The organism is Microcystis aeruginosa NIES-2549 (genome assembly GCF_000981785.2).
Taxonomy (GTDB): Bacteria; Cyanobacteriota; Cyanobacteriia; order Cyanobacteriales; family Microcystaceae; genus Microcystis; species Microcystis aeruginosa_C.
On sequence record NZ_CP011304.1, the window covers coordinates 2417981 to 2533323 of the forward strand.

The window sequence follows — 115343 nt, forward strand, 5'->3', positions numbered from 1 at the left end:
AAGACGTGGAAAAGAGCGGCTAATGTGAAAGAGTAGTATCCATCTCGGTGCTGCCCCAGGAGAGTCCTTCCACTGAGTCAATGCCACTGGCGGCTTGACATCCCCCCCCCTGAACGGTTACAATGAGACTATACGCCTTATGTAAGTTAAAAGCTGGAATGGTGTAAACTCGTTCGATAGATTATCTCTCTAGTCGGAGTGTTGGACTCAAACACTTGACCCCTAATTAGGTTGTTTTAGGTCACATCAAGTGTACTACTTTATTAGGTTTCTTACAGGAAATTTTAAAGGTTTGAGCCTTCGGTAAATCTTTCGAGGTAGCCTAGTTATCATATCTCAAAAATAGCTTGAGCGATTTTTTCAGAGGATTTTCCTAATGTAAAGTAATATCCTCTGAGTGTTTATAATGTTAAAAATTAAGTGATTTTTACTCATTTCAGTACAATGGCAAAAAATCAAGCCGAATCTATGTCTGATCAGAATCATCAGCAGCCAGATATGGGTGCGAAGAAAACAACGCAGGCTAGGATAGAAGGTCAGGATAATAATCAAATAAAAACAGGAATTGATCCTAAAATTGATTCGGAAAAACCGTTTAAATATTCGGAGCCAACAGGAAGATTAGGGGAGATAATCCTGCGCTTAATGCCGGTGGGTCTTTTGCTCGGAGGACTGAGTTATTGGGCGATAGTTGGCAAGATTCCGACTCCTGTTCAAGGACGAGCGGTCATTTTGATTCCTCGTTCTATTGTTAATATCGAACCCCGTCAAGGTGGGCGGGTGTTAACCCTCCTGATTCAACCAGGAGATTCTGTCAAAAAAGGGCAATTACTGGCAACTTTAGAGTTTCCTGAATTAGAAACAGAATTAAAGGATAAAAAGGATAGGTTAGCAGATCTCAAGCAGCAGGATAAAAGAGTGGACTCTATTGAAGTGAGTCGTCGCCAATTGAATGCAGCCTCAGTAGATCGCCAGCAAAAGGCCAATCAGCTTCAGATTAAAGCACTTCAAGTTCAATTATCCAGTAATCAAAAACAGCGAGAAGCCTATCTCTCCCATGCTCGATACCTTAAAAATTTCCAGAACTCAACGGATGAAAGACTAGCCGCCTACGATAAACTTATCGAAGAGGGGGCTGTCGCCAAGCTAGATTTTCCCTCCTATTTGTTTCAGTTCAATAATCTAGAGGCTTCTAATAGTATCAATCGCGTCCAAATAGAACTCGATCGCCTGAAGGGGGTTGATGAAAGCCTGCGAGCGCAGATGAACGCATTGACGGCACAGAATAATATACTAAACACAGAAAAACGGCAAATAGACCTGCAAGATACAGCCAGTGATATTCTTCGTTACAATGCGATCGCTGACCAGCAACGAGAGATTAATACGTTAAGAACCACTATTCAAGCCAACAAAAATGTAGTGAGTCTGTACAACGGCCAGATTTTAGACTTATCTGTTAATCCGGGGGAAGTCCTGGCTCCGGGGGGGCGCATAGGTACGTTAGAAGTCTCCAATCTAAAGGCCAAGACCAACGTGGTGGCATTGTTTAAGAGTGGTGATGCCAAACGATTAGAACCGGGCAAGGAAGTAGAAGTCGTTCCCGATCTCTATGATCGCGAACGCTATGGGGGTATCGTCGCTAAGGTCGTTTCCGTCGATCAGCAGCCGGTAACTGTGGCAGAACTAGCAAATATAGTCGGAAGTCATGAACTCGCCAGCAAGCTGTTTCTGGGTAGAGATGAAGACGATCGCGATAAGCCTATACCCGTCAATGCAAGTGTTATCAAAGCCACTTTAGCGCTGAAGGTCGATCGCAATACACCCAGTGGTTTTTACTGGACTCAAGCCAAGGGAGCGCCCCAAAGAATTACCAACGGGACTACCGCAGATGTCCATGCTGTGGTAGAAGAGCGTTCTTTAGTGAGTTATATAACCCCTGCTTTTCGCTGGATTACAGGGGTGTACGATCGTTAACCACAATCTTGCGAGCGTAAGTAGCTGAAAGAAACAACGACTAGAATAAACGGTTAAACCTAATATGGAAAATCCGAAAAGACGTTCTCAATGGTGGACTTGGTGGTTTAAGTGGTGGATTATCGCCGCAGCGTTTGTCTTAGTAATCTTGATCCATAGTGAGCCTCCTCAGCTTTGGTTTTGGTTGGTGACGTTTTTGGCACTAATTTTATATGGGATTGAGCGAGCGATTAATGGGTAACAATGAGTAAGCCGAAAAAGGATATAGAGATACCTTGGACAGTAAAAACGGGCTAATAATCAGACAGGGATTGAAGTTTTCCCTGGGTGCTGCTCTCTTAACGAGTTTCTTTTGGCACCGAGGAAATGTATTAGACAACTTTGTCTATCCCGTCTTTGGGTATGTCTCTGTACTGATTGAGCCATCGATGGGAGGTGCGATTGCGGCAGGTTTGGGGCGTTTGGGGGGAAGTGCTTTGGGGGGAATCATTGCCGCTATCCTGGTGAACGCCTACGGAATCCAAGGCTCAAGTTTTTTTGTCATTCCCTCTCTCACCTACATTTTAGCCGCCCTGATCTGTGAAACTTACCGATGGCAAGCCGCTTATTCCCAAGCCACACTACTGGGCGCTTTAATTGCCATGAGAGTGGTAGGAACATCAGCACAACAAGATATCTGGCTCTATTTGCGGTCGCGCCTGATCGATAACTGGATCGGAATCGCTGTGGGAATTGCTGTGGCCTTACTATTTTGGCCCCAGAATACTCGATCCGATCTCAACCGGAACTTGATGGGAATCCTTCAAGATATACCGCGCTTGTTCCAAAAAATCCTCGATCGCCACTTAAAAACTGAGGTCGAGGAGCGGGATTATTCTCTTTCTATTGAGCAGAACGAGCTTAACTTACTCAATCAGATTAAAAAATCAACACAAACTAGCCTTTCAACACTCACAAAAGCAACCCATGAATTCGGTAGTGAGATATTGGTGGCAGAAAATTGGAGTGAAATCTTGGCAATTCAGAACCAATTGACTCGACAATTAGCTGATCTGATGGCTTTTAAGGGCGAAAAGCATGAACAAAATTTAGTGGGTCAGTTCAGGGCGGAATTTTACCAATTGGCGACTCATCTTACCGACAGCTTTGATAGCTTGAGGGATCTGAGTAACGGCAAAAAAATCTTAGCTACCCCTTACCTGACAGAATTAGAAGAAGATTTAGCGAATATTGGGGGTAAACTTGATCATCTCCGAACAAGTGGAGAGATTGACCGGTATGATGTTCAAGAATCACTACAGTTTTATCAATTTATTCAACTTGTATCTCGATTTATCCAACAATGCGAGGGATTAGGAGGCAGGATAATCGATAAAACCAAAGTAACTGCAACTTTCAGGCGAAGACACCTGATTACCTTTCCCAAATGGGCCCCTATATCCCTAAAACGCCTGAGAGAAATTGTCAGTCTTGGCCTGGTTATTGGTTTGTTACTGGCTATTATTCGTCACATCGAGTTTCCCTATCCTTCTGCTTACGAAAAAGTGGCAGATATTGTGATCATAGGTGCAGTGGTCACTGTGATTCAACCGACAAGGGGGCGAGCGATCGCGATCGGTTGGGCGGCAACTGTTTCGTTGAGTTTGACGATTCTCTGTATTTACCTGTTGGTCAAGTCCTTTGGTTATAATCCTTTTAGTAGCAGTCTGGCTTATTTTTTCGCCTACTTCAGTTGTGCTTGGCTGGGGTTTACGCCAATCGCTCGCATCGGTGCGATTGTAGCAGCCGATGCCATCGGGAAGGATATTTTTCCTTTTTTCGAGCAAGGAATTTGGTCCGCACTGATTTCAGTTCCCGTAGGTGCGTTTCTGGGGGTGTTGCTGACCACTGTATTTATGACAAAATCGGCTACAAACCAACTGGAAACAGATTTTTCTGTGACTTTTAAGAAAATGGGACAGCTATATCAAAAACTGCTGTCAGGCTATTTTCAGGATACGATACCACCGTCAGATATCGCCCAACTGAAGCAGGCCATCACAGTGGCGATCGCTCAACATCCAGCCTCGGTTAAGATTGCCAGTCTCGAACAAATTTCCACAGTTTTAGCAACCAAACACCAAAATTTTTGGAATTTCTCCATCGGCTACGAACAAAAACTCTCGGCTCAACTGGATGCTTTACAAGATGTGCTACAGCAACCGCTTCCTGAACCGATACGACAAAAGTTTTTACCTGAATTACAAGCGATCGCACAACAGACCGCGATCGCTTTTGATGAAATGGCTGATGCGATCGCTGCCCAGGTAATTCTCAACCCACCAAAGTTAGGATTGCTCATCGAAGAAATTGAATCTCTTGAGAAGCAATTACTGAGCTTGCGGGTTGAGAGTCGAAGTTATCCCTTAAATGAGCTAATCGCCTTTAGCTCGGCTTTTATGACGATGAAAGCCATTGCCAGCAACTTAAATCAAATGAGTCAAGACTTACCTGCCTACACCCAATAGGTAATAGGCAAATATTATCAGCCTGAAGGATTTCTGCTCTCAGGGCTGTATATTCAGTAGTGGATTGTTTCAGTAGAGTGTAGGGTGCGTTAGGCGGCTATCAATTTAGTCAAAAAACCAAAATTAATAATTCGCCGTAACGCACCCTACAAGATCAGCGATCGCACTTCCTCTACTAACGTTAAAGGCAAGATTGAGAAACATCTCTCCCTTGCCTTACGAACTTAGATTGGGTTACAAGAACCCTAGAGATTTAGCGATTGCAATGAGTGCAGCGATAGCCTGTAAGAAGGGTAAAAAACGCCTAATAACTAATCTAAATCTTCGATAATAAGATCGAGAAGTTTTATCTAGACGCTTGATACTCACCTTTAGCCTTTGGCAAAAAGACTGAAGTGACTGGTTTGATTTGCGCTGCCCGTTGCCGTTGAGCTTACTTCCCTTTAACACTGTCTTCCTCCGGATCGAGTGAACCGGCATTGCTCTCCCTTTGCAGGAAAGATAACAGTGGAGATCAGGGACTAAGGATTAACCCGATTGCCCACACAGCGGACTATCTTTCGATAGTCGTGTTAGTCTGCCGTCTTAGTCCCATCAACTCGGAAAGGTGTGGTGTACCCCTTGTAGACAAAGGATAGTTTCTTAATTATAGCGGATCGAATCAAGCCCGCAATTACAGTTTGCCAGTACCTCCGTTCCTGAATCTAACTCAATATCTCGTGTTCTTGAGCATAGCGCCAGACTACGCGATCGCTACTTTCCATCGACAATCTAACCTCTCTAAAGGTGACAAATTGGACAGACTGAAACTCAAGTTAACCGCGTTTTGCCAATATACCAAGAAAAATCAGCTTCAATCAATGTGCATGGTGCGTTCCCCAAAATCTATTGGTGGAACAGTAGGACTTGCATTAGGGAACGCACCCTACGGCTACAAGGGAAAGTGTAGCTTCACGGCGCAAATTCACAACTCCATGTATCATGAATTCTTCTTTAAGCTCCGCGAACCAAAGTGATACACGGCAGGGTGTCCAATCCGAATTCCAAAAGGCTGGGCATCAGGGTTACGCTCAAATAGCCGATTGGTTGCAGCTACGACCGTTTCATCAACCTCAAAATCTCCGGTTTCGATGTCGATCGCGATAATTTTACCCTCATTACCCGCTTCGACTTGCTGCCGAATGCCAGACTCGTAGAGTTCTTTCCCCCGACGAGCCATCTCCTCTTTGCTGTAACGCCTTTGCCGAACTGTCATAGCCTTGCCCCATTGACTGCCTTCTCCATGTTAACCTGAACGATCTCGCTCTTTTGAATTGATAGGGTGTGTTTGGCAATCACTTAATCTTGGCGATCGATATGATGTAGCCTGTGTTAGCGTTAGCGTAACCCACGGATTTTGAACATTAGACAAGGTGCGTTCACTTCATTAACACACTCTATAAGATCGGCGTGCTGCTACGCAGTGCCTTCGGCATCGCATTCTGTTATGAGTTGATTGATGTTGGGTTTCCTTGGGTCAATCCAACCTACGGGCGAGGCGATCTGCTACGCAGTGCCTTTGGCATCGTACTCATAATAGTTTACGAAATTCTGCGACTGTCAAACCAGCATCTTGAACAATTCCACCCATTGTAAATGCCTTAATTGGATTGTGCCTTGGAAGAGCAACTTGACGCACCCCATCACTCATGATGATATGTTTGCCTTGGCGAATGATCCGAAAGCCTACCTTCTCCAAGGCTCGTACTGCATCTAGGTGATTTACGCCAGGAATTCTAGGCATAGTTACACCTGCATTTCAATTTCACGAATTTCCCCATCTTGCAAGCGTTCTTCTAAGGCTGCAAGATACTCACGAATTGCATCTTGGATATTGGTTAATGCCTCTTCCTCAGTATCTCCCTCAGACCAACAACCGGGGAGCGCAGGAACGCCAACAGTAATTCCTTCTTCAGAACGATAAAGGACAATTTTGTATTTCATCATAAGTTCCTTCTAGATAGCACTCCATTTTAGCTTGATAGAATTATGGATGTGGGATCAAATTGTAGCAACAGCGGAACCTCACAGCAAACTTGATATGGTTGGGTTTCCTTGCGTCAACCGTTCGGCAAAAGCTCACGGCCGAAGTTCAACCTACAGGCTACTCTAGGCTATTTATTCCCCTAGAAACGAATCGCACCGTTACATTTCATTAACGCACCCTACAAGATCGGCGTGCTGCTACGCAGTGCCTTCGGCATCGCACTCTGTTATGAGTTGATTGATGTTGGGTTTCCTTGCGTCAACCCAACCTACGGGCGAGGCTGAAACAGTCCAGTAGGGTGTGTTAGCGTCAGCGTAACGCACGGATTTTGAACATTAGATAAGGTGCGTTACATTGCATTAACGCACCCTACAAGATCAGCGATCGCACTACAAGAGTAGCGATCGCACTAAAATTAGTAGCATGAGTCTGATCTTGCATCATATTTTAAGTTAGCTTGATTACAAACTCTTCTCCTTGCACTTCTATAGTTAGCTTCATCGCCAATTTCTCTACAGACATTCGCATATCCCGCATAGCACATTCGTTCTTTTTGTAGTCTTTCTCTTTTTGCATCATATTCTTGTTGCAATTGTTGTCTATCGCTATCACTAACTCGTCGTGTAACTTTACACTCTGGATATTTTCTTTCAGCCTCTGCAATCGTTGATGCTAAACTATTTATCCAATTGTTATATTGAGAAAAATCAAGAGGCGAGGGTGCGTTTGCCTCAAAATATTGTGCAATTTGCCGATGGAGTTGCTCACACTGTCTTTCTGATAGCCCCTTATTTTGTGCTAAAACTTCATTACTATAAAAACTTAAGTTCATTGCAGTTGCAACAAAAACTAAACAAGCTGTGAATTTTGACGTTTTCATGTGATTGAATTAATTGAATTAAATTTCTTAAACTTCTTGAAGTCTAACCATATATTATACGGAAATTTTCCGTATATCACGCCAAATACACATTTTTTAAAGAATCTTTCCGTATATTACGCTCAAATGGAGTGATCGCGAGAAGTTTTCCGTATAATATTACGATAAGCGTGTTATGCCGATTAGCGTACTCTTTTATGAACCCTCCCCCACCCCGAAAACTCCTAGACGTAGTGCGAGAGACGATCCGCCCTACCGCATTACTCCTACCGCACCGAACAAACATATCTGGACTGGATTAAGCGTTATCTGCTCTTCCATCAGAAAAAACATCCCCGTGAAATGGGGGGTGAAGAAATTAGAGCCTTTTTGAGCCATCTTGCCGTTGATAAAAACGTTGCCACCGCCACCCAAAACCAAGCCCTCAACGCCATCCTTTTCCTTTATCGAGAAGTTCTGAAAATTGAACTGGAAAATATCGGTGCATATTTACGGGCAAAACGCTCCAAACGTCTGCCCACCGTCCTCACCAAAAAAGTAAAAATGGCTGATGATTTTAGCGATCGCACAACAGACTGCGATCGCTGCCCAGGTAATTCTCAACCCACCAAAGTTAGGATTGCTCATCCAAGAAATTAAATCTCTTGAGAAGCAATTACTGAGTTTGCGGGTTGAGAGTCGAAGTTATCCCTTAAATGAGCTAATCGCCTTTAGCTCGGCTTTTATGACGATGAAAGCCATTGCCAGCAACTTAAATCAAATGAGTCAAGACTTACCTGCCTACACCCAATAGGGGCTAAATCCCTTCTTTTCTGGCTAAAAGGACGGGACAATTGACATTAACCCGCACATAATCCGAGAGGGAAGTACCGAGAAGGCGATCGAGATCTGGTAAACTCTTAGCCACGGAAGGACGGCGATCCGGCGAACCCAACAGTAAGAGATCCACATTATAATCATCGACGAGTTTGCAGAGTTGTTCTCCCGGTTTACCCCCCGTCACCACGCAGCGATAGGGTATATTCATCCGTTTCGCTTTTGCCACTGCCGGCCCTATAATCGGGTTTTCTTCCATTTCTTTGGGGGAAGTGGGGGCAAATTCCGGTTTTAAGTCGGGGTTGACGCGGGCCAGAATTAACTCTGCTGAAGGATAATCCCGCAGGAGATAAATAGCCAGATCGAGAGCTAAATCAGCCGAACTAGACTTATCGAGAGCTACCATCACCTTTTTGATTTTTTTGACGTAAATATCGTCTTTTACCAATAACATCGGGTGATTAGTCAGTTGAAAGACGTATTGACTGACGGAATTTTCTAGAATTGCCTCCAGTCGCTTCAGTCCTCGGGAACCCATCAGGATCAAATCGGCCCCGATTTCGTCGGCAACTTGACAGACGGTATCTTTGGGATCTCCTTGCCGCAGAATCGTGGAGACTTTGCTGGGTTCAATTTTGACTTCTTGCAGGATTTTAGTCAGCATTTGGGTCCCTTCTTCCCATTTACTGGCCAGAGCTTCGGTGGTAATCTGAGGGGGAACAACCCGGAGAATGGTAATCGACGCTTTCCGGATAGCGGGGAGATCCATCAATGCTTGTAGCATTTCTTGGGTTTGACCTGTGCCGGAATCAGCGTATAGTATTTTCTCTAGCATAAGATTAAACTCGGTCTATGATCTTAATAGTTTTCGCCAATTTTCAGCATACTGCTAATGTTGTTCCCGAAATTTAACAACTTATTAAGCGCTTTTTCTTCGGTTAACGCGATGCCGAAGGCACTGCGTAGCAGCTCGCATTTGAGGTTGTTTTAAGTATTTATGCTTAATTGATTAGAAATACTTGGCTCAAAATCATCGGGTAAAGCGTTCATTTGTATTATATTTTGGATGCAATGCTGGCGCTCTCTTTTAATCACAGCTAAATCCGTTGAGTATAGGCTACTTATAAGGACAGGCACTCATGCAAGAGGCAAGAGAGGGGGTATAGATAATCAGTCTTTAATAAACGGATTTAGTATCATTGCCGCTGCTCACCATTAAATCGACCATTTCATTGATGATTAGAGTTCTTGCATAATTAATTTTTGAGAGTGCAAAAATGAGAAAAATAGACATAAAATTGCATAAAATCCCTAAATAGAGCATTTAATTGATTAATGCTCATTCTTAATTCTCCAGCAACCACAAGAATTTTTGATTTTTACAAGAGGTCTAGTTATGTCTTTATCAATTCGAGTAATTCTCCTAGTAGCGACAACAGTTTATCAGACGTTATCTGTTTGGTTAGAAGAACAAAAAGCACCGCCGGGTAATTTGATTAATCTGGGTAAATATCGCCTGCATTTTTGTCTAGCAGGAGTAGCTAGTCCCACTATTATTATTGACCATAGTTTAGGAGGAATTGAGGGATATTTTTTGATAGAAGAATTGTCACAATTAGCTAGGGTTTGTATTTATGATCGAGCGGGTTATGGTTGGAGCGATTCTAGTCCTTATCCCCGGACTAGCTACCAAATTGTTCAGGAATTAGATCAATTACTAACCCAAGCAAAAATAGAACCGCCTTATATTTTAGTTGGTGATTCTTTTGGTAGTTATAATGTTCGACTGTATGCTCATCTGTTCCCAGAAAAAGTAGTAGGTTTGGTACTCACCGATGGTTTACACGACAAAGGAATGCTGAAAATGTCGCCAGCATTAAAGGCATTAAAATTATTTTTTATCTCCGGATTTTGGATGTCGATTATCGGCTCAATTTTAGGCATTATCCGAGTTTTGAGAGTTCTGGGAGTTTTTGAATTATTAAAACCAGAATTGCGTCGCTTTTCCCCAGATTCTTGTCATCGAGTTAAGCGTTCTTTCTGTCGCGCTAAACACTGGATGACGATGAGTAGAGAAATGCTTAATCTCGACCAAAGCGCTCGTCAGGTGAGTGAGGCTAACAATTTCGGTAATTTACCGATAGTTAGTATTAAAGCTAATTCTTTTTTTAAACCTTCCCTTTGGACTCGGTTTATTCCCCTTAAAAGTGCCAACCGACTCCGGGAGGAGATGCACCTGGAATTAGGCAAGTTATCCGGAGATTTTCTGCAAATACAAGCGGATAAAAGTTGCCATTTTGTCTGGATGGATCAACCGGATGTGATCATCGATGCGGTCAGAATTGTGCTTGACAAAATTAACTCTATGTGCTAGGTAATAGGGTAAAATTAATTTCTTGGTTAGGATAGGCAAGAGGCAACAGGCAAGAGATAGTTAGATAAGTAGGTAGGCGTTAAAAATTATCAGACACCACCCTTATCAAGGGTAGGGTTGATTCATGAATCAACCCTACCTTATCAAGGGGGGGCAGGGGGGATCGAACCTAAAATCCATTTTTAATTTAATTATAACCAGCTACTTATGTGTAATTAATTGTGTCTAGCTACTTAAGAACTTGCCCTCAAAATTAATTTTTGATAATTTTAATTATAGCGTTTCCTAAGCTAGTGAGGTACACCTGTTTTTCTTCCCCTTTGCCTTTTGCCTCTTGCCTTTTGCCTAAAACCCATAACTTTTGTACCTCAGCAGACTGAAAAACGCTATAATATTGTGTCTCCCCACTCTCCTATACCTTTTAAACAGGATTTAGTATTACAAGCGGTTTTATTAACCCGCAGCAGGGCAAGGGTTAAGGAGACTTAGGGATAATTCCCAGACCTGAACCCGGATTATTATTAATATTCTCAACCCTAACTTTACTAATTATTGAGGGTAATAATCTGGGCGCTAAAACCCTGTTTAGTTAACTCTTGTACCCGTTGTTTAGCTTGGTATTGTTGTTGAAATAACCCAACTTGAATCACATTTTCTCCCGTACGGATAAATGCGAGGGGTTCAATTTCTTTAATTTTTGCCAACGCTTCCGCACTATTACTCCTAACTTCAACGCGAAAGAGTTGATTAGCGGCAATAACCCGCTGCTGTGGTGCGGGGGGTTTATTGGCGCGATTTTGAGGTCTGGGTGCTGGTGGATTGACAGTTTGACGATTACTATTATTAATCACCGTAGCATCGGCAGGACGCACGGTAGCGGGAGCTTGAAAAACGTATTCTCTCAGGGGTTGATTACCAGAAACTGGGTCCGCCACCAGAGGACGAACTGAAGGAGAATTAACTGGGGGTAAATTTAAGGGTGGACATTGGGAACAATTAACAGCACTGGGACTGTCTGAACGTTTAGTTGGTTGTCTCACCGCCGGCGGTGGAGGCAAACGACGACCGGGATAAAGATTCTGGGCAAAAGATAAGTTTGCTTTTAGCAGTAGCGTTCCTTGAGCGATTATCCCGACTTTTAACCAAAATAAAGCCGAGAAAAACAGTAGGTTTGTTCTCATTGTGCTGGTTTGTCCTCACAGGAAATTTGGGTACACCATGTCCAAATTTTAAAGGAGGAAATGCTAGTCTAGAAAGTATATTGGTTAAAAATCATTACAAGGTTTATGGGAAAAGTTGTTGTCGGTCTATCGGGGGGAGTAGATAGCTCTGTCGCCGCTGCCGCCTTACACGCTCAAGGTTATGATGTTATTGGCTTGACCCTGTGGTTAATGAAGGGTAAAGGTCAATGCTGCTCCGAGGGAATGGTAGATGCGGCCTTTATTTGTGAGCAGTTGGGGGTTCCCCATCATATCGTCGATAGTCGCGAGCTTTTCCAAAAAGAAATTATTGATTATCTAGTTTCTGGTTACGAAGCGGGAATCACACCGCTGCCCTGTTCTCAGTGCAATAAAGCGGTAAAATTTAGCCCGATGCTGCATTATGCCAGGGAAACCTTGCAAACGGACACTATTGCCACTGGTCACTACGCTAGAATTCGTTTTTCTCCTGAAAATAACCGTTATCAACTGCTGCGCGCCGTCGATAAAAATAAAGATCAATCCTATTTTCTCTATGATCTAACTCAAGATGTATTGCGTCGGACTTTATTTCCCTTGGGCGAACAAACCAAGGCAGAAACCCGCAGGATTGCCCAGGAATTCGGCTTAAAAACGGCAGATAAACCCGATAGTCAGGATTTATGCTTGATTGAAGCTCACGGAACTATGCGATCATTCTTGGATAAGTATATCGCCGTCAGTGAGGGCGATATCGTCGATCTCGATGGCAAAGTTTTGGGTAAACATAGCGGTATCCATCATTATACGATCGGACAACGCAAAGGCATCGGCATCGCCGCCGCCGAACCCCTCTATGTGGTAAAACTCGATCCCGTCATGAATCGGGTTATCGTCGGTAATCGCGAAAGTGCCGTTAGTGCCGCTTGTCTTGTCGGACGGATGAACTGGGTTTCTATTGCTGAACCCACCACCCCTATCCGCGCTCAAGTACAGGTCCGTTATCGTTCTCCGGCCGTTCCCGTCAATGTTATTCCCCTAGAAAATGAGCAAGTGAAACTGGTTTTTGATCAACCACAATTTAGTATCACTCCGGGCCAGGCAGCCGTGATTTATGAAGGGGAAATCGTCCTCGGTGGGGGGATTATCTCAGGAGCCACCCCTAATGGAGAGCCACCAATTCACAGAATAACCTGATTATGGTTCGCGGGTCATTCTGCCAATTAGGGACTCTCCCCGGCAGGTTGAGCTAAAAATTAACGACGGGGTACAGAAGCCTCGATGTTAATATTCATAGCGGAGACTCTTGGTACAGGATTGCCTTTGGCGCTACCGAGACCCCGGGCCATAGCCAAGAAGCTGGAAGGATCGCCAGCTTTGGGTTTTTGCTCTTGGGGAACATAGCGACGGACAGCATTCTGCCAAACGATTTGGGGGAAGCCCAAAATACCACGATAGTAGCCATCGTAGCGAGGCGAGGTGATGTTGAATGGACGTTCACCGATTTCGCGGCTGGCTAGGGTGCGACGACGTTGGTAGGGAACGGTATCATAACCAAAGCTTTGCAGATACTCGTCACTGTTGAGAAGTTGATCGACAAAACCTTGAATGCCTTTGGTGGCAACGACAATCGACCAAGCAATTTTTTCTCTTTCGCTATAGACATCGCGACCGAGAACTCTTTGTACTACCTGTTCGACAAAGCGATAGTTGCTGTTTTTCTCGTAGAAGCTGTTATAGAAGGTTTTCGATAACAGTAAACCACGAATGAAATCCCGCACGGATAATTGTCCATTGCGTAATTGGGATTCGAGGAAGGGTTCCCGATCCCATTTGAAGGCATGGAAGAAAATCTGACGGTAAGCGGCTTCAATTAAATCGTTCAGGTCGCTAGGGGAGAGGACATTTTCCGTCGTGTAAACTCTCGGTTTTTCGTCTCCACCGACATCATAACCAGCTACCCGCACGTTTTGGGACTTGGGGGCGTAATTTAAAAGAGGAATGGCCAAGGGTAAACCTCCGTATCCTTAGAAATGCTTAAAAAACTTTCCTCCTAATGATAAGGGAGTAGGTGCCAACTAGAAAAGAAATATTAAAAATTCTTACAATTGTTAAGAAAAGTTGCTTACCATCCGGGGAGTGGGGGAGCGCCGGAGCAGGGAGAGGGGAGAAAAAAGCTGATGACTGATAACTGATAACTGATAACTGATAACTGAATTTACCAGCCACTAATCGAATAGGATGATGGTTCGGGGGAATCACTAGAGACTGACTCCGATGACTGATTGCGGGATTCAGCACAAAAAGTGGCCGTATTAAAACCGCCAAAACGTTGAACTGTGCTAGTGCGGAGACGTAAATCGGTATCGGCAAACCAAAAACGCTCGATCGAGGTCATAGTTTCGTATTCTGTAATTAAGACTAAACCTTCCTGTTCATCAATGTGATAACGGCCCGCCACGGGAATGATTTCCGCATAACCGCGCTCCCGCAGGAGAACACCAGCTTGGGGATTATCTTCGTCGGGAATTAGCGCAAAAACGGTGGTTCCTTGATGATTTTCGTTTTCTTTGTCCCACTGCATCGAACCATCCCAACTGACAAAGGCACCCCCCACAGTCTTAGCGGGATCGACTTCGTGCATTTCACAGATAGCGATAATTTTCGGGTTATCGGCGCTTAAAGCTTCCACATAAATCTCGGAATCGCCGGTTTCTGAGCGTCGAAAGGGTAAATGATGGGTGGTGCGCTGAGATTTCCACTGTCCCGCACTTTTCTGAAAAAAGGTCATCCCGTCCATAGTTTTTATCCTCTGTTTTCCCTATCTATTTTAACGCCATGGCCGTTTCCTGTAACCCTTGTCCCCCTCTCTCTCTCATTCATCCCCAAAATAATCATGATCAATTCTCTTGATTTCATAGATTTCTTTTGTCGATACACCTAAGTTATAATCGATCATCAATTGACCTAATTCTTCCCCATCAATCAGCACTATTTTTATCTCATTTCTAGGGGCATATTCTAAAGCCTCTTTGGTAAAATAGGAAGTGGTGATGAAAATACCTTTTTTGGCTCCTTGTCCCGCTAATGCCCCGACAAATTTCTGGATTTCTGGACGACCAACGGCATTATTATCAGCCCATCTTTTGGCTTGAATATAGATTATATCTAAACCGAGTCTATCTTCTTTTATTATCCCATCAATCCCTTGATCCCCGCTCTTACCTACCGCTTTACCAGCATCTCTAATCGAGCCACCATAACCCATTTTTACCAGTAATTCTACTACTAATTTTTCAAAAGCATCTGGGGATAATTTTCGCAGAATAAAAAGTAAGTCTGTTGCTAATGCTTGACGAATTTCTTGATAGGAGTTTTCTAGTAATTCCTCGGGATTTTGCTCTTGATCAGAAGTTGATAAATTTCTTTCAAGAGTAATAGTTTCATTTTGCTTATTGACTCGATTGAATTCTTGAAATTCGGGAAACTGTCTGAGAAATTTGGCATCAATTCGAGCAGGATTTTGAGATAAGATTTCTTTTCCTTTCTCAGAAATTACAAAAGTTGCCCTTTGGGGTGAGTCAATTAATCCCGCTTTCTTTAAATAGGTTTTTGCCCAACCGACTCGATTAGCAAAAATTTCTTGTTGTCCACTGGGAAGCATTTCTTTTCTTTCCGCTTCCGTGACTTGAAACTCTCTGACCAAGGCTTCAAAAATTTCTCGATATTTATAAACTTTGCCATCTGCAAGTATTTTTAGTAGAGGCAACATAATCGATTGAAAATCGGGAATGGGCATAGTTCAGCTGAAAAGCGGGGGCAGTCATCACAATTATACAGCAACAATCTCCAAGAATTTAGATAGATAATAATACACCTGAAATTATTAAGAATGTCGAGAGGCATTCCTCAAGAATCTGAGAGAGAATCAATATTATGGGAATCTAATACTAAATCTTGTTTAAAAGGTATAGGAGATCGGGAAGTAGTGGAGCCTTTTTAGTAAACAGTAAACAGTGAACTAAAAACTCACATCTGATAATTGATAACTGATAACTGATGCAAAACTGACGGCTTGGCTCTTCTAGGTTCTGTGTGATAAGTTTAACTTACATAGGATCGATCTTTGTGTCCTTTGTGTCTTTGTGGTTCGCTCCACTCCCTCGCTAGGAGTAATGTATCTTAGAATACATTTTACCCACCAAACCTGGGAGAGCCACGGCTTTAAATATAACTTAACTCAGTAAAAAAGACCTATTCGGATGGACAAGAAAGCCTTTTTTCAGGGCCTCTCGTCCTAATAACATCCGAAAACCCATGACATCGCGATTAGTCAAGGTTAATTCGATCGGCCATTGACGACCGCCCAGTGATACACTTGTTCTGATTACGGGACGTAATTGACTTTGACCCCCGGAATTTTTTACCCGTCGCCATTCGAGGATTTCTGCGGTAGTGGTGACAGTGTGGCGACTATCTTTTTGGTAGGGATGAACTTGAAAGCGCAGCCAATTGCGATCGCCATCTCGAAAAGGATGGAGATGAAAAGCGTGTAGGGCCGAGGAGCGAGCGCCTGTATCAATCTTGGCCTTTATTTTGGTAATGCCTAAATCAGGTAAATCGAGCCATTCTCGCCAACCGATGATGATTTTATCGGGTTTCATCGGTCTATTTAGTTTTTTCCTCTTCAATCTCCCGCTGCATTTGGGCGATTTCTTCGGGAGTCATCGCTTCCAGACGTTTTTTAAAGACGGCATCTTCGTAATCTTTGCGCTGTTTGCCGTAGGTCATATTATCGGTGGCGACTCGAAACAGATAGGTAAAAATCCAACCGATGACACCACCAACCAACACCGCTTGACTCCAAATTCCCGCCGAAGCACTATCTAAACCGGTTTTTTGTAGGACAATGTAGAGGATGCCGCCCATAGCAAACATCCCTATACCAATCCCGATGACATCAATGCGTCTCATGGGTTTTTTTTGGTTGATAACTTAAGCTTTTAGGGTACGACGTTGGGGACGGAAGTTAAGGAAAGGACTCAACAACAGCATCCCGGGGAAGAAAAAGCTCATCAGAAAGTACATAAACCCTCTTTCCCAAGAAGATGCCACATACCAGCGTGTATTGAGGTAGTAGTAGATAGCGGCGGGAATGACGAGCAAATACAAGACACTGAGAGATAGGTAGATCAGGGCGATGATAATGGTTTCTTGCGTCAGAATTGATTGCATAAGGATTGATTTTTATCAATGGCTGTCGGTGAACGGCAATTCACCTGCTGATTATTTTACCCCCTCTTTCCCCCTTTGTGGCGATCGAATTGGCGGGCTAAAATAATTTACTGAAAATACTCTTGCTAATTAAATTATTTGTGATATGATAGGAAATTGTCGGTTAAATAACGGGGGCGTGGCGGAATGGTAGACGCTACGGACTTAAAATCCGTTGAGCCTTATAAGCTCGTGAGAGTTCGAGTCTCTCTGCCCCCATCGATTGGAGTCTATATTTAAACTGAGTGTTGGATATTCTAGTACAAATGTCCATGCTCTTAGTAAAAACTTTTTCAGCCAGCCCTATCTAAAATATCCAATAATTCTAGGGGATGATGAATGAGATGATCGGGGTTAAATTGAGTGAGAATTTGAGGGGAATTAAAGCCCCAAGCGACGGCCACCACTTGCACTTGACTTTTTTGGGCAGCAGTAATATCTCTAGTTTCATCGCCGACATAAATCATTTCATCGGGACAGAATTTATTTTGTCGGATCAGGCGATCGATAATTTTGTGTTTGCCGAATAAAGGTGTTCCCGAACAGATAAAATCAAATAGATTTAATAGTTGATTATTCCCTAAAAATATGGTGACATTTTCTTTGGTATTAGAAGTTATTATTCCTAATCTATAGCCTCTTTCTTTAAGAGTGGCGAGGCATTGATGCCAGCCATGGAAGGGTTTCAGACATTCAATTTGTTTATTTAATTCCCGTTTAACTCGATAGAGTAAAAAAGGGATTTTAACGGGGGAAACTTGGGATTGTTTAATAATTTCTTGGGAACTAAGGTTTTTTAGTCTGGCCAAATCTTCCTCGTTGACGGGTTGATAACCAAAATTTTTAGCCAAACGATTGACAATCTCCACGAAAGTATCGTGGGTATCGGCGATAGTACCATCAAAATCGAACACGACCACTTTAATTGTCATCTTGTGCGGGGTTAGGAGAATGAGCTAAATTAGCTTGGGCATTACGTCGCCACTGCTGGGGTTTAATTCGACGTAGGGCTGACGAGATGAAACGACGATCCCACTCCTCTATAGTTAGATTAGCTAATTCATCCAACCTTGGCGAAAGGTTTTCGGGACGAGGTTGAAAATCCTCCACGTCGGTAACTTGGGCAAAACGTTGATTCCAAGGACAGACATCTTGACAGATATCGCAGCCAGCGACCCAACCCTGTAAATTCTTGGCAATTTCTGTAGGCAAAGTTACAGCACGATTTTCGATAGTATGGTAAGCAATACAGCGATTAGCATCCACCACATGGGGACTAACTATTGCTTGGGTGGGACAGGCGCTTAAACAACGGCTACAGGTGCCACAATGGGCGCTATGGGGTCGATCGGGTTCTAAAGGTAAATTAGTTAATATTTCCCCTAAAAAGACCCAACTGCCGTAATTGCGGGTAATTAAGTTACCGTTCTTGGCAATCCAGCCGATCCCTGCTCTTTGCGCCCAAACTTTATCTTGTACCGGTCCAGTATCCACATAGTAACGGGTTTGAATTTGCTCCCCCTGACTTTCTAACCATTGACTGAGGGCTTTTAATTTTTTACTTAATACTTTGTGATAATCCCTTCCCCAAGCATAACGGGAAATTTTGCCATGGTTTTGCTCTTGACTGTGTTGCTGGGGGGTGTAGTAGTTAAGGGCGAGACAAATTAGCGATCGCACTTCTGGCCAAAGAGTTTTGATATCCTGTCGTTTCGGGTTAGTCATCCAATCCATATCAGCGTGATAACCCCGCTCTAACCAGCTTTTTAGATGGGATACCGCCGAGTCTTGGCTGTCCACAGAGGCAATACCGACCCCATGGAAGCCCAACTCTAGCGCTTTTTCTTTGATTTGTGTTTCCGTCAGCATAGAAATATCTTAAGTCAAGTATTTGTAACAATTATTTGCAATCCTAAATTTTTTGTTACATAATGGGCAGGTAAAGAGATAAGGCAGTAAGCAAGTCTCTAAATTAAATAAACAATCACCTCTGAGGCTTATTATGGTTTACACTGCATCTGCATTCAACACTTTAGCGATCGATGTTCCTAGCACCACCGCTCAATACAAAAGTTTGAACACCGATGATAAACTAGCCGTTCTCTGGTTCGCCTATACGGAAATGGGTCGCTCTATTACCCCCGCCGCACCGGGAGCCGCTCGTTTACAATTTGCCGAGGGACTACTGAGCCAAATTAAAGCCATGTCCCACTCTGAACAATTAGAAACCATGCGCGATTTGGTTAAAAAAGTCAGCAATCCGATTACCCGCTCCTACGGTGTTCTCAGTGTTAACACCAAACTAGCTTTCTGGTATCAATTAGCGGAAATGATGAAGGAAGGAACTGTGGTTCCCGTCCCCGCTAACTACAAAATGACTCGCGAGGCAAATATCGTCCTCACCGCTCTGCAAAGACTGGACTTTAGCCAACAAATCACCGTTTTACGCAATGCTGTAGTGGACATGGGTGTAGATCCTCTTGCCTAGTTTTTCAACTCATCTCTATCTTTAATTTTGACAAAACAACTACCTTGATCCATAACTCCTAGCCGAGAGGTTAGGGGTTGTTTTTGATCGAGAGCAGTTATCTTCATAGTGAGGTGGGAAGTCTCCGATTTTAGGGAACGCTGGAACTGCGGAACAGTAGCCAGTCGATGCCCAATACCTTCATACTTTATCTTGTCCCCAAAATGACTTGTACTTTGCTAGTACAATTATAGTAAAATAAGAAAGATTAAAACAAATAACCATGTCTCAACCGATTACCATCGAAGATATCTATAAACTTTTTGAGAAAACTAACGAAAAGTTTGAACAATCACGCCAAGAATACGATCGCCGGGCGACTGAAGCCAAGGCTGAATATGATCGCCGATCCGCCGAAGCCGATCGCCGGGCTGCTGAATATGATCGCCGGGCTGCTGAATATGATCGCCGGGCTGCTGAAGCCAAGGTTGAAGCCGATCGCCGTTTAGCCGAGCTAGAGAAAACAGTGGCTAATACCAGTCGTGCGGTGGATAGTTTAACCACTCGCTGGGGAAGATTTGTCGAGGAATTAGTCGAACCTGCTGTTATTGGCCTATTTCGTGGCAAGGGTATCGATGTCAAAGAAACCTACAGTCGTGCCAGGGTAAAACGGCAAGGAATAGCCATGGAGATTGACATTTTAGCCGTCGATGACACCGAGTTAGTTTTAGTAGAATGTAAGTCTCGTTTATCGAAAGATGATGTCAACGAGTTTTTAGAAAAATTAAGTCGATTTAAACAAGCATTTCCCCATTATAAAAACTATCAAGCTTATGGTGCAGTGGCGGGAATAGAAATAGATGAAGGAGTAGATCGTTATGCCTATAAACAGGGTTTATTTGTGATTAAACCTTCGGGAGAAACGGTAGAAATCATTAATGATTCTGGTTTCGAGCCTAAATTATGGTAGGAGAAAGATGGTTCCTTCATCTGGCAAAGTATTGGCGGGAGGTCTAATTTTTCCAATCTAGGACTAGACTAACTTATGGATAGGATGCAGGATTAGTATTCATATTTTGATTCAGCAAACTCTAATTAATTTTTAAGGATTCAAAAACGGCAAAAATAAGGATTAAATTGCCTAAAATCTGTGAATATAGCGTTTTTCAGTCTGCTGAGGTACAAAAGTTATGGGTTTTAGGCAAAAGGCAAGAGGCAAAAGGCAAAAGGGAAGAAAATAGGTGTACCTCACTAGCTTAGGAAACGCTATAGACCATTTAATTAATTATTATTCATGCTTAATTCTCCTGACTACTGACTACTGACGACTGACTGCTAACCCTAACAACAATTTTTGATTTTTACCAGAGGTCTAGTAACGTCTTCTCCTAAAATTGTCAATAGCCAGTTTCAATGCACAAGAGTCTGATGGCTAAAAACTGGCTCCAGTTTTTGACCGGGATAGCACCGCTTGATCGCAGTGGATCGTAAAATGGGATAATGCTAACTTTGAGAGTCAGAGAGACTATGAGTGAATTCGACTACGATTTAATTATTATCGGTGCTGGAGTTGGTGGCCACGGGGCAGCCCTACACGCAGTCAAATGTGGGCTAAAAACGGCTATTATCGAAGCCAAAGATATGGGAGGAACCTGTGTCAATCGCGGTTGTATTCCCTCTAAAGCTTTACTGGCAGCCTCGGGACGAGTGCGCGAATTGGCCGATAGTGACCATCTGAAAAGTCTAGGTATTGCCATCGGTGGCGTGAATTTTGACCGTCCGACAATTGCCGATCATGCTAACAACCTTGTTAGTAAAATTAGAGGCGATCTCACTAATAGTCTTAAACGTCTCAAGGTTGATACTATCCACGGTTGGGGAAAAATCGCCGGCCCGCAAAAAGTTAGCGTCATCGGTGATAGTGGCGAAAAAATCTACACCGCTAAGGATATTATGCTCTGTCCGGGGTCGGTTCCCTTTGTCCCACCGGGGATCGAGATCGATCATAAAACGGTTTTTACCAGTGATGAGGCCGTTAGATTAGAAACTTTACCCAAGTGGATCGCAATTATCGGTAGTGGTTATATCGGTCTGGAATTTTCGGATATATACACCGCTTTGGGTTGTGAAGTGACGATGATCGAAGCTTTAGATAGTCTCATGCCTGGATTTGACCCAGAAATCTCGAAAATCGCGGAAAGAGTTCTGATTAAACCTAGAGACATCGAGACTTATGTGGGAGTTTTGGCAAAAAGTATTAAACCGGGGAATCCCGTGGCCATTGAACTGGTGGACGCAAAAAGCAAAGAAGCGATCGAAATTTTAGAGGTAGATGCTTGTTTAGTCGCTACAGGAAGAATCCCCGCGACCAAGAATCTCGGATTGGAATTTGTGGGTGTAGAACTGGATAAACGCGGTTTTATTGCCGTTAATGACAAAATGCAGGTAATTCAGGACGGTGAACCGATTCCCCATCTCTGGGCTGTGGGCGATGCTACGGGTAAAATGATGTTAGCTCACGCTGCTTCGGGTCAAGGGGTAATAGCCATTGAAAATATCTGTAATCGCCCAAAAACCATCGATTATCGCAGTATTCCCGCCGCTGCTTTTACCCACCCCGAAATTAGTTATGTGGGTTTAACGGAACCGCAAGCAGAAGCTTTGGCACAGCAAGAAGGGTATAAGGTGGCTTCTGTCAAGACCTATTTTAAGGGAAATTCTAAAGCTTTAGCGGAAGGAGAAACGGAAGGCATCGCTAAAGTCGTTTATCGTCAGGATACGGGGGAATTACTCGGTGTTCATATTATCGGTATCCACGCATCGGATTTAATTCAAGAAGCGGCCAATGCGATCGCTGAACGTAAATCTGTCCATGAACTCGCTTTCCGCATCCACACCCATCCGACTCTCTCAGAAGTCCTCGACGAAGCTTATAAACGCGCTGAAGTGGCAGCGTAGAGTCAGTTATCAGTTATCAGTTATCAGTTATCAGTTATCAGTTATCACCGTTAAGTTTCCGACTCCTGAATTCTGACTCCTTTCTCTTTTTTTACTTTTTACTTTCAAGATTATGTTTGGATTAGGTTGGCCAGAAATAGTAATTATTGCTGTGGTTATTGTCCTGATATTTGGACCGAAAAAAATACCCGAATTTGGGGCAGCTTTGGGGAAAACTTTACGGGGATTTAAGGAAGAAATCAATCAAGATGAGCAAGAAATTGAAGACAGTGACGAGAAAATGAGATAGATTTCGGCGGGTGCATCTCATTTTTGTAAATCTACTAATTTGGGATTTTTAAGGGGAAACTTTCTCCTAAAATTGGGCGTTACTTTCGGTTTTATCACTCAATCCAAGCTTTTGGGGGGTTCTACCCCCCAAACCCCCCGTTGGGGGCGTGGCGCCGCCCCCAAACCCCCGCGCATTAGGTTAACTGTGAGATGCTTACACGCGATTGTTCATATTTTTGTACTAATTTAATAGTCACTGATAATTGCTGCTTGTCGGTATTTCTGCAAATGTGGGATACACCCGATTTCACCTGGATGAAACTCCGCTATATCAGTTATCAGTTATCAGTTATTAGTTATCAGTTATCAGTATTAAATAGTAGTTTCCCACTTTCTTTTCACTGATTACTGATTACTGTTTACTGTTCACTGAATATCGGCTTCTCCCCCCACCACCACATCGCGGATACGGAGACTGGGGCCACCGCAGCCGACGGGTAAACCACTTTGACCCCCTTTTCCGCAGCCCCCCGACTCATCCCAGTAGAAATCATCACCAATTGCCTCAATATTGGCTAGGGTTTTAAAGACATTACCGGAGAGAGTCACATCTTTAACGGGTTCAGCAATTTCTCCATCGCGAATCATCCAAGCTTCCCCGGCGCTAAAAGTGAACATTTCGCCGTTAGTCATGCCTCCCTGCCAATTTTGGGCATAAACTCCCGTTTTTATCCCCGAAAATAACTCTTTAACGGGAGTGGTTCCCCGTTCAATCCAAGTGTTGGTCATGCGGACAATGGGCGGATAATGATAATTGAGACAACGGGCGTTACCGGTCGGTTTTTCGCCTAATTTGCCCGCCGTTTCCCGCGAATGCAGTCTTCCCACCAAAACCCCATCTTTAATTAACTGAGTCGTCGTTGCGGGGGTTCCCTCATCGTCATAAAAATAACTGCCCCGATGACCTTCTGGACTGGCCCCGTCAAAGATTTGCAGGTTATCTGGTCCAAAACGTTTGCCCATACTCATCACTTCCAAAAGGTCGGGATTTTCGTATAACATATCTGCCTCGGAAAGGTGGCCAAAAGCCTCATGGACGAACAGACCGGTTAAAATGGGATCGATGACGACGGTGTAGGTATCGCCCTTGACAGGGGGCAAAACTAGGGCTTGTAGGGCCCGTTTAGCCGCCCCCTGCACCTGTTCTTCTAAATTGACCAGATCCTCGAAAGCTTTTCGGGATCCTGTGGTTTCCCGGCCCGTTTGTACGCTGTCCCCATCCCTAGCGGTGGCCGAAAAACGCATTTCTAAGTCCGACCATTTTTGTTCGATTAAAGTCCCGTCAGAAGTGCCTAAAAGAATATGTTGACTACTATCGCTGTAACGGACGGAAGTGGTGGCAATACTGGCATGGTGTTGACGCAATAGGTTATTATAGCGATCGCAGAGGGCTTTTTTATCGGCTAATGGTACTAAACGGGGATCTGTTCCTGTTAAAGGCAATTCACAGGAGATAATTACAGGTTCTACTGGAGCAATCAGGGTTTCTTCTTCCCCAATTAAACGGGCAGCAGCGATCGCATCTTCTAATCGTTCCTGTAAACTGGATAATTGATTAAAGCTGGCAAATCCCCAACCTCCTTTATAACAGGCGCGTACCTGACCACCGATAGCAATACCTTCGCTCAGGGTTTCCACTCGTTCGGAACGTAGTAGAATATTAGTCCCCCGCGCTTCTTCCAGACGAATTGTCAGGAAATCGACGCGGTTTTTATAACGGTTAATCAGTTCACTAATTAGGTTTTTATAATCGTTTAGAGTATCGGTCATAGGAATTAGGAAGTGGGGTGTCGGGTGTGGGGTGATGGGAGATTTTTTGCTGTGATCAGTAAACAGTAAACAGTAAAGAGTGAACTGCTCACTGATAACTGATAACTGATAACTGATAACTGCTCACTGATAACTGATAACTGAAAATTAGGCGAGATAATCCTGTAAAGCTTTCACCTCTAAAGGTTGGGATTGCAGGGATTTTAAGGCCGCTACTGTCGCTTTTGCCCCAGCGATAGTGGTGATAATTGGTAACTTATAATCGAGGGCAGTACGGCGAATTTGTCGGCCATCGTTTTGGGATTCTTCACCACTGGGAGTATTGACAATAAACTGAATCCAGTCATTTTTGATCCAATCGATAACGTGGGGGCGGCCTTCGTGAATCTTTAGCACTAAATCGATATTTTCGCAACCGTTTTCTAACAAAACTTCACGAGTTCCCGAAGTGGCGACAACGCGAAAACCGAGGGATTGCAGATCCTTAACCACGGGGACCATCGGGGTTTTATCGCGATCATTCATCGAGACAAAAACGGTCCCACTGGTGGCTAAAATCACGCCAGCGGCCATTTCCGCTTTAGCGAAAGCTTTGCCAAAATCGCTGTCAATCCCCATTACTTCCCCTGTAGAACGCATTTCTGGTCCCAGGAGAGTATCGGCACCGGGGAACTTCTGGAAGGGTAAAACCGCTTCTTTTACGGCAATATGACGGGGAATTGCTTCGCTGATGATACCCAATTCTGCTAGGGTTTTGCCCGACATGACGAGGGAGGCAACTTTTGCTAAAGGAACTCCCGTTGCTTTGGAAACGTAGGGAACGGTACGACTGGCGCGGGGATTCGCTTCTAAGATATAAACTGTCTCCCCCTGTACCGCATACTGGATATTCATCAAACCGATTACTTTTAAAGCTTTCGCTAGTTCCACCGTCCATTGTCGAATTGTGGTTAAAACCGGGGCGCTCAGGGACGTATGGGGGATAGAACAGGCAGAATCGCCCGAATGTACGCCCGCTTGTTCGATATGTTCCATTAATCCCCCGATAACTACTGTTCCCGTTGTATCTGACAGGGCATCCACATCCACTTCGATGGCATTTTCGAGGAATTTATCGATTAAAATCGGGTGATCCGGTTCTATCTGTACCGCATACTTCATATAGCGTTCCAATTCGCTATCGGAATAGACGATTTCCATCGCCCGACCGCCTAAAACGTAGGACGGACGTACTACCACAGGATAACCGATGCGTTTAGCCACTGCTTGGGATTCTTGGAAACTGCGGGCAATACCGTTGGGGGGTTGTCGGATATCTAATTCTCGGAGGATTTTTTCAAAACGTTCCCGGTCTTCGGCAGCATCGATCGAATCGGGTGAAGTTCCCCAAATTTTGGTATTTACGGGACAATTAGGCGATTCTAAATATTTTTGCAGGGGAACCGCCAGTTTTAAGGGTGTTTGCCCACCGAATTGAATAATTAAACCCTCTGGTTGTTCCGCTTCAATGATATTTAAGACATCCTCTTTAGTCAGGGGTTCAAAGTAAAGGCGATCGCTGGTATCGTAATCGGTGGAGACAGTTTCCGGGTTAGAGTTGACCATAATCGTCTCAAAACCAGCGTTACTGAGGGAAAAAGCGGCATGACAACAACAGTAGTCAAATTCTATCCCCTGACCGATGCGATTGGGACCACCACCAAGGATCATCACTTTGCGTTTATCGGAGGGTAAAACTTCCGATTCTACCCGTTCGTAGGTGGAATAATAATAGGGCGTTAGGGCCTCAAATTCCGCCGCGCAGGTATCCACCATTTTATAAACGGGAATAATACCTAAACCCTTGCGATAACTTCTCACTTCGTCCTCGCTGCTGTTGGTGGCGAAGGCGATTTGGCGATCGCTAAAGCCCTGTTGTTTAATAGCGAATAGGTCCTCTTGGCGGAGACTTTTCAGGGGAGTTCGTTTGAGAAACTTCTCGGTTTCCATCAAATCGGCCAATTTATCGAGGAACCAGGGATCAATTCCGGTTAGTTCGTGGATTTCCTCCCCATTCATGCCCAATTTAAAAGCATGATAGATACTATAAACTCGTTCGGGGTTGGGTGTCCGCAAACTAGCCCGGACTTCCGAGAGGGGGGGGAGAGTTTCGACTTTATCGCAACCAAAGCCAAAACGCCCCGTTTCTAGGGAGCGCAGTGCTTTTTGAAAGGATTCTTGGAAAGTTCGACCGATAGCCATGGCTTCCCCGACGGATTTCATCTGGGTGGTTAGAATCGGTTGGGAGCCGGGGAATTTCTCGAAAGCAAAGCGAGGAATTTTGGTGACGACGTAATCGATAGTCGGTTCAAAGGAAGCCGGGGTTTTTTTGGTGATATCGTTGGGAATTTCGTCTAAAGTGTAGCCTACGGCTAGTTTAGCGGCAAATTTAGCGATCGGGAATCCCGTGGCTTTCGATGCTAGGGCCGAAGAACGGGACACCCGGGGATTCATCTCGATCACGATTACGTCGCCGTTAGTGGGATTAACGGAGAATTGGATGTTCGATCCGCCAGTTTCTACGCCAATTTCCCGAATAATTGCCTTAGAATAGTCCCGGAGGCGTTGGTATTCTTTATCGGTTAGGGTTTGGGCGGGCGCAACCGTAATCGAGTCGCCGGTATGGACTCCCATAGCGTCAAAGTTTTCGATCGAACAGATGATCACCACGTTATCGGCTAGATCGCGCATTACCTCTAATTCGTATTCTTTCCAGCCAATTAGAGATTTTTCGACGAGAATTTGCGATGTAGGCGAACAATCTAGCCCATACTGGGCCATCGGTTCAAATTCTTCTTGGTTATAGGCAATACCGCCACCCGTTCCGCCTAAAGTGAAGGCTGGCCGGATAATGAGAGGATAGGAACCGATCTGATGGGCGATCGCTTTTGCTTCTTCTAAATTGTTGGCAATCCCCGAAGGACAGACGGGAACACCGATTTTCTCCATTGCTTGTTTGAATAGTTCCCTATCTTCGGCTTTTTCAATAGCGGGAAGTTTTGCCCCGATCAATTCGACGTTATATTTTTCTAAAACGCCGCTTTTGGCCAAAGCGACGGCGGTATTTAGGGCCGTTTGACCCCCCATAGTCGGTAGAATGGCATCGGGGCGTTCTTTGGCGATAATTTTCTCGACAATTTCCGGCAGAATTGGTTCAATGTAGGTGCGATCGGCCATTTCTGGGTCGGTCATGATCGAGGCGGGGTTAGAATTGACTAAAATTACCTCATAACCTTCTTCTCGTAGGGCTTTACAGGCTTGAGTTCCCGAATAGTCGAATTCACAGGCTTGTCCGATGACAATCGGGCCAGCGCCCAAGATTAGGATTTTCTGTAAGTCATCACGGCGTGGCATAGGCTTAGGGTTGCTTGACTATAAACCCCAATCATTGTATATGTTGTCACCCCTCTATTCCCTAAAGCTTTATTTAGGTTTAATGACCTTATTTGCTTGTGTCTTTTGCCTCTTGCCTGTTGCCTCTTGCCTTCAGAAGCTGATCACTGTTTACTGATATCGCGTACAATGATAAGGTTGTTTTTAAAGATACAATAGGCGTTTGTCTTCGCTAGAGAGTTTATGAAAGTTGGCGATCGAGTTCGTATAATTGATTCCGTGGTGGTTTATCACCATCCTGAACACAAATCAGAGCCTTTTGACGTGAAAGGACTAGAGGGACAGGTGAAAGCGTTTGTCACCGAATGGCGTGGCAGACCGGTTAGCGCCAATCTACCTGTCCTCGTCGAGTTCAGTAAAAAGTTTAAAGCCCATTTTCGAGATTTTGAGTTAGAAATCGTGGAAAAAGCCGCCGAATAGGGACTTTTTCGCTTATTTAAGCTACAAAGCGAATAAATTTATTTTTGCCCACCTGTAGGACTTTTCCCGTTAAAGCTTCGGCTGTCTCAAAACTTTTGTCCACATCGGTGATTTTCTCGCTATCGATCCTGACTGCGCCCCCCTGAATCTGTCTTCTCCCTTCGCCGCTACTTTTACACAAGCCGGTGGCCGAGAGAAGATAGAATAATTTTAGGGGAAAAGTGACCGCCGCGAGGGAAAATTCGGGTACAGAAGCCGCGGCTGCTGTATTTCCCTGTAGAACTATCTCCTGCGCCGTTTTTTGTGCCTTTAATGCCTCCTCTTCTCCGTGAAACTGGGCAACTACCTCGATCGCCAGTTGTTTTTGTGCCTCCCGCGGATTGCTCGGCATAGCATCTAAGGGCAAATTTGTCAATAGTTCGTAATAATCTTTTAACAAAGCGTCGGGGGTTTTTTCCAGTTTCGAGTACATGGACAGGGACGATTCCCGCAATCCCACATAATTATTCAGGGATTTGGACATTTTTTGACTGCCATCGGTTCCGATTAAAATCGGTAAAAGTAACCCGAATTGCGGTTTTTTGCCGAAATATTTCTGTAAATCACGACCGACGGCAATATTAAATTTTTGATCGGTTCCTCCCAATTCGACATCGGCCTCGACCGCTACGGAATCATAACCCTGCATCAAGGGATAGAGAAATTCATGGAGAAAAATCGGGTTTTCCTTGTCGTAGCGTTCGGAAAAGCCTTCTTTTGCCAACATTTGCCCGACGGTCATGGTGGAGAGGAGTTCGAGAATTTGCGATAGGTCTAATTTCCCCAACCATTCCGAGTTATAGCGAATTTCTAGGCGATTAGGGGTGTTAAAATCTAAAATTGGGCGTAATTGTGCCAGATAATTCTCGGCATTGGCTCTCACTTCTTCGCTGGTCAATTGTTTTCTAACTTCCGATTTTCCCGTCGGATCGCCGATTCTAGCGGTAAAATCGCCAATAATCACCACTGCTATATGACCAGCATCTTGGAAGGCACGCAGTTTCCGAAAAGGGATACTATGGCCTAGATGAATATCGCTGCCGGTGGGGTCAATACCTAGTTTAATTCTTAAAGGGCGATCGGTGGTTTGCAGTAGTTGGGTTAAATTTTCCCTAGGCTCTTGGGAGTCGGGTTGATGGGGGAATAAATCACTGGTTCCACGGGTTAGCCAGTCTAGGGAGGAAGATACGGTCATTGTTGCTCATTTTCCACAGCCTTCCTATTATAGTTTTTTAGTATGTCAAGTCACAAGCAAAAGATAAATAAACTGGTATCCCAATAAGAGTCGATAACATCTTGACAATTCTCTCGATCGAATATAGAGTCTTAAAATCTTAACTCTCCCGAATTTCAAAAATTTTCCCTGTCTTGAATTGCGATCAGATAAGCCAATGAATCCTAGTTATAATAACTCTATACCCGTGCAGAGGATCAAAGTTTCTGTAATTGTTTCTACCTATAAATCAGCGCAGTTTATCCGAGGTTGTCTAGAGGATTTAGTTACTCAAACTCTTTATGAAAAGGGAGAAGTAGAAATTATTATTATCGATAGTGCTTCTCCAGAGAATGAAGGGGAGATTATCCAAGAGTTTCAAGAAAATTATCCTAATATTATTTACCAGAGAACTAGAGAACGAGAAACCCTTTATCAAGCTTGGAATCGCGCTATTAAACTAGCTAGGGGTTCCTATCTCACCAATGGGAATACTGATGACCGTCGCTGTTTCAATGCTTTGGAAATTATGGCTAATTATCTAGATAACAATAGAGAGATTAGTTTAGTTTATGCCGATCAATTAATTACTACAATCAAAAATGATACTTTTGCCACTACCCCAGCTTTAAAACATTGGAATTGGCCAAATTACTCCTATCAACAGATGCGTCAAGGTTGTTGTGTGGGTTCTCAACCAATGTGGCGAAAAATGCTGCACGATAAATATGGTTATTTTCAGGAAAACTTTCGCTGTGCTGGTGATTACGAATTTTGGTTAAGAATCGGCAGTCAAGGGGAAAAAATGGCTTTGATTCCTGAGATTTTAGGTTTATATTATTTAAATCTCCAAGGTTTAGAACATGGCAGCAATGGTCAAGCATTGCAAGAACATTATCAAGTGTGTAAAATCTATGAAATTCCTCATCCAGACATTAAGGATATAGAAATTAAACCCAATCCAGTTAAGATGGAAGATTTAGGCATAATTTTACAGGAAGAGGAGCGAGAAAAATTACAAACAATTCAAGCTATCTCCCAGAGGAGATGGCCAATTATTGTTATTGATGGCGTAATTTTTCAAATCAATCAAGGAAAATTAGCTGGGGTTTGGTCTTCAATTCTAGAGTATTGGAGACAATTAGAATTTAGTCAATACATTGTTATTTTAGATAGAAATAACAGCGCACCACGATGGGAAGAATTTAAATATTGGCCTGCAGAATCCTACGATTATAATTGTACGGGAAAGGATGCCATAAAAATCCAAGCTATTTGCGATCGCCTACAGGCTAATTTATTTATTTCCACTTTTTATACCAGTCCCTTAACCACTCCTTCTCTACTTTTTCTTGCTTCTGAATCCCCTGAAGAAAACGGCAAGTTACCGGTAGATTTAGAAAAACACTATGCAATTTTATCCGCTTCTATAATCATCGCTTTTTCCTCTGATATCGCCCAAGATTTAAGAAAGTTATACCCCCAAATTTCCCCCGAACAAATTGATATTATCGAGTTTTTTGAAGTTAATCAAAAAATCGCTGAAGAAATCACTAATTTTCTCTGGTATGCGCTCAGTGAAACTAAGGAATCAAGTCAGAATCAAGTCTGGTTAGAGTTAAGAAAATTACAGGAAGCACAACAGATAATGTATCTCAAACAACAGCAAGATTATCGTACTATGCAAGGGATGGAAATATCCTTAAAAGAATTAGAAAATAATCATAATTATCTCCAGAAAAATAATCGGGAATTACGCGAAGAAATCAACTATTTGTCCTCTCGTAAGGGAATAGTAAAAACCCTAGCAAAAACTTCTATTTTACTTCTTGCTAAGATCAAGAAAAAACTGCCAATATTTTAGGGAATTAAGGGAAAGTTTCCTAACAACGATCCGATCTTGGCATGGCAGTGCCTAAAAGTGGTAAAGTAATGTTAAGAATTAGAGGAGAAAACACTGTGCCACATTCGATCGTCACTGGAACTTGTGAAGGGGTTGCTGATTGCGTTTCCGCTTGTCCCGTTGCTTGCATCCATCCCGGACCGGGTAAAAATGTTAAAGGAACCGATTGGTATTGGATTGATTTTGCCACTTGTATCGACTGTGGTATCTGTCTACAAGTATGCCCCGTCGAAGGTGCAATTGTGCCAGAAGAACGTCCCGATTTACAAAAAACTCCCTAATTTATCAGTTATCAGTTATCAGTTATCAGTTATCAGATGTAAGTTTTAAGTTATCAGTATGTATTAAGTGAGCAGTATTAAATAGCAGTTTCCTACTGTCTTTTCACTGTTTACTGATCACTGATTACTGTTTACTGAAAATGCTTCCCACTTCCCCATTCATAATTCATAATTCATATTACTCTCTCCTATCTACTTTTTAACTTACCATGGATTATCTTTTAGAAGTTGAACAAGTTTATGCTGGTTATGTGCAGGATTTATACATATTGCAAGGGGTTAACTTTCGCATTGCACCGGGGGAATTAGTCACGGTTATCGGTCCTAATGGTGCGGGAAAATCTACCCTAGCTAAGACGATTTTTGGTTTATTAAAACCCAGTGCTGGAACTATCACTTTTAAGGGAAAAAATATCGCCGGTTGGAAATCTAATCAAATTGTTCCCCTCGGCATGGGTTATGTTCCCCAAATTGCTAATGTTTTTCCATCCCTGAGCATCGAGGAAAATCTGGAAATGGGGGCTTTTACCAGTAAAAAAGCGATTAAACCGCTAAAAGAGCGCATTTATGCCATGTTTCCTCGTTTGGACGAGCGCCGTCGTCAGAAAGCTGGCACTTTATCCGGAGGAGAAAGACAGATGTTGGCCATGGGAAGAGCGCTGATGTTGCAACCAGATTTATTAATTCTCGATGAACCTTCGGCAGCTTTATCTCCTATCTTAGTAACCAGCGTTTTTGAACAGATAAAAGCGATTAATCAGACGGGAACTGCCATTATTTTAGTGGAACAGAATGCCAAAAAAGCCCTAATGATGTCCGATCGAGGTTATGTTTTAGAAAGTGGTCAAGATCGTTTTCAGGGATCGGGTCAAGATTTACTCAATAACCCGAAAGTAGGGGAATTATACCTCGGTGCAGCCCACCATGGCGCCCATGGAAAGGATTAATTTTAAAAGGTATAGGGGAGTGGGGAGATTTTTTTCAGTGTTGCCAAAGGCACGGCGTAGCCGTCCAGTAAACAGTAATCAGTGAACTGATCACTCATATCAAATTAAATTGTATAAAGATGAAGGGGGGTGCATCTCACATTTGCAGAAATACGGACAATCGGCAATTATCAGTGACTTTTAAATTATTACAAATATATCGGCAGCTGCCTGTAAGCATCCCACCGAAAAACTAATGCGCGGGGGTGTGGGGGTTCTACCCCCCAAAAGCTTGGATTGAGCGATAAAACCGAAAGTAACGCCCGATTTTAGCCGAGAGTATCCCCAATGGTATAATACTAAATCCGTTGAGTATAGGCTACATATCAGGACAGGCAATAGGCAATAGGCAATAGGCAAAAGGAGCAATAGATAATCAGTTTTTAATAACCAGATTTAGTATATAGCAAAGAGCGGGATAGTTAGGACATAATAGAGAAAAAGAAATGAGGAGAAGCTTTCATGGCAGCACCCTATAGTGATGATTTAAGACAGAAAGCAGTGAGTGCCGTAGAGCGAGGGGAGAAAAAAAGCCATGTCTGTCGCACCCTCAATATTAGTCGTAATACATTAGACATCTGGCTGAAACGGAAGAAACAAACTGGGACGGTGGCCGCTAAAACTAACTATCGTCGAGGGCCGAAGCCCCAAATTGACGATTTAGAAGCCTTTCAAAAGTTTGCCGAACAATATGGGCATTTGACCCAAGAAAAAATGGCGCAAAAATGGGCTAACCCAGTCAGTAGGATGAGAATTGGTCAAGCCCTCAAAAGAATTGGATTTACTAGAAAAAAAAAACTTATGGCTACAGAGAAAGAGAGGAAGAAGCCCGAAAAGAGTTTCTCCAAAAAATCAGAGGTTATGCCCCGGAAAGATTTGTCTATATTGATGAAGCTGGAATAGATAACACCATCGATTACCCTTATGGATATTGTCACAAATCAGAAAGATTTGAGGCTTTAAAGTTAGGTCACTGTAGCGAACGAGTTAGTGTGATCAGCGGTTGGTGGCGTGGTTCCACTATCGCGCCAATGGTGTTTGAGGGGTACTGTAATACGGAGTTGGTGTGTGAGTGGATAGAACAATTGCTATTACCCGAACTACTACCCGGTCAAATTATCATCATTGATAACGCCAGTTTTCATCCCAAAGAGAGAATCAAAAAATTGTTAGCTAAAGCGGGATGTGAAGTGCTATTTTTACCCGCCTATTCTCCAGATCTCAACAAAATTGAAAAGTTCTGGGCTAGATTGAAAAACTATGTTAGTCAGATTATCAATGATAGTGAAAACCTTGTGGATGCTGTGAGTAAAGCCTTCAGGCATCTGTCCTAACTAACTCGTTCTATGCCATAAAACCAAACCCCCCAATCTGGTGAGATTGAGGGGTAGGAAAGAATAATCCTGGCATCGAGCTATTGTCCCAGTCGGCAACCCGACAAGTATCTTGGCCACGGTGAAGTTTCACAACCGAGTTCGGGATGGAATCGGAGTGGTGCCATCACGTTAAAGACACCAGGAAGGGTAGAACCCTCAAGACTGCAAAAGCTAGGGAAAAAGTGGTGAAAGAAGAATCAGGTCAAGCCCTCGGTCGGTTAGTACTCCTCGACTGCACTCGTTACCGAGCTTCCATCTAGAGCCTATCAACGGGTAGTCTACCCGAGACCTTACTGGCTTAATGCCATGAGAGCAATCATCTGGAGGTGGGCTTCCCACTTAGATGCTTTCAGCGGTTATCCGCTCCGCACATGGCTACCCTGCGTTTACCGTTGGCACGATAACAGGTACACCAGCGGTGCGTCCTTCCCGGTCCTCTCGTACTAAGGAAGGCTCCTCGCAATGCTCTTACGCCTACACCGGATATGGACCGAACTGTCTCACGACGTTCTGAACCCAGCTCACGTACCGCTTTAATGGGCGAACAGCCCAACCCTTGGGACCGACTTCAGCCCCAGGTTGCGATGAGCCGACATCGAGGTGCCAAACCTCCCCGTCGATGTGAACTCTTGGGGGAGATCAGCCTGTTATCCCTAGAGTAACTTTTATCCGTTGAGCGACGGCCCTTCCACGCGGTGCCGTCGGATCACTAAAGCCGACTTTCGTCCCTGTTCGACTTGTGGGTCTCACAGTCAAGCTCCCTTCTGCTTTTGCACTCTATCGTCCCATTTCCAACGGGACCGAGGGAACCTTTGCGCGCCTCCGTTACCTTTTAGGAGGCGACCGCCCCAGTCAAACTGCCCACCTGAAACTGTCTCCCGCCCCGATTAGGGGTCAGGGTTAGAATTCTAGCCTCGCCAGAGTGGTATCTCACCGTTAGCTCCACTCTCCCCACGAGGAGAGTTTCAAAGCTTCCCACCTATCCTGCGCAAGCGAAGCCCGAAGCCAATTCCAGGCTACAGTAAAGCTTCATAGGGTCTTTCTGTCCAGGTGCAGGTAGTCCGTATCTTCACAGACAATCCTATTTCGCCGAGTCTCTCTCCGAGACAGTGCCCAGATCGTTACGCCTTTCGTGCGGGTCGGAACTTACCCGACAAGGAATTTCGCTACCTTAGGACCGTTATAGTTACGGCCGCCGTTCACCGGGGCTTCGGTCGTCAGCTTCAGATTACTCCTGACCAACTTCCTTAACCTTCCGGCACTGGGCAGGCGTCAGCCCCCATACTGCGTCTTACGACTTGGCGGAGACCTGTGTTTTTGGTAAACAGTCGCCTGGGCCTATTCACTGCGACCCTCTTGCGAGGGTACCCCTTCTCCCGAAGTTACGGGGTCATTTTGCCGAGTTCCTTAGAGAGAGTTATCTCGCGCCCCTTAGTATTCTCTACTTCCCCACCTGTGTCGGTTTCGGGTACAGGCAATTAATGATTAACGTGGTTCGGGCTTTTCTAGGAAGCTTGATCAGCGCCACTTCCCTCCCGTGGGAGGTGGGACTCGCGTCTTAGCTCCTGGTGTTTTCTCCACCTCTCATCGCCTCGACTGCTTGCACTGGTAACCAACATCCAGCTGACGTTGACCTTCTCCGTTCTCCGGCACAATCATTAATCGGTACGGGAATGTTAACCCGTTGTCCATCGACTACGCTTTTCAGCCTCGCCTTAGGTCCTGACTGACCCTCCGCGGACGAGCCTTGCGGAGGAAACCTTGGGGTTTCGGGGTGTGGGATTCTCACCCACATTTTCGCTACTTAAGCCGACATTCTCACTTCTATAGAGTCCACAGCTGCTTGCCGCTACTGCTTCACCCCCTATAGAACGCTCCCCTACCACTACAATGTAGTCCACAGCTTCGGTAGATAACTTAGCCCCGTTCATTTTCGGCGCAGGAGCGCTTGACCAGTGAGCTATTACGCACTCTTTTAAGGATTGCTGCTTCTAGGCAAACCTCCTGGTTGTCAATGCACTCCCACCTCCTTTCTCACTTAGTTATCATTTGGGGACCTTAGCTGGTGGTCTGGGCTGTTTCCCTCTTGACGATGAAGCTTATCCCCCACCGTCTCACTGGTAGTTTTTTTAGCCGTATTCAGAGTTTGCCTCGCCTTGGTACCGGTCTCCCAGCCCGCGGCGAAACAGTGCTTTACCCCGACTAAACTTCCACTACCGCTGCGCCTCAACACATTTCGGGGAGAACCAGCTAGCTCCGAGTTCGATTGGCATTTCACCCCTAACCACAGCTCATCCGCTAATTTTTCAACATTAGTCGGTTCGGACCTCCACTTGGTTTTACCCAAGCTTCATCCTGGCCATGGTTAGATCACCCGGGTTCGGGTCTACAAATTATGACGCTTCGCCCTATTCAGACTCGCTTTCGCTGGGGCTGTGGGGTCTTCCCCCTTCACCTGCCATAACCTGTAAGTCGCCGGCTCATTCTTCAACAGGCACACGGTCAGACGTTCAATCGTCCTCCCATTGCTTGTAGGCTAACGGTTTCATGTTCTATTTCACTCCCCTTCCGGGGTTCTTTTCACCTTTCCCTCGCGGTACTGTTTCTCTATCGGTCACACGGGAATATTTAGCCTTACCTCGTGGTCGAGGCAGATTCACACGGGATTTCACGTGCCCCATGCTACTCGGGATGCAGTTAAGCTGGTTCCTTTTTCGACTACAGGACTTTCACCTTCTCTGGTGCGGTTTTCAGCCGCTTCGTCTAAATTTCCCAGTCTTTTGTTACTGTCCCACGACCCCAAGTTCCGAAGAACTTGGTTTAGGCTGTTCCCTTTTCGCTCGCCGCTACTGGGGGAATCGCTGTTGCTTTCTTTTCCTCTGGCTACTAAGATGTTTCAGTTCACCAGGTTTGCTCGCTCCACCATATATATTCAGGTGGTCGTGTTTAGGGTTGCCCCATTCGGATATCTTCGGATCAATGCTTGCTTCCCGCTCCCCGAAGCGTTTCGTCGGTAACTACGTCCTTCTTCGCTTCCGTGTGCCTAGGTATCCACCGTTAGCCCTTATTAGCTTGACCTTGCGGTCTTCTTTTTTGGCTTTTTCACCTAGCTCTATGCAGTTTTCAAGGTTCCTCTGGACTCTGTACTCAGAGCCAGCATTCTCTCCTACTATATAAGTAAGATAAGGTGCTGATTCCTCGCTTCTCTTGTTTTTGCCACCTGTGCAGGTGGGCCATCCTGGACTCGAACCAGGGACCTCACCCTTATCAGGGGTGCGCTCTAACCACCTGAGCTAATAGCCCTTGTTCCTGATTCAGGTCTTTTATGAACCCAGAACCTAGTTTGAAAGCCAATTTTGCCTCGCTCCGACCTTTTGGGATTGATTCTTGGTTTCGACTACTATTTTTTCGTCTTCTACCCGAATTAGGTCTCCCTTTAAGGAGGTGATCCAGCCACACCTTCCGGTACGGCTACCTTGTTACGACTTCACCCCAGTCACTAGCCCTGCCTTAGGCATCCCCCTCCTTGCGGTTGAGGTAATGACTTCGGGCGTGACCAGCTTCCATGGTGTGACGGGCGGTGTGTACAAGGCCCGGGAACGAATTCACCGCCGTATGCTGACCGGCGATTACTAGCGATTCCTCCTTCATGCAGGCGAGTTGCAGCCTGCAATCTGAACTGAGGCCGGGTTTGCTGGGATTCGCTGGCTCTCGCGAGTTCGCTGCCCTTTGTCCCGACCATTGTAGTACGTGTGTCGCCCAAGACGTAAGGGGCATGCTGACTTGACGTCATCCCCACCTTCCTCCGGTTTGTCACCGGCAGTCTCCTTAGAGTCCCCAACTTAATGCTGGCAACTAAGAACGAGGGTTGCGCTCGTTGCGGGACTTAACCCAACATCTCACGACACGAGCTGACGACAGCCATGCACCACCTGTGTTCGCGCTCCCGAAGGCACCCCCAGCTTTCACCAGGGTTCGCGACATGTCAAGTCTTGGTAAGGTTCTTCGCGTTGCATCGAATTAAACCACATACTCCACCGCTTGTGCGGGCCCCCGTCAATTCCTTTGAGTTTCACACTTGCGTGCGTACTCCCCAGGCGGGATACTTAACGCGTTAGCTTCGGCACGGCTCGGGTCGATACAAGCCACGCCTAGTATCCATCGTTTACGGCTAGGACTACAGGGGTATCTAATCCCTTTCGCTCCCCTAGCTTTCGTCCCTGAGTGTCAGATACAGCCCAGTAGCACGCTTTCGCCACCGATGTTCTTCCCAATCTCTACGCATTTCACCGCTACACTGGGAATTCCTGCTACCCCTACTGCTCTCTAGTCTGCCAGTTTCCACCGCCTTTAGGTCGTTAAGCAACCTGATTTGACGGCAGACTTGGCTGACCACCTGCGGACGCTTTACGCCCAATAATTCCGGATAACGCTTGCCTCCCCCGTATTACCGCGGCTGCTGGCACGGAGTTAGCCGAGGCTGATTCCTCAAGTACCGTCAGAACTTCTTCCTTGAGAAAAGAGGTTTACAATCCAAAGACCTTCCTCCCTCACGCGGCGTTGCTCCGTCAGGCTTTCGCCCATTGCGGAAAATTCCCCACTGCTGCCTCCCGTAGGAGTCTGGGCCGTGTCTCAGTCCCAGTGTGGCTGCTCATCCTCTCAGACCAGCTACTGATCGTCGCCTTGGTAGGCCTTTACCCCACCAACTAGCTAATCAGACGCAAGCTCTTCTTCAGGCCAATTAGGTTTCACCTTGCGGCACATCGGGTATTAGCAGTCGTTTCCAACTGTTGTCCCCGTCCTGAAGTTAGATTCTTACGCGTTACTCACCCGTCCGCCACTAGAATCCGAAGATTCCCGTTCGACTTGCATGTGTTAGGCACGCCGCCAGCGTTCATCCTGAGCCAGGATCAAACTCTCCATGATGAATCGTTTGATTCTTTTGACTTTTTTTCGTCTCCCCCTTGCGGGTTTGACTTCTTTGTTATAGAATTGCTTCTAAACGAGGCTGTTTTACTTGGCTTTCAAACTATTGTTTTGTCTAGGTTCCAGCGTCGTTTGTTTCGCTTCGCTTTCGCTTTGCTTCAACCGCGCATTTACCAATGTATCTAACTTCCCCAGGTTTGTCAACCCCTTTTGGCAAAATTTTTTGATCTTTTTTCTATCCCTTGCTACATCAGCCTTTCGGACCTTCGGGGTTTTTGCTGGTCCCTTGATTAGAACTGGCGGTACGGATATGTTAGTTTATTTGTACTAAATATTTTCCTCAATTTAATTTTTTATTCAGTACCTCTCGATCGCTGGGTCGATTTTGGGGTATGGTTCCTTGAGAATCTATTTTCTGATCGGAAAGCCCTCATGTCTCGCCGCGCTGCTTTACAATCCTATTTACTGGTGCGTTTACTCCTAGCTCCCTTGATGTTATGGACGATCGTGACGGTGGTTTTTCTGCTGATGCGTGTTGCACCCGGTGATCCCACGGATGCGATTTTAGGCAACCGCGCCCCTGAAAGTGCCAAAAATGCCCTAAGAGAACAATTAGGACTGAATAAACCCCTATTTTTCCAGTATCTAGACTATATTTTTCACCTAATGCGCCTCAATTTAGGAGACTCTTTAACCAGTAAGGGGGTGACGGTATGGGAGATTATCGCTAAACATTTTCCGGCGACGGTGGAACTAACTTTTTATGGGATGCTAATTGCGGTGATAGTGGGAGTCGGATTGGGAATTATCACCGCTTCCCGTCCGAATACCCCCTTAGATGCGGGGGGACGTTTATTTGGACTGATAACCTATTCCTTGCCGATTTTTTGGGTGGGAATGCTCTTACAGCTAATTTTTGCGGTACAGTTGCGCTGGTTTCCCTTGGGGACTCGTTTTCCTTTGAGTGAAACACCACCGCAGACAATTACGGGTTTATACACCCTTGATAGTCTGATGACTCTACAACTAGATAAGTTGCCCACAGCTTTGTATTATCTAGCCTTACCTAGTTTTACTCTCGGCATTCTTTTGAGTGGGATTTTTGAACGGATGGTGCGAGTTAATCTGAAACAAACTTTGCAAGCGGACTATGTAGATGCGGCAAAAGCGAGAGGAATACCAGAAAAAACGATTATGATCGCCCATGCGCTGAAAAATGCCCTAATTCCCGTAATTACCGTCTTAGGATTAACTTTTGCGGCTCTTTTAGGTGGTGCAGTCTTGACGGAAGTTACTTTTTCTTGGCCGGGTTTGGGAAATCAGTTATATCGCGCGATTTCTCTGCGGGATTACCCAACAGTGCAGGGATTAATGGCTTTTTTTGCGACAATAGTGGTTTTTGCCAGTATTTTAATCGATTTAATCAATGCTTACATTGATCCTCGCATCCGTTATTAATCAGGGAGAGGGAATTATGAAGTGGGGAAGTGGGGAGATGGGAGAGGGAGTTTGAGCATTTGTACTAAAATTCCAATAGGCAGTTTAAAGACAGTACAGCTTGAGATGAATTATCAATTATGAATTATGAAGTGGGGAGAGGGGAGTTTGAGCATTTGTACTAAAATTCCAATAGGCAGTTTAAATACAGTACAGCTTGACATAAGACAACAGCCGTGAAATTGATGTCACAGCTAATAAAAAATGGATCAGGATTGCTTTTTGTCTCTAGGTTGTTGTTAGGTGATTGCTGACTGATTAATAATGGTTGAATTTTAATCGACTTTTCCTTTTAGGGAGACGAAATCAGATATATGGGAATTACTATTGTTACCATTTTGCGGGGGATGAAAAGGATTTCTCACTTCGGGGGGAGTGGGTAAACCCTGTTTCATTTCCGCCACTTTTAAGAGGATCAAATACTCATAAAAAGCTTGCAGAGTACACCAAGCAAAACCAGCTTTACCATCGAGAATTCCCGCTAAGATAAAATACATATAAAACCAACGAAGCAGGGGACGAAAAGGCAATCTTAGAGATAAATCTTTTAAAGCTCTCCGTCTATCTACTTCGGTTTCACCAAAAAATAAATTTTTCCAACTAACATCACCGTTAGCCAACTGATGTAGAGTTTCTGCCGCTTCATCGCTAGAATAACGATTATGTTTTTCAATCCAACGACTTAAACCTTTACTACAGGTGTAGTGGGGATAGGTTTCTTGTAAAAAAGAGGTTTTTCCCCGACATTCTTCCCTTTCCGTGTGACCATAATCGCTAAACCAGACTTGATCTTTTCTAAATAGACGCATTTGATAACGGGGATACTGGGTGCTGCGACGGATCCACGTTCCCATAAACATAACTCTTTCGGCCACATAAAAACCAGTAAATTCCGTCTGTTGAGTGGCACGCAGACATTCTGCGTAGAGTTGGGGTGTCATCCTTTCATCTGCTTCGAGAATATAAACCCAATCGGGCGTTGCATAATAGAGATATGAATGGAGGAAATCAAAATGCAATGCCCTGAATGTAAATCTACCCATATCCGTAAAAATGGCATCAATAAACAAGGTAAACAAAATCATATTTGTGTAACCTGTGGCCGTCAATTTATTAATAACTATGAAAAACAGAAAGGCTATGACGAAAAAACGAAGCGAGAATGCCTAACTGCCTATGTTAATGGGATGGGATTTAGAGGAATAGAAAGGCTAAAGGGAGTTCATCATACGACCGTAATTAATTGGGTAAAATCTGTGGGAGAATTATTGCCAGTCGCCTATGACCCAGAAACAATTCCTGAAGTAGGGGAACTGGATGAATTGGAAACCTTTGTTGGCTCAAAAAAAACAAAATCTGGGTGTGGACAGCCGTTGACCACTTTAAAAAAGGAATTTTAGGTTGGGTAATCGGAGACCATAGTAGCGAAACGTTTCGCCCATTATGGGAATTAGTTAAGTCTTGGGGATGCTATTTTTATGTGAGTGATGGATGGTCAGTTTATCCATGTTTTATAGCAGAGGGCGACCATATAATTAGTAAGACTTATATGACCAGAGTAGAGGGTGAGAACACACGTTTAAGACATTATCTAGCCCGATTGCATCGCAAAACACTCTGCTATTCTAAGTCTACAGAAATGTTAGGATACTCTATTCGTTTATTAATTCATTATCTGAAGTTTCAAGAAGTGCCTATTCCTTACTGATTCATAGCTTAATTCAGCAACGCCCCCAATCGTATTTAGTCTCGATATTTTCTAGCATCCAAGTTCTTTGTTTACCATGACTCTCGAATTGATGCTGAATCACGCGCACTGGATAACGAGAAGTAATCTCTACTGTACGATCGCTACTGTAGGAGTCAACCACAATCACATCATCGGATAGAAGTGCCGATTCCACACAGGCGGCAATATCAATTTCTTCGTTATGAGTGAGAATGTAAATGGAAAACATAGATATAATATGGTGTTTGATTATACGAAACCTTATCGGGCATTAGTCCTATTGTGTACTGGAAAAAGCGGAATGAAAACCCTTATTATCCAAGAAATTTTTTTAAAACTGTCAGACTGAGCCTATTCTAACCTCGATCGCCATTTTGTCAATATTTCTTAAGTATTACTTGAAAAATTCTTTACCTGAGCTTGCGGCGACCGGCGGTGAGCTATTCCCCACCATGAGATAATAGACGGTGCTTTATGTCTCCAGTAATTTTCGATGACTGCTGTTTCCGAGTGTTTTCGTTCTCTCCGTTCCCAGGGGAATTGTGCCTTAATTCCCTTTATCACTGCCGGTGATCCCGATTTATCTACCACTGCCCAAGCTTTACGCATTTTAGACCGGGCAGGGGCCGATCTGATCGAGTTGGGGGTTCCCTATTCCGATCCTCTTGCGGATGGTCCGGTTATTCAAGCGGCAGCCACCCGCGCTTTAAATCGGGGTGTCAAGTTGGAAGATGTGCTAGAAATCGTCAAAAATGCTCAGGGAGAGGTGAAAGCTCCCATTATTCTCTTTACTTACTATAATCCCATCTATCATCGCGGGATAGATGTCTTTTTAGACCAAATTAAAGCAGCCGGGGTGAGTGGTTTGGTGGTTCCCGATTTACCCCTAGAGGAAGCGGCAAGTCTGCTGCAACCGGCTGCCGCTAAGGGAATTGAGGTGATTTTATTGGTAGCGCCTACCAGTCCCCCGGAACGAATACAAGCGATCGCCCTGCAATCCCAAGGTTTTATTTATCTGGTTAGTGTCACGGGAGTGACGGGAATGCGGAATCAAGTGGCCACGAGAGTGGAGGAATTGCTCGATTCTATCCGTTCTGTCACCGATAAACCCGTGGGGGTAGGATTTGGCATTTCTGACCCGACACAGGCACTACAGGTGAAAAACTGGGGTGCTGATGCGGTAATTGTCGGCAGTGCCATGGTTAAACGTCTGGCCGATAATTCCCCCGGCGATGGGTTAAAATCCCTCGAAGAATTCTGTCGCAGTTTAAAACAGGCGATTGCTTGACCTATCAGGAGACAGCTTTTATTTATCCTCCCCCGCAACAAGCACGAACTGGTCTCCCCACTTCCTCACTTCCTCACTTCCTCACTTCCCCACTTCCCACCCGAACACCCAACTAAGGGCCAACTACTCAAAATCGTTATGACTATGATATATTTGTTAAGGAATGTAAAAATAGTTGCATTTTCCCAGAAACTAGATTAAGGAGATTAAAAGTATGACCGCCGAAGGTTGCTTAAGAGTCGGACAAGCGGCGCCGGATTTCACCGCGACCGCCGTTTTCGATCAAGAGTTCAAAACCATCAAATTATCGGATTATCGGGGTAAATACGTCGTTTTATTCTTCTATCCCCTCGATTTTACCTTTGTTTGCCCCACGGAAATTACCGCTTTCAGCGATCGAGTTAGCGAATTTGCCAGCATCAACACCGAGATTTTAGGGGTGTCCGTCGATAGCGAATTTGCTCACCTAGCATGGATTCAAACCGAGAGAAAATCCGGCGGTGTGGGGGATGTGGCCTATCCTTTGGTGTCGGATCTGAAAAAAGAAATCAGCACCGCTTACAATGTTCTTGACCCGGATGCGGGGGTGTCCCTGCGCGGTCTCTTTATCATCGATAAAGAAGGTGTTATCCAACACGCTACTATTAATAATCTTTCCTTTGGTCGCAGTGTCGATGAAACCCTCCGCACTCTGAAAGCGATTCAATACGTCCAATCCCACCCGGATGAAGTTTGTCCCGCCGGTTGGAAAGAAGGGGATGCTACCATGGTTCCCGACCCTGTGAAGTCAAAAGTTTACTTCGCGGCAGTTTAGTTAAAAATCCTCAGAATTCCCTCAGCTATAGATGGGGGCAGACTTTTAAGGGGGGGGCGAAATAATTCGCCCCTCATTTTAATCGGAAAATTTTCCAGAAAATTGGCCCCATTAGCCATGACCTCATCTAGAATACTGGCCAGCAAGTCTAGAAAGAGTCACGGCGATCTATGACTACCAGTAATTATGATTCCGAGTTGACAGTTTTGGGATTACCCGCGGCCAAAGGTAGATGGTTATTAATTATCTACCAATATGACGAAACAAATATCGATGTCATTTTGTACTGGTAGAGGTTACATTGGACTGTATAGGTCTTTTAATCGCTCTTTTTCTGTGTGATGGTCGATCTTGAATCAAATCTCGGTTTTCCTCGAGGAAAGAAATTAACTGATCATCAGGGATTTCTCGGAACTCTCCAGTTTTCGATAAAACAGCAGCCATGGTAAATCGGACTCCCGAATATTCGTCTTGATCGCTATCAAAGCAGTCTTCTACTAATCAGGGGGTGTCCGCAGCTCTCAATAACTGTCAGCTAACCGCTCAAAATTGCCTTTATTGTTGGGATTTTTTCGGCCACTGCTGACGGCGATAACTGCTATACTGCCCATGAATATTGACCAGATAGGGAACTAGATAAGTCAGTGATGCCGCCATCCAGCGATCGCTTGTCATGCGGCCGCTGATTATAGCATAACCGTGGTTAATTGTCAATAAAATTGTCCCTACCACTACAGCCACTTTTATCCCAGTGGGGGCAAATTGGGGGGATAATAAAGCCCGAAAATAGCCGATAATACCTTTCATCGTCTATAAATCGCACTCTATCAGGCGAGTAAAACAAAAAGTCACCATTTTTAACCCGTAGGGAGACTTCCACCAGAGAGCGGGAAAACAGCCTTCTGGAGCTGCTAGACTAAAATCCCAGTGATCATAATCATCGATACGCCACTGCTCTTTATCGCGCCATCCTACCAATTCCCCAAATTTTCTAATCGTTTCCGCATCTTGGGTTCGCAGGGTGTTAATACTACCCCCGACGGCAAAATATAACTTCACCTGATTGCTAAAACCGAAATGATCGCCGCTATAATTTTTCCAAAGGCGATCGAGTACCCGAATCACATTAACGGGAAACCGCATCATATCCTCTGGGGTTAAAGTATCGCGGGTTCTGCCAGCAGCTTCGAGGATAACTCGGAGAGTTTCTGCGTCTGCTTCCCTAAAGTTCCCCTCAGCTAGGAATTGCTGTAATTTACCATAGCGCTCGATGTCCGGTACTAACATCTGCCGCGCTTCGATGAGGGCAACCCGTTCGCTTAAAGATTGCAATTGAGCTAAAATATCCTGTAGTTGGGCGTTAATATCTGACATAAATGTAAGGGGGTTTGTTGACTGCAAAAACTACGGATTTATCGGCAAAATAATTATTGATTTACCGCTTCTAATCGTGACTTAACAAAGCGGTTCATCCATGCTTCTAGATAGATGCGATTGGCTTTTTGTTCTTTTAAATCTGTGGTAGTTAAAGGGTAAGGCGCTAATCCTTGAATGGCTGCCGTTGTCACACAAAACATCGACTTTTGAAAAGTTTCGCAGATCTGGACTAATAAATCTTCCTCTTGACGAAAACTCTTTTTATAAATGTCGTGCAGATAATCAGGTAAAAAGTGACGCATATCCTGCATTAATAGTGTGGGGGGAATCCCTGCACCTCCGATGGGTAAAGGATCCGCATACAAAGCACCATAGGCAAACATTCCTTGATCGTAGGGAATTTGATAGGCTTGGGCATTATAAGAAATTGTACCGGGGAAAGGTGTTCCGCGAAAGAAAACCGCCTCAACGTAGGGGATTGCCGTATCTGCAAGAAAGGTTAATCCTGCCGATTTGGGGATAAGATCATAGGTTTGTCCTTTGATTTTTACCTGATAGACAATTGCTTGACTAGCATTATCGACTAAATTTTTCTTAATATGTGCCACCACTTCGGGAATATTAGTAATTTTTCTGGCATCGTAGAGATCGGATAAACTTAAAAAAGTATCGGCCATAATTCGCCAAAATTGACCTAAACCGCTATAGTAGGCCATCATCCGCATTTGTTCTGGCAAAAATTCAGGAAAGGCTTTATTTAAAATTAAAACTAGGGGATTATTCCTAAATTTGGCTTGAATAACCTTGGCTGTCACTTCTCGAAAAGCGGCACCATCTACATAACTATCTAAACCACCCCCACCATGCCAAAACATCGCTTTCATACAATATTCAGCATACTCAAAATTAATGCGATTATGCCACCAGTGTTGTAGTAATTTCTGCCAAGATACTTGACCATTAAAATATTTAAAGAAAGGGAAAAAAACCAAAAACTGATTTTCGGCAATATAAATTAAATTTTTGGAATAAGCATCTAACACCACTCCGTAACTTTTCAGGATACCCACCACCTCGATCAAATTCTGGGGCGTATCTTTTAACAATGCTTCCCCAGCCGTGAGACGATCAATATAGGATGCTAGGGGATGAGAGGAGGACTTGACAGGGATAGTGACCATGCTAGAAGCTTGATAAAATAACTTTCCTCATCTATTTTAACGCATAAAAGCACAACCAATTGGCGGCAGTGGCACGGCGAGTCATGCGGGGATTGAATTCGCCAATTTTATAACCAGTAAACCCCAATTTATCTTTTAATAATTGTTTATTTTCTGGCAAGATCGATCGAGTTAATTTTACTGTTGGGGGACGATTGGCAATAAAATCTGGGGGTTCGGGATATTCACAGCGCCAATCTTCCTCTACTTGACTATTATCCCATTTTCCTTGACTTTCATCGTAGCGATAACCTAAACTTTGCCAGACTAATTTATTAACGGTTTCGTCGTCAATTTCATCGTTAATAATCGCCCAAATTATCTCTATATTTAATTCTGGTAGTTCCATAATCAAGTGAATGGGGTGTAGGGTGTGGGCTTCGGCCGTGAGCTCAGCCGAACGGGTGTGGGGTGTGGGGAGAATAAATAAAATAATCTCCTATTTCCTGACGACCGGCTACTGACGACCGCCTCCTGACTACGGTTAAAATAACTGGTGAATAACATCATTAATCATCGCGTAAGCGTAGCCTATTTTGCCTCCTTCTAACGCCAAAATTATTTTTATCTTAATTATCGGTGTGGTGTCGGTTTCTGCATCGGCAATTTTTATCCGGTTAGCGATCGAAGCGGTAGGTAATGCTACGATCGCATTTAGTTTATTTTTAGCGACTTCTCGTCTGATATTGGCTTCTGTTGTCCTAATTCCGAACTGGTTGACCTTATCACGCCAAAAAGTCCCTGTTCAAGCCTATTATTACGCAGTGGGGGCAGGATTTTGTTTAGCTCTCCATTTTGCTACTTGGATTACTTCTCTATCCTACACCTCGATCGCCGCTTCCACCACTTTAGTCACTACTAATCCCCTCTGGGTTTCCCTGTTGGGTTGGTGGTGGTTTCGAGAAAAACCGAGCAAATTAACCTTTATCGGCATTTTTGTGGCTCTAACGGGGGGATTATTGATTGTTTTAGCCGATCGAGATCTCAGTAGTTCTTATCCTAACCCTTTATTGGGCAATAGCTTGGCTTTAATTGGGGCAATTCTCGTTAGTGGTTATATTCTCCTCGGACGGGAAGCACAAAGAAAGGGCTTAAATATTAAGAATTATATAACTGTAGCCTACACTACCGCAGGATTAGCTTTATTACCTGCTATTTTTTTATTCGGTCAAGGTTACGAAAGCTATCCCTTATCCGTGTATGTTTATGTGTTAATGATGGCGATTTTTCCGCAATTAATCGGTCATACTAGCTTTAACTGGGCTTTGCGATGGGTAGCACCGACAATAGTAACGATGGTAATTTTATTAGAGCCAATCGCCGCTAGTCTGTTAGGAATGTTCATTTTTGGTGAAATACCAGCCCAAGAAGTCATTTATGGCGGATTAATTCTATTAATCGGCGTAGGCATTGCTATTTTAGGCGGATAAGCTGTTAGTGTATCTAATATTACTGGTTAAGTGTGATCTCGATCGCCAATTGTGATCACAGACAAAAGCTAGATTAGTGTACAATGCTAACTGAATGAGAGTTTAAGTAGGTAGGTCTTAAAAACTTGCGGATGCCCCCTTTATCAAGGGGGGATTAAGGGGGGATATATCTTCAATTTAATTATAACCAGCTACTTAGACAATCTGACTCACTTGAGAAATAGGGTTTTTGGGGAATTAATTCCCTGACTAAAATTAAAAATATCCGATTATCTTGTTACTCTGTAGTTGAGAGCTAAAAAAGCCAGTAGTTTTCGGGAAAAACGGGGGGTAAAAAGTGAAATCAAAAGAAAAGGGAATACAGTCAAAACTGTCATCATCCGAGTCGGGTTTCTCGATGTTAGAAGTGATGATTGCCATTTTAACTATTACCGCTTTCTCAACAGGAACCCTACAGTTAATGGCATTCACTGCCTTATATAAAGTTCGGGCAGAAAGACAGGCTAAAGCTAACTTTTGGATTCAAGAAGACTTCGAGGATGTCAAATTTTTAGCTTCGACTTTAGATGTTAATGACAATGATGATAGCGTCAATGCAGATAATCATGATCCCGATCGTTTTAGTGAAATATATCCTAATGTTTGCTCAGATATAAATCAAGGTTATGCCAGAGAACTCAGAAGGCGTTTGCCCTCCCAGGATCCAAATTTTAGAGATCCTGAACCTCCTCCTGATCCTGATGATTATGCTATTCCCGCTAGTGATTTTGATTTACCTCAACTACCATTATCACGAGAATCAAGACCATTACCACCATTAGCAGAAACATTAGTTGCAACACGAGAAATTGTAGGTAAAAACTATTCTCTCTATCGAACTTTTCCTGATGATTTTGAAGAAGATAATCATCCTGATCCTTCTATCATAAGCACAGCCCAGATAGATAATCCCCATCGTCTCCGTATAGAGTATAAGGTGAAGTTAGCTGATGGTGAAATAGCTAATGACTATCAAACTCAAGAAAGAGACGAAAGAAACGAAGAAGAAGGAAAATTTCTTGCTAAAAGTTCTGTCGAGGTGATTCCCAATGCGTCGTTTAAATGTCCATAAAAATCAGGGTTTTACCCTGTTAGAAATTTTGGTAGCTTTGGCAATTACGGGAATTCTTGCCGCCTTAACTGGACCTAATTTATCAGCTTGGTTAAATAGCAATAAAGTCAAAGAAGCCACCGATTCTATACAATTAGCCCTAGAGGATGCCCAAAGACAAGCTATCCGTCTGGGGAGGAATTGCACGATTAATTTTACTGGCGGGACTGGCAATAATCCCACGGTTTACTCGCAAATAACCGCCAGTGAACCAGGTTGTTTAGTGGCGACTAATACTAATGCGGGTTCCCTAAGTCTGCCGCAGGAAATATTTATGGTGGTGAGGAATTTTCCCACCCTAGGCAGCAGTCCGGGGGTGCAGTTTTCCTTTCGGGGTCATGTGCCGGGGTTAACCTTTACTCCGCCGCAAAACCAAGCGATAATCGTATTATATCCCGCCGCCGATGCCACCGCCGATCCCTATCCCAACCAAGAAAAAAAATGTCTAGTTATCGCTTCTATGCTAGGAATAGTTAAACAAGGTACTTATACTGGAACTTCTCTAACTAACCTCGATGCTCGTCAATGTGAAATCCGTCTCGATGGAACTCAACCTTAATCAGTTATCAGTTATCAGTTATCAGGTGTGAGTTATCAGTTACCAGATGTGAGTTATCAGATGTGAGTTACCAGATGTGAGTTTTTAGTTTACTGATTACTGTTTACTGATTACTGATTACTGATTACCGATTACTTTTGATTGCTCAAAAATAGTCGTAATTTCAATAAACTGAGAGTTTGACCGAGATTGAGGGGAAGGAGAGAAATGCCTTCTAAACGGGATTGTAACCAACCATCGCCCCAATACCATTCGTGATAGCCATCGATACCTTGACTCAAAAGCAAGCGTAAACACTGGTCATTGGCCAATAAAACCTGATGTTGTACGGGGATTAAACCTAACCAAGAGGTAAAAGTCAAACCTTCCTCTAATTTATCGGGTAGATTGGGTGAGAGCATTTGCGGCCACAGCCATTGACGGAGATGAGCAGTTTTGAGCAAACTATCCCGGATAGCCTGTTCACTGGCCGAGATTTCGATACGCAGCTGACTTTGTTGAAAATTGCCAAACATATTACTGTCTCCCAGTTAGAACCTACTTGGGTTTTATTGTCTAATAATTTTTGTTAAGTTAGTTAAAGAATAACTAAAAATCGGGACAGCGTTTTCCAAGGATAACAGTAAGTAGTATGGCAGATAAATTAATCCGCGCCACGGCCGCCGATGGGGGAATTAGAGTAGTAGGAGTGATTACCACCCGTTTAACCGAAGAAGCTCGCCAAAGACATCAATTATCTAACGTAGCCACCGCCGCTCTCGGTCGCACGATGGCATCGGCTTTACTCCTGGCTTCCAGTTTAAAAAAACCCGGTTCTAGGGTCAATATTCGCATTAAAGGCGACGGTCCGCTGGGTGGGGTCTTGGTTGATGCCGGACTCGATGGCACAGTGCGGGGTTATGTGGACTATCCCCAGGTGGAATTACTCCCCAATGCGAAGGGTAAATTAGATGTGGGTCGCGCAGTGGGTAACAAGGGTTATGTGCGAGTCTTACGCGAAGAAAAAGGCGAGGGGAGAAATGAACTTCAAGAAAGCATCGTCGAGATAGTTTCTGGGGAAGTGGGGGAAGATATCGCCTACTATCTAGACCAATCGGAACAAATTCCCTCCGCTTTGCAAGTGGGGGTTTTTGTCGGTACGACCACAGGAGTAACGGCAGCCGGGGGAATTTTATTACAAGTTCTCTCCAAAGAAGCAGCCCGGGATGAGGTCTTGGTGGCTCGTTTAGAGTCGAGATTGCGAAAATTAACGGGATTTACGCCCCTTTTACGCGCAGGAAAAAGTCTAGAAGATATTTTTCAGGAACTTCTGGGAGATATGGGTCTAGAAATTTTTCCGGCTGTGCAGCTGCTGCGTTTTGATTGTGATTGTTCTTTTGAACGGGCCCTAGGAGCTTTAAAATTCCTCGGGGTCGATGAATTAAAAGACATTATCGAAAAAGATAAACAAGCGGAAGCCATCTGTGAGTTTTGTCGGGAAGTGTATAATGCCAACGAGACACAATTAATCGAATTAGTCCAGTCTCTACAGGCTGAATCTTGCTGAGAAGTCGGGCAATGAGCGCCATTAGGGTAAAATCTATCTGAAATATCTGCCGGGGAGTAGTGAATGTCTAAAGGAAAAGAATTAACCAAAAATCTAGTCAAACGAGAATCGATTGACTCCCTGACTCGTTGGCCAGAGAAAACTAAATCTTTTCTTTTTCTCTTTTGGTACCGATACCAGCATCGTTTCACCTGGAAAGTTTGGGCGGCTTTATTTGTGGTGGTCTTTGGCGGTGTTGGCTTTCTCGCCACTTGGCAGTTATTCAATATGCAGAAGTCGCCCAATTGCCCGAAAATCTTCTGGCCTGTCGCTTCTGCTTCCCTGCGTCTCTACTGCGCTCAACTTTCCGCCGATAGTCGCACCGTGGCAGGTTTACTCGAAGCAATTGCCCTGGTGGAAGCTTTACCCGAAGACCATCCCTTACGCTCGCAAGTTAATCAACAGGTGGAAGAATGGGCGCGAGATATCCTGAATTTGGCGGAAAAAGACTATCAAGCGGGAAATTTAGAGCAAGCAATCGCTAAAGCTCGTCAAATCCCCAATAATATGGCAGTAGCGGCAATTATTGAAGAAAGAATCGCTAAGTGGCAAGGAACTTGGACGGAAGGCAACGATATCGTAAGCAAACTAGAGGAAAATCTCCGCGCTTCCAACTGGAATCAATCTTTCCGTCTAGCAGTGGATTTATTAAACTTAAATAACGAATATTGGGCAACGGTTAAATATAATGAAGCACTCGCTAAAATTACCGTCGCCCGGGAAGATAGCAGTAAATTAGATAATGCCTTTAATCTCTTTGCCCGGGGCGGTCTCGACAATTGGTTCAAAGTCATCGAAGAAGCTAGAAAAATTCAAGCCAGCAGTTATGCCTATCAGGAGGCACAAAAATTAATCGGGAAAACCGAGGATAAACTGCAAGAATACGCCGAAAGATTAATTGAGCGGAAGCAATGGCAAGCTCTCAGGGATTTGGCTAACGAAAGCCCCAAAGACCTCAAAATTAAAGCAGATGTCAGCGATTGGTCTGTCTTGTCCGAAGCGGCCTTAGATGCGGAAACTGGCACAGTGGACGGATTGGAAGCTGGCATACTGGGACTAGAAAAAATCGACCCTTCTCGACCCCTCCATCAAACGGCCCTGGCGATGAGGGAGCGCTGGCAGTTACAGGTACAGGATGTAAAAATACTGTCTGAGGCTAGAGATTTAGCACAAGCAGGTACGATCGAACAGTATAGCGCCGCTATCGCGAAAGCGGGCGAGGTTCCCCCGAATAATCCCCTCTGGTCGCAAGCACAGCAGGAAATTGGCTCTTGGAATCGTCAAATACAAGTGATTGAAGACCGGCCGATTTTAGAACGCGCCCAAGAAATTGCTCTCCCCGGCGATATTAATTCCCTCAGTAGCGCTATTATTCAGGCCCGGGCCATTGGTAAAAATCGGGCCTTATACCGAGATGCTCAACGGGAAATTCGCGGCTGGCAAGTGCGGATTGAACGCATGGAGGATCAACCCATTTTAGATCAGGCTCAAGCTTTGGCCAATCTCGAAGACTATAGCACAGCCATCGAAACTGCCAATCAAATTCCCCCCGGTCGCGCTCTTTCCTCGGAAGCGTCCCAAAATATCCGTCGTTGGCGCCGAGAGTTGCGGGCCCGTCAAAATCTCCAGCAGGCTAATCAATTAGCGGCGACGGGAACCGCAGAAGGTTTAACCCGGGCGATTGCTTTAGTTACCAATATTTCCACTAAAACCGATGCGGGTGTGCAACGGACTGAATTGCTGGAACGTTGGAGTTATCAGCTTTTGTCTTTAGCCACAGACCAAGCTAATAATGGTCGTTATCTGGAAGCTATTCGCCTTGCTGAATCCGTATCGCGGGAAAGTACCGCCTACAGTTCGGCTCGCTCCCAAATGCAAGGCTGGCGCAATATTCTCCAACCCCCGGCCCCACCGCCAATAGTTGAATCGACTCCCCTTTCCCCAGAGTCCCCGATAGAAACACCAAGTCCGGGTCAATAAATTGATACAGTCTTGGGGCAGTGAGTGTAGCGAACCACAGAGACACAAAGGACACAAAGATCGATCGCTACTATATAAGTTAAACTTATCACACAAAGAATAAGGGAGCCAAATACCTGTATTATCCTAAATCCGGTTATTAAAGACTGATTATCTATTCCTTCTCTTGTCCCCTGCCTATCCTGATGATATTTAGCCTATACTCAACGGATTTAGTATAGCCAACAAATAACCAAAGCCAATTTTTAAAAGATAATAGGTGTTATGAATTAAATTAATTAATCAAGCAAAAAACAGATATCCGTAATTTCTATAAACCTCCTGCATAATTAATTTTTGATGGTTCAAAAACGGCAATAATAAGGATTAAATAACACAAAATCTTTAAATAGACCATTTAATTGATTATTATTCATTCTTAATTCTCCTGACTACTGGCTACTGACTCCTAACCCTAAAAACGATTTTTGATTTCTGCAAGAGGTCTTATGAAAGCAAGTGAGGTACTGGATTTATATGCCAAAGGGAAACGCAATTTTACAGGAGTAAAATTAAAAGGACAGTGTTTTCACGGAAAGAATTTATCGGGGGCTAATTTTAGTAAAGCGGATATCCGTGGCACTAATTTTCAAGGGGCTATTTTAGAGAAAACTAAATTTACCGAGGCTAGGGCAGGATTACTAAAGCGCGGTCGGCTACAATTAATTTTAATTTCTTGGTTAATAGCGGCTATCTGTGGCTTGGTGTGGGGATTAGCTGGTTATTATCTAGCTTTAATGCTGGTGACAGATGTAACCGAATTTAAAATCATTGGTGCGGTGATAATTACGATTTTATCTCTAATTTACGGAATATTTTATCGTCAACGAGTTGGGGGATTGCCCTTAGTTTTATCCTTAATTTCTGGCCAAGCAATAAGTTTTACCTTAGCAATTTTTATCAACTTAATTTTAATTTTATTGACAGTAATTATCCTAGCTTTTCAAGGAGCATTAGCAGGGATAGCCGTGATGAATGGAACTTTTTCTATAGCTTTTATGGTTGGGGTTTGTGGTACTTTATTCACCGCTTATCTGGCCTGGTTATCCCTAGAAGAATCGGGAGAAACGATCACGAAATCCATGGCAATTGCTTTTTTAGCCAGTAAAGGTACAAATTTTTGCGGGGCAAATCTTAAAGAAGCCGATTTCACGGGAGCGCAGTTAAAAGCCACTGATTTAAGGGCAAAAGATTTAACTAGAACTCGATTTTATCTGGTATTGGGCATCGAGCGAGCGCGTTGGGAAAAGACAATTTTGGCCGAAGTGGCGATGAGAAATCTTCTGGTGACTGGTCAAGGGGAAAATAAAGCTTATATTGGCTATAATTTTCGCAGACTGAATCTCTACGGGTTTAACTTCAAAAATGCCAACCTGACTAGGGCAAATTTCAGCGAGGCAAATTTAGCCTACGCCAATCTAGAAGGGGCCAATTTAGCCCATAGTAACGTGATGAGAGCCAATTTACAGGCAGCCACCCTGACGGGTGCTTGTATCGAAGCTTGGAAAATCGCCGAAAATACCAATTTAGAAGGGGTTGATTGTGATTATATCTATTTAGTCGAGTCCGAGGAAGAGCGCCGTCCCAGGGAGGGAGATTTTGGGGAAGGGGAATTCCGGCAATTGGCCCTGGAGCAGCGAAAATTGTATATTGACGAATAAGATAACTGCTAGACAAAGCTAAAATTGCGGCGCCGAGGCGGACAATTAGAGGGATAATAAGACCAGCCCTAACACCTATCCCCCGACTGGTAACTGATCACTGATAAGCGATGGTGAATATTTCTAATCAAGTTACACCCAATCGGGAACTAGCGCCCCCAGCAAAAGTCCCCGATGTCCAAATCCTAGCGGCGATCGATATTGGTACGAATTCGGTTCACATGGTAGTAGTGAAAATTGAACCGTCTTTACCCGCTTTTACGATTATTGCCCGAGAAAAGGATACAGTCCGTCTGGGCGATCGAGATCGGAAAACCGGTAAATTAACCCTAGGGGCCATGGAAAGAGCGATTGCGGCTTTAAAACGCTGTCACGATCTAGCTATTAGTCTCCAGGCGGATCAGATTATTGCCGTTGCCACTAGCGCCACCCGGGAAGCGGCCAACGGTGACGAATTTTTGGCTTTAATCGAGAAAGAAGTCGGTATTTCCGTAAATCTCATCTCCGGACAGGAGGAAGCGCGCCGGATTTATCTCGGTGTCGTCTCGGGGATGGATTTCCAAAATCAAGCCCATATTATTATCGATATCGGTGGCGGTTCCACGGAATTAATCTTAGCCGATAGTCAAGAAATTCGCTTTCTTGGTAGTACCAAAATCGGTGCGGTGCGTTTGAGCCAAGATTTCATTACTACCGATCCCATTAGTACCACAGAATTGGCCTATTTAAGGGCATACACCAGGGGAATGTTAGAGCGAGCAGTAGAGGAAATTAAACATCATTTACAGGTGGGAGAAGTGCCGCGGTTAGTGGGAACTTCTGGGACGATCGAAACTTTGATGACTATCCATGCTTTGGAGAAATTGGGGGAAATTCCCAATCCTTTAAATGGCTATCAATTAACCCGCAAAGATGTCAAAGAATTGGTCAAACGTTTCGCAACTTTGGACTATCATCAAAGGCTGGCAATTCTGGGGATGTCCGATAAACGGGCCGAGATAATTCTAGCTGGTTCGATCGTGCTTTTGGAAGCGATGACCATGTTAGATGTTGATAAGTTAGTTCTCTGTGAAAGGGCCTTGCGAGAAGGGGTAATCGTCGATTGGATGCTGACGCACGGTTTAATTGATAATCGGTTACTTTATCAGAGTGAAATCCGTCAGCGCAGTGTTTTGAAAATAGCGAAAAAGTATCAAGTTAATTTAGAATCTGCTGAGAGAATAGCGGCATTTTCCCTGTCTTTGTTCGAGCAAATTCAAGGACAATTACATTCTTGGAATCAGGAGGCTAAAGATTTATTATGGGCGGCGGCTATACTGCATAATAGTGGTTTATATGTTAGTCATGCTGCCCATCATAAACATTCCTATTATTTAATTCGTAATGGTGAACTGTTGGGCTATACGGAAATAGAGTTAGAAGTGATCGCTAATATCGCTCGTTATCATCGCAAAAGTAAGCCGAAGAAAAGGCACGATGATTTTATGAAATTAACTGAATACTATCAGTATATGGTCAGACATTTAAGTGCTATACTGCGCTTGGCTGTGGCTTTAGATCGGCGACAAATAGGAGCGATTAAAAAGATTGAATGTAAGTACGATCCTGAATATAGAACCCTACATCTGCACCTTTTCCCCAATAATGCTGAAGATGATTGTGCTTTAGAATTATGGAGTCTAGACTATAAAAAACCTGTTTTTGAGGAAGAATTTGGGGTGAAAGTGGTGGCAACTTTGGCATTTTTACCCTGAAATCATGAAAGGTGATCGGTTATCCTTGACTACCGAGGGTATTAAGTAGCTTCAAATCGGCAAGATGGGAATTTTCGAGACTTGTTAACTATTATTCTAGGTCAAGATTATATTGATAATTTTTGTTGATAATTAAGCAGGAAAACCGTTAAAAACTGCTAGGTTACTGTTATAATCGAGAAGGAATAGGATCGCAGGAAGAAAAGGAGCAGAAAAACTTGTTGCAATTAGCCAAAATTAGCCGCTCAATCGCTCTGGGTTGCTTAGGAACAATACTGACTAGCTTTCCTGTCCTCTCGGCCGAGAGAATCACTTTTATCTTAGCGCCCTTTAGTCGTACCCTAGAAATTAGTTCCCTAGAAAACTTTGCCAAAACTGGCAGAATTGACGCTAATCTAAGACAATATTTAGGTAATACAACCGCCGAACAACAAAAAGAATTTCGCCAAGCTTTAACCACAAGTAAAGAAGTTAATCCCGTCCTGATCTCGCGCTTTTTTAACACCAGAATGGGGGAAGATATACTAACCCTTTTAGGGGAACTGATCACCATTCAAGGGGGTATTAATGGTAAATTTGCCCTGCGTTCTGCTCTAATTAAATCAGCCTTTGAACCGGAAGGGGTAACTATTCTTAACCTGCTGCGTAATCTGCCCACTAATATGCAGATTGATGTGACAAAAGTGCAAAGATTAGCCCGGGCGATCGATATCGTCCTGAAAGCCACCAAAGTGTTTACGGAAAAGGTGGCGCAATTGTCCTTAGAAGAAGCTAAAAAGGCCGGTGAAATTAATTTTACGGCCATGACCGACCCCCGACAACCGGGACCGCGACAAGTGGAACAGATGCGGCTGGATTTAACCGATGGCCGTCGTCAGAGGGAACTTTATCTAATTATTGTCAAACCCAAGGGACAATTAACCCAGAAAACCCCCGTTATCGTCTTTTCCCACGGTTTAGCTTCCCGTCCCGAAGATTTTGTCCGACAAGCGGAACATTGGGCTAGTTACGGTTATCTCGTTGCCATACCCCAACACCCCGGCAGTGATACCCTACAGGTACAGAATCTACTCGCCGGTTTATCGCGGACGGTTTTTTATAGCAACGAATTTGTCAATCGTCCATTGGACATATCTTTTGTGATCGATGAATTGCAAAGACGCAACGCTAGGGAATTTCAGGGGCAATTAGATTTAGATAATGTGGGAGTTGGTGGACATTCCTTCGGCGGTTATACAGCCCTAGCTGTAGGTGGAGCGACGATCGATTTCGAGAATTTACAACGGGACTGCCAAAGAAGATTAGCTTTTCTCAATGTCTCCCTCTTGCTGCAGTGTCGTGCTTTGGATTTACCCCGAGAGGAATACAACTTTCGCGATCAAAGAATAAAAGCGATTTTTGCGGTTAATCCGTTTAATTGGAGTATTTTTGGGGCTAAAGGACTGGCTAAGATCGAAATTGCCACTTTTGTAGCGGCAGGAACCTACGATCCCGCCACCCCAGCTATTTTTGAACAGGTGCGCTCTTTTCCTCTGCTCAATACCGACAATAAATATTTAACTCTGATTGAAGGTCAAGCTCACGTCGATTTTTCGGTACTAGATGCGGGAATTAACGAAGCACTCGAATCCGTAGCCGATCTTACCCTGCCGGCACCATATCTGATCGATAGTTACGCCCATTCCCTATCTTTGGCCTTTTTTGAGGTGTATATTCGCAAAAACCCCGGCTATAAACCTTTTTTACAGGCGGCCTATTCCCAATATCTCAGTCAAGGCCAGGAGTTTAGATGTTTTCTGATTACCCGCGCCTCCTCGGCTGCTTTAGAACAACTGATCGAAGATTTTGTGGCTCAAAATGTCCGTTAATCAGTTATCAGTTATCAGTTATCAGTGTTCAGTGATCAGTAAACTGATCACTGATAAGCTCGCCACTTCGCCACTTCCAAATTTATGTTTGTTGAGGGGGTTTAAGTAGTAATTGGATAGCCAAAAGAATTAAACCAATGGTGACAAAAATAAAAATAAAGGTTCCTAGAGAAGCTAAACCAAAAACTAAAGTCCGGACAGCGCTGCCAATTCTTAAGGCGATCGGACTGTGCGCCACCATTGGTTTTGAGTAAAAAGAATGACCGATCGCTGCTGTAAGATAATAGAGAATTGTCCCCAGTGCTGCCGAAATTGCCGCACCAACTAAACAGCGAGTAGGAGTAACTTTTTGGGTTTCTAATTCTGTGGTCATTACTTTTTAGTTCTCAAATATTGTCCAGCTTAAATTTTAATTCTTTTCCCCGACTAGGACCAAGGATCGAGGGCGGAGACAGAGAAAGGATCGTCTGAATCGGAGGAGACAATCAGATCCTGATTCGCGTCTAGTTCCTGTTTTAACTGTTCCCAATCGCCGGGGTCGGTTAACTCCTCATAAACAGGGGCAGCGGAAACGATCATTTCCTTGTCCGATGACCAGTTTCGGGAAGGAAGAACTGAATTAGTCAAATCAGGTAGCTCCTGGTCGATAATAGTCGGATTTGCGCTTTTAGGGGAATTTTTGGGCGAATTTAGGCTAATTTCTCGCTTTAGTGACTGTAATTCACCATTGAGAGCCTGTAATAACTGCTCGATCGCCTCGATTCTTCCGAAAACATCCAGAGGAATCTCAGGATTATTGGCAGCAGAGAGGGAGGGTAAAGTTAATTTATCGGCCATGACGCGGTCGATTTCCTCTAGGGTAGTATAACCTTGGCGGACTAATTCCAAACCGTAGGCGAGGAGAGACTTGAATCCTGCCTGTGTTGCCACTTTTTTGAGCATATCGGCGGGTTTATTCTCAGCGATGCAAGTTTTGAGGTCAGGGGTAATCGTAATCACTTCAAAGACCCCAATCTGGGACTGATAACCGATGCCGTGACAATGACGGCATAATTTCCCTTTTTCCCGCGCTTGGATGATTTCTTCGGCAGTGAGGGAATTAGCTTTATAAAAGCTGTATTGAGCAGCTTGGGCGGGAGAAAGACCAAATTTAGCTAATTCCTCCCTTTTTGGTTGATGTTTCAGCCGACAAACCTGACAAACCCGTCGCACCAGTCTTTGATTGATCACTCCAACTAGGGTATCGGCGACTAGGGCCGGCTCCGCTAATTGATTGAGGCGAGCGATCGCTGCAAAGGCACTATTGAGGGGTAAACTAGAAATAACTAAATGTCCTGTCAAAGCCGCTTCTAGGGCATGGGCAAGGGTGGAAGAATCCGCCAGACGATCGATGCCGATGATATCCACATCTTGATTCCGGAAAGAGGGCAAAATCGAGGCATAATCTTGACCTTGACCATCAGGGATTTCCACTTGGGTAATACCGTTAAGGCCGCGTTCGATCGAGGTTTCCACGGTGGCGATATTAACCTCGCCCTGGTTTCGATGGGCTAGTAGAGAATAGAAACTGGTAGAACAACCGCCTCCGGATGGTGCGGTGAGCAGAATCAACCCCGCTTGGCGCTCGATCATGGTGCGTACCAGTTTACAGGTTTCTTGGCTAGTAATCAACTCATCGAGGGGCCAAAGTGGGGATCGAGAATCAAAAACCCGCAAGAGAATTTTTTCCCCGTGTTGACTGGGTAGGGTGTGGAGACGAAAATCTATTTTGCGACCGGAAAAAGTTTTGGTCATTTTTCCCTGTTGAGGTCGCGATTTCTCGCTGACATCGAGGTTAGCCAGAATTTTTAACCGTGAGATAATCGCCGGGGTCGCTTCCCGAGAAATCGGTTCCCAGGCAGAACGCAGCAGACCATCTTGGCGAAAACGCACAGTTAATTGACTTTCTTGGGGTTCTAGGTGAATTTCCGTCGCTTTGCTTTCAATGGCTTGAACAAGGATATTATTAACGACACTGACGATCGTCCCTTGATTGGCCTGTTGAATTAGACCGAGATCCTCGTCGGCTAATTCGCGGTTGAGATGGGGGAGAGATGGTCCATCTTCAAAAATATCGGTTATGTCAACTATGGTCTTTAGATCCTGTTCTTGGGGAAGACGATGGCCAGATAAGGCTTCTTCTTGACGAGAACGATAGATTTCGACCAATTTCTGGTAATCTGCCCGGGCGATGACACGACGCTCAAACTGCAATTCTTTATCCCGGAGGATACGACGTAAATCATCGAGAATTTCCTGATTAGCGGGATCCACCATGGCTAGGTGAAGGACTTTGGGATCGGATTCTTGTTTTTGTAGGGGCAGGATCTGATAACGACGGCAAATTTCAAAGGGAAGGACTGTGCGAAACAGATTTTCGATTTCTATCCAGTCGATCGTCTCACTCTCCGGGTCAAGATATTCTAACCCATACTTGGCTTTTAGTTTTGACAGTTGTTCGAGTCGGTAGTATGCTAGTACCTCTTTGGGTAAAGGACGACCGGTGATCAGGGGTAAAATTGCCAGTAGAGATAAATGACTTTTCTGCTTCTGGATTATTGCCTTTTCTAGTTGCCCGATGGTAATATAACCCGATTGCACTAACTTTTGAGCAAAGGAAGGCAGCTTGGTCTGGGGGTTCTCGTTTGCTGATGACATGGAATAGAGCCAGTTAAGATTGTACAGCCCACTACATCTATATTATGCCCATTTTCTCACCGTAGCTAACAGACGGGCTATTTTTTGGAGGCAAGGGCTAACGGGCAATAGGCAGGAGAAAGAAAATTTATCGTCGGCTACTTAGCAAGGATTGATAGTGAACACTCATTATATATTAATAACTATAAATAAATATGAAGTAATTTAAGTTTCAAAGAGAATGAACCTGATCTTTTTTAGGATGGGGGTAAAACTGATTTTCAATTTCTCAGGTGGAAAGATGAACCCAGATTAAGCAGAAGTGTTGAATGTTAAGATTTTGAAGATCATGACCAAGTTATGTATTCGCTCTGATGATACGAAAAAGGACTGATTATTGACTCCATTCTCAATAGCGAATCTAATTTAGCACTGTAAAATACTGGTTTTGTGAAGTTTTATTGCAGGATTCAACACTTCTGCAGATTAAGCTATCTGAACGATAAGAGGACAAGGCAATGTTTGAAGATTTTAGCTATATTACCGATGAGGCTTTTTTAGAGAATTATTGGTGGGAAGAAAAAGTTATTTGTCCCCACTGCCAAGGCAAAGGAAGAATCCATCTAGAGACAGAGAATGAATCCATCCCCTGTAAATTCTGTGAAGGTCAAGGCATCATTAAACGAAAACAGGAGGAGACTAACTATCCCTAAAAATCTGTATAATTAGATACCATAAATTAAAAATCTTCTTGAGTTAAAACCTCGGGCTGACATTGTTTAATTTTGCTATTAATCCCCACGGCGGATTCTGATTGTAGGTCTTCGATATAACCGGATTGATGGGACAAAGCTTCCGAAAAACTCTCAAAAGGACCGAAATAATAGAGACATTTCGGCTGACTGGTAGTGATCTCTACCCACCAGGGTTGAGGGGGTGAAATAGGCTTGATGGAGACAGTTTCTGGGTCAAGAGGCTTAATACTGAGAATCTTGGCACCTTGGCGCAGGAGGCGCTGTGTTTCTTGACTCATGCGGCTTTTAGGTATTCGCAGGACTGTTCGGGAGAAGCGTTGAGGCAAAGAGCCAGAAGAACCCGAAAAAACAACTTCATAGAGAAATATTTGATTCTCTCCCTGATTATTAGCCTCTAGCATACAGAAAAGATTCTCTTTTTGGGGTAAGGGTTAAAAAACAGACGCTACTTTGAGCAGATGACTCAAGCAAAATCATCTCCTAACAGAGTAGCGCCTCTTGATACCATAGCATAGAGCGGCAAAAAGTTAAGTTTCGACCTACTCTCCCCTCACAGCATAGCTTAAGGGGAGATTCTTCCACAGGAAGAACCCGATAGAGTTCTTTTATTGAGCCATCCCAGAAGACATCTATGAGGATTTTTTCTCCCGTCAGTTTATTCAAGATGCTATAGCCGAATATAGCGTTTTTCAGTCTGCTGAGGTACAAAAGTTATGGGTTTTAGGCAAAAGGCAAGAGGCAAAAGGCAAAGGGGAAGAAAAACAGGTGTACCTTACTAGCTTAGGAAACGCTATATATAGCAGTTATCTTAATGGTCAGGTAGGAAGTTTTCGTTTTTTGGATTCGGTTGTCGGTCGTCGATGCCCAATCCTGTTATACTTCATCTTTATGAGAAATACTGTCAATAATATTGACAACAAATGGAGTTTTTTAACAAATATGCGGACACCAAAATTAAGCTTAGGAACCAGATTATTTTTATCCCATCTCCTCGTTATGGTGGTGGGATTAAGTAGCTTTATTATCATTGCTAAATTATCTTCTCCGCGAATGTTTGTTTTACGTTTGGAACAGTTAGAAAGGCAGGGATTTTTTACCGTGCGCTCGGCGAGAACTTTCTTGGTTAGGGGTTTTGAGACGGCTTGGGATAGTAGTGCTATTTGGTCATTTATTGCAGGAGGAAGTGCGGCTGGTTATCTGAGTTTTTTGGTTTCTCAACGCATTATGAAACCAGTAAAACAAATGAAACAAATCACTAAAAATTTTGCCGAAGGGGATTTATCGGCGCGAGTTCCAGAAAGCGAAATCCCAGAATTAAATCAATTAGCCATCAGTTTTAATCAGATGGCGATTAGTTTAGCCGATGTGGAAAAACGTCGCCAGGAATTAATCGGTGATCTTACCCACGAATTACGCACCCCTTTAACTGTGGTACGGGGATATCTGGAAGAATTAGCCGATGGTGCGATCGAACCTAATCCAGAACTTTATCAGAAATTAGTGAAAGAAACCCGCAGGTTAGAACGTTTAACCCACGATCTACAGGAGTTATCGCGAGCGGAATCTGGTTATCTCTCGATTAAACTACAACCTGTTAATTTATTAACTTTGTTAAATTCTCTTATCGAAAAATTTGCCGATCAATTATTAGAAGATGGACCGACTTTACAGTTAGATTGTCCCCCCAATTTACCATCTGTAATAGCCGATCCCGATCGCCTTGAACAAATTTTAGTTAATCTGCTCGGTAATGCCATTCGTTACACCGATCAGGGTGCAATTACCCTGCAAGTGACAAGGGACAAAAATCACCTACAAATTGCCGTTATCGATACGGGAATCGGTATCGCAGCAGAAGACTTACCCTTTATTTTCGAGCGCTTTTGGCGGGCCGATCGTTCTCGTTCCCGTTATTCTGGGGGTAGTGGTATCGGTTTAGCAATTACCCGTCGTTTAGTGGAATTACACCAAAGTCACATGGAGGTAGAAAGTGAATTAGGTAAAGGCAGCACTTTTCGTTTTTCCCTAGCAATATCTCCGAATTGGGAGTAGGGGTTTTTTCAGTGATCGGTAAACAGTAATCGGTAAGGGGATAGGGGAGAAGGGAGCGCCGGACTTGGGAGAGGCAGTTTGAGCATTTGTACTAAAATATCTAAGGGGTAGTTTAAATGCAGTGCAGCTGATAACGAGATGACTATTCAGGGGAAGACAAGTCGCGGAAAATCTGGCTGGCGATGGCTGCACTCCGGCGAATTTGTTCAATTTCGGAAAGACTTTGCCAATCTTCGGTTTCTATAGTGGTTTCGCTTTGGCCATTACGCATAGTATAGGCGTAGGGACGGGCAAAAACCTCTAAATCTTCTGGAGACCATTGGGGAAAAAGCTGGCTAAGACAAACAACAAGGCGATCAAAGTTATCTAATTGACTATTAACTAGATTTTCAGCACTTTCTACTAGACGATTTAAATGTTCGGCTGGCAGTAAAGAGGCAAATTTATCAAAGATATTAGACCGAGATGAAACGGAAACTGTCGGGAATTTTTGGTGTAAACTGCTAAAGAATCTATGAGCTTGTGCCTCGATCGCCGTCGCTTCTAGTCCTTCACACAGAGAAAAAGGCGTTTCCGTCACGTCTAAGGGATCATTACTCTCAACAGCGGTTACATCCCAGGGATAGGTGACTTCTTCTTCGATCAGGATTGCCAGAAGTTCCGCGGTAATCTGTTCGGATAGGGATAAATAGCCCATAAATAACACTCCATATTTGAGCCTTTGTGGTGTTCAACGAGTAACTACATCTCGGTTTTGACAATTCCCGAAGCTATGAACAGACTCCTAATGCCAGTCAGGCAAGAGGCACTCTTGCCATAGTAGCAATAATTAACCCCTGCATATTATTATTGATTACTTTTTGACTTTTGCCAGGGGTTGATGAGAAAAGTGACATCAACTTGTCAACGCCTGAATTTGGTTATTGGCTAACTGTTCTAGGTTAATCGATCTTAGCTCCTGAGCAATTGTACTAGGATAGATAGAATTGCTACGGCGTTTTATTGACTGGTGTGACTAGATGATTTTGCTAACTTTCTGCTGACATTTGGTCAATCGATCTACAGCCAAGAATATGCAGTGCGCTACTATCATGATGGTAAAGGCCTAGTTTTTCCCGATTGCGATCGACCTAATGGGACGGAATTTCTCTATCAAGGTTTTTGTATGGCGGCTTGTTATCAAACCTCCGATACAAGTATTAATAGTACGGCAATGCGGCGGCTGGTAGCAACCCACGGGATGCTTTTCTCTTTTTTATCCGTCTCGATTATTGCTATTATTTTGGGAATGATTGGTAATTTAATCTCAGCAAAAAAGATATTCTATTAAGGAAGTTATGGTTCATAAGAGCTTTCGTCAATGCCATAGCAATGAAATTAAATCTAGCACTTCTGACTTAATTTCCTCTCCTGTCTCAGTCTAGGTTCTCTGCACCTCACCCTGGGAAATTAATGTCTAAATATTACCAGAATACACACAGAAAAATCTGACTTAATCCTATGAAATTTGTACCAGTTGTCGATATTAATCAAAGATATTTAATGCTAACTACACCATCTAGAGCTAGAGGATGGATAAAAAAAATTGGGCATACTTTGCTAATATTTGTTGTAGTTTTACTACTGACTCTCACCTCTCCTCTTTTGGGAATAGCTCAAAATCCGACACAACCAGAAAACAAAATTGACGGCTTTCCAGTTATTTTAGATGGAAAACCCCTCTTTTTTATCCGACGGGGAGTTTCTTCATTTTCGGCGGAGGAGAGAGCTAACGCTATTACCCGGAGAATTGAAAGAATTGCTCAAAATGATTCTATTCCTATTGAGAACCTGACAATTGAGCAGATTCCCGATGATAACTCACTTTATTTAAGTGTAGATCAAGAAGTAATTCTAACGGTGACTGAGGGAGACGCAAAAGCCTATCGTTCAACGCCAGAAGTTTTAGCTCAACAAGCTTTACAAAAAATTCAGCTTGCTATCGCTCAATATCGCCAAGATCGAAAACCAGAACAACTACTTAAGAACATCATTTATACGGTTATAGCTAGTTTTGCTTTCTTGATTATTAGCTTTGCAGTTATCAAAATTTCAGGAAAACTATTTCCCTTTATTAGACGTTTAATTGAATCCTTGACACCGGGCATTCAAATCGGGAATGTTGAGTTCATATCTTCCTCTAAAATTAGCTTCTTTTGGCTGCGAGTTCTTCGGATAATTCGCTTCTTTGTTCTGTTTTTATTACTATTTAATTATGCTACATTTGTACTGCGTTTATTTCCCTGGACAAGAGTTTTTGGCGAGAGTATTTTAGGTTATTTTTATCAATCATTAGAACTGGTTTTATCCTCTATTGGCCAATATCTTCCCAATGCTTTTATTATTGCCATAATCATTTTTATAACCTACTACTTAATCCGGCTAATCAAGCCCTTTTTTGCGGCAATAGAAAGAGGAACTCTGGTTATTCCTGGTTTTTATACTGATTGGGCTAAACCTACTTACAATCTCCTATTAGTCATAATTATTGCCTTAGCAGCAATAGTGGCTTTTCCCTATTTGCCCGGTTTTGATTCCCCTGCTTTTCGAGGTGTTTCTGTTTTTATTGGTCTTCTTTTATCCCTTGGTTCTACGTCAGCGATTGCCAATGTTATTGGGGGAATTATTCTTATCTATACCCGGGCTTTTCGCATCGGAGATCACATTCAAGTAGGAGATGTAATTGGCGACCTAATTGAAAAAAACTTCCTAGTCATTCGCATTTGCACTCCCACTAATAAAATCATTACTATTCCTAACTCATCTTTATTAAGTAGTAATGTAATTAACTTTAGTATTTCCTCGCGGGAATTAAACAGACATCTAATTATTCAGACAACGATTACCCTAGGGTACGATCTGCCTTGGCGAAAAGCCCACAAAACTTTAATTGAAGCTGCTCTAGAAACCGAGCATATCCTCAAAGAACCCGCACCTTTTGTCCTGCAAACTAGCCTAGATAATTTCTACATCAGTTATCAATTAAACGCTTACACTAACCAACCCAATTTGATGGTAATAATTTATTCAGAACTCCATCAAAATATTCAAGATAAGTGTAATGAAGCCGGGATTGAGATTCTCTCTCCCAGTTACACCGCCCTACGAGATGGAAATACAACAACTATCCCCGAAAATTATTTACCTTCCGATTATGTTGCGCCTCCCTTTCGCGTTCAATCTTCAGACAATCAGGAAAACAACACATTATGATAGTAAATCCGTTTTTAAGCGCTCACTATTGGCGGATTATTAATATAATGTTAATTGAGCTTAGAAGGAGATATAGCAGTTTTCATCAGAATGAGGCATGGGCAAGGGGCTTAAACCCTTTGTTGGCAAAACTTGTCGATACGTCAGTAACGTGAAAAGCGCTATATAAGTGGCTTGCACATCGATTAGATTTTGCCATGCTGCTTTACTAGCGACTCTATAGTTACTAATTCTGTACGCAAATATTGCATCTAGAATTAGCTTTGTACGCTTTGACCCGTACTGGGTTAACTACGAACCTCTCTATCGGATTCCCGCTAAAGGCGGCCTCTCCGACTACCTTTCTTCCAATATTTAAGGAACCATTAATATCTGCTCCATAGAAATAACCCGACGAGCTTCTGAATAGTCCTCTTTTAATTCTCTTGCCTAAATAGCTTTTTTGCTTTTGAATAGACTCTAAGTCCAAGAAACTACATTTAGAGGTATAGCTTTCATTAGTTGTTTTGACCTCTATTCCTACTAAATTTGCTTTATAGGTAAGTTGTTCGATCAACCTTGAATGAGGAATATTTACGAATGACTGGTTATTTCTATCTCCAATATTAATGTTTTGTTTCCAGCCTTGATTATGACCAATAACTAAAAGGTTAAGTTGATGAGCTAGTAATTTATCAATAATATATTTACTAGCGGTGTGGAGGTAATAATCCACCTGGCAATTACGCTTTAAAGTTAAACCTTGTATTCTTTTACTGGTCTTCTGTAGACTGGGTAATTCCGATTTGAGTTTAGCTAGTGTCTTGTTGTACTTTTGATTGCAGGATTTTAAGGCTTTTCCACATACTAAAGTTGGCTGAAATTCGGGAATATTAGAGGTAACAGCAGCTAGGTTATTTAAGCCTAAATCGATAAAAGCATATCTTTCTCCCTCTTGACTTGATGAGGATGGTTGTTCATAGACAATCTCTAAACAATAAGCACCCAATTTAGGAATAATCCTGACCTCTAAGACTTCCTTTAAATTAGTTTTAAATTCTAAATTAGTCCCTGATAGCTTGATTAAACCTTGCTTCAACGCTTTTTTAGAAATGGCTTGATAGTTATAAGTTAAAACGTTTCTACCTTTTTCCTTGTCTTTGTATCTTGGCAACTTAGGCTCTCCTGTAAATTTATCTGGCGATTTTTTGTATTGTTCTTTCGCTTTTTGGTAGGATTTAAAGGTTTTTTCTACTTGCTTTAATACTAACTGACTTACTTTGGCGGGTAAGGCTTGATAATCTGGACTCATTTTTAAGGCATGATGTAACTCAGTCATTGTTAAAAATGGTTGATGTGAAAAGAAAACTTGACGGTTTAAATAAACAGCACAATTATACAGATTCTTCGATAAAAATCCTAATTTATCAATTACTGAATAATTTTTGTGATTAAATTTAATTAGATGTTTTTGAACTAATTTCATCATTCTCCTCAAGGCATTTAATTAAACATTCTGTCTTTCTATTTCGTTGTCTTAATGAGTATAATCGAGCGCAAAATGAGGTAATTATGCTCACGAAGTCTTGCCTTAAATCGTCTTTTCTTTCTTCTGCTAGATTCACGACCTCTATATCTCTATTTGTTTGAGTTAAAAGAACTTTCAGATAATTAAACCCTACTCTGCTTAAACGATCTTTATGTTCTACGACAATCAAATTATAATCAGTTTGTTCTAGAAGTTTTAATAATAGCTTTCGATGATCATTGACTCCACTTCCTACTTCTTTAACTACTCGAACAATTTGATAGCCTTTCGCAATACAATAAGCTTCCAATCTTTTTGCCTGAGTCTCTAAGTTAGATTTATTTTCTGAACTAGAAACTCGCGCATAAATAGCTACTTTATTTTCACCGCAAGAACGGTCATCTTCAAAAATAATAATTGTTCCTGTAGGAAGACGTTCTCCTTGTAACTGCCCTCGATTCCACATTCTCCAAGCAGTGTCATAACTGATCCCTTTTTCTTAGCATAATCTGATAGTTTTATATGAACTGCAACGTAAACTTGTACTAACCATATTAGCAGTTGTTTGCAGTCATTTGCATATATTTTTTACAAAACTTTACAATACCAATCATAGAGAGACTCGCAGGAATTAGCGTTGGTCATACAGAAATCGCGAAGTATTCGACGGCTAATTACCCGCATAATACAAACATACCTCTGGCAGTTTCTGTCAATAGCAATTATATCTCAATATCTAGGCTAACTCAAGCCGGCGGGCTGATTTGCTCACACTTTACATCGCGTAAAATGGTAGCACTTCCCACCAATGGTGACGTTTTCCCGCTTACCAATTCAGATAGGCTAAATTGAGAATATCAGGGGCATTTATGCCTAAAGGGAGAGAAAATGTATTAGGCTAAAAGCTGAAATATTTTGGCAAGATTTCTTTGAAGACCTCCTCAGCCTACTTATTGGTTTTCCACGGTAGTCGCGATCCGCGTCCAGCCATGGCGGTGACACAATTAGCAGCCTTAGTTCAAGAAAAAATTAGTCAACCCGCCGAAAGATTGGCGAGTAAATCGGAGTTTAGCCCATCTATAGCGGTTCTAGAAGCAGATAATCGGGTATTAGTAGGGACTGCCGCCCTAGAATTAGCGATAACACCTCTCAATCAACAAATAGAAGCTTTTGCCCAACAAGCACAAAGCCAAGGATGTAACCGGTTGCAGATTATCCCCCTGTTTCTCCTGTCGGGGGTTCACGTTAAAGAAGATATTCCCGCGGCCGTGGACAAAGTGCGATCGCCAATTAAGCTAGAGTTAAAGCCCCATTTAGGCAGTTATCAGGGCATAAAATCGCTGTTATCCCGACAATTTGCCGATTTAAGCCACCAAGACCGCATTTTACTGTCCCACGGTAGTCGTCGCCCCGGGGGTAATCGGGAAGTGGAAAATCTAGCGGCGTTTTCTGGGGCAATTACAGCTTATTGGTCGATAGAACCGAGTTTATCCCAACAAATCGAGATTTTAATCGCTCAAGGTAGCCAAAAAATCGCTATACTGCCCTATTTCCTCTTTGCCGGGGGAATTACGGATGCGATCGAAGCCCAAGTTTTTGACATATCACAAAAGCATCCAAATGTCAATATATTTTTAGGTAAATCTTTGGGAGCGACGGGGGAATTAGCCGAGATTATTGTTGAGGAAGGATGTAGATGAAGCGGGCAGCGATCGCTCTGGGCAGTAATTTAGGGGATTCAGCGACAATTTTAGGGCAAGCTTTAGGGGAATTAGAGCGAGTCAAAGGAATTAAACTAGAAGCTCATTCCCAATGGCATCAAACCGCGGCCGTCGGGCCGCCTCAGCCCGATTATCTCAACGGTTGCGCCATTGTGCAAGTGGATTTATCTCCCTTAGATTTACTGCATAAATTATTAGAAATCGAGCAGTTATTCGGCAGAGTCCGACGGGAAAGATGGGGACCGCGTACCCTCGATTTAGACTTAATATTTTATGATGACCTGATCTTAGAAACGCCCGAATTACAGATACCCCATCCCCGCTGCCGAGAACGGGCCTTTGTGCTGCTTCCCCTGGCAGAAATTGCCCCCGATTGGCCAGATCCCGTAACTGGAAAAACTATCCTTCAGCTATTGGGGCAATTGGGATTGGCGGAGTAGGATATTAGGTGTTAGGGTTTTAGTGGAAAACTTCCCTAGTTTCTTTTCATTGATTCCTGAAAAGTCTTCCCCTAACCCCAGATAACCTCATCTCAGTTACCGCCCCGAAACTCTACAATAAAGGCAGCAGCATCAATAAACAGTAAAAAAATCAACCGTGACCAAGACCCCATCGATCGAGGAAACTCATTACAATCAGGCTAAGGCTAGTTTACAACAGGCCTTAACTTGGTATGCCAGTTTTCGCCGCCATTGGAATTATCCCCCCGATCCCCAACTTCAGGCCGCCGTTAAACAAGATTTGCAGTCCTTAAAATCGGCCTTGGATAAACTGGATGAAACGGTGATTCGGGTGGCGGCCTTCGGGTTAGTCAGTCGCGGTAAATCCTCGGTGGTAAACGCTTTAGTCGGTCAAAAAGTCCTGACAACTGGCCCCCTGCACGGGGTGACACGCTGGCCGCGATCGGTGCGTTGGATCCCCGCCACGGGTAAAATTCAGATAGAATTAATCGATACTCCCGGATTGGATGAGATTGAAGGGGAAGCGCGGGCGAATATGGCCAGAGAAGTCGCTAAAAGTGCCGATTTGATTTTATTTATCGTTGCGGGGGATATTACCCGCACTGAATACGAGGCCTTAGGAGAATTGCGCCAGGCGAAAAAACCGATCATTTTGGTGTTTAATAAGATTGACCTCTATCCGGAGGCTGATCGCCGCCAGATTTTTCAGCAGTTACAGAGATTAGGAACCAATCGGAACGAAAAAACGTTAGAAGATTTGTTAACTAGCGATGAGATAGTTATGGTAGCCGCCGAACCGCAACCGATTCCCGTCCGGGTGGAATACCCCGATGGGCGCGTGGTGACTGAGTGGGAAACCCCTCCCCCCCAAATTGAGGAGCTGCAAGATAAACTCTTAACGATTTTAAATCGGGAAGGGCGATCACTGCTGGCCCTCAATGCTTTAGTGCAAGGGCAAGAAGCGGAGGAAAATATCGCTAGAAAAACCCTAGAACTGCGGGACAGTCAAGCGGAGGAAATTATCTGGCAATACGCGAAATATAAGGCTTTAGCGATTGCGGCTAATCCGATCGCTATTTTAGACCTCCTAGGGGCTTCAATCGTCGATTTGACTCTAGTTCGGGCTTTGGCTCGTTTGTACGGCTTGCCGATTACCAGTCACCAAGCTGGTCAACTCTGGCGGACTCTACTTTTGAGTAGTGCGGGGTTGCTGGTGGGGGAAATCCTCGGCACTGTGATTATCGGTTTGGGCAAAACGGCAGCGGCAGCGACGAGTATTTTTGAAAATCCCACCTCTTTAACCCTCTACGGTAGCACCGCTCTCCTACAGGGAGCAATTGCCGCTTATGGAACTTATATCATCGGGAAAGCCGCCAAAATCTATCTAGAACGCGGTTGTAGTTGGGGGGCATCCGGACCGAGTACGGTGATTAATCAAATTCTTGCTCAAGTTCATCCGCAAACTATTTTATCTCGTTTACGTCTAGAACTAGAACAGTGATTTTAAAGGAAAAAGGAAAAAAGGGAACAGTTATCAATTAAATATTTACTCCATTTACTCCTGATGACCGACTCCTGATTTTAGAAACTTAATTTTTGACAACGACAACTAGCTAGAAATATTGAGAGAAAATCATGTCTGCTGCCCATAAGTCCTATATTCCCGTTCCCGTTCCTCGCCAAAAAAGCCACCCGAGTCAACACCGTCCCCAGTCGCGGGTAACTTCCCCCAACCCCACTACTAAACCAGTTGCTCAATACTCCCCGACTCCCACCGTCAAACCAGCGACTAAATCGGTGGCGAGAGTTCCCGTTGCCCCGACACAAAAACAATTAGCCTCGCGTCAATTACGTTCTCTTTGCCTCCTAGAAAGAATAGTGGCCGTGATTACTTTTTGTCTGTTGGGTTCGACTCTGGGAATATATGCTTGGACGGTATATATTCCCAAGGTTTGGGACAAAGAATTTGGTAAACTGGAAACGCTGCAACGTCACGAGCGCCATCTTTTGGCCACCAATGAAACCCTTAAACATCAACTAGCTCAACAAGCAGAAAAACCCGAAACCGGATTGACTCATCCCCAACCCTTCCAAACTATCTTTTTACAGCGTAAATCTGCCCCGAACCTGAAACCTTCCCCCGCTTCTCCACCCCAATCTACCGTCAATTCTCGACCCAGAAGTGCCTATTAACAGTTAACAGTTATCAGTTATCAGTTATCAGTGGGTAAGTTAACAGTTATCAGATGTGAGTTTTTAAGTGTGCAGTATTAAATAGAAGTTTCCTGCTGTCTTTTTACTGATTACTGTTTACTGGTTACTGGTTACTGTTTACTGGTTACTGTTCACTGGTTACTGTTCACTGGTTACTGATTACTGATAAATGAAAGATACTGCTCATGACTGACACCAAAAGACCCGGATTTAGAGGTAAAAAAACTCGATCGCCCTCGGGCAGGATTCGGGACAGAAAGTCTTATTTAAACGACAAAAAACAGCAAAAACAGTTAAAAAGTTTGCCTTTGAGTAACGGGCGGTTGGTGGCGGTGTGGTTGATTTTAGTCATGGGTATTTTGGGTTTAGCTTGGCGATTGTACCAATTGCAAATAGTACAAGCACAGGAATTGCAAAAAAGAGCCAGACAACAGCAAACTACAAGTATTAGACCCTATATTCCCCGACGTGCGATCGTCGATAGTAATGGTAATGTTTTGGCGACTGATCGCTTAATTTATACTCTTTATGTACACCCAAAACTGTTTGCTATTCCGCCCGAAGAAGTGGCTGATAAATTAGCTCCTTTATTAAATATCCCTACTAATCAACTCATTCAAAAATTTAAAGAAAAAGAAACAGGAATTCGTTTAGCCAATCAATTAACTGAATCCGTGGCTAGGGGCTTAAAACAATTATCTCTTGACGGGGTAGAATTAGAGGAAAAATACGCTCGTTATTATCCCCAAGACGATGTAGCAGCCGACGTGATTGGCTATGTAGATAAAGAACATCGTGGGCAGGCAGGATTAGAACGAGGTTCCAGTCAGTTATTAGAAAGAGATCCTTTTTCTGTCAATACAAGACGCATGGGAGACGGGCGAATTTTACCAGCTTTTGTTCCTGATGGTGTCTTTCAGTTTGATGAATTACAGTTAGAAGTAACCCTCGATTTAAAACTACAAAGAGCCGCCAGGACAGCCCTACGAGAACAGCTAAAAAAATTTAATGCTAAACGGGGGGCTGTCATCGTCATGGACTCCCTTGATGGTTCTCTTTTAGCCCTAGTTTGTGAGCCAACTTTTAACCCCAATGAATACTATAAAGCCAATGTGGCTCTATTTAAAAATTGGACCGTAGCCGATCAGTACGAACCGGGGTCAACTTTTAAACCAATTATTATCGCCCTGGCCATGGAAGCGGGGGCAATTCAAGCTAATACAGTAGTCAATGATCCGGGGGCAATTACTGTCGGCCCCTGGACGATTAAAAATGCCTCTAAACAGGGTTATGGGGCGCTAGATATGGCCAGAGTTCTGCAAACCTCTAGTAACGTGGCCATGGTGCAAATTGCCCAAAAAATGGGGCGAGTTGATTTCTATAAAAGTTTATTAGGATTGGAAATAAATCAAAGGGTTGGCGTAGATTTACCCGGAGAAGTGGCAGGATATCTCAAACCCGAACAAGAATTTCTGGATAATGCCATTGAATCAGCCACCGCTTCCTTTGGTCAAGGTTTATCCCTAACGCCTTTGAAATTAGTACAGATGCACGGTGCGCTGGCCAATGGTGGCACCCTGGTGACTCCCCATGTGATCAAAGGATTAGCCGACGACCGCGGCCGTTTGCACTGGCAGCCCGATTATCCCAGCAAAAAAGTCTTTTCTCCCACCGTGGCCCGGCAAGTGGTGGAAATGATGGAAACCGTCGTCAGCAAGGGGACGGGGGTAGCAGCCCAAATCCCTGGTTATCGCATCGGAGGCAAAACGGGAACCGCACAAAAAGCCAGTCCGACGGGGGGTTATCTACCTAACGCCAAAATTACCAGTTTTGTCGCGATTTTACCGATCGAATCGCCCCGTTATGTGGTTTTGGTGGTGGTGGATGAACCCAAGGGGGCGAATACTTTTGGTTCCACCGTTGCCGCTCCCGTGGCAAAAACGGTGATGAATACGCTCATTTCCCTTAAAGGTATCCCCCCCACCTCTAAGGTTGTTCCGGCGGGTTCTGCGACCAATAAACCCCCGCGGCACGATTAATTTAAGTGTTGAGGAGAAAAGCCGCTAAATTGTCTGGTAACTCCGATTCTACATGGGGCTTAATTATTTTGGGCCTTGCCGATTTCAGGGCCGATTGGGGAGTCGGTAGTCGGTCAAAGAGGCCCACTCTAACGCGGTAAACAGCCTCAACTCTGGCCAGTATTGGAGCGGGTGTAGGGGTTCCAAGTTCCTAACTCCCGGGAGGAACGACCACAGAGATAAGAGCGCTCTAAATCGCTCAATCCTTCCACCTGACTGAAATCGGCCCCTTCTAAATTCTGGATCTGTTCTAGAATTGCACCGGTTAAGTCCGCACCTCGCAGATCCGCAAACTGTAACTCGACCCCAACTAAACGAGCGTCACGCAAAAAAGCTCCAGTTAAGGACGCTCTTTGCAAGTTAGCTCCACTTAAGGCCGCAGCTGCCAGATTTGCACCGGTTAAGTCGGCCCCGCTTAAATAAGCTCCCCGGAGATTAGCACCACTGAGGTCGGCAAATCTAAGATTAGCATTATTGAGATAAGCACCGGTTAAATTGGCTTTTGGTCCGATTGCTCCCGAATTTTTATAATCATAAGACCTCTTGCATAAATCCGAAAACAAACGATAGAAACAATAATGGGAGGGACTTTCAGTTAATTATTTATTAGTAGTTGATAATCTTCAAAAATGTTGCTGTACAAGGATCGACTTAAGACTTTTGCAAGAGGTCTATTTCTTAAAACTGCCCGGTTGCTAAAATTGTAGGGTGAGCCTGATTAGTCGGGGAAAATTGACCAATATTCGTATGGGGAGTTACCAACTAATGCTTACTTCTCTTAATCGCATTTTCTCGCCTATAGTATCTGGCGTTTTGTATACCATAATTATCTCTAGTTGTCAAGGTTCAAATGTATTAACTTCGGCGAATAATTCCCAGACAAATCAATGGCAAAAAGTGACCGTAATCGAGGGTTTAGAGCATCCCTGGTCGATGGTTTGGCTACCTAAGGGGGAAATCCTGATCACAGAGCGCCCCGGTCGTTTAAGGGTGGTTAGAGAGGGTAAACTAGAACCAAAAGCCATCGCTGGAGTTCCCGAAGTTTTTGCCGTCGGACAAGGAGGATTGCTCGATGTGGCAATTCATCCCCAATTTACCCAAAATCGCTGGATTTATCTAACTTATGCCCACGGAGACCAGGAGGCTAATCGTACCCGCGTCGCTCGTGCGGTTTATGATGGTGCAAGTTTGCGAGATGTGCGGGTTATTTTTGAAGTTTCCCAGGCAAAAACTGGCTCTCAACACTTCGGTTCGCGGTTATTATGGCTACCAGATGGCACTTTATTGGTAGCGATTGGGGACGGGGGTAATCCTCCCCTACAATTAGCGGGAGATTTAATTAGAAAACAGGCCCAAAATCGGCAAAGTCATTTAGGTAAAATTATCCGCATCAATGACGATGGTTCTATACCGAAAGATAATCCTTTTGCGGGTTCTAAAATTTGGAGTTATGGCCATCGGAATATTCAAGGAATCAGCTTCGATCCGATGACTAAACGAGTCTGGGCAACCGAACACGGAGCGAAAGGAGGGGATGAATTAAATTTAATTGAAAAGGGCAAAAATTACGGTTGGCCATTGGTTTCTGCCAGTCAAGAGTACGGCACTAATACCCCAGTTTCCAGCGAAGAATCGCGCCCCGGTCTGATTGATCCGAAAACAATTTGGACACCTGCGATCGCTCCTTCAGGATTGGTCTTTTATACCGGTAATCGCTTTCCTGATTGGCAGGGAAATTTATTCGCTGGTGGTTTAGTTTCCAGGGATATTCGTCGTCTGTCAGTGGATAAATCGGGTGAAATTATCAATCAAGAAGCGATTCCCATCGGTCAGAGGGTGCGGGATGTGCGTCAAAGTCCCGATGGATTTTTATACCTGCTCACCGATGAAGGTAACGGTCAATTAATTCGCCTTGAACCACCATCTAATTTGTAAAAGTTCACAGAAATTATTATGGAAACCTTGAAGATTTTTTAGCGACTTCTAGTATAGTTATGTTTGTACGGGAGCAAGCACTCGATTTATGAAGAAAATTTTACAGTTAGTGGGACTAGGTTGTATATTACCTATGTTCCTCGCTAGTGCAAGTTTAGCGGAAACAGTGGTGGAAAAAGTGGCTCGCACGGGGTTTTTGACCGTAGGAACCCGTTTTGATGCGATTCCCTACTCCTACGTCAATGAGAAGGGGGAATTAGTCGGCTATTCTATGGATGTGTTGGAACGAATTAGAAAACGATTGCAAACTCGTCTCGGTCGTCCCGTCACCCTGCAAATGATTGAAGCTAACCAACCCGGAGAGAAAATTAATCTCATTCGTAGCGGGGAAATCGATATCGCTTGTAGTACGGCTTTTACTTGGGAAAGGGCGAAAGTTGTCGATTTTTCCATCAGTTACAGCATTTCTGGGATTAGGATTTTAGCCAAAAAAGGTAGCAATCTCTCCACTCCTCAATCCCTAATCGGTAAACGCATCGCCTTGGTTCCCACTTCTGCGGCCGTGGATGTGATTAAATTAGTACAACCGCAAGCGACAATTGTTACCACCTACAGCACCGTAGAAGAAGCCCTCGAAGCTTTAAAAACCGGTAAAATTGACGCCATAGCGGGGGATAGCATCTCTTTAGCGGGAACAATCCTCAGAGATAACCCTAAAATCTACGAAATCGTCCCCGAAGAAGCTTTAGCTAATTTTGGCATCGCTTGCATGGTTCCCGAAAATAACTCTACTTTTTTGGATGATGTCAACTATGCCATTGTTAAAATGATGCAGGATTACATCACCAATGATACGGCCACCGTTAGTCAAATCGATCGCTGGTTCGGTAGTCAAGGCATGGTTCCCATCCCCCCAGAATTATTAAAGGGGTTTTTTGCCTTCAAAGTTATCGAACACGCCCAAATTAATCCCCAAGAAGCCAAATAGGAGCAGAAATTCAGGTGAATATCAGCAATAAAACCGGTTTAGTCGGCTTTCTTCTCGCTTTATCTGCTTTCGGTCTGACTAGCACCGCTCAGGCCGCCTCAGACGAGGGTAATCCCATTGAAGCGCGTTTAAGTCGTCTATCTAGCGCTGTACGCGAACGAGTTAACCAACTGCCAGAAGGTACTGCCGATCCTAGTTTACAAGCTTTAGGCTGGGGAGATGGTGGCAATCGCGGTTGGGGGAATAGTCGTGTCGGTGGTTGGGTAGATGGTCGCGGTGGTAGTTTTGTTAATGGGCGGCCCTGGCGCAATGGTTGGTCTGACGGTGGTGGTTTCTTTAATTCCCGACCGCGCTGGGGTAATGGTGGCGGTTTCTTAAATCGTTGGTAAGTAAGGTTGGGTGAGGCGATAACTTTATCCTCGTCCCCACCCTGGTTTGACGATGAAATCTAGGGTTTATAACTGGGAAAATCGATATAACCTTCCTTGTCAAAAGAATACCAATCCTTCATCTCAGCATCGGGATTAAGGGGCCAATTATTGGCGAATCTTTCCACCAAATCGGGATTACTGATATAGGGGCGACCGAAAGCAATTAAATCTGCATCTCCTAACTGAATAGCGGCCTCAGCAGTTTCTTTTGTATAACCACAATTGCCGATTAAAGCACTATTAAAAACAGCCCGAAACTCAGATAAAAGCATCGGTTGACCCTTTTCATGAAACCCAAAAGCCAAGCCATCTAGCAGATGCAAATAAGCTAAATTGTACTCATTTAATCTTTGGGCAACATAGAGAAAAGTTTCTCGAAAATCCTCGGAACCCATGTCATTATAAACGCCATTGGGAGACAGACGCACCCCCACCCGATGACTGGGAAAAACAGTTAAAATTGCCTCGACTACTTCCTGTAAAAAACGATAGCGATTTTCCAAACTGCCACCGTACTTATCCTGACGCTGATTAGTGGCCGATTGTAGAAAAGTATCGATTAAATAACCATTAGCCCCGTGAATTTCTATGCCATCAAACCCCGCTAATTTTGCCCTCTGAGCGGCTTGGCGGTAATCGGCGACAATTGCGGGGATTTCCTCGGTTTCTAAGGCTCTAGGGGTCTCGTAGGGCTGTTTGCCTATGGGTGTATGCAACTCCCCCTTAATCTTAATTGCGGAAGGGGCAACCGGTAAAGCCCCATTTTCCTGAAAACTCGGATGAGAAGCGCGACCACAGTGCCACAATTGACAAAACATTGGTGTTCCTTTTCTTTGGGCGATTTTTGTCACCATTTGCCATGCTTGCACTTGTTCATCGGTGTAGATACCGGGGGTATTTTGCCAACCGTTAGCTTGGGGAGAAATTACCGTCGCTTCTGTAATCATTAATCCCGCACTGGCCCTTTGCCGGTAATACTCGGCCATTATCTCATTGGCCAGACGTTTTTCTCCGGCTCGCGCTCGCGTCATGGGAGCAAGCACAAGACGATTTTCTAAGTTTAAATCTCCCAATTTAAATTGACTTAAAAGAGTCAGGGAAGTAGTGAAGGCAGTCATCGAATTTGCCGATAGAGAATTTAGGTTAATTTTACCGCAATTATTTAAAACCAGACAATCGCACCTAAGTATCATTGACTGTCTCTCTGCGAGATTGTCCCTCTCCTAAGCTAGGATAATTAATCGGATTAACTAGCTGAATATATAGCGTTTCCTAAGCTAGTGAGGTACACCTGTTTTTCTTCCCCTTTGCCTTTTGCCTCTTGCATGAGTGCCTAAAACCCATAACTTTTGTACCTCAGCAGACTGAAAAACGCTATAATTGATATTGGTGATAAATTTGACTATAATTACCAGTTATTTAATTTATTCATCGTCCAAAATTAAAGAGACATAAACTATATTTTATGGTGGTTGAGTCATGATAAATTTCTTGGCAACTTCGGTGGCAATTTTGGCATCAGAAATATTGCTTAAATCTCAAGAGATAGGAACCTTAACTATCCGATCACCCCAATAATACCATAGATACATCTGTCCCAACTTATGTATGAGGGGACTACCCCCATTCCATCACCTCCTTGACCATTTCTCTCAAGTCATCCTTCTTGGTTTTTCCCTCCCACTTGTCATAAACTAAACTTATACCAATATGGGTGGTGAATCATTTTATCTAAAAAAACTGTCAGTAGAAAAGGAGCGAACCGTCAGTTAATTAGACCCGTTATTGCAGAGATTTTGGCAAATTTTTCTTTTTAGCATGGTTTTCCTGATTTGAGATTATCCCCCCTTACTTTAAGTAAAGGGGGAAAAAAAAATCAATTGGCACGCTGTTCAACCAACAGTTGGTAAGCATGATTAAAATCAGCCGTTGTAATGCGAATATCAGCCGGGTCAGTCATTCCCTGATGGCGATAACGACGAATTGCCATCAGTGCCGCTTGGTTACATAATAAAGCTAAATCTGCACCATTCCAGCCTTCGGTTGCCTCGGCCCAATGGCCTAAATCCACATCCTCTAAAGGACGTTCATCATTATGAACCCCCAGAATTGCTAAACGACTGGAGGCATTCGGTAAATCAACTTTTAACTGTAAATCTAACCGTCCCGCTCGCAATAAGGCTGGATCTAAGGCATCGGGGCGATTAGTGGCTCCAATCACTAAAATCGTTGCCCCCGTTTGCAACCCATCTAACTCCGTGAGGATTTGTCCCACAACCCGGTCACTCACTCCCGAATCCCCACTATAACGACCTCTTGCCGGCGCTAAAGTATCAATTTCATCAATAAAAACCACACAAGGTGCTGCCTGACGAGCTTTGGCAAACAACTCACGCACTGCCTGTTCACTGGCCCCCACCCATTTACTCAAAAGCTCAGGTCCATTAATACTAATAAAATTAGCTCGCGCCTGAGATGCAACCGCTTTGGCCAATAAGGTTTTTCCCGTTCCGGGGGGACCCCAAAGTAAAATACCTTTGGGAGCTTGGGCTTTGGTTTGCGTATATAATTGCGGATGGAGTAATGCTCCTTCCACGGACTCCTGTAGGGTTTGTTTAATCTGTTCAAGTCCGCCAATATTGTCCCAGTCCACATGGGGAGATTCCACCTCCACAGACCGCAATACCGCCGGTTTAACTTCTTTAAGGGCTTGCAAAAAGTCGGCTTGCACCACCGTCATTGTTTCGGGAATTTGCGAGTCAATCGTAGGAACCTGTCGTCGCAAAGCACTATAGGCCGCTTTCTGGCAAACGGCTTTTAAATCTGACCCGACAAATCCCACCGCATTATCGGCAATCAGAGCTAAGGAAACTGATTCATCTAGGGGCATGGAACGGGTGAGAATTTGCAGGATTTCTAAACGACCAGCCCGGTCAGGCACCCGAAAGAGGACTTCTCGGTCAAACCGTCCGGGGCGGCGGAGGGCAGGGTCAAGATGGTCGGGACGGTTTGTCGCCGCTAGAACAATCACCCCTTGACTTTGGGCAAAGCCATCCATTAAACCGAGCAATTGGGCCACCAGTCTTTTTTCTACTTCCCCTTCAACTTTACTGCGGTCGGGTGCCATGCTATCAATTTCGTCGATAAAAACGATACAAGGCGCATTCTTACTGGCTTTCTCAAAAATTCCCCGGAGTTTTTGCTCGGCTTCCCCATAATATTTGCTGATCACCTCTGGTCCGACTAAGGCAATATAGTTAACACCGAGTTCTTCGGCCAAAGCACGGGCAGTCAGGGTTTTCCCGGTTCCAGGCGGTCCGACTAAGAGAACGCCGCGAGTGGGTTCAAGTCCTAACTTGGCCAACAAGTCCGGGCGTTTCAGAGGAATGGCAATTAGTTCCTTGAGTTCTTTAATCACTTCCGTCAAGCCACCAACATCTTTCAGAGAAGCCGTGGTCGGTTCTTCGGGCGGTGTCACACTGTCTTCAACCCCTGAATCGGTGGGGGATGACCGATTGCGATTGACCTCAAAATCATCCCCACCAGAATTGTTCGGGCGATAAACTCCCCCTGGACGGGGAATACCGCCAGCGCGGGGAATGTTACTCAAGGGACGAGAGTTAAATTGCACTTCGGTTTTAATTTCCCCTTTTTCCAGTTTCTCTTCTAAGGTCTTAGCGAGTTCTACTAATTGCTCAAAGCCTTTGAATAATTCTACCATAAAATTTCTCCTGAATCAATTGAAGGATGGGGACTGGGTAATAGATGAGGTTGAGAAGTCCGACTTGAGCAGACTAATTACCTTTAAAATAACAGATCTGCCGCGCCTTTTACCCGGGCTAGAGGTTCTACTGACCGGGGTAAACTGGCTAAGCGGATCAAGGTTTGCTCTGGGAATAAATCCCGATCAATTTCCTCATTAGCGTGATAACGATTCTGCACGACGTAACGTTGATAGACTCCCTTTTTTTTCAAAGATGCTGTCAATCGCAGTTGTTCGGCAACGATGGCATCTTGGGCTTGCAAAACTCCAATAAATTCTGTATGTTGGGGGTCTTTTAGTTTGTTCTGGGCAGACATCACCTGTTGTCTTAAGATTCGCAATCGTCCCATTAAATCTACACGCCCTAATACTTTTTGATACTTTATCCAAAGCTTAAAAATCCAACTTAACCAATCTCCTAAAGCCGTTGGCATTTCTAAAAATCGCAGGAGATGACCGGTAGGAGCCGTATCTAAAATAATCAAATCTTGTTGTTTCTGGTCTAATAACTCCATTACTTTTACTAGGGACAACATTTCATCAATTCCTGGCAGAGATTGAGCCACAATTTGTCGCCAAGCTTCTGGAGTATAAGCTAGTTTGATATTTCCTTCTTCCTTACTTTCACCACTAATCATTTCTGCCAGTTCCCATAAATAATCATCTCGAAATTTTTCTAAAACGATATTAGCATCAACTTCTTGACCACTTAAATTAGCAGTTAATTGTGTGGATTGATGTCCTAATTTTGTCCCAAAGGCATCTCCCAAAGAATGAGCCGGATCAATAGAAATAATTCTAATTTTTTGATCGGGATGACGATTAGCTAACGCCCAACCAATGGCCGCGGCAACCGTGGTTTTTCCCACCCCACCCTTGCCACCAATGATAATAAGTTGGCGTTTGTCGTCAATAAAATCACTAAAACTCGGCAGAATTTTTTGCGGCCATTGAATGGGAGGCGGGGTAATAAATTCTACTTTTTCGAGGATTTTAATTTGACTCATGATCTGATCTAATGCTTCACCTCCTAGGGGTTCTTTTGCCTGTTGGGGCAGGGTGAAAATTGTCTCTTGACTTGGAATTTTTAGGAATTTATCGAGGAGTTGCTGTTGCTCACTATAGCGATCTAAATTTTGATTAGGATCCGTTAGAATGCGATTGATAAATAAGCTGCCGCAGGGAATATTTAAGTGATGCAAACTATTGAGTAATCGTTCGGTTTCTAATAAACTCATCGGTTCGGCAATTGCCACAATTAAACAAAGGGTAAAATCCCGATCTTGTAGGAGTTGTTTGCCTTCGGTTAATTCTGATTTTGTTTTGACTAAAAAGTCATCCACATCATCGGCATTGTAGGTTTTTGAAAAAGTTTGCGAAATAACACGATGTTTTTCTTGAAACAACTCTAAAGAATTGAGAATAATCTCTAAAAAGTCTTTAATTTCCAATAAATTCAAGGTATGACCAGAGGGAGCCATATCAACAACAATTCGGTCTACAACTTTCTCAATAAGTAATCGTTGAATCTCTAATAGACCCATGATTTCATCTAAACCTGGCCAGTCTAAATCCCAAACAGGAGTTAAATCTTCTCCCTCAACAAAACTGCCCCGTTCTACTAAAATTTCTAAAAATTTTCCGTATTTTTCTTTAAATTCTAAGAGCAATTTTTCCGCATCTAATGCCCTAACTTTTAAGTTGGGTAAGTCTTTTACAGGTGATGCTTCATCGCTAACTTCTGTTTGCAATACATCCCCTAAAGAATGAGCAGGATCGGTTGAGATTAATAGGATTTGTTCCTCGGGAAATAATTTAGCCCAACGGCGAGCAAATCCACAGGAAAGGGTGGTTTTTCCCACTCCTCCTTTGCCACTAAACATAACTAAATGTCGAGTGTCATAAGGACTTAGAGAGTTATTTGCCAAGTTAAAGTTAGTCATAGAGAAATCAAGTTAAGTAAAGTGATAGGGGGGAGAAACTTGTCCTAATTGTAATTCCCAACGGGGGCAGGCTTTCTGCCAATGCAAGACTTGCTCGATTAGTAAAGGTTCTTCTTGAAAATCAACTAAAAGATAAATTCGTGATTCTGTCCCTGGAGCAGTAACAATCCTCGTTAATGGATAGCTTTGGTTGACTAAATCCACGAGATTTTGCCATTCTGAACCCTGCAAAGTATAAAAATCCTGTTGGGCTTCATAAAGCTGTTTTTTGGCTAAAAAATATTGTCTGCCCCTGCTTTCAGAAGGGAGTACTGGCTCCTCTAGCTTACGGGGAATACATTTTAAAAGATATTCTCCTTTTCCCTCAAGTTCTTCAATTTTTTCTTGATATTCTTGGGCATGAGAACAAAGATGAGTCAGTAAATTTTCTGCCTCTAAAAAAGATGTGCCAAAACGTAAGGGTAAAATAGTGGTTTGTTGAAATAATTCACAGATGACTTGATCGTGACATAAAACGGATTGAATCAACCGTTCATCATCATTTTGTAAAGTGTCTAAACTAACTTCGGGTTCGACTACGGCCGAGAGGTCTCCACCAGTTATCAGTAACAATGGGTTAGCCATTCCAACGGGTAATGTTAGGCTTTCTATTGGGGTTTTCAAAAAAGCGTAAGTATATAAATTGTACAATTTCATAGAGTTTACCAAAGGAAAATTGACGATTTTTTACAAATTTTTATATTGGGACGTTGATATGCTAGAATATTCTAAGTTATTCAGGGATTTTTATGACAACCACTCGTCCACCCAGACCAATTAGATCTAAAATTAGCACTATGCCTCGGAAACAATCTGAAGCAGATCACCAACTTGAGCTTTATAAGTTAATTACTGAAAAACAACGTATCCAAGAAAAATTAGAAATGATGGAGCGGCAGATTCAGCAATTAAAAAATCGTCTCACGTTTGTGACAGAGCAAATTGAGACCACAGAACAAAGTATTCAAAATTTGCGTACAGCCAATCCTCCTAGTTTAAGTTTAGCTAAAAAACCTGATTCCCCCAAAACTGTTGCTCACTCCTCTAATGATTCTAGTAATTTCCAAGCTTTTTATCTAGAATATTAAGGCTTAATCAAGGGCTAGTTCTGACCGAGCTTCAACCAGTTCTTGAGCTTGTCAAAGCCGCCCTTACTAAGCACCGCTACAATCTTTGATTTTGTTCATGGGCTATCGGGTTGGAAAGATTGCCAGTTTAGAGAGAAGATTCAGATTCGTTTTCTGCCGCCTCTTCTTCTAAGGCTTGAATTTTTAATAAAAGTTCTTCTTCCCGAATTTCAAACTCCTCCTCAGAAATATTGCCCATATCGTAAGATAGTTGTAAGGATAATAATAATTTGTGCAAATTTTCCGCCTCATCATATTCTATATCTGCACGTTCTTGAATTTTCTCCCCAATCCAGATTAGACCCCCAATAGGACCGGTAACAGGAAGAAGTAAAAGATCGAGAAACATAACTAATACTCTCCTTAGATAAGTTGGGCAAAGGTATAGGGTGCGGTTAAATTGTTATAGCGAATTCTTAGGCGATCACCAAACTGCTGATCGATTGCTTCAACCTTTTGGCTAAATTCTGGCTCTTGCTCCCAGGGAATTAAATAAGCTGCATTGTAAATCATGTCATCCGTCATCGGATCGCTTTCAATCACCTCTTGGGCGCGATGATTTAATTGCTCTCTAAAGACTTGAATAACGTCTTGTTTCCGTTGCAATACAGTGGCTTCAATGAGTTGACCTATATGGATAATTTCTTCCATATTTAAGTTTTTACCCATCATCGCATCCCGTTCTTGCTTTAACTTCGGATTAGACTCCAAAGCCGCTTGTAATTCCCACTGATTATCCCAAAAAATCTTAATGCTAACTTCTCGTTGGCCTGACAGTTTAGCAAATAATTCTTTCAGTTGGGTTTTATAGGGATTAATTAATTGTTCGGTGACGGATTCCCAAGTTTTGATAACTAAGCCAAACCGCAGGGGCAACAAGGTTGTAAACCCCGCCTCCATGACAGTTTCTAATACTTTTTCATGGCAAATTAAATAGCGACGGGATGCCAAGTACTTCTCTTTATGAGCAAGGGAGTAGAGAAAACTAAAACCATCAATCATCTCACTGTGAACTGGCTCATTATCAATCCCTTGCAAAACCAGTCCGTCAGGAACTGGTTCGGGAAATATTCCATATAAATAAAGACCCACTGTCATCAGTATTCTCCCAAATTAAAGCGGCTGAGAAGTTAAAACCAAACGAAGCTTGAGGTGAATTAGATCTAGTTGAGCTAAACCCAGATCAACATTTCCTTCCACAACAACTCCTGTATTGAGGAGTCTATCCACTAATTCTAACACAGAAGGCTTAATACCCTCCTTTCCTGGGTAATAACTCCCTGCTTCCGGTAAAAGAGTGCCAAACTCTCCTAGATGGACATTTAACTCTTCTGGCTCAACCTCAAAAATTTCACACAAATAGAGAATTTGTTCTTGCAATTTTTGGATACTTTCTGCGGCTCTATCTAAATCGGACTCACTGAGAACCCCTTTTTCCATCCGGCGAATGATTTGGGCTTCGAGCAATTGGCGTACCAGTTCCACGACAGTTAACAGTAAAGGGGCTAAACCGGCTTGGCTATTACTTTCTGGACTGGTCAGCAAGGCTTGATTATCAGAATCGTAAGGTGTGCAAGCAAGGGTCATGGTTGGAATTGGTAAATTAGCAGTTTTTAACGGTGAGTCTCTAGTGGGGAGATTGGCCAAGAAATTTTATCTGAGGGAAAAAATGATGTAATTAAACAATGTCAAATTTCCTCTGCCTTGGCAAGATTCCAGTAAAGAACTTCGCCGACAGGAGGAATGTGCTTGATCATGGTTGACTGGTATCATGGCTCTCCATTGCCCTGGATTGGGGTAGGGATTTTCAGGCTTGAAGTTCAGTTTCTCGGGTTTGAAGTCGGCGTGAAAGTTCTTAGTTTTCTGCTAATAAAGCTTGGGATTGGCTATAGGGATAGGAGTCGCCTTCCCAGCCATTAATTGCCATCTCCCTTGCTCTATCAACAGAGGCAATCGTTAACCGTGTAAACTTCTTTACCGTTTGAGGATTCAATTGAGAAATTTCACTGTATATGGAGAATGTGACTGATCGTTCCGACTGCTATCACGGCTCTCCATTGCACTAAATTTGGTTAAGGATTTTAAGGCTTGAAGTCGGCGTGAAAGTTCCAGGTTTTCTGCGAATAAAGCTTGGGATTGGCTAGGGAGGTAGGGATAACCTTGCAAGCCGTTAATCGCCGTTTCCCTGGCTTTATCAAGGGGGGCAATTGTCAACTCGTGTAAATTTCCTAACCTTTGAGGATTCAAGTGAGGAATTTCACGCATCTGAGGAATGTGCTTCATCGTTCGGACTGGTATCATGGCTCTCCATTGCACTCAATTTGGCTAAGGATTTTAAGGTTTCAAGCTCAGTTTCTAGGGTTTGGAGTCGGAGTGAAAGTTCCCGATTTTCTGCTAGTAAAGCTTGGGATTGGCTATGGAGGTAGGGATCCCCTTCCCACCAGTTGATTCCCATTTCCCTTGCTTTATCAACAGAAGCAATTAACAAACGAATGCGGATATTTATAAGTTCAGTGGAGGCGATCGAAACGGAAATATCGCCAGCAATCACAATTCCCTTATCTAAAACTCGCTCGAGGATATCCGCTAAACCCGAACCTTGAGTTGCTGTTTTCAGAGCGTTGTTTGATTGGGTTTTGAGCGAGCCAGCAAAAGTGGAAGAAGTCACGGTTGGTTTCACTCAATAAGAGTATAAAATTAGTCTTTCCGCTGGGGCAAGTTGCCTCGCAGTAAAGATTGAATGGCTTTTAACGATTGATTTCCTGTGGAAGGCTCAGAAGTTGACGCTTGGCCCTCGGAAGGCTCCGTTTCCTCTACAACGGATAGGGGTTCTACCAGATCGTCGTCGAGGATTTCCCATAAAATTGCTCTTGACTTATCAATAGATAAATTCGTGCGGGACAAAAGAACATCGGCGCAGATATCACGGAAGTCCGCATCAGAGGAGCTAGCCACAATATCGTGAGAGGCACAGACCTTAGCAATCATTAAACAAGAGCGCAAACCTGACGTTTTTTCAGCCTCGGTTTTCAAACGAAAGGTTTTGACGAGGTTGACAATAAATAAGGCATCATCTCGACCAATCCCCGTTTTTTTGGCAAGAATTTCGGTCTGAGTCAGTTGATCCGGCTCAGGCATATTAATGGTTACCAACCGATCCATTAAAGCATCTTGGGTAGCATGAACCCCGCAATATTCTTCTGGGTTGGAGGTGAAAATTGCCCGAAATTGAGAATTGACTTGTAGGTAATCGGGTTGATGGCTAGTGGGTGGCAGGGTGAGAATTTTCTCTTCCAAGGCAGAGAGTAAAACGTTGTTGACCTCAGGTCGAGAACGATTGAACTCATCATAAACTAGGGTAAAACCCTCTCGACAGGCCATTGTTAAGCGAGAATCCACCCAGTTGTGTTTTAGCTCGTCTTCAACTTTGAGAACGCTGTGGATATAGTTATCCGTCAGCTTTTTATGGGTATAACCAGATTGGCTACCAATTAAATCAGAACTGGTAAAGTCATCATCGCCAAAGATGAGCATCACAGGTCTGGCTAAACAATTGGCCAGATGCATTGCCAATGTGGTTTTTCCCGTTCCTGCTGGACCACATAGATGAACGGAAAAGCCGGAGTTTAGATAACGTAAGGCGCGGGTGGCAATTTGATCAATCGAAGGCGTAACAACAAATTGACCTGGGCGAAGGGAGAGAACGGCTCTTCTTGTTTGAGTTTCAGTAACTGTCATAGTTGAAATTTAGTAAATACCATTGATAATCCCCGCCTTAAGCGGACGGGTATTCTTGAGCTAACAACCGCCTGTTCAGGTTTTCTCTTAATAACCGAGTCGGCAAGGACGCTTGTGTCACCCGAATTTTACGGCAAGTTTAATCGTCTTTAGCTTTTAAGTCTTACCTCAATAATATCCGAAAATATTAGTAACTGTCATCAATTAGCCCTAGAACCTTGATTTTGAAGGTATTTCAGGATATTCATTAGTCAAGGAGCTAATAAAAAGCTCTAGGCAGATGCAGTCCTTTTCACTTACCTCCTTTGTCAATAAAAGACTATTAATGACAACATTAACTATAAACTAAGTGAAGTTTTATAATACTTCTCAATTTACCAAAGCCCTAGAGTCGCCCAAACAGTAACCCACCACTACTAGGTCGAGTCTAGAAACTTAAAAAAGCAGGATAACCATGGTAGGTGTCAAACCAGAGGCTTATTGTTGTATTTTCAGATAGTCCTCTAGTTTAGCCAGGAAAAGGGACTAGAGGGTTTTCACTCTAGCCCTAGGCTTAAGTGGGTTGGAATTAACCTAGAGATTTATTTGCCAAAAACATAGATAGACAACTCTTGACGAAATTGACGCAAATCGTCTTTTAGCTTTTTCGCTTCAGCTAAACGTTGTTCTTGAAATTGACTTAAATCGTCCTTTAGCTGTTTGGCTCGATCTAGATGAAGTTGACGTAAGTCGTTCTCCAGCTTTTTCGCTGCAGCTAAACGTTGTTCTTGAAATTGACTTAAATCGTCTTTTAGCTGTTTAGCTCGATCTAAACGCTCTTGACGTAAGTCGTTCTCCAGCTTTTTCGCTGCAGCTAAACGTTGTTCTTGAAATTGACTTAAATCGTCCTTTAGCTGTTTGGCTCGATCTAAACGCTGTTGACGTAAGTCGTCGTCTAGCTTTTTCGCTGCAGCTAAACGGTTTTCTTGAAATTGACGTAGATCCTCTTTTTGCTTTTCCGCTTGAGCTAAACGCTGCTTTTGGGTAGCTGTTAAAAACAAGTTGCTTTCTTGTTGAACTTTTTGGAAAGAGTTACGCAAAGCAGTTGCCTGTTCTTGCGCTTGTTGTCCTCTTTTAGTTTTGACATCCAACAGAAAACCTTGAACTTCTCGCGAGAGTTCAGCTACTTCTTCAGCAATCGATAAACGCTCCTCGCGGAACTTTTCCATGAGAGCAGGCATGGGGTTGTCCTCAATTACTAAATGCTATTGAATGGATTAGACCCAATCACCCGTTGAAAAAACATTCACGGCGACTGGGGGGAGAGACAATAGATTCCGACTTTTCTCATCATCCAAAAGTTGAGATAGTGAATTGCCCCGGAGCAAGGGGCGCCGCTCACTCCCCAAAGAGAGGCTTTCTATTGCGAACAATAGTCAACCTTCTAGTGATAGGAGGTAAACCTAGCTACAAAGGTCGAAATGACGGTTACAAAAATAATTTGTATGGGTCTAGCTTTGTTGTCGCTATCCACTGCCGCGCCAAATCTATCAATTATAGACTATTGCGCCCCAAGAGAGGGGTAACTAAACTCAATATGGATCAAAGAAAAGCCAAGAATCTGGAGAAACCGGAAGGGTTTTAACTCAGCCGATGGGAAAATCTGTGACCGACCCTTAAGCAGGAACCGCTGCAGACTGAGTTAGACCAACGGCTTCAGCATATTTGAGGTAGGTTTCAACCGAAGCGATAACTACACGAGCTTCGATCGCTAATAATTCGATGCCCACTAGAGAGACGCGAGCCCAAGCATCAATGACGATACCTTTGTCAAGGATACGATCGATAACTTCAGCCAAGCTGGAGGAAGAGTTAGTTTTTTCAACTGCCATGGTAGATAGACCTTTTTGTTGTTTTCATAGAAAGTGTACAGTGCTGAAATCATGGGAGATTCAGAAATCCATTTAGTTTTTCTGCCCCCATCACTTCGGCACTTTTAAGAGTAACACCCTTATTTTGTCGTTGTCAATATCTAATCTCAAGTTTTTGGTTAAGAAATGTACGATTCCTTAGTTAAGAAATGTAGTCAATTCTCATTTTTGGGGTTAAGAAATGGAATCAATTCTCAGAAAAGGCCCACCTATGCTTTCATTATTAAGCGATCGCTGGCTCTAGCCAAGAACTTACATAGAACGAATCAACTAATAGTAAAAGCCTTGCTTTGCAAGGCTTTTAGGTGCTTAAGGTACAAATGTATTGAAATTTTAGTTTTAATGATCGCTATCTTAGGTGTTATTTGCGAGGCTGAGGGGTGGACAGACTTGACAATCTAGCCATCACAATGCGAAGATGTGTGATGGGAAATTCTTGCTTCACAGAAACCTGCTTTTTGAGAGAGTCCCAACCAGTCTTACAGTCTCTCCACAAGCTTAAACTCCTGACTGCCCATCAGCATTTGTTGACAGGATTCTTATTCCTTCTGATCTTGAATTCTTGGCTGCATTCGTGATAAGTCTTGCATTCTGGACTTATTCATCTTTATATCATTTTTCAAAAGTAATGACAGACTTAGTTGATCATTTCAAAGCGCAATCCCTCTCGGAGAAAGGAATTGCACTTTCAGATGTTAGTCACGACTATTGAAAATTGGTATCAGCTATTTCTTCGGGGACTGTAGCCACTATTTTCAGAGATTGCTGTAATGGCGATTGGCTGACGTCCGTTTAGGTGGATTGACTGGCCAGAAATTGTCTTTGATAGTCTAAAAACTCGCCGTGCCATTCCGCAAAACGCCGCTCCCCATCTTTGACTAAAAGTTGGCGGTAGGCTTCCGAGGAAATCCAAGGCTTTGTTGGACGTTGTTGGTTTGTTGGGCGTTGTTGGGCAGAACGAGCTTGGTATTCAGCCGTTGATTGACGGCATTGGTTGTGATAATTTTGGTGCCATTCCTGATAACGCCGTTCTCCATCCCGCACGAGGGCTTGGCGATAGGCTTCTGAAGATAGACTCATGGTGTTACTCCTTTTCAAATCCCTTGATGGCCTGGCCAGAATTATAACACAATCCCTGAACCACCCATTGCTGACCTCTGGTCAAGGTGCGATATAAGTCCTTGCCGTCAGTGACAAGGTTTCTTGGCTATCTTAACTGCTGGATTTTGTCCCGCTTTGCGTTGCTACCCTTTAACCAAATTTTGTAGGACCAGCAAAGAAATTAGTAAAAGCTACAGGTGTCTTAAACCTTGTGGCAAAGGGCCACAGCTAACCCTATTCAAGAAGTCTGGTTCTTCTTGTTTTTTCTCGTCGGTGAATATTGATCGTAACCTATTGTAGGTAGAATATACACTTTAGTTATCAATAGGGTAATTTTTTGGCTCTCTTAGGTTTGGTGGGTAAAATGTATTCTAAGATACAGTCCTGCTGGCGAGTGAGTGGAACGAACCACAGAGGGACAAAGGACACAGAGATCGATCACTACTATATAAGTTAAACTTATGACACAAGGAATAAGAAAGCCATTTTGGTGACCTTGGCCGTCTGATATGGCCAAGAAATGCCATATTTCTATTAGCACTGTTGCCAAAATCTCTGGAGAGTTGGGTTACTAATATGGTTAAAATTATCGGTCGTCAATCCCTGGGAAGGAAACCAGTTTACGATATTGGGGTGGAGAAAGATCATAATTTTTTGCTGGGCAACGGGTTAATTGCCTCCAATTGTTTTAATAAATCTCACTCTACCGCTTATGCTTACGTCACCTATCAAACTGCTTATTTAAAAGCTAATTATCCTGTGGAATATATGACAGCGTTACTAACTGCTAGTAGCGATAATCAGGATAAGGTGGAAAAGTATCGAGAAAACTGTCAGAAAATGAATATCGATGTCGAACCTCCCGACATCAATCGATCGCAAAAACATTTTACCCCGATTGGACGCAAAATTCTCTTTGGTTTGTCCGCAGTTAGAAATCTGGGCGAAAATGCGATCGAGGCTATTTTAAAAGCCCGGGAAGCAACAGGAGGAAAGTTTACTTCCTTAGGGGATTTTTGCGAGCGTGTTGATTTACGATTGGTCAACAAAAGAGCTTTAGAAACGCTAATTTATTCTGGTGCTTTTGATAAAATTCAACCCAATCGCCATCAATTAATTGAAGATTTAGAATTAGTAGTTGCTTGGGCGCAAAAACGCACCAAAGAGAAAGAAAGTGGTCAAATGAATATTTTTGATATGCTAGGAGGTAGCATAGAAAATAAACAAGAGTCTGAGTTTGAACAGTCTCCCAGTGCGCGAGCAGTAGAAGATTTTTCCCTACAGGAAAAGTTAAGACTGGAAAAAGAACATTTAGGTTTTTATGTTTCCGAACATCCTTTAAAAGCTTTACAAAGAGCCGCTCAAGTCCTATCTCCTATCAATTTAGCTGACTTAGAAGAACACAAAACCAGAAAAAAAGTCAGTGCAATTGTCCTATTAAATGCCGTCAAGAAAATTATGACTAAAAAAGGGACTCCCATGGCTTTTTTAACCCTAGAAGATGCCTCGGGACAGTCGGAAGCGGTGATTTTTTCCGATACCTACGAACGTCTGCAAAAATTATTAGTTGAGGAAGCAACTTTAATGGTGTGGGGAAAAGTTGATCGCCGAGATGATCGGGTACAATTAATTGTCGAAGATGCGGAACCGATCGAAACCATTAAAATGGTGATGGTTAATTTATCCCTGCAAGATGTCGTCAACCAAAATCGTCAAAATCTTCTTAAAAGTATTCTGCAATCGGGAGACAAACAAAAGGCAAAAGTTCCCGTTATTGCCACCATCGGTGCGGGAACTCAGCGTCAATTTGTGCGTTTAGGACAAAACTATTGGGTAGAGGACGACAATTCGGTGCTAGAGTCTCTAAAAGTTGCCGGTTTTCTGGCTAATTCTGCACCTCTGATTAATCATTAAATGGTAACTAGCAATTATTGTTACTGTAAAACCTTCTCGACTTCCAGTTTCGATAATAATTCTCTTTCGACCCACAAATCAAGACAAATATGGATTTTGATCACCTCTTTGACAGCATTGCTACTCTTGTCCTCCATCATTCCCCCAGTGGGATGGAAACGGAAATCGATCACCTGTTACTAGAACGCTTTCAAGAGTTAGGATTAGAAACATGGCAAGATCAAGCGGGAAATGTCATTGGAAAAATTAAAGGACAGGATTCGACCAAAAAAATCGCCATTACCGGTCATAAAGACGAAATTGGCGCTATTATCAAGGCAATTAATCCCGATGGTACTCTGCAAATTCAGCGACTCGGGGGAGCTTTTCCTTGGATTTACGGAGAGGGAGTGGTAGATATTATCGGTGATAGGGAAACCAGATCGGGAATTCTCTCCTTTGGTTCCCGTCATATTTCCCATCAATCCCCGCAAAAAGTGCAGCAGGAAAACACTCCCGTCACCTGGGAATCCGCATGGATAGAGACGAAATTGACTCCGGAAGAATTAGACGCTTGTGGGGTGCGCGTCGGTAGTCGAGTCGTGGTGGGAAAACACCGAAAACAACCCTTTCGACTAAAAGACTACATTGCCAGTTATACCCTTGATAATAAAGCTTCCGTGGCGATTCTTTTAGAATTAGCGGCCAGAGTAATTAACCCTGCAGTGGATATATATCTGGTTGCCTCAGCTAAGGAGGAGGTAGGAGCCTTAGGGGCATTATTTTTTACCGCAAATAACCGCTTAGATGCTTTAATTGCCCTAGAAATCTGTCCCCTCGCGCCTGAATATCCGATTAAGGATGGCAGCAGTCCTGTTTTATTGTCTCAGGATGGTTACGGTATCTATGATGAGCAATTAAATCAAGAATTGAGAATAGCGGCCGAAAAGGCAGGAATACCCCTGCAATTAGCTATTATTAGTGGTTTTGGTAGCGATGCCTCCATTGCCATGAAATTCGGACATATAGCTAAGGCCGCTTGCTTAGGTTTTCCCACCCAAAACACCCACGGTTATGAAATCGCCCATTTAGGAGCCATAGCCAACTGCATTAGCATATTAGAAGCTTATTGTCAACTAATTTAGCTATTTTTAGCAAAAAACCAGAGCATTAATAGAATAACAGCGATCGCCAGTCCGCTAAAAACAGTATTTTTATGCTGCTCTAACTGCATGGGTGCGGGGGGTTCTTCTTTTTTCTGTTTATTTGTTCCCTTTTTAAATTGCGCTGTACTATCGGGAAGTTTCTCTAAATCGGGAATCTTCGTCATCCACTCATCTGGGCGTTTGAGACGGGGAGCTTCGATAATATAAAGCAGACGCTTGGCCTGTTCGCGAATTTGATAGATAGGATGGCTAATAAGTTGCTTACAGATTTCACTGGCTTTCTCCCCCTCTCCTAACCCCTGATGGGCAGAAATTAACCAAATTTGGATCTCACCCCCTTCTCGGGATCCTAAGGAAATTAAGGCTAAAGCCGCATTTAATTGCTGGATACTAAGACGATATTGTCCACGCTCAAAGGCACTGATGCCAGCTTGATAAAGGTCTTGAAAAGAAAGATTTTCGGCCACGGAGTCAAGATCGAGATCAATAAAACTTTACATAAGTATAGCAAGAGCTAAGAAGCAAAAGGAAACTTTGATCAGTATCAGATGGGTTCTTCGTTACTTGCTATGGTTCAATCGGGTGGCATGAATAGACTACATCCTTATCTGGCAAGAGACTTAATTGATTAGTTCGTTCTAGATCGAAAACAATTGACAAAAATCGCCAAATGTCTTTCTCTATAAGGGTTTCATCTCTTATAACCCCGTCTATTGCCTAACACAAACAAAAAGAACCTCACTGATTACTGTTCACTGTTTACTGTTTACTGATCACTGAAAAGCTCCCCACCTCCGCCATTGAGAATGAGAATCTCAGCAAAAATCTGCTACACTTTCCTTTGAATATTTCCAAGCTGCACGATATGAAAGAGAGGAACTATCTCTTACTAAATATACTAGCGATCTCTACCATAATAATTAGTCTAGTTTTAGGGATTGTATTGGACAAAAAAGCCGCCTTGTTAGGAATTTTGGCGGTTCCCGCCATGGTCGCTTCTTTTATCCATCCCCGTCTGGGATTATTAGCCCTAATCATCTATCTTCCCCTGAGTAGTACCGTCACTTTTGCTGTGGCGAGAGTTTTTCAGGTAAAGGGCAACTTCATTGGCGAAGAGCCATCATATTCTCTCTACAAAATCGCCAAGGATGCCTTTTATTTCCCGGCTTTAGCGGCAATTTTAATTAAAACCAAAACTTTTAAGCAATTACGACCCCAAATCAAGCCTTTTCTCATCACAGCTTTGATTTTACTTGCCAGCAGTTTGATAACTTTTCTTTCTATCAATCTGCCCCAAGGAGCAATTGCTGTGGGAGTTGTGGGATTAAAAACCCTCCTCGGTTATATACCCCTAGTTCTCTGTGGCTACTATCTAATCAAGGAAAAACGGGATCTATTCGTGGTTAATCGGCTTTTAATCGTGATGATCTTAGTCTGTTGCGTTTTAGCTCTAATTCAATACTTCTTACTCCTCCAAGGCATCTGTCCCGATAATGAATTCCTCAATCAACTCGAAGTTACTGCCCCGAAATCCGATACCCAATTTTATCCGAATATTGCCGACAAAGCCAGCCTGAAAGCTCAATGTTTTGTCGGGGGTTCGGTGTTGTATAATCCCGATCGAGGCTTAATTCGTCTCCCAGGCACATTTTCCGATCCTTGGCAATGGGGTTGGTTTTTAGTATCTAGTAGCGTCATCAGTTACGCAGCCAGTTTTAGTGATCCGCAAAAAAGATGGCGCGTCGCTGGTTGGGTAGCAATGGTTTTAGTCTTCCTTGCGACTCTGGTTTCTGGACAAAGATTACCTTTATTGCTAGTACCTTTGTTTTATTTAGTTCTTTTTATTGCTACTAGCAAAAATAAACGAAAGTTACCATTAAAATTGGGAATCTTGGGGCTGCTTTCCTTGCTTTCAGTGACGTTAATTCCCTTTATTCGGGAAAGAGGGCTAAATTTTATCGATCGCTGGCTATATTCGTCTCCCATTGACTTTGTAGGCAATCAAATGCAGTGGGTCTTTAAATATGCACAGCTTTTTGGTCTTGGTTTAGGCACGGCCAGCAGTGGATCTCGTCATATAGTGGGAGAAGAGGGGATAAGACTAATTGAAACCTACTACGCTAAACTCCTCTACGAAGTCGGTATCGTCGGTTTTATCGCTTTTATGGTACTGGTGACAATTCTCTGTATTCTCACCTTTAAAGCCTATTTAAAAGTAAAAAATCCTGCTTTAAAGCATTGGGGTCTCTGTATCTGGATTTTCCTGCTTTTTATTAGCTATAATCCCTACTATTATCCTCTCTCCGTCGAGCCTGTTTCTGTTTACTATTGGTTATTCGCTGGAATATTGCTAAAACTGCCAGAAATCAGCGATAAATTGGAAGATGAGGCGGGATTTCTCGAAAAAAATCAAGTAGAGAATTAAGAGGATTTTTATCGATAATTACATTAAGTAGGTAGGTGTTAAAAGTTGTCAGATCCCCCCTTATCAAGGGGGGATTAAAGGCAAAATCCATTTTTAATTTAATTATAACCAGCTACTTATCTCTCGACTGATAGGAGTTAACCGTAATGACAGCAGAAGCCGTTACCTATTCCCTCGAATCTGTCCTCAAGGAAATTAAAGATAGCATTAAAAGTCTTGATCGAAAGCTAGAAACCTTAGATAAAGATGTCACCGATGTGAAGATAGGACTAGCAACTTTAACAGAGAAAGTCGATAGTATGGATAATCGACTAATAAAGGTGGAAGGAACCCAAAGCAACCAAATTTGGACATTAATAACTATCTTGAGTGGTTCCTTGATTGCTGTGGGATTCTGGGCTTTTTTTATGGGCAACAATCCCTAGGCGATCGCTGGAGAGTAACGAGACTTTCTCACTTTCCCCACAGGCGACCTTTTTCCGTTAGATTATAAATGGATACAAAACTTAACATTTTATCCAAAATCTACCGAGAGGGCAGACCGTGCGGCCAGATACCCTAGAAAATAACCAGCATTCAGCCGATAATTCGCTAGTTCCCGAAATTATCGCACTTAATCCTGAAATTGAGCCAGAGAAAACCGAATACTCGCCAAAACCGACAAAAACCAACTCGTGGCTATCGGGAGGAAGGGGTTTATTTATCGGTGTGGGATTAGGGGTTTTATTGACCCTAGGGGCGACTCGTTTCGCTAATCGACCCCAAACAGCCCAAAACCTCAATACTCAGCCCGTAGCGGCAAAAAATGAGGCACCAGCACAAACAGTAACCACCACTAGGGTAGAATCCACTCCCGTGGCCCGCACCCTGAAAGCGACTGGAAGCGTGGCAGCCGATGAATTAATCCCGATTCTTTCCCAAGCGACGGGACTACAAATCAAAGAAATCTTTGTCGATGAGGGTGATATCGTTAGCCAAGGTCAAATTTTGGCTCGTCTCGATGATACCGTCCTACAAGCGCAATTAACCCAAGCACAGGCTAATGTCGCCCAATCCCGAGCGCGTTTGGCAGAATTGCAAGCGGGGAGCCGTAAAGAGGAGATCGCTGGAGCTAAACAAACTATTCAACGCATAAAAGCCGAAATTAGTCAAGCTCGATCGGATTGGGATTTGGCTAAAAAACGGGTCCAGAGAAACCAAAGTTTAGAAGCGGAAGGAGCGATCGCCCGGGATCGTCTCGATGAAGTCCTCAATGAAGAAAGAAAGCAAGCGGCGATCGTACAACAGACCCAATCCCGTTTAGGAGAAGCAGAGCAGCAACTGGCACAATTGCAAGCCGGCAATCGTCCCGAAGTGATCGCCCAAGCTAAAGCCCAATTAGCGGAAGCTCAAAGCCGTTTAGCCATTGTTAACGCCCAATTAAACGAGACTCGCCTGATTTCCCCGGTCAGTGGCAAAATTGCCGAAAGAAATGGCCGCATCGGGGACACCACCAACGGTCAAAATGCTCTCTTTAAAATCATCGAAAATGGGCGTTTAGAGCTAAGATTGCGGGTTCCTGAGAATCAATTGCCCTTAATCCGCGTCGGAGCGCCCGTTACTATCACTTCCGATGCTAATAGCAGTTTAAAATTATCGGGACAGGTGCGCGAAATTAATCCCATCGTCGATGAGGCATCCCGTCAGGCGACGGTTAAAGTCGATTTAACCGACAATACAGGGTTAAAACCGGGGATGTTTTTACGAGGTGCGATCGTGACGAATACTAGCAATAGTTTAACCGTCCCCATGACCGCAGTTTTACCTCAAAAAGATAATCAAGCTCTAGTTTATTTAGTTGAACCTGATAACACTGTCACTGCCAAAACTGTGCAATTAGGTCAAATTATGCCGAATAACCGCGTGGAAATTCTCACCGGTTTACAAGCGGGCGATCGCATTGTGGCCAAAGGGGCAGCCTATCTCGGTGATGGCGACAAAATTACAGCAATCAGCGATCAGTAATCAGTAATCAGTGATCAGTAAACAGTAATCAGTAATCAGTGATCAGTTGATAACTGAAAAATGGTAACTGAAAACTGATAACAATGGACGAATCTAAAACCTAATTTGTTAAGCTAAGTAGAAAGGCACAATTATTTGTAGGATGGGTTAGCGGTAGCGTAAACCATGGGGTCGTTGGGTTTCATGCTTCAACCCAACCTACGTTCTGAAAACTGATAACTAAAAACTGATAACTTACCCACTGATAACTGATAACTGATAACTGAAATTATGGCTTTTAATATTTCTAATTGGTCTATCAAAAATCCCATTCCGACGATCCTGATCTCCCTGGTTATGGCCCTAATGGGATACATTGCCTTTCTAGGATTAGGGATCGATCGCTCTCCTAATATTGACATTCCGGCCGTGATTATCACCGTTAATCAACCCGGCGCAGGTCCGGAGGAATTGGAAACCCAAGTCACCAAAAAAGTCGAGGATGCGGTGGCTGCTTTGGGTAATATCGATCAAATTACTTCTACCATTAACGAAGGCAGCAGCACCACCACCGTTAACTTTATCCTTGGCACTAACAGCGATCGCGCTACCAATGATGTACGCAATGCCATAGCGCAAATTCGGCAGGATTTACCCCAAGATACTAATGACCCAATTGTCCAACGTTTAGAATTTGCCGGGGGTGCGGTGATGAACTATACCATCTCCTCCCCGAAAAGATCGATCGCCGAATTAAGTGATCTAGTTGATCGTCAAATTGGCCGCGCTTTAACGGGAGTGCCGGGGGTAGCACGAGTCGATCGCGTTGGGGGAGTTGATCGAGAAGTGCGTGTAGATTTAGATCCCGGTCGTCTGATCGCCTACGGTATCACGGCCACGGCAGTTAATGACCAAATTCGTAGTTTTAATATTAATTTACCCGGAGGGCGCTCGGAAATCGCCGGCAGTGAACAAACTGTCCGCACCCTCGGCAGCGCTGAAACTATCGAAGATTTAAGAAATTATCAAATCTCTTTACCTAACGGTGATAGCGTCCCCTTAAGCAATTTAGGGACAGTTAGCGATAGTTCCAGTGATCCTCGACAAATGGCCCTCTTAGATGGGCAGCCAGTGGTGGGTTTTTCGATTCTACGGGGGACTGGCAGCACCTTGGTGACGGTAGAAACAGCAGTGCGCCAAGAAATCGAGAATTTAAAGAAAAAACTGCCCGAAGATATTAAATTTCAATTAATTTTTACCCGTGCTGACTCAATTCGTGCTAGTTACGAAAGTCTTCTGAGCGATCTGATCATCGGTTGCATCATGACGGTGATCACGGTGGGTCTATTTTTAGGCAATTGGCGCGCCACGATTATCACGGGTTTGGCCCTGCCTTTGTCGATTTTCCCGACTTTTTGGGTGATGCAGTCCCTAAATTATACCCTTAACGGTATGACCCTGCTGGCGTTAGCTTTAGCTTTGGGTAATCTGGTGGATGATGCGGTGTGTATGGTGGAGGACATCGATCAACATTTAGCTATGGGTAAAAAACCCCTGCAAGCGGCCTTTGATGCCTCAAAAGAGATTGGATTAGCCGTTTTAGCCAGTGCAGCGGCAATTATGGCGGTATTCCTGCCGGTTGCTTTTATGGGCGGTGTGCCGGGGCAATTCTTTCAACCTTTCGGCGTTACGGTGGCGGTTTCTACCCTATTCTCCAGTTTGATCGCTGTCACCGTCACTCCCATGTTAAGTGCCTATATTTTACAGCCGAAAAAGCTGAAAACTGGTGATGATAATCCCTCCTCGCGCCCCCGTTTTCGTCCCTACAAAAGTTTGTTAACTTGGGCTTTACGTCATCGAATCCTGACTTTATTGGCGGCTTTGGCCTTTTTTATCGGTAGTTTACAGTTAGTTCCCTTGATTCCAAAAGGGTTATTTAGTTCTGGGGATACTGGATTAAGTACCATAAGCCTAGAATTGCCTCCCGGTGCGACTTTGAATGATACTGTTGCCGTGGCCAATCAGGTGAATAGTTTACTGCAAAAAAATCCCGCCGTCGCTAATGTTTTGGCTATTCCGGGAGATTCGGGACGGGTAAATACGGGGTTAATATATGTTAATTTAGTTCCTAAGGAACAGCGATCGCTAACTCAACGGCAATTTGAGGAACAAACCCGTCGGGATTTCCAGAAGATACCGGGAGCAAGAGTGACTTTTCGGGCGCAGGGGGGAGCAGGAAGTAGCAAAGATGTGGCTATTGTCCTAAAAAGTGAAAATGGCGATATTTTAACCCAAACTGCCCAAAAATTAGAGCGAGAAATGCGGGCTTTACCCGGTTTTGTCGAGGTCAGTTCCGGGGTAAGTTTAGTTAAACCGGAGATTATTATTCAACCGGATCCAGTCCGGGCTGCTGATCAGGGAGTCTCGGTCAGAGCGATCGCCCGTACTGCGTCTTTAGCTTTAATCGGCGATAATGAGTTTAATTTAGCTAAATTTAACCTTGCTGACCGACAAATTCCCATCCGGGTAAAAATTGCCAACGATGGACGCAGTGAGATAGAAACCCTGCAAAATTTGCGGGTTCCTAGCAGTAATGGGACGTTAGTACCGCTTAACTCGGTGGCGACAATTAGCTTAGGTAGTGGACCTGCGGAAATTCAACGCTTTAACCGTCAACGTCAGGTTAATATTGGAGCTAATTTAGAGGGAGTTTCTTTGGGAAGTGCGGTGACACAAATTCGCACTTTACCAATCATGAAAAACTTACCCCCAGAGGTGACAGAAGAACCCTTTGGTGATGCTCGCATTATGCGCGATATCTTTGCTCGTTTTTTGGGGGCGTTAAGTTTAGCAATTATTTCTATCTATGGGATTCTGGTATTGTTGTATAACAATTTCCTCTATCCCCTAGCGATTTTAACTTCCCTTCCTTTATCGATTGGTGGTACTTTAATCGCTCTTTTAATTACCCAAAAAGAGTTAGGTTTATACGCTTTAATTGGCATAGTTTTACTGATGGGATTAGTCACTAAAAATGCGATTCTGTTAGTAGATTTTGCCCTGAGTGGCATTGAGTCAGGGAAACCGCAATTTAAGGCGATGATTGATTCGGGAGTCTCTCGTTTACGACCAATTATTATGACCTCCGTTTCCACAGTTGCCGGGATGTTACCGATTGCTTTAGCTTTGGGTGCAGATGGGGAAATTCGCGCACCGATGGCGATTGCTGTTATTGGTGGTTTTACCACTTCCACCCTATTAACTTTGGTGGTTGTGCCGGTAATCTTTACTTACATCGATAGTTTTTACTATTGGTTGCGGGGATTATTTGTTAAACAAAAACCCAAGTCGATTTAGTAGTAAAATATCTTGCTGAAAGCTTGAGAAAAAACCCAGAGAAACTAACCCATGAATCCCTTGACAGTCACACATCAAACTCTATCCCTTCCCCCCATGGGCTGCGGTACTTGGGCCTGGGGAAATCGTCTTCTCTGGGGTTATGATGAGAGTATGGATAGCCAGTTACAAGCGGTTTTTAATCTCTGCGTCGAGCGGGGTGTCACCCTATTTGATACGGGAGACTCCTACGGGACAGGCAAGCTCAACGGACAGAGTGAGAAGCTATTAGGACGCTTTACAGGGGAATATAGCGGTTATAACGCTGATCATATCCGTATTGCCACCAAACTCGCCCCTTATCCTTGGCGTTTAACCCGTCATGCCATGGTGAAAGCTTGTCAAGCTTCGGCAACCAGACTAGGCCGCCCGGTGGATTTAGTGCAAATGCACTGGTCAACGGGCAATTATGCGCCATGGCAGGAGGGAGGATTATTAGACGGATTGGGGGATTGTCTGGAAAAGGGGTTAGTTAAAGGGGTTGGTTTATCTAATTTTGGACCGAAAAGATTGAAGTCTGCCTATCAAAAGTTTGCCAGTCGCGGCATTCCTATTACCAGTTTACAGGTACAGTATTCTCTCCTTTCTACCTATCCTCTCACTGACTTAGGATTAAAGGAACTATGTGATCAATTGGGTATTAAAATTATTGCCTATAGTCCCCTAGCTTTGGGGTTATTAACTGGGAAATATCGAGATAATAAAAACTTACCCCCAGGATTACGTCGCTTCCTTTTTGGTCAATTAATTCCCGCTATTTCTCCTCTGATAAGTTGTCTAGAAGTTATCGCCCAAGCTAAAAATAAAACTATTAGCCAAGTTGCCTTAAATTGGTGTATCTGTAAGGGAACAATTCCCATCCCCGGAGCTAAAAATGTTCGACAAGCTGAGGATAATTTAGGGGCTTTAGGATGGAGTTTAGACAGTGGGGAAATAGCAGAATTAGATAAAATTGCCGCAGGTTTGGATAAAAAAATGGTACAAAATATCTTTCAAACTCAGTAGGGTTGGCTGAAAAAGTTTGTTGGTGGGGTGTGGAACGAACCACAAAGACACAAAGGACGCAAAGATTGATCGCTTATAAGTTAAACTTATCAGACAAAGAATAAGAGAGCCAATTTCCCCCCGATTACTCCAAGAACTGGCAATTTTTGAGGTCAAAAAAGCCTAAAGATATTGTCCAACAAGGTTTTTAGATTTATTCAGCAAACCCTACTTAGGGTTTGCTGAATAATGGTAAAAACCTTACAGGAAAGGGCTTTTAGCTTGATTGAGAGCTTCCCAAATGCACTTAAATCTGCTAGAATCTCTTAAAACCCTTGCATCACCCTTGCATCTTCTCTAATTAGTGCTAATGTACCGTAAAAGCGAGTTACCCTCAACCCCACCAGAAAACTTCGAGCTGCCCTTTGAGGGGAAATTATCCCAAGACAATCGTTGGGTAATTATGGCCAACCTCATTCCCTGGTCAGAATTTGAAGCGGAATACGCATCACTTTTTTCAGAAGAAATGGGCACACCCGCCAAAACATTCAGGACAGCACTCGGAGCATTAATTATTAAAGAAAAATTAGGAACAAGCGATAGAGAAACGGTAGAACAAATCAAAGAAAATCCTTATTTACAATACTTCTTGGGGTTTTCATCCTACAGCAATGAACCCCGGTTTGAAGCGTCAATGTTGGTTCACTTTCGAGAAAGAATCACTCTGGAACTAATTAATAAAGTGAATCGCTTTATGGTCAAAAATTCGAGAGAAATAAAAGAAGAAGAAAACACCGAAAAAAAGTTAGAGAGCGAAACCCAAAGTCAACCAGAAAATCGAGGTAAATTAATTTTAGATGCCAGTTGTGCGCCCGCAGATATTAGTTATCCTACGGATTTAAACCTGTTAAATCAAGGAAGAAAACAAACCGAAAAAATTATTGATATTCTCTATGAAACTTTAAAAGGAAAACTTGTTCAAAAACCGAGAACCTATCGTCTTCTAGCCAGAAAAAGTTATTTAGAAGTAGCGAAAAAAAGAAAACCTACCGTCAAACAAAGACGAAAAGCTCTGAAAAGACAACTGCAATATCTGAAAAGAAATCTCGACCATATTGAACAACTTTTAGCAGAAGGAGCCTCTCTACAAAGCTTGAAAAAAAGAGACTATAAACTGTTGTTAGTAGTCACAGAAGTTTATCGTCAACAACTCTGGATGTACCAAAATAACAAACAGAGTATTGAAGACAGAATTGTCAGCTTAACTCAACCCCACATCCGTCCGATAGTCAGAGGAAAAGCTGGAAAACCCGTAGAATTTGGGGCTAAATTCTCAGCAAGCTGTATAGATGGTTACATATTTTTAGACCGAATTAGTTGGGATAACTTTAATGAATCAGGAGATTTAAAAGCACAAATAGAAGCTTATTATGACTATACAGGATACTATCCAGAATCAGTTCATGTGGACAAAATTTATCGAACCAGAGAAAACCGAGCTTGGTGTAAAGAAAGGGGAATCAGAATCAGTGGTCCCCCATTAGGAAGACCAGCCAAAAATGTTAGTAAAGAACAAAAGAAACAAGCTACCGATGATGAGAGGATTCGGAATTGTATAGAGGGCAAATTTGGACAGGGGAAAAGAAGATTTAGCTTAGGTAAAGTGATGGCTAAACTTCCTCATACTTCCTTTTCAGCGATTGCTATTACTTTTTTAGTCATGAATCTTTCTAACCTGTTGAGGCAGGTTTTTTGGGCTTTTTTATGTCTGAAATGGAAAAACAGCACTTTTTCTCGGTCAATGATTAGGATAAGTTATAACTTAAAAATTAATCAACAACTAAAGCTTATGCTTGTAGCTAAGTGAAATCATTGATTAAGAGACCTGTACTTTTCAATGACTTTTTCAGCAAACCCTACTTATCTTGAGAGACCAATTTTAAGCTAGGACGGGGTTGGATTGTTCCCCCGTAAGCGACGGCAGTATGAGGAGATAGGACAAGATGAGGAGATATACCCAGGGAAATTCGATAAATTTCCCCAGCTTTATCCATTAATTGCTGTTTAACTGGCTCTTTCGGCAAATTTTGCCGCCAAGCTAGGGGAATCCCCTCGATACCGTTGTATAATCCCGCCCAAATTCCCGCTAAAGTGCTGGTTAATTGCCGTTGATAGGGACTAGAATTAGCGCGACGCACGCTCACGGCGAAATCCTCGCTCGTTTGCAGAAAGGTATAGAGAGAAGCTGCGATCGCAATTCCTAAAGGTGAGCTATCTTTCGCCCAAGCCGATAAAATGGACTCTAGGGGACGATTTTGCCTTAAAGCTGACTGAATCTGCTCTAATAGCTTATTCTTGGGGTTAATAGTTAGTAATTGCCCCATTAACTGATTTAAAGGCCTTTTTCCCTGTAATAACAGACCCACTGCCTCTCCCCAAATTATCGCTTCTTGTCGGGTTAACTCGGAAATTAAGCCCTTTTTTAGCCAAAAATTTAATCTAGCTTGCCAACGTTCCCCATGGTCAGGCCAGGTTAAAATCTCCGGCAACAGCACAAATAATAACGCCGATTCCGACCGCTCCTTAGCTGCGATCGCAAGGGAAAAATCCTCCTGAGATTGCAGAGCTTGCAAAAGCAGGGTCGTCCTTGGTGTAGCCTCATAGTTAAAGGCTGGTATTAGGGGTTGATTATGCAAGGATTCCCCAATATATGCCCCGATTAACCCTCCCTGAAGGCGATCAAGGGGTGAAAAGACCTTTTGCATAAATTAGCTCAATTTGCCCGGTAGGTTACTTCCCCGACTTTGCCCGGTTGCCCCAGTTGTTTAGCATTGGCGTTATTAACGGCAACGTAAACCCCGCCAGCATTACCCGCTCTCACGGTTAATTCCCGGTTTGCTTGCCAAGTGCGATGGGTTCCCTGGGGCAGCACACCCTCAAATTCTGTCTTGCCATCCACCACCACCCGCAGCCAGCAGTCATCTTCCAGTTTTACCCCCACCACCAGCTGCTGATTATTACTGGTTTTGTTGGCTACCGGTTGAAGGGGATTGCTTTTCGGTTGGACAATTTGCTGTTGTGGCAAGGAAGGCGGCGGTAAGCGATTCGATTGCAGTACCGATTTTTGCAGGACGTGGGATAGGGTTTGTACGGAACCAATAACTAGGATTAAATAGAGAAAATAGAGATGAATCGGGCGAATTTGAAGACTCGGCAGCGATAAAGATGGTTTTGTTCCCCTAAAAAAGTTATTGACCTTGGTGGGAAAACGTCGGCTAACCGTCTCACCATCCAGGGACAGACTATCAGCAAATTGTTTGATTAACCAACGAATATAAATCGGTTCGGGCAATGCCTCCAAATCCCCCGCTTCCAGTGCTTCTAGGCGATGGCGCGGGATTAAGGTTTTCTGGGCAATTTCCTCGAGAGAAAGGGACTGTTCTAGGCGATTTTTTTGCAAATAAACGCCGATTTCCAGTAATTTGGTTCGCTGTTTATGCTGGGGATCAAGTTGTGATTGGAGAAGGCGAAACATATCGCTATTAGGGGCTGACTTTCAGCTTAGTTAATCTGGTTCTTTAAATATTTCAGTTCATCAAGGGTTAAAAAACGGTAATCACCCAAGGGTAAGGGGGAATTATTACCAGAGTTTAGTTGAATACGACCGATGGCACTGCGATGAAGTTTCAGGACGCGATGGCCCAATTCTTCGGCTACAGAGCGAATCTGCCGATTTCTTCCCTCCACTAAAATAACTTCTAGTAGGGTTTTTTGGTCGGTTTGCTTGAGTATCTCAACCTGTGCGGGTAAGGTTTTTTTTCCCTCTAAGAGGATACCTTCTCGCCAACGCTGGAGAGCAAGTCTATCAATCGCACCATCTAGCCAAACCCGATAGGTTTTGGGCAAATGATAACGGGGATGGGTGAGGGTGAGGGTCAGTTGACCGTCGTTGGTGAGGAGTAAAGCCCCAGTGGTGTTGATGTCCAACCTGCCTACGGGATGTAACCCTGTCTCGCTGGCGAGGGAGTCGGGCAAAAGGTCGATTACTGTCGGCCGGTTTTGTGGATCCTTACAGGTAGAAACCACGCCAATGGGTTTGTTGATCAGTATATACAATCTTTTGGGACGATTGGCCGGTTCAATTTTTTTTCCGTCTATCTCTAGGTGATCTTTTTCCGGGTCGGCTTTTTCTCCTAACTGCACGATTTTGCCATTCCGTCTCACCCGGCCGGCTACGATCATCTCCTCCGCCCTTCTTCGGGAGGCAATTCCCCACTGGGCAAGGATTTTCTGGACTCTCTCCGCCATTTTTTTTTAGTTTTTAACCCTTTCTATCTCCTATTATAGGCATCCTAAAAGGGTTTTTTCGCCCAAATAGTGAAGAAAAACCGAATATCTCTGGCTGCCTCTTTGATTTTTTTTCTTTGAAAACTTCTCAAAAAAAGAGGAGTAATCCCTTGACTTGGGCGGCGGCTTCGGTTATACTTTTCTTATAATGGGAATCTGTGCCTTTTTAGTTAGACTCTAACACTCCATTATATATAAAGTCTTATAAAAATATTATGGCAAAAAGCCCTGAAAAAAGCAAGCAAAATTTTGCCTCTTTGATTTTTTTCTTTGAAAACTTCTCAAAAAAAAGAGGAGTGACCCCTTGACTTGGGCGGCGGCTTCGGTTATACTTTTCTTATAATGGGGATTTGTGCATTTTTAGTTAGACTCCAACACTCGATTATATGTAAAGTCTTATAAAAATATTATGGCAAAAAGCCCTGAAAAAAGCAAGCAAAATTTTGCCTCTTTGATTTTTTTCTTTGAAAACTTCTCAAAAAAAAGAGGAGTGACCCCTTGACTTGGGCGGCGGCTTCGGTTATACTTTTCTTATAATGGGAATCTTTGCCTTTTTAGTTAGACTCTAACACTCCATTATATATAAAGTCTTATAAAAATATTATGGCAAAAAGCCCTGAAAAAAGCAAGCAAAATTTTGCCTCTTTGATTTTTTTCTTTGAAAACTTCTCAAAAAAAAGAGGAGTGACCCCTTGACTTGGGCGGCGGCTTCGGTTATACTTTTCTTATAATGGGAATCTTTGCCTTTTTAGTTAGACTCTAACACTCCATTATATATAAAGTCTTATAAAAATATTATGGCAAAAAGCCCTGAAAAAAGCAAGCAAAATTTTGCCGACAATTGTTAAAAAAGTCGGGCTAGTTTTGCTTACGGGGGGATATGACTTTAAACGGGTTATTTCTCGGTTATCCAAGCGGTTGAGAGAAGAAAGAGATCGGCAATTGATGGAAGAAATTGTAAATGAATAGAGAAAATCATGACTAATACATTTATCTGTGTTGATTTTAGTTTTATAAATTCTTGTAGGGTGAGTGTTTGCGGCGATAATCTCTGACAAAAAAACAAATTAATAATCGGCCGTAACGCCCAAATTTATCATCAAATTGGTGCGTTACGTTGTCAAATATCATCTTCAGTTAATCCTGAATCTTTGAGAATACCTTTTAATGTTCCTATCGGTAAATCTCGATTTCCATGAGTTGGTATAACAATAATTGCAGAAACATTTTCTTTGATATAGATATAATGACTTCCTTTAATTCTTGCCAATTTCCAGCCAAATCTTTCAACGACTTTACATAATTTTTTACCTGAGATTGACTTCATACAGAAATCTCCACTAATTGCTGATTCTCTTTTCGATCAAGTAATTTTTTTTCATGAGAAACTTCTAACCAGCCTTCTATTGCCTCTTTAACCATGACCATCAAATCATCATAATTTTCTGCCCAAGTATGACAACCAGACAAAGCTGGTACAGTTGCACACCAAACATCATCTTCTTGCCAGACAACCACTTTGATATTCATAATAAATATTTTTTATTGACTGAGATTTATTTTAATAATAACATAAACTTGTTTTTTTGTATAAGCCGATCTTGTAGGGTGGGTGTTTGCATCGATAATCTCTGACAAAAAAAACAATTAATAATCCGCACCCCACGCAGCAACTTAATTATTAAATGGGTGCGTTAGCCAAAGCGTAACGCACCCTACGATTGATGTTTCTGTTTGTGGATAAATTGACAAAAGTTGCTCAAAATATAGCCTTAGCAAGATAAATCGGCCTATTCCTAGTTAACCTGAGTTGAGGATAAGCCGAAACCCTAATTTTACCCTAGCTGGTTAGCTCTATTCTTTCGTGGAAGTCATGGCAAAATCTCCTTAACCCGAACTAACTTAGCTTACAATTAATTCTTTGTACCAATGCCATCACACAAATGTCTATCTTCCTCCCTGACATTAATATTATTCTGCAAATAAACCCGCACCCAATCGCAACTACGCCCCATTAAAGCATCTAAATCCCAGCCATTGTTTCCATTCCAGAGTTTGATAGTCTTGTCCCAACTACCGCTCACCAAAGTCTTGCCGTCGGGACTAAAATTAACGCTTTCGACATAGCCCTCATGCCCCTTGAGGGTGCGGATTTCTTTGCCTGTTTTTACATTCCAGAGTTTGATAGTCTTGTCAACACTACCGCTCACCAATGTCTTGCCGTCGGGACTAAAATTAACGCTATAGACATAGCTATCATGCCCCTTGAGGGTGCGGATTTCTTTGCCTGTTTCTACATTCCAGAGTTTGATAGTCTTGTCAACACTACCGCTCACCAAAGTCTTGCCGTCGGGACTAAAATTAACGCTTATGACAGAGTCATCATGCCCCTTGAGGGTGTGGAGTTTTTCGCCTGTTTTTACTTTCCAGAGTATGATAGTTTTGTCATCACTACCGCTCACCAATGTCTTGCCGTCGGGACTAAAATTAACGCTATGGACATAGCTACCATGCCCTTCTAAGCGATTGCGTTCACTTTTGCGGTTGAGAAGTTCCTGTAAGGCATTCATCACCTCCTTGTCGGATGCCTGCTGCTTTTGTAGAGTTTTTCCTGCCTTAATCGCTAAGACGAAAGCATCTAATTCTTTTCCTTTATCAAACAAAGACAAGGAAGAAAACCCGCGAGCATTTGTCAGATTAAGTTCCGCTTGTTGTGTTTTTTGCCAAGCCATCAAACCCAATCCCGTACTAATCACCACCGCCACCAAGGAACCCGCCGCAATCCCCCAAGCGGTTCTAATTTCGCGCCGCCTGCGGGCTGCTTCGGCTTGTTTTATCCGTTCTCGTTCCTGAAGACTCCGCTTAATAAAATCCTGTTCACTTTGGCTAATATCTTCGGTTCTTCCGAACTTACACTGTAGAAAATTCCTCAAGCTCCCTCTCTGCCCAGCAAGGCTCTAAAGTTGATAAATATCAATCTAACAAAAACTCAAAAACTTAGTATACAAGCTTTACAAGCACAAGTTGTTGATAGTTTTACATGACAGGTTCGGTAGAGCCATATCTTCTGGGCGTTTCTTCAGTTGTTCTTCCGCCTCCGCCAACGCCGCCCCGCGCAACAATGAGCCTTCATCCCCCTGCGTCTGCTGCCATTGCCCCATCGCTCCCCGCAAACGCTCTTGCCAAGCGCGAAAAACCCTGTCTGTGTCCATCCAGCCCCGCAATTCCCCCCAATTGCGAATCAGTGCTTCATGCACCACTTCCACCGTCTCCACCTGTGCCTCTTCACTGCGACTGGTGACAACTAAACGCGCATCCGCCAGTTGTTTCACCAGCGCCCAATTTACCGCCCCTAATTCCGCTTTTGTCGCCAGCCGCCGCGTATCTTCTGTGCCTTCCCCTGGGCGTACCAATTGGATGAAAATGCGCCGCATCTGTTCCCGTTGCGCCTCACTCAGCTTGTCATATTCTTCATTGGCATGGGGGGCCAAAGCACCCTGCACTTGGCCAATTTCTGTATATGCCAGATGGGTTAACTGTTGGCCCTGTCGCCGCTGCCACAATTCCGTTAAGGCAAACTCTAGTAATGGCAAATTCCCCGGCTCACTCTCCACATCATCGAGGATGCGCTCCACCAGTCCCGCTTCAAATGTCACCCCCAATTTTTGCGCCGGTTTTTCAATAACTTCTGTGAGTTCTTCTCGGTTCATCGGCCCCAATTTCAAGTCAGTATTTTGTAAGACATCGGCAAAGGTACGATAGGAAAGAGCATTCCCCAAGAAATCGGCCCGCATAGTTAATACCAACACCATTCCTACCCTTTCAAAGGGGAATGTAGTTAATTTATCGAGAAAATTACGGCGGATTGTTTCATCAGGACAGAGGGTATAAAGTTCCTCAAATTGGTCGGCAATTAGCAGTACCCGTTCACTGGGATAATTGTGTTGGATTTGGGCAAAAACATCAGCTAAAGGAATGTCGCCATCACGCAAATAATTGGCTAACTGACGCGCTTGGGCGAGGCGGTCTGTCTCATTTAAATTAGTTGTATAAAGGGGAACTAATGCCAAAGCTAGGGCATGAAAAGGGTCAGAACCGGGACGAAAATGGGTAAACTGCCAGTGACCTTCTTGTTGCAATTTAGGGACTAATCCCGCAAAAACTACCGAGGATTTACCACTTCCCGACGCACCTAATAGGGGGATAAAATTACGGGTTTGGGTTTCCTGAAATAGGATTTTAATAAAGCTTTTGCGCCCAAAAAAGTATTCTGCATCTCCTGGCCCAAAATGAAACAAGCCACGATAGGGACAGGGCAGTTTATCATCGGCAACATCGGCAGAATCAGCAGGGGCTATTCTTGCTTCTTCTCGATAATAGTAATTGGTAATCGTGATGGTTGCATTGCCAGTCCCAGAGGTAGCAGCATATTGAGCTTTTGTAATATTTTGTTGAATTTCGCTTGGTTCTGACATATCAACCATCCTGATTAATTAAAATACAGTCTCAGTCATCCTTAGATGTGCCATGCTCGGTGATGCCGCTAATACTAGCATTACCCGTGCCAGAGGTAGCAGCATATTTAACATTACTGATATTTTGGGTGATAATTTGTTGTCCACCGGGTTGTTCTTGGAGCTTGTCTAGTAAATCTTGGGCTAATTTAGTGATTTCATTATCTTTATCAACCCCGGCTTCGACAATTTTATCTTTTAACAAACCTTCAGCTTTCTTGATATCCTCTGGTTTTGCCTCTACCATGGCTTGTGCTAAAGCATCATTAGTAAACTTACGCTTAATCAAGGTTTTCAAACCTTGATATGTATCTATCTTTAACGCCTTTTTCCGCCGTATCCTTAGCCGCAGCAACCGCACCGGCAGTCAAGGCGGTGACAATCAGAGAAATTGGTTCCATTGTTTGATGCTCCCAATAAAATATTGCTAACTCAATTTTAGATCAAATCAGTTTTTAATAGTAAGCCAAACCGCAATCAGCTAGAGAACTGGAATTTCACGGCCAAGGCACTAAACCTTAAAAGTATTGCTATATAAGAATCGTAGCTGAAAAAGCCAAACTACGGTTTTCCCTGTGGATGGGGTTTATCAGTTATCAGATTTGAGTTTTCAATTCACTGTTTACTGAACACTGAAAAAAACTCTCTGGTTATCGCCGATGATACCAACGGGTAAATAATTTTTCTAACTCCACCCAAACGAATAATAAGGTACTAAATCCCAAACAGATTAATAATTCTTCTTTAGTTAAAAATTGAGTACCGAAAAAATCCCGCAGGGCAGGAACATAGATTAACATCAGTTGAAAAATTGTCGTCAGGGTTACTGCTACCCAGAGATAGGGATTAGTCAAAGGATTCATTTCTATGGTAAGATGATCGCTCGATCGCACGGAAATGGCATGACCCATTTGAGCTAAACAGAGAGTAGTAAAAACCATAGTTTTCCATGAACCAGTATTACCAAAAAGTGGATCCAAGCGCACAGCGATCAACATTTGAGTGATATTAATAATCGAAAAAATAATCCCAATTCTCACAATATAACTGCCCAAACCGCGAGCAAAAATACTTTCTTGGGGACTAAAAGGAGGGCGACGCATAATATTAGGAGAAGCGGGTTCCACTGCCAAAGCTAACGCGGGTAAACCATCAGTAACTAAATTCATCCAGAGAATTTGTAGGGGAGTGAGAGGAGTAACTAAACCCAAAAGAGGCGAAGCGGCGATAGTAATCACTTCCCCGATATTACTGCCGAGAATATATTTAATAAAACTGCGAATATTGTTATAAACCACTCGCCCTTCTTCCGTGGCAGCGACGATAGTGGCAAAATTATCATCGAGGAGAATCATATCACTAGCCTCTTTGGTGACATCGGTTCCGGCGATTCCCATGGCAATGCCGATATCTGCTTGTTTCAGGGCCGGAGCATCATTCACCCCATCTCCGGTCATAGCAACAAATTTACCCTTTTTTTGCAAGGCGCGGACAATAGTTAATTTATGTTCGGGAGAAACACGGGCATAGATGTTAGTTTTGTCAATGATGTTTTCTAGCTGAATTGGTGATAATTTATCTAATTCTTGCCCTGAGATGACTAAAGCTCCCGCTTGGGCAATACCAAGACTTTTAGCCACCGCTAGAGCGGTTAATTGATGATCGCCGGTGATCATAATCGGACGGATTCCCGCTTCTCGACACCTAGCCACGGCGATTTGTGCCTCTGGTCGCGGTGCATCGATCATACCGACCATTCCTAACCAAATTAGCTTATCTTCGCTGATTTCAGTTGATTCTGGCGGATAAATTAGTGTTTTATAGGCTAATCCTAAGACTCGTAAACCCCTGTTAGCCATA

100 protein-coding genes, 2 tRNA genes, 3 rRNA genes and 7 pseudogenes (1 of these 112 cut by a window edge) are annotated in these 115343 nt (G+C 43.4%); 53 read left to right on the plus strand and 59 right to left on the minus strand.

The features are described 5' to 3' along the window. The first annotated feature begins 444 nt into the window (after positions 1-444). The 3 genes from myaer_RS11920 (at position 445) to myaer_RS11925 (ending at position 4484) form a co-directional block, all read left to right on the plus strand. Positions 445-1977, plus strand: a complete 1533-nt coding sequence (locus tag myaer_RS11920) for an NHLP bacteriocin system secretion protein (protein WP_046662250.1) — start codon at positions 445-447, stop codon at positions 1975-1977. Between the two features lie 64 nt (positions 1978-2041). Next, positions 2042-2218 (plus strand): hypothetical protein, encoded by a 177-nt coding sequence (locus tag myaer_RS21655; RefSeq protein WP_002735384.1) that lies wholly within the window; start codon positions 2042-2044, stop codon positions 2216-2218. 55 nt (positions 2219-2273) lie between these two features. Then, entirely contained in the window at positions 2274-4484 is a 2211-nt protein-coding gene (locus myaer_RS11925) for an FUSC family protein (RefSeq protein ID WP_046663734.1), read from the plus strand. A gap of 979 nt (positions 4485-5463) precedes the next feature. On the opposite strand, the gene myaer_RS11930 is transcribed toward myaer_RS11925, so the two are convergent. The 4 genes from myaer_RS11930 to myaer_RS21215 form a co-directional block, all read right to left on the minus strand. After that, positions 5464-5739: a hypothetical protein gene (locus myaer_RS11930; protein WP_024970721.1), complete on the minus strand. Its 276-nt coding sequence runs from the start codon at positions 5737-5739 to the stop codon at positions 5464-5466. Positions 5740-6054: 315 nt separating this feature from the next. Beyond that, positions 6055-6267 carry a type II toxin-antitoxin system HicA family toxin gene (locus myaer_RS11935; RefSeq protein ID WP_002763902.1) on the minus strand — a complete coding sequence of 71 codons (213 nt, stop codon included), beginning with the start codon at positions 6265-6267 and terminating at the stop codon, positions 6055-6057. A gap of 2 nt (positions 6268-6269) precedes the next feature. Further along, complete coding sequence (locus tag myaer_RS11940; RefSeq protein ID WP_002738180.1) at positions 6270-6467, minus strand: type II toxin-antitoxin system HicB family antitoxin; 198 nt, start codon at positions 6465-6467, stop codon at positions 6270-6272. A 458-nt stretch (positions 6468-6925) separates the two neighbouring features. After that, positions 6926-7390 (minus strand): hypothetical protein, encoded by a 465-nt coding sequence (locus myaer_RS21215; protein WP_149039032.1) that lies wholly within the window; start codon positions 7388-7390, stop codon positions 6926-6928. Positions 7391-7565: 175 nt separating this feature from the next. Between myaer_RS21215 and myaer_RS11950 the strand changes: the two genes are divergently transcribed. Genes myaer_RS11950 through myaer_RS11960 form a run of 3 tightly spaced genes read left to right on the plus strand, consistent with a single transcriptional unit; the run spans position 7566 to position 8183 of the window. After that, positions 7566-7763: a hypothetical protein gene (locus tag myaer_RS11950; RefSeq protein ID WP_071846458.1), complete on the plus strand. Its 198-nt coding sequence runs from the start codon at positions 7566-7568 to the stop codon at positions 7761-7763. Beyond that, entirely contained in the window at positions 7700-8029 is a 330-nt protein-coding gene (locus myaer_RS11955) for a site-specific integrase (RefSeq protein WP_235614857.1), read from the plus strand. Before myaer_RS11950 ends, myaer_RS11955 begins: the two co-directional genes overlap by 64 nt. Continuing rightward, positions 8010-8183 carry a hypothetical protein gene (locus tag myaer_RS11960; RefSeq protein WP_235614740.1) on the plus strand — a complete coding sequence of 58 codons (174 nt, stop codon included), beginning with the start codon at positions 8010-8012 and terminating at the stop codon, positions 8181-8183. The genes myaer_RS11955 and myaer_RS11960 overlap by 20 nt, the downstream gene beginning before the upstream one ends. 3 nt (positions 8184-8186) lie before the next feature. On the opposite strand, the gene myaer_RS11965 is transcribed toward myaer_RS11960, so the two are convergent. Continuing rightward, positions 8187-9041: a universal stress protein gene (locus myaer_RS11965; RefSeq protein ID WP_002803408.1), complete on the minus strand. Its 855-nt coding sequence runs from the start codon at positions 9039-9041 to the stop codon at positions 8187-8189. Between the two features lie 561 nt (positions 9042-9602). Between myaer_RS11965 and myaer_RS11970 the strand changes: the two genes are divergently transcribed. Next, the gene (locus myaer_RS11970) at positions 9603-10580 is read left to right on the plus strand and encodes an alpha/beta fold hydrolase (protein WP_046662255.1); all 978 of its coding nucleotides are present in this window, start codon (positions 9603-9605) and stop codon (positions 10578-10580) included. A gap of 545 nt (positions 10581-11125) precedes the next feature. Here myaer_RS11970 and myaer_RS11975 read toward each other — a convergent pair. After that, entirely contained in the window at positions 11126-11761 is a 636-nt protein-coding gene (locus myaer_RS11975) for a hypothetical protein (RefSeq protein WP_046662256.1), read from the minus strand. 105 nt (positions 11762-11866) lie between these two features. Here myaer_RS11975 and mnmA point away from each other — a divergent pair, with 105 nt between their 5' ends. Next, positions 11867-12955: a tRNA 2-thiouridine(34) synthase MnmA gene (gene mnmA / locus myaer_RS11980; protein WP_046662257.1), complete on the plus strand. Its 1089-nt coding sequence runs from the start codon at positions 11867-11869 to the stop codon at positions 12953-12955. A 59-nt stretch (positions 12956-13014) separates the two neighbouring features. Here the strand turns inward: mnmA and myaer_RS11985 are convergent, their stop codons facing one another. The 6 genes from myaer_RS11985 to ndhL form a co-directional block, all read right to left on the minus strand. Next, positions 13015-13767, minus strand: a complete 753-nt coding sequence (locus tag myaer_RS11985) for a phycobilisome rod-core linker polypeptide (protein WP_046662258.1) — start codon at positions 13765-13767, stop codon at positions 13015-13017. 209 nt (positions 13768-13976) lie between these two features. After that, positions 13977-14558, minus strand: coding sequence for a phycobiliprotein lyase (locus myaer_RS11990; RefSeq protein ID WP_046662259.1), 582 nt, complete (start codon positions 14556-14558; stop codon positions 13977-13979). A 75-nt stretch (positions 14559-14633) separates the two neighbouring features. After that, entirely contained in the window at positions 14634-15557 is a 924-nt protein-coding gene (locus tag myaer_RS11995) for a restriction endonuclease (RefSeq protein ID WP_046662260.1), read from the minus strand. A 436-nt stretch (positions 15558-15993) separates the two neighbouring features. Then, positions 15994-16422: an ATP-dependent zinc protease gene (locus myaer_RS12000; protein WP_046662261.1), complete on the minus strand. Its 429-nt coding sequence runs from the start codon at positions 16420-16422 to the stop codon at positions 15994-15996. Positions 16423-16426: 4 nt separating this feature from the next. Continuing rightward, positions 16427-16732: a DUF3007 family protein gene (locus myaer_RS12005; protein ID WP_002783731.1), complete on the minus strand. Its 306-nt coding sequence runs from the start codon at positions 16730-16732 to the stop codon at positions 16427-16429. Between the two features lie 21 nt (positions 16733-16753). Next, positions 16754-16993 carry an NAD(P)H-quinone oxidoreductase subunit L gene (gene ndhL / locus myaer_RS12010; protein ID WP_046662262.1) on the minus strand — a complete coding sequence of 80 codons (240 nt, stop codon included), beginning with the start codon at positions 16991-16993 and terminating at the stop codon, positions 16754-16756. A 172-nt stretch (positions 16994-17165) separates the two neighbouring features. On the opposite strand from ndhL, the gene myaer_RS12015 reads away from it, so the two are divergent. Further along, positions 17166-17251 (plus strand) — tRNA-Leu (locus tag myaer_RS12015). Between the two features lie 74 nt (positions 17252-17325). Here the strand turns inward: myaer_RS12015 and myaer_RS12020 are convergent. Together myaer_RS12020 and queG are read right to left on the minus strand one after the other, a co-directional pair. Then, complete coding sequence (locus myaer_RS12020; protein WP_046662263.1) at positions 17326-17964, minus strand: HAD-IA family hydrolase; 639 nt, start codon at positions 17962-17964, stop codon at positions 17326-17328. After that, positions 17954-18901 carry a tRNA epoxyqueuosine(34) reductase QueG gene (gene queG, locus myaer_RS12025; RefSeq protein ID WP_046662264.1) on the minus strand — a complete coding sequence of 316 codons (948 nt, stop codon included), beginning with the start codon at positions 18899-18901 and terminating at the stop codon, positions 17954-17956. Before queG ends, myaer_RS12020 begins: the two co-directional genes overlap by 11 nt. A gap of 133 nt (positions 18902-19034) precedes the next feature. On the opposite strand from queG, the gene myaer_RS12030 reads away from it, so the two are divergent. The 4 genes from myaer_RS12030 (at position 19035) to tatA (ending at position 22746) form a co-directional block, all read left to right on the plus strand. Beyond that, on the plus strand, positions 19035-19520 hold the full coding sequence (locus myaer_RS12030; RefSeq protein WP_046662265.1) for an orange carotenoid protein N-terminal domain-containing protein: 486 nt from the start codon (positions 19035-19037) through the stop codon (positions 19518-19520). A gap of 262 nt (positions 19521-19782) precedes the next feature. Further along, positions 19783-20469 (plus strand): DUF3782 domain-containing protein, encoded by a 687-nt coding sequence (locus tag myaer_RS12035; RefSeq protein WP_046662266.1) that lies wholly within the window; start codon positions 19783-19785, stop codon positions 20467-20469. Between the two features lie 557 nt (positions 20470-21026). Further along, positions 21027-22457 (plus strand): dihydrolipoyl dehydrogenase, encoded by a 1431-nt coding sequence (gene lpdA / locus myaer_RS12040; RefSeq protein WP_046662267.1) that lies wholly within the window; start codon positions 21027-21029, stop codon positions 22455-22457. Between the two features lie 112 nt (positions 22458-22569). After that, on the plus strand, positions 22570-22746 hold the full coding sequence (gene tatA, locus myaer_RS12045; protein WP_002791490.1) for a twin-arginine translocase TatA/TatE family subunit: 177 nt from the start codon (positions 22570-22572) through the stop codon (positions 22744-22746). Between the two features lie 407 nt (positions 22747-23153). Here tatA and myaer_RS12055 read toward each other — a convergent pair whose 3' ends face one another. Together myaer_RS12055 and carB are read right to left on the minus strand one after the other, a co-directional pair. Continuing rightward, positions 23154-24557, minus strand: a complete 1404-nt coding sequence (locus myaer_RS12055; RefSeq protein WP_046662269.1) for a TldD/PmbA family protein — start codon at positions 24555-24557, stop codon at positions 23154-23156. 147 nt (positions 24558-24704) lie between these two features. After that, complete coding sequence (carB, locus tag myaer_RS12060) at positions 24705-27950, minus strand: carbamoyl-phosphate synthase large subunit (RefSeq protein ID WP_046662270.1); 3246 nt, start codon at positions 27948-27950, stop codon at positions 24705-24707. Positions 27951-28172: 222 nt separating this feature from the next. On the opposite strand from carB, the gene myaer_RS12065 reads away from it, so the two are divergent. Further along, positions 28173-28409 carry a ferredoxin-thioredoxin reductase variable chain gene (locus myaer_RS12065; protein ID WP_046662271.1) on the plus strand — a complete coding sequence of 79 codons (237 nt, stop codon included), beginning with the start codon at positions 28173-28175 and terminating at the stop codon, positions 28407-28409. A 16-nt stretch (positions 28410-28425) separates the two neighbouring features. Here the strand turns inward: myaer_RS12065 and tyrS are convergent, their stop codons facing one another. Beyond that, positions 28426-29643: a tyrosine--tRNA ligase gene (gene tyrS / locus myaer_RS12070; protein WP_046662272.1), complete on the minus strand. Its 1218-nt coding sequence runs from the start codon at positions 29641-29643 to the stop codon at positions 28426-28428. A 196-nt stretch (positions 29644-29839) separates the two neighbouring features. Here tyrS and myaer_RS12075 point away from each other — a divergent pair, with 196 nt between their 5' ends. The 5 genes and pseudogenes from myaer_RS12075 to myaer_RS22035 form a co-directional block, all read left to right on the plus strand. After that, positions 29840-31525, plus strand: a complete 1686-nt coding sequence (locus tag myaer_RS12075; protein ID WP_046662273.1) for a glycosyltransferase — start codon at positions 29840-29842, stop codon at positions 31523-31525. 95 nt (positions 31526-31620) lie between these two features. Beyond that, entirely contained in the window at positions 31621-31845 is a 225-nt protein-coding gene (locus myaer_RS12080; RefSeq protein ID WP_046663736.1) for an indolepyruvate ferredoxin oxidoreductase subunit alpha, read from the plus strand. 209 nt (positions 31846-32054) lie between these two features. Beyond that, positions 32055-32792: an ABC transporter ATP-binding protein gene (locus myaer_RS12085; RefSeq protein WP_046662274.1), complete on the plus strand. Its 738-nt coding sequence runs from the start codon at positions 32055-32057 to the stop codon at positions 32790-32792. 501 nt (positions 32793-33293) lie between these two features. Then, the gene (locus myaer_RS21660) at positions 33294-33734 is read left to right on the plus strand and encodes a helix-turn-helix domain-containing protein (protein ID WP_046662275.1); all 441 of its coding nucleotides are present in this window, start codon (positions 33294-33296) and stop codon (positions 33732-33734) included. Next, positions 33680-34165 (plus strand): annotated as a pseudogene (locus myaer_RS22035) (IS630 family transposase); the annotation flags it as partial. The gene myaer_RS21660 and the pseudogene myaer_RS22035, both read left to right, overlap by 55 nt. A 67-nt stretch (positions 34166-34232) precedes the next feature. Here the strand turns inward: myaer_RS22035 and rrf are convergent. From rrf to myaer_RS12115, 4 genes are all read right to left on the minus strand, one after another. After that, a 5S ribosomal RNA gene (rrf, locus tag myaer_RS12100) occupies positions 34233-34350 on the minus strand. A 55-nt stretch (positions 34351-34405) separates the two neighbouring features. Continuing rightward, positions 34406-37285, minus strand: a 23S ribosomal RNA gene (locus tag myaer_RS12105). A 151-nt stretch (positions 37286-37436) separates the two neighbouring features. Continuing rightward, positions 37437-37510, minus strand: a tRNA-Ile gene (locus myaer_RS12110). A gap of 134 nt (positions 37511-37644) precedes the next feature. Next, a 16S ribosomal RNA gene (locus myaer_RS12115) occupies positions 37645-39133 on the minus strand. Together the 16S, 23S and 5S rRNA genes with 1 tRNA gene alongside form the textbook arrangement of a ribosomal RNA operon. A 432-nt stretch (positions 39134-39565) precedes the next feature. Here myaer_RS12115 and myaer_RS12120 point away from each other — a divergent pair. After that, positions 39566-40591 carry an ABC transporter permease gene (locus tag myaer_RS12120; protein ID WP_046662276.1) on the plus strand — a complete coding sequence of 342 codons (1026 nt, stop codon included), beginning with the start codon at positions 39566-39568 and terminating at the stop codon, positions 40589-40591. 314 nt (positions 40592-40905) lie between these two features. On the opposite strand, the pseudogene myaer_RS12125 reads toward myaer_RS12120, so the two are convergent. Next, positions 40906-41604: pseudogene (locus myaer_RS12125) on the minus strand (glycosyltransferase family 2 protein); the annotation flags it as partial. 39 nt (positions 41605-41643) lie between these two features. Here myaer_RS12125 and myaer_RS12130 point away from each other — a divergent pair. Beyond that, positions 41644-42338 (plus strand): IS1 family transposase gene (locus myaer_RS12130; RefSeq protein WP_103672714.1). Its coding sequence is split into 2 segments (ribosomal slippage): positions 41644-41986 and positions 41986-42338, totalling 696 coding nucleotides; the frame shifts between segments, so codons are not numbered across the junction. A gap of 25 nt (positions 42339-42363) precedes the next feature. On the opposite strand, the pseudogene myaer_RS12135 reads toward myaer_RS12130, so the two are convergent. Continuing rightward, positions 42364-42588: pseudogene (locus myaer_RS12135) on the minus strand (glycosyltransferase); the annotation flags it as partial. A gap of 264 nt (positions 42589-42852) precedes the next feature. Here myaer_RS12135 and trpA point away from each other — a divergent pair. From trpA to myaer_RS22345, 3 genes are all read left to right on the plus strand, one after another. Then, positions 42853-43647 (plus strand): tryptophan synthase subunit alpha, encoded by a 795-nt coding sequence (trpA, locus tag myaer_RS12140; RefSeq protein WP_046662278.1) that lies wholly within the window; start codon positions 42853-42855, stop codon positions 43645-43647. A gap of 214 nt (positions 43648-43861) precedes the next feature. After that, positions 43862-44461, plus strand: a complete 600-nt coding sequence (locus tag myaer_RS12145) for a peroxiredoxin (protein ID WP_046662279.1) — start codon at positions 43862-43864, stop codon at positions 44459-44461. 170 nt (positions 44462-44631) lie between these two features. Continuing rightward, a complete protein-coding gene (locus myaer_RS22345; protein ID WP_268807336.1) occupies positions 44632-44754 on the plus strand; it encodes a hypothetical protein in 123 nt (40 codons plus the stop codon). A gap of 262 nt (positions 44755-45016) precedes the next feature. Here myaer_RS22345 and nrtS read toward each other — a convergent pair whose 3' ends face one another. From nrtS to myaer_RS12165, 4 genes are read right to left on the minus strand one after another with little or no spacing between them, the layout of a single operon-like run. Then, a complete protein-coding gene (nrtS, locus tag myaer_RS12150) occupies positions 45017-45268 on the minus strand; it encodes a nitrate/nitrite transporter NrtS (RefSeq protein ID WP_046662280.1) in 252 nt (83 codons plus the stop codon). Between the two features lie 3 nt (positions 45269-45271). After that, complete coding sequence (locus myaer_RS12155; protein ID WP_046662281.1) at positions 45272-45835, minus strand: GUN4 domain-containing protein; 564 nt, start codon at positions 45833-45835, stop codon at positions 45272-45274. A gap of 53 nt (positions 45836-45888) precedes the next feature. Then, entirely contained in the window at positions 45889-47019 is a 1131-nt protein-coding gene (locus myaer_RS12160) for a CO2 hydration protein (RefSeq protein WP_046662282.1), read from the minus strand. 31 nt (positions 47020-47050) lie between these two features. Beyond that, positions 47051-47407: a DUF1823 family protein gene (locus myaer_RS12165; protein ID WP_046662283.1), complete on the minus strand. Its 357-nt coding sequence runs from the start codon at positions 47405-47407 to the stop codon at positions 47051-47053. A gap of 187 nt (positions 47408-47594) precedes the next feature. Here myaer_RS12165 and myaer_RS12170 point away from each other — a divergent pair, with 187 nt between their 5' ends. The 3 genes from myaer_RS12170 to myaer_RS12180 all read left to right on the plus strand — a co-directional run bounded on the left by myaer_RS12170 (position 47595) and on the right by myaer_RS12180 (position 50197). Beyond that, entirely contained in the window at positions 47595-48488 is an 894-nt protein-coding gene (locus tag myaer_RS12170) for a DMT family transporter (RefSeq protein ID WP_046662284.1), read from the plus strand. 397 nt (positions 48489-48885) lie between these two features. Continuing rightward, a complete protein-coding gene (locus myaer_RS12175; protein ID WP_046662285.1) occupies positions 48886-49599 on the plus strand; it encodes a hypothetical protein in 714 nt (237 codons plus the stop codon). Continuing rightward, positions 49577-50197 (plus strand): type II secretion system protein, encoded by a 621-nt coding sequence (locus myaer_RS12180; protein ID WP_046662286.1) that lies wholly within the window; start codon positions 49577-49579, stop codon positions 50195-50197. The genes myaer_RS12175 and myaer_RS12180 overlap by 23 nt, the downstream gene beginning before the upstream one ends. A 131-nt stretch (positions 50198-50328) precedes the next feature. Here the strand turns inward: myaer_RS12180 and myaer_RS12185 are convergent, their stop codons facing one another. Then, on the minus strand, positions 50329-50712 hold the full coding sequence (locus myaer_RS12185; protein WP_002791292.1) for a hypothetical protein: 384 nt from the start codon (positions 50710-50712) through the stop codon (positions 50329-50331). 116 nt (positions 50713-50828) lie between these two features. Between myaer_RS12185 and hslO the strand changes: the two genes are divergently transcribed. From hslO to myaer_RS12210, 5 genes are all read left to right on the plus strand, one after another. Further along, positions 50829-51743, plus strand: a complete 915-nt coding sequence (gene hslO / locus myaer_RS12190; protein WP_002804030.1) for an Hsp33 family molecular chaperone HslO — start codon at positions 50829-50831, stop codon at positions 51741-51743. Between the two features lie 63 nt (positions 51744-51806). Beyond that, positions 51807-53762: a chromosome segregation ATPase gene (locus myaer_RS12195; RefSeq protein ID WP_046662287.1), complete on the plus strand. Its 1956-nt coding sequence runs from the start codon at positions 51807-51809 to the stop codon at positions 53760-53762. 488 nt (positions 53763-54250) lie between these two features. Then, the gene (locus tag myaer_RS12200; protein ID WP_046662288.1) at positions 54251-55462 is read left to right on the plus strand and encodes a pentapeptide repeat-containing protein; all 1212 of its coding nucleotides are present in this window, start codon (positions 54251-54253) and stop codon (positions 55460-55462) included. A gap of 110 nt (positions 55463-55572) precedes the next feature. Then, positions 55573-57216, plus strand: a complete 1644-nt coding sequence (locus tag myaer_RS12205) for a Ppx/GppA phosphatase family protein (protein WP_046662289.1) — start codon at positions 55573-55575, stop codon at positions 57214-57216. 218 nt (positions 57217-57434) lie between these two features. Further along, a complete protein-coding gene (locus myaer_RS12210) occupies positions 57435-59084 on the plus strand; it encodes an alpha/beta hydrolase (protein ID WP_046662290.1) in 1650 nt (549 codons plus the stop codon). Positions 59085-59166: 82 nt separating this feature from the next. On the opposite strand, the gene myaer_RS12215 is transcribed toward myaer_RS12210, so the two are convergent. Next, positions 59167-59457 (minus strand): DUF3082 domain-containing protein, encoded by a 291-nt coding sequence (locus myaer_RS12215; RefSeq protein WP_046662291.1) that lies wholly within the window; start codon positions 59455-59457, stop codon positions 59167-59169. A gap of 53 nt (positions 59458-59510) precedes the next feature. Beyond that, positions 59511-61781 carry a GspE/PulE family protein gene (locus myaer_RS12220; RefSeq protein ID WP_046662292.1) on the minus strand — a complete coding sequence of 757 codons (2271 nt, stop codon included), beginning with the start codon at positions 61779-61781 and terminating at the stop codon, positions 59511-59513. A gap of 497 nt (positions 61782-62278) precedes the next feature. On the opposite strand from myaer_RS12220, the gene myaer_RS12225 reads away from it, so the two are divergent. Then, positions 62279-62473: a hypothetical protein gene (locus myaer_RS12225; protein WP_046662293.1), complete on the plus strand. Its 195-nt coding sequence runs from the start codon at positions 62279-62281 to the stop codon at positions 62471-62473. 26 nt (positions 62474-62499) lie between these two features. On the opposite strand, the gene myaer_RS12230 is transcribed toward myaer_RS12225, so the two are convergent. Continuing rightward, positions 62500-62916 (minus strand): DUF1816 domain-containing protein, encoded by a 417-nt coding sequence (locus tag myaer_RS12230; RefSeq protein ID WP_046662294.1) that lies wholly within the window; start codon positions 62914-62916, stop codon positions 62500-62502. Positions 62917-63454: 538 nt separating this feature from the next. Here myaer_RS12230 and myaer_RS12235 point away from each other — a divergent pair. Continuing rightward, positions 63455-64567, plus strand: a complete 1113-nt coding sequence (locus tag myaer_RS12235; RefSeq protein ID WP_046662295.1) for a sensor histidine kinase — start codon at positions 63455-63457, stop codon at positions 64565-64567. Between the two features lie 142 nt (positions 64568-64709). Here the strand turns inward: myaer_RS12235 and myaer_RS12240 are convergent, their stop codons facing one another. Beyond that, positions 64710-65264, minus strand: a complete 555-nt coding sequence (locus tag myaer_RS12240; protein WP_046662296.1) for a hypothetical protein — start codon at positions 65262-65264, stop codon at positions 64710-64712. A gap of 360 nt (positions 65265-65624) precedes the next feature. Between myaer_RS12240 and myaer_RS12245 the strand changes: the two genes are divergently transcribed. Both myaer_RS12245 and myaer_RS12250 read left to right on the plus strand, forming a co-directional pair. After that, on the plus strand, positions 65625-65897 hold the full coding sequence (locus myaer_RS12245) for a DUF1345 domain-containing protein (RefSeq protein ID WP_268807330.1): 273 nt from the start codon (positions 65625-65627) through the stop codon (positions 65895-65897). A gap of 170 nt (positions 65898-66067) precedes the next feature. Continuing rightward, entirely contained in the window at positions 66068-67819 is a 1752-nt protein-coding gene (locus myaer_RS12250) for a mechanosensitive ion channel family protein (RefSeq protein ID WP_174236821.1), read from the plus strand. Positions 67820-68045: 226 nt separating this feature from the next. Here myaer_RS12250 and myaer_RS12255 read toward each other — a convergent pair whose 3' ends face one another. Together myaer_RS12255 and myaer_RS12260 are read right to left on the minus strand one after the other, a co-directional pair. Further along, positions 68046-69284, minus strand: coding sequence for an RNA-guided endonuclease InsQ/TnpB family protein (locus myaer_RS12255; protein WP_046662298.1), 1239 nt, complete (start codon positions 69282-69284; stop codon positions 68046-68048). Continuing rightward, positions 69256-69848 (minus strand): annotated as a pseudogene (locus myaer_RS12260) (IS607 family transposase). The gene myaer_RS12255 and the pseudogene myaer_RS12260 overlap by 29 nt, the downstream one beginning before the upstream one ends. Positions 69849-70315: 467 nt before the next feature. Between myaer_RS12260 and myaer_RS12270 the strand changes: the two are divergent. The 5 genes from myaer_RS12270 (at position 70316) to myaer_RS12290 (ending at position 75761) form a co-directional block, all read left to right on the plus strand. Next, positions 70316-71026 (plus strand): sirohydrochlorin chelatase, encoded by a 711-nt coding sequence (locus tag myaer_RS12270; protein ID WP_046663745.1) that lies wholly within the window; start codon positions 70316-70318, stop codon positions 71024-71026. After that, the gene (gene folK / locus myaer_RS12275) at positions 71023-71487 is read left to right on the plus strand and encodes a 2-amino-4-hydroxy-6-hydroxymethyldihydropteridine diphosphokinase (RefSeq protein ID WP_046662299.1); all 465 of its coding nucleotides are present in this window, start codon (positions 71023-71025) and stop codon (positions 71485-71487) included. Before myaer_RS12270 ends, folK begins: the two co-directional genes overlap by 4 nt. A 157-nt stretch (positions 71488-71644) precedes the next feature. Further along, the gene (locus myaer_RS12280; RefSeq protein ID WP_046662300.1) at positions 71645-73009 is read left to right on the plus strand and encodes a GTP-binding protein; all 1365 of its coding nucleotides are present in this window, start codon (positions 71645-71647) and stop codon (positions 73007-73009) included. Between the two features lie 134 nt (positions 73010-73143). Further along, a complete protein-coding gene (locus myaer_RS12285) occupies positions 73144-73701 on the plus strand; it encodes a hypothetical protein (RefSeq protein WP_046662301.1) in 558 nt (185 codons plus the stop codon). Positions 73702-73907: 206 nt separating this feature from the next. After that, positions 73908-75761 carry a peptidoglycan D,D-transpeptidase FtsI family protein gene (locus myaer_RS12290; RefSeq protein WP_046662302.1) on the plus strand — a complete coding sequence of 618 codons (1854 nt, stop codon included), beginning with the start codon at positions 73908-73910 and terminating at the stop codon, positions 75759-75761. A 146-nt stretch (positions 75762-75907) separates the two neighbouring features. On the opposite strand, the pseudogene myaer_RS12295 reads toward myaer_RS12290, so the two are convergent. Next, positions 75908-76336 (minus strand): annotated as a pseudogene (locus myaer_RS12295) (pentapeptide repeat-containing protein); the annotation flags it as partial. Positions 76337-76565: 229 nt separating this feature from the next. Between myaer_RS12295 and myaer_RS12300 the strand changes: the two are divergent. The 3 genes from myaer_RS12300 (at position 76566) to grrA (ending at position 79112) form a co-directional block, all read left to right on the plus strand. Continuing rightward, positions 76566-77735 carry a PQQ-dependent sugar dehydrogenase gene (locus myaer_RS12300; protein ID WP_046663749.1) on the plus strand — a complete coding sequence of 390 codons (1170 nt, stop codon included), beginning with the start codon at positions 76566-76568 and terminating at the stop codon, positions 77733-77735. Positions 77736-77823: 88 nt separating this feature from the next. Next, a complete protein-coding gene (gene grrP, locus myaer_RS12305) occupies positions 77824-78723 on the plus strand; it encodes an extracellular substrate binding-like orphan protein GrrP (protein ID WP_046662303.1) in 900 nt (299 codons plus the stop codon). Between the two features lie 14 nt (positions 78724-78737). Further along, the gene (gene grrA / locus myaer_RS12310; protein WP_046662304.1) at positions 78738-79112 is read left to right on the plus strand and encodes a GrrA/OscA1 family cyclophane-containing rSAM-modified RiPP; all 375 of its coding nucleotides are present in this window, start codon (positions 78738-78740) and stop codon (positions 79110-79112) included. A 59-nt stretch (positions 79113-79171) separates the two neighbouring features. Here the strand turns inward: grrA and myaer_RS12315 are convergent, their stop codons facing one another. The 4 genes from myaer_RS12315 to myaer_RS12330 all read right to left on the minus strand — a co-directional run bounded on the left by myaer_RS12315 (position 79172) and on the right by myaer_RS12330 (position 85556). After that, positions 79172-80272: an alkene reductase gene (locus tag myaer_RS12315; RefSeq protein WP_046662305.1), complete on the minus strand. Its 1101-nt coding sequence runs from the start codon at positions 80270-80272 to the stop codon at positions 79172-79174. Positions 80273-81030: 758 nt separating this feature from the next. Continuing rightward, positions 81031-82875, minus strand: coding sequence for an AAA family ATPase (locus myaer_RS12320; RefSeq protein ID WP_046662306.1), 1845 nt, complete (start codon positions 82873-82875; stop codon positions 81031-81033). Between the two features lie 83 nt (positions 82876-82958). Continuing rightward, entirely contained in the window at positions 82959-84860 is a 1902-nt protein-coding gene (locus myaer_RS12325) for an ArsA family ATPase (protein ID WP_080949754.1), read from the minus strand. Positions 84861-84872: 12 nt separating this feature from the next. Continuing rightward, positions 84873-85556 (minus strand): GvpL/GvpF family gas vesicle protein, encoded by a 684-nt coding sequence (locus myaer_RS12330; protein ID WP_046662308.1) that lies wholly within the window; start codon positions 85554-85556, stop codon positions 84873-84875. 92 nt (positions 85557-85648) lie between these two features. On the opposite strand from myaer_RS12330, the gene myaer_RS12335 reads away from it, so the two are divergent. After that, positions 85649-85987, plus strand: coding sequence for a gas vesicle protein (locus myaer_RS12335; protein WP_046662309.1), 339 nt, complete (start codon positions 85649-85651; stop codon positions 85985-85987). Positions 85988-86114: 127 nt separating this feature from the next. On the opposite strand, the gene myaer_RS12340 is transcribed toward myaer_RS12335, so the two are convergent. The 10 genes and pseudogenes from myaer_RS12340 to myaer_RS22040 form a co-directional block, all read right to left on the minus strand. Next, complete coding sequence (locus myaer_RS12340) at positions 86115-86375, minus strand: gas vesicle protein GvpG (RefSeq protein WP_046662310.1); 261 nt, start codon at positions 86373-86375, stop codon at positions 86115-86117. A gap of 14 nt (positions 86376-86389) precedes the next feature. Then, positions 86390-87124, minus strand: coding sequence for a GvpL/GvpF family gas vesicle protein (locus myaer_RS12345; RefSeq protein ID WP_046662311.1), 735 nt, complete (start codon positions 87122-87124; stop codon positions 86390-86392). Between the two features lie 15 nt (positions 87125-87139). Continuing rightward, a complete protein-coding gene (locus tag myaer_RS12350; protein ID WP_046663751.1) occupies positions 87140-87613 on the minus strand; it encodes a gas vesicle protein K in 474 nt (157 codons plus the stop codon). A 402-nt stretch (positions 87614-88015) separates the two neighbouring features. Beyond that, complete coding sequence (locus myaer_RS12360) at positions 88016-88327, minus strand: hypothetical protein (protein WP_046662312.1); 312 nt, start codon at positions 88325-88327, stop codon at positions 88016-88018. After that, entirely contained in the window at positions 88284-88694 is a 411-nt protein-coding gene (locus myaer_RS12365; RefSeq protein ID WP_046663754.1) for a gas vesicle protein, read from the minus strand. The genes myaer_RS12360 and myaer_RS12365 overlap by 44 nt, the downstream gene beginning before the upstream one ends. 29 nt (positions 88695-88723) lie before the next feature. Further along, positions 88724-89764: a gas vesicle protein GvpN gene (gene gvpN, locus myaer_RS12370; RefSeq protein WP_046662313.1), complete on the minus strand. Its 1041-nt coding sequence runs from the start codon at positions 89762-89764 to the stop codon at positions 88724-88726. A gap of 581 nt (positions 89765-90345) precedes the next feature. After that, complete coding sequence (gene gvpC, locus myaer_RS12375; protein WP_046662314.1) at positions 90346-90984, minus strand: gas vesicle protein GvpC; 639 nt, start codon at positions 90982-90984, stop codon at positions 90346-90348. Between the two features lie 435 nt (positions 90985-91419). Then, positions 91420-91635, minus strand: a complete 216-nt coding sequence (gene gvpA, locus myaer_RS12380; protein WP_002735503.1) for a gas vesicle structural protein GvpA — start codon at positions 91633-91635, stop codon at positions 91420-91422. Positions 91636-92466: 831 nt separating this feature from the next. Further along, a complete protein-coding gene (locus myaer_RS12390) occupies positions 92467-92754 on the minus strand; it encodes a hypothetical protein (protein WP_046662316.1) in 288 nt (95 codons plus the stop codon). A 177-nt stretch (positions 92755-92931) separates the two neighbouring features. After that, a pseudogene (locus myaer_RS22040) lies at positions 92932-93059 on the minus strand (RNA-guided endonuclease TnpB family protein); the annotation flags it as partial. 292 nt (positions 93060-93351) lie between these two features. Between myaer_RS22040 and myaer_RS12400 the strand changes: the two are divergent. Continuing rightward, the gene (locus myaer_RS12400) at positions 93352-94689 is read left to right on the plus strand and encodes an OB-fold nucleic acid binding domain-containing protein (RefSeq protein WP_046662317.1); all 1338 of its coding nucleotides are present in this window, start codon (positions 93352-93354) and stop codon (positions 94687-94689) included. Positions 94690-94778: 89 nt separating this feature from the next. Next, positions 94779-95813, plus strand: coding sequence for a M42 family metallopeptidase (locus myaer_RS12405; RefSeq protein ID WP_046662318.1), 1035 nt, complete (start codon positions 94779-94781; stop codon positions 95811-95813). On the opposite strand, the gene myaer_RS12410 is transcribed toward myaer_RS12405, so the two are convergent. Next, entirely contained in the window at positions 95810-96301 is a 492-nt protein-coding gene (locus tag myaer_RS12410; RefSeq protein ID WP_046662319.1) for a hypothetical protein, read from the minus strand. The genes myaer_RS12405 and myaer_RS12410 overlap by 4 nt on opposite strands. Before the next feature lie 398 nt (positions 96302-96699). Between myaer_RS12410 and myaer_RS12415 the strand changes: the two genes are divergently transcribed. From myaer_RS12415 to myaer_RS12440, 6 genes are all read left to right on the plus strand, one after another. Then, positions 96700-98259 carry a membrane protein gene (locus myaer_RS12415; protein WP_046662320.1) on the plus strand — a complete coding sequence of 520 codons (1560 nt, stop codon included), beginning with the start codon at positions 96700-96702 and terminating at the stop codon, positions 98257-98259. A gap of 146 nt (positions 98260-98405) precedes the next feature. Further along, complete coding sequence (locus tag myaer_RS12420) at positions 98406-98684, plus strand: hypothetical protein (RefSeq protein WP_046662321.1); 279 nt, start codon at positions 98406-98408, stop codon at positions 98682-98684. Between the two features lie 118 nt (positions 98685-98802). Continuing rightward, entirely contained in the window at positions 98803-100263 is a 1461-nt protein-coding gene (locus tag myaer_RS12425; protein WP_046662322.1) for an efflux RND transporter periplasmic adaptor subunit, read from the plus strand. A 270-nt stretch (positions 100264-100533) separates the two neighbouring features. Then, positions 100534-103599 carry an efflux RND transporter permease subunit gene (locus myaer_RS12430; protein WP_046662323.1) on the plus strand — a complete coding sequence of 1022 codons (3066 nt, stop codon included), beginning with the start codon at positions 100534-100536 and terminating at the stop codon, positions 103597-103599. A 51-nt stretch (positions 103600-103650) separates the two neighbouring features. Continuing rightward, positions 103651-104643 (plus strand): aldo/keto reductase, encoded by a 993-nt coding sequence (locus tag myaer_RS12435; RefSeq protein ID WP_046662324.1) that lies wholly within the window; start codon positions 103651-103653, stop codon positions 104641-104643. A 349-nt stretch (positions 104644-104992) separates the two neighbouring features. Continuing rightward, a complete protein-coding gene (locus tag myaer_RS12440) occupies positions 104993-106489 on the plus strand; it encodes an IS5-like element ISMae6 family transposase (protein ID WP_046660474.1) in 1497 nt (498 codons plus the stop codon). A 49-nt stretch (positions 106490-106538) separates the two neighbouring features. Here the strand turns inward: myaer_RS12440 and myaer_RS12445 are convergent, their stop codons facing one another. From myaer_RS12445 to myaer_RS12485, 9 genes and pseudogenes are all read right to left on the minus strand, one after another. Then, complete coding sequence (locus tag myaer_RS12445; protein ID WP_046662325.1) at positions 106539-107387, minus strand: ADP-ribosylglycohydrolase family protein; 849 nt, start codon at positions 107385-107387, stop codon at positions 106539-106541. Positions 107388-107395: 8 nt separating this feature from the next. After that, positions 107396-108157, minus strand: a complete 762-nt coding sequence (locus tag myaer_RS12450) for a helix-turn-helix domain-containing protein (RefSeq protein WP_046662326.1) — start codon at positions 108155-108157, stop codon at positions 107396-107398. Between the two features lie 26 nt (positions 108158-108183). Next, on the minus strand, positions 108184-108930 hold the full coding sequence (locus tag myaer_RS12455) for a pseudouridine synthase (protein ID WP_046662327.1): 747 nt from the start codon (positions 108928-108930) through the stop codon (positions 108184-108186). A gap of 1159 nt (positions 108931-110089) precedes the next feature. Next, complete coding sequence (locus myaer_RS12460) at positions 110090-110296, minus strand: type II toxin-antitoxin system HicA family toxin (protein ID WP_046662328.1); 207 nt, start codon at positions 110294-110296, stop codon at positions 110090-110092. Continuing rightward, positions 110293-110499 (minus strand): type II toxin-antitoxin system HicB family antitoxin, encoded by a 207-nt coding sequence (locus myaer_RS12465; RefSeq protein WP_046662329.1) that lies wholly within the window; start codon positions 110497-110499, stop codon positions 110293-110295. The genes myaer_RS12460 and myaer_RS12465 overlap by 4 nt, the downstream gene beginning before the upstream one ends. A gap of 383 nt (positions 110500-110882) precedes the next feature. Continuing rightward, positions 110883-111842 (minus strand): annotated as a pseudogene (locus myaer_RS12470) (WD40 repeat domain-containing protein); the annotation flags it as partial. Between the two features lie 138 nt (positions 111843-111980). Then, complete coding sequence (locus myaer_RS12475; protein ID WP_235614742.1) at positions 111981-113444, minus strand: S-layer homology domain-containing protein; 1464 nt, start codon at positions 113442-113444, stop codon at positions 111981-111983. Between the two features lie 31 nt (positions 113445-113475). Further along, entirely contained in the window at positions 113476-113772 is a 297-nt protein-coding gene (locus myaer_RS12480; RefSeq protein WP_235614743.1) for a hypothetical protein, read from the minus strand. A gap of 361 nt (positions 113773-114133) precedes the next feature. After that, positions 114134-115343, minus strand: the 3' portion of a protein-coding gene (locus myaer_RS12485; protein ID WP_046662330.1) for a cation-translocating P-type ATPase. Its footprint extends 1577 nt past the window's final position; 1210 of the gene's 2787 nt are visible here — the last part of the coding sequence; its start codon lies off the right edge, out of view; the stop codon is at positions 114134-114136.

Bases quoted from the DNA above. Each gene is read 5' to 3' on its own strand.
- myaer_RS11920 (WP_046662250.1), top strand. From the start codon at position 445: ATGGCAAAAAATCAAGCCGAATCTATGTCTGATCAGAATCATCAGCAG.
- myaer_RS21655 (WP_002735384.1), top strand. From the start codon at position 2,042: ATGGAAAATCCGAAAAGACGTTCTCAATGGTGGACTTGGTGGTTTAAG.
- myaer_RS11930 (WP_024970721.1), bottom strand. From the start codon at position 5,739: ATGACAGTTCGGCAAAGGCGTTACAGCAAAGAGGAGATGGCTCGTCGG.
- myaer_RS11935 (WP_002763902.1), bottom strand. From the start codon at position 6,267: ATGCCTAGAATTCCTGGCGTAAATCACCTAGATGCAGTACGAGCCTTG.
- myaer_RS11940 (WP_002738180.1), bottom strand. From the start codon at position 6,467: ATGAAATACAAAATTGTCCTTTATCGTTCTGAAGAAGGAATTACTGTT.
- myaer_RS21215 (WP_149039032.1), bottom strand. From the start codon at position 7,390: ATGAAAACGTCAAAATTCACAGCTTGTTTAGTTTTTGTTGCAACTGCA.
- myaer_RS11950 (WP_071846458.1), top strand. From the start codon at position 7,566: ATGCCGATTAGCGTACTCTTTTATGAACCCTCCCCCACCCCGAAAACT.
- myaer_RS11965 (WP_002803408.1), bottom strand. From the start codon at position 9,041: ATGCTAGAGAAAATACTATACGCTGATTCCGGCACAGGTCAAACCCAA.
- myaer_RS11970 (WP_046662255.1), top strand. From the start codon at position 9,603: ATGTCTTTATCAATTCGAGTAATTCTCCTAGTAGCGACAACAGTTTAT.
- myaer_RS11975 (WP_046662256.1), bottom strand. From the start codon at position 11,761: ATGAGAACAAACCTACTGTTTTTCTCGGCTTTATTTTGGTTAAAAGTC.
- mnmA (WP_046662257.1), top strand. From the start codon at position 11,867: ATGGGAAAAGTTGTTGTCGGTCTATCGGGGGGAGTAGATAGCTCTGTC.
- myaer_RS11990 (WP_046662259.1), bottom strand. From the start codon at position 14,558: ATGGACGGGATGACCTTTTTTCAGAAAAGTGCGGGACAGTGGAAATCT.
- myaer_RS11995 (WP_046662260.1), bottom strand. From the start codon at position 15,557: ATGCCCATTCCCGATTTTCAATCGATTATGTTGCCTCTACTAAAAATA.
- myaer_RS12000 (WP_046662261.1), bottom strand. From the start codon at position 16,422: ATGAAACCCGATAAAATCATCATCGGTTGGCGAGAATGGCTCGATTTA.
- myaer_RS12005 (WP_002783731.1), bottom strand. From the start codon at position 16,732: ATGAGACGCATTGATGTCATCGGGATTGGTATAGGGATGTTTGCTATG.
- ndhL (WP_046662262.1), bottom strand. From the start codon at position 16,993: ATGCAATCAATTCTGACGCAAGAAACCATTATCATCGCCCTGATCTAC.
- myaer_RS12020 (WP_046662263.1), bottom strand. From the start codon at position 17,964: ATGACAATTAAAGTGGTCGTGTTCGATTTTGATGGTACTATCGCCGAT.
- queG (WP_046662264.1), bottom strand. From the start codon at position 18,901: ATGCTGACGGAAACACAAATCAAAGAAAAAGCGCTAGAGTTGGGCTTC.
- myaer_RS12030 (WP_046662265.1), top strand. From the start codon at position 19,035: ATGGTTTACACTGCATCTGCATTCAACACTTTAGCGATCGATGTTCCT.
- myaer_RS12035 (WP_046662266.1), top strand. From the start codon at position 19,783: ATGTCTCAACCGATTACCATCGAAGATATCTATAAACTTTTTGAGAAA.
- lpdA (WP_046662267.1), top strand. From the start codon at position 21,027: ATGAGTGAATTCGACTACGATTTAATTATTATCGGTGCTGGAGTTGGT.
- tatA (WP_002791490.1), top strand. From the start codon at position 22,570: ATGTTTGGATTAGGTTGGCCAGAAATAGTAATTATTGCTGTGGTTATT.
- myaer_RS12055 (WP_046662269.1), bottom strand. From the start codon at position 24,557: ATGACCGATACTCTAAACGATTATAAAAACCTAATTAGTGAACTGATT.
- carB (WP_046662270.1), bottom strand. From the start codon at position 27,950: ATGCCACGCCGTGATGACTTACAGAAAATCCTAATCTTGGGCGCTGGC.
- myaer_RS12065 (WP_046662271.1), top strand. From the start codon at position 28,173: ATGAAAGTTGGCGATCGAGTTCGTATAATTGATTCCGTGGTGGTTTAT.
- tyrS (WP_046662272.1), bottom strand. From the start codon at position 29,643: ATGACCGTATCTTCCTCCCTAGACTGGCTAACCCGTGGAACCAGTGAT.
- myaer_RS12075 (WP_046662273.1), top strand. From the start codon at position 29,840: ATGAATCCTAGTTATAATAACTCTATACCCGTGCAGAGGATCAAAGTT.
- myaer_RS12085 (WP_046662274.1), top strand. From the start codon at position 32,055: ATGGATTATCTTTTAGAAGTTGAACAAGTTTATGCTGGTTATGTGCAG.
- myaer_RS21660 (WP_046662275.1), top strand. From the start codon at position 33,294: ATGGCAGCACCCTATAGTGATGATTTAAGACAGAAAGCAGTGAGTGCC.
- myaer_RS12120 (WP_046662276.1), top strand. From the start codon at position 39,566: ATGTCTCGCCGCGCTGCTTTACAATCCTATTTACTGGTGCGTTTACTC.
- trpA (WP_046662278.1), top strand. From the start codon at position 42,853: ATGACTGCTGTTTCCGAGTGTTTTCGTTCTCTCCGTTCCCAGGGGAAT.
- myaer_RS12145 (WP_046662279.1), top strand. From the start codon at position 43,862: ATGACCGCCGAAGGTTGCTTAAGAGTCGGACAAGCGGCGCCGGATTTC.
- myaer_RS22345 (WP_268807336.1), top strand. From the start codon at position 44,632: ATGACTACCAGTAATTATGATTCCGAGTTGACAGTTTTGGGATTACCC.
- nrtS (WP_046662280.1), bottom strand. From the start codon at position 45,268: ATGAAAGGTATTATCGGCTATTTTCGGGCTTTATTATCCCCCCAATTT.
- myaer_RS12155 (WP_046662281.1), bottom strand. From the start codon at position 45,835: ATGTCAGATATTAACGCCCAACTACAGGATATTTTAGCTCAATTGCAA.
- myaer_RS12160 (WP_046662282.1), bottom strand. From the start codon at position 47,019: ATGGTCACTATCCCTGTCAAGTCCTCCTCTCATCCCCTAGCATCCTAT.
- myaer_RS12165 (WP_046662283.1), bottom strand. From the start codon at position 47,407: ATGGAACTACCAGAATTAAATATAGAGATAATTTGGGCGATTATTAAC.
- myaer_RS12175 (WP_046662285.1), top strand. From the start codon at position 48,886: ATGTTAGAAGTGATGATTGCCATTTTAACTATTACCGCTTTCTCAACA.
- myaer_RS12180 (WP_046662286.1), top strand. From the start codon at position 49,577: ATGCGTCGTTTAAATGTCCATAAAAATCAGGGTTTTACCCTGTTAGAA.
- myaer_RS12185 (WP_002791292.1), bottom strand. From the start codon at position 50,712: ATGTTTGGCAATTTTCAACAAAGTCAGCTGCGTATCGAAATCTCGGCC.
- hslO (WP_002804030.1), top strand. From the start codon at position 50,829: ATGGCAGATAAATTAATCCGCGCCACGGCCGCCGATGGGGGAATTAGA.
- myaer_RS12195 (WP_046662287.1), top strand. From the start codon at position 51,807: ATGTCTAAAGGAAAAGAATTAACCAAAAATCTAGTCAAACGAGAATCG.
- myaer_RS12200 (WP_046662288.1), top strand. From the start codon at position 54,251: ATGAAAGCAAGTGAGGTACTGGATTTATATGCCAAAGGGAAACGCAAT.
- myaer_RS12205 (WP_046662289.1), top strand. From the start codon at position 55,573: ATGGTGAATATTTCTAATCAAGTTACACCCAATCGGGAACTAGCGCCC.
- myaer_RS12215 (WP_046662291.1), bottom strand. From the start codon at position 59,457: ATGACCACAGAATTAGAAACCCAAAAAGTTACTCCTACTCGCTGTTTA.
- myaer_RS12220 (WP_046662292.1), bottom strand. From the start codon at position 61,781: ATGTCATCAGCAAACGAGAACCCCCAGACCAAGCTGCCTTCCTTTGCT.
- myaer_RS12225 (WP_046662293.1), top strand. From the start codon at position 62,279: ATGTTTGAAGATTTTAGCTATATTACCGATGAGGCTTTTTTAGAGAAT.
- myaer_RS12230 (WP_046662294.1), bottom strand. From the start codon at position 62,916: ATGCTAGAGGCTAATAATCAGGGAGAGAATCAAATATTTCTCTATGAA.
- myaer_RS12235 (WP_046662295.1), top strand. From the start codon at position 63,455: ATGCGGACACCAAAATTAAGCTTAGGAACCAGATTATTTTTATCCCAT.
- myaer_RS12240 (WP_046662296.1), bottom strand. From the start codon at position 65,264: ATGGGCTATTTATCCCTATCCGAACAGATTACCGCGGAACTTCTGGCA.
- myaer_RS12250 (WP_174236821.1), top strand. From the start codon at position 66,068: ATGAAATTTGTACCAGTTGTCGATATTAATCAAAGATATTTAATGCTA.
- myaer_RS12255 (WP_046662298.1), bottom strand. From the start codon at position 69,284: ATGAAATTAGTTCAAAAACATCTAATTAAATTTAATCACAAAAATTAT.
- myaer_RS12270 (WP_046663745.1), top strand. From the start codon at position 70,316: ATGGCGGTGACACAATTAGCAGCCTTAGTTCAAGAAAAAATTAGTCAA.
- folK (WP_046662299.1), top strand. From the start codon at position 71,023: ATGAAGCGGGCAGCGATCGCTCTGGGCAGTAATTTAGGGGATTCAGCG.
- myaer_RS12285 (WP_046662301.1), top strand. From the start codon at position 73,144: ATGTCTGCTGCCCATAAGTCCTATATTCCCGTTCCCGTTCCTCGCCAA.
- myaer_RS12290 (WP_046662302.1), top strand. From the start codon at position 73,908: ATGACTGACACCAAAAGACCCGGATTTAGAGGTAAAAAAACTCGATCG.
- myaer_RS12300 (WP_046663749.1), top strand. From the start codon at position 76,566: ATGCTTACTTCTCTTAATCGCATTTTCTCGCCTATAGTATCTGGCGTT.
- grrP (WP_046662303.1), top strand. From the start codon at position 77,824: ATGAAGAAAATTTTACAGTTAGTGGGACTAGGTTGTATATTACCTATG.
- myaer_RS12315 (WP_046662305.1), bottom strand. From the start codon at position 80,272: ATGACTGCCTTCACTACTTCCCTGACTCTTTTAAGTCAATTTAAATTG.
- myaer_RS12320 (WP_046662306.1), bottom strand. From the start codon at position 82,875: ATGGTAGAATTATTCAAAGGCTTTGAGCAATTAGTAGAACTCGCTAAG.
- myaer_RS12325 (WP_080949754.1), bottom strand. From the start codon at position 84,860: ATGACTAACTTTAACTTGGCAAATAACTCTCTAAGTCCTTATGACACT.
- myaer_RS12330 (WP_046662308.1), bottom strand. From the start codon at position 85,556: ATGAAATTGTACAATTTATATACTTACGCTTTTTTGAAAACCCCAATA.
- myaer_RS12335 (WP_046662309.1), top strand. From the start codon at position 85,649: ATGACAACCACTCGTCCACCCAGACCAATTAGATCTAAAATTAGCACT.
- myaer_RS12340 (WP_046662310.1), bottom strand. From the start codon at position 86,375: ATGTTTCTCGATCTTTTACTTCTTCCTGTTACCGGTCCTATTGGGGGT.
- myaer_RS12345 (WP_046662311.1), bottom strand. From the start codon at position 87,124: ATGACAGTGGGTCTTTATTTATATGGAATATTTCCCGAACCAGTTCCT.
- myaer_RS12350 (WP_046663751.1), bottom strand. From the start codon at position 87,613: ATGACCCTTGCTTGCACACCTTACGATTCTGATAATCAAGCCTTGCTG.
- myaer_RS12360 (WP_046662312.1), bottom strand. From the start codon at position 88,327: ATGATACCAGTCCGAACGATGAAGCACATTCCTCAGATGCGTGAAATT.
- gvpN (WP_046662313.1), bottom strand. From the start codon at position 89,764: ATGACAGTTACTGAAACTCAAACAAGAAGAGCCGTTCTCTCCCTTCGC.
- gvpC (WP_046662314.1), bottom strand. From the start codon at position 90,984: ATGCCTGCTCTCATGGAAAAGTTCCGCGAGGAGCGTTTATCGATTGCT.
- gvpA (WP_002735503.1), bottom strand. From the start codon at position 91,635: ATGGCAGTTGAAAAAACTAACTCTTCCTCCAGCTTGGCTGAAGTTATC.
- myaer_RS12390 (WP_046662316.1), bottom strand. From the start codon at position 92,754: ATGAGTCTATCTTCAGAAGCCTATCGCCAAGCCCTCGTGCGGGATGGA.
- myaer_RS12400 (WP_046662317.1), top strand. From the start codon at position 93,352: ATGGTTAAAATTATCGGTCGTCAATCCCTGGGAAGGAAACCAGTTTAC.
- myaer_RS12405 (WP_046662318.1), top strand. From the start codon at position 94,779: ATGGATTTTGATCACCTCTTTGACAGCATTGCTACTCTTGTCCTCCAT.
- myaer_RS12415 (WP_046662320.1), top strand. From the start codon at position 96,700: ATGAAAGAGAGGAACTATCTCTTACTAAATATACTAGCGATCTCTACC.
- myaer_RS12420 (WP_046662321.1), top strand. From the start codon at position 98,406: ATGACAGCAGAAGCCGTTACCTATTCCCTCGAATCTGTCCTCAAGGAA.
- myaer_RS12430 (WP_046662323.1), top strand. From the start codon at position 100,534: ATGGCTTTTAATATTTCTAATTGGTCTATCAAAAATCCCATTCCGACG.
- myaer_RS12435 (WP_046662324.1), top strand. From the start codon at position 103,651: ATGAATCCCTTGACAGTCACACATCAAACTCTATCCCTTCCCCCCATG.
- myaer_RS12440 (WP_046660474.1), top strand. From the start codon at position 104,993: ATGTACCGTAAAAGCGAGTTACCCTCAACCCCACCAGAAAACTTCGAG.
- myaer_RS12445 (WP_046662325.1), bottom strand. From the start codon at position 107,387: ATGCAAAAGGTCTTTTCACCCCTTGATCGCCTTCAGGGAGGGTTAATC.
- myaer_RS12450 (WP_046662326.1), bottom strand. From the start codon at position 108,157: ATGTTTCGCCTTCTCCAATCACAACTTGATCCCCAGCATAAACAGCGA.
- myaer_RS12455 (WP_046662327.1), bottom strand. From the start codon at position 108,930: ATGGCGGAGAGAGTCCAGAAAATCCTTGCCCAGTGGGGAATTGCCTCC.
- myaer_RS12460 (WP_046662328.1), bottom strand. From the start codon at position 110,296: ATGAAGTCAATCTCAGGTAAAAAATTATGTAAAGTCGTTGAAAGATTT.
- myaer_RS12465 (WP_046662329.1), bottom strand. From the start codon at position 110,499: ATGAATATCAAAGTGGTTGTCTGGCAAGAAGATGATGTTTGGTGTGCA.
- myaer_RS12475 (WP_235614742.1), bottom strand. From the start codon at position 113,444: ATGTCAGAACCAAGCGAAATTCAACAAAATATTACAAAAGCTCAATAT.